Source organism: Aeromonas veronii (genome assembly GCA_041319085.1).
In the GTDB taxonomy this organism is placed as follows: domain Bacteria; phylum Pseudomonadota; class Gammaproteobacteria; order Enterobacterales; family Aeromonadaceae; genus Aeromonas; species Aeromonas veronii_F.
On the sequence record CP101033.1, the window covers coordinates 55,001 to 170,343 of the forward strand.

The window sequence follows — 115,343 nt, forward strand, 5'->3', positions numbered from 1 at the left end:
TGTATGGTTAAGTGACTAAGCGTACATGGTGGATGCCTTGGCAGTCAGAGGCGATGAAGGACGTACTAACCTGCGATAAGCTGTGAGAAGTCGGTAAGAGACGCTATTACTCACAGATTTCCGAATGGGGAAACCCACCCAAGATAACTTGGGTATCGTTACATGAATACATAGTGTAACGAGGCGAACCGGGAGAACTGAAACATCTAAGTACCCCGAGGAAAAGAAATCAACCGAGATTCCCTCAGTAGCGGCGAGCGAACGGGGATTAGCCCTTAAGCATCTTGGAAGTTAGTGGAACGGTCCTGGAAAGGCCGGCGATACAGGGTGATAGCCCCGTACATGAAAACGACCTTGAAGTGAAATCGAGTAGGGCGGGACACGTGACATCCTGTCTGAATATGGGGGGACCATCCTCCAAGGCTAAATACTCCTGACTGACCGATAGTGAACCAGTACCGTGAGGGAAAGGCGAAAAGAACCCCTGTGAGGGGAGTGAAATAGAACCTGAAACCGTGTACGTACAAGCAGTGGGAGCCCTTCGGGGTGACTGCGTACCTTTTGTATAATGGGTCAGCGACTTACATTTTGTAGCGAGGTTAACCGTATAGGGGAGCCGTAGGGAAACCGAGTCTTAACTGGGCGTCTAGTTGCAAGGTGTAGACCCGAAACCGGGTGATCTAGCCATGGGCAGGTTGAAGGTTGAGTAACATCAACTGGAGGACCGAACCCACTAACGTTGCAAAGTTAGGGGATGACCTGTGGCTGGGGGTGAAAGGCCAATCAAACTCGGAGATAGCTGGTTCTCCCCGAAAGCTATTTAGGTAGCGCCTCGGACGAATACTACTGGGGGTAGAGCACTGTTTGGGCTAGGGGGTCATCCCGACTTACCAACCCCATGCAAACTCCGAATACCAGTAAGTACTATCCGGGAGACACACGGCGGGTGCTAACGTCCGTCGTGAAGAGGGAAACAACCCAGACCGCCGGCTAAGGTCCCAAAGTTCTGGTTAAGTGGGAAACGATGTGGGAAGGCTCAGACAGCTAGGATGTTGGCTTAGAAGCAGCCATCATTTAAAGAAAGCGTAATAGCTCACTAGTCGAGTCGGCCTGCGCGGAAGATGTAACGGGGCTCAAACCAGGCACCGAAGCCGCGGATTCACACTTATGTGTGAGTGGTAGGGGAGCGTTCTGTAAGTCTGCGAAGGTGTATCGAGAGGTATGCTGGAGATATCAGAAGTGCGAATGCTGACGTAAGTAACGATAAAGGGGGTGAAAAGCCTCCTCGCCGGAAGACCAAGGGTTCCTGTCCAACGTTAATCGGGGCAGGGTGAGTCGACCCCTAAGGTGAGGCCGAAAGGCGTAATCGATGGGAAGCAGGTTAATATTCCTGCACGACTTGTAATTGCGATGGGGGGACGGAGAAGGCTAGGTGGGCCAGGCGACGGTTGTCCTGGTGAAAGTGCGTAGGTGGTGTTTCTAGGCAAATCCGGAGACACAACACTGAGACACGAGACGAACGCACTACGGTGCGGAAGCCATTGATGCCCTGCTTCCAGGAAAAGCCTCTAAGCTTCAGATTACAAGTCATCGTACCCCAAACCGACACAGGTGGTCGGGTAGAGAATACCAAGGCGCTTGAGAGAACTCGGGTGAAGGAACTAGGCAAAATAGAACCGTAACTTCGGGAGAAGGTTCGCTCTTGACAGTGAAGTCCCTTGCGGATGGAGCAGTTGGGAGTCGCAGTGACCAGATGGCTGGGACTGTTTATCAAAAACACAGCACTCTGCAAACACGAAAGTGGACGTATAGGGTGTGACACCTGCCCGGTGCCGGAAGGTTAATTGATGGGGTTAGCGCAAGCGAAGCTCTTGATCGAAGCCCCGGTAAACGGCGGCCGTAACTATAACGGTCCTAAGGTAGCGAAATTCCTTGTCGGGTAAGTTCCGACCTGCACGAATGGTGTAACCATGGCCATGCTGTCTCCACCCGAGACTCAGTGAAATCGAATTCGCCGTGAAGATGCGGTGTACCCGCGGCTAGACGGAAAGACCCCGTGAACCTTTACTACAGCTTGGCACTGAACATTGAACCTACATGTGTAGGATAGGTGGGAGGCTTTGAAGGCGTGACGCCAGTTGCGCTGGAGCCGACCTTGAAATACCACCCTTGTATGTTTGATGTTCTAACGCAGGCCCATAATCTGGGTCGCGGACAGTGCCTGGTGGGTAGTTTGACTGGGGCGGTCTCCTCCCAAAGAGTAACGGAGGAGCACGAAGGTTGGCTAATCCTGGTCGGACATCAGGAGGTTAGTGCAATGGCATAAGCCAGCTTAACTGCGAGACGGACAGGTCGAGCAGGTACGAAAGTAGGTCATAGTGATCCGGTGGTTCTGAATGGAAGGGCCATCGCTCAACGGATAAAAGGTACTCCGGGGATAACAGGCTGATACCGCCCAAGAGTTCATATCGACGGCGGTGTTTGGCACCTCGATGTCGGCTCATCACATCCTGGGGCTGAAGTCGGTCCCAAGGGTATGGCTGTTCGCCATTTAAAGTGGTACGCGAGCTGGGTTCAGAACGTCGTGAGACAGTTCGGTCCCTATCTGCCGTGGGCGTTGGATGATTGAAGGGAGTTGCTCCTAGTACGAGAGGACCGGAGTGAACGAACCTCTGGTGTTCGGGTTGTCACGCCAGTGGCACTGCCCGGTAGCTAAGTTCGGAATCGATAACCGCTGAAAGCATCTAAGCGGGAAGCGAGCCCTGAGATGAGTCATCCCTGACCCCTTGAGGGTCCTAAAGGGCCGTTGGAGACCACAACGTTGATAGGTGGGGTGTGTAAGCGCGGCGACGTGTTGAGCTAACCCATACTAATTACCCGTGAGGCTTAACCATACAACACCCAAGAAGTGTTCTGGGCCTTGTAGCGAATGAGTGAACTACTTACAAATTCAGTGATAATGACAAAGCAAACTAGCCAAGTCGTTATTCACGTCAGCTTTCTGGATTAAAGAATTTGCCTGGCGGCCATAGCGCCGTGGAACCACCTGATCCCATGCCGAACTCAGAAGTGAAACGCGGTAGCGCCGATGGTAGTGTGGCATTCGCCATGCGAGAGTAGGACACTGCCAGGCACCCAATACAAGAAACCCCGCTCATCGAGCGGGGTTTTTTATTGCCTGAAATTCAGAAAATAGTCTAAATATTGACCGTCATTCCCTCTTCTCTGTCGTTGTCTCTGTTTTCCCTCCTCAATTTTCTCCGAATCTGCCGTCGCCGCTGGCGGTGGTTGTCGCTATAATGGCCGCCCTCAAGCAAGGTGGTGGTATGAACGCAGAATATCTACAGCGATTCGGGGGCATTGCCCGTCTTTATGGTCAGAACGCCTTACGTTCCTTTAGCCAAGCGAAAGTCTGTGTTGTGGGGATCGGTGGCGTGGGCTCCTGGGCGGCGGAGGCGCTGGCGCGCGCCGGTATCAACCAGATCACCCTGATCGACATGGACGATATCTGCATCACCAACACCAATCGCCAGATCCACGCCATGCAGGGGACGGTCGGTCGCCTCAAGACCGAGGTGATGGCCGAGCGTATTCGCGCCATCAATCCGGATTGCGACGTGATCGAGGTGGACGATTTCGTCACCGCCGATAACCTGGCCGAGCACATCAAGTGGGAGTTTGACTATGTGGTGGACGCCATCGACTCGGTCAAGGCCAAGGTGGCGCTGATTGCTTTCTGCAAGCGCAACAAGATCCCGGTGATCGTCGCGGGTGGTGCCGGCGGGCAGATGGATCCGACCCAAATCACCGTGGCCGATCTGGCCAAGACCATTCAGGATCCACTGGCGGCCAAGGTGCGCTCCGACCTGCGCCGGTTGCATAACTTCAGCAAGAATCCGGCGCGCAAATTCGGGGTGGAGTGTGTCTTCTCAACCGAGCAGCTGAGTTATCCTGATGGCAATGGTGGCACCTGTCAGGCCAAGGCGGCCAGCGATGGCACCATGAAGATGGATTGCGCCTCCGGTTTTGGCGCGGTGACGCCGGTGACGGCAACCTTTGGGCTGGTTGCCGCGTCCCGGGTATTGAAGAAGATTGCCGAGCGGGGCGCCCGCGCCGAGAAAGAGACCGGGAATGAAGAAGCCGGGTCGATTGGCGAAGCCTAATCGACCACTGAACAGAGCAGGTTAGACAGTCTGCTCCCGGATCGCCAGCACGATCGCTCTGAGCCCGTTACCTCGTGACGGGCTCAAGTGTTTCTCAAGTCCCAGTTCGGTGAAATACCCTTCCATATCAAATGCCTGGATCGCCGCAGACGATTGGTGGTTGAGTGCCGCCAGCACGATGACGATAAGGCCGCGCACGATGCGGGCATCGGAATCACAGGCAAAATGCCAGCAGCCATCCTCACTTTGTTCTCCCTTCAGCCAGGCCTGGCTTTCACACCCCTTGAGGCGGAATTCTTCCTGCTGCCATTCGTCGGGTAGCGCTGGCAGCTGCTTGCCGAGCTGGATGATGAGCCGGTACTGGTTCTCCCAGCCGTGAACGGCGGCAAACTGCTGGCGGATGCTGTCGGCGTTGGGCTCCAGGCCAATCTGGGTATAGCTTGCGAGGTCACTCATTCGGTTGTCTGCCTTAGAAGAAGTCACTGAGTTTGTGCAGGGCGGCCAGCAGGGCGTCGATATCATCCCGATTGTTGTAACAGGCCAGCGAGGCACGCATGGTGCCGCCGATCCCGAGCGATTCCATCAGCGGCATGGCGCAGTGATGGCCGACTCGCAAGGCGATCCCCTGCATATCGAGCAGGGTGGCGGCATCTTGCGGGTGGATATCCTCCAGCAAGAAAGAGACCGCGCCGGCGCGTTGGCCGGGTTCGCCGATCAGACGCAGCCCCGGCACCCGTTGCAGTCCGGCGACCAGATAGTCGGTCAGGGCCTGCTCATGCTGGGCGAGCCATTGCCGATCTTGCGCCATCACAAAGTCGATGGCGGCGGCGAGGCCAATCGCGCCAGCAATATGGGGGGTGCCCGCCTCGAACTTGAAGGGCAGGGTATTGAAGGTGGTGCCGCTGAAACTGACCCGATCGATCATCTCGCCACCAGCTTGCCAGGGCGGCATCCGTTCCAATAGCTCGGTGCGGCCCCACAACACGCCGATGCCGGTCGGGCCATAGAGCTTGTGACCGGAGAAGGCGTAGAAGTCGCAACCGATGGCTTGCACATCCACCTCGAGGTGAGCCACCGCCTGGGCACCGTCGATCAGCGTCAGGGCGCCAACCGCTTTGGCGGCAGCCAGCATCCGGGCGACCGGATTGATGGTACCGAGGGCATTGGAGACGTGGGCTACGCTCACCAGCCGGGTGCGTGGCCCCAGCATGGCGTAATAGGCGGCCAGATCGAGATCGCCCCGCTCATCGAGCTGGATAACCCGGATCACCGCGCCCGTGCGCTGGGCGACCAGTTGCCACGGGACGATATTGGCGTGGTGCTCCAGGGTGCTGAGGATAATTTCGTCCCCCGCCTTGAGCTCCCTCATCCCCCAGCTCTGGGCCACCAGATTGATCGCCTCCGTGGTGCCGCGGGTCCAGATCACCTCGTGGCTGCGAGGCGCATTGATAAAGCGGGCGACCGTTTCGCGGGCAGCTTCGAAGGCACGGGTAGCGCGGCTACTCAGGGCGTGGGCGGCACGGTGCACGTTGGCGTTGTCGGCCTGATAGTAGTGAGCTATAGCATCCAGTACCGCGTGCGGCTTCTGGGTGGTGGCGGCGTTGTCCAGATAGACCAGAGGGTGGCCGTTTACCTCCTGCGCCAAGGCCGGAAACTGGCTGCGCAGTTGGTCATGCTGTTGCTGATTCATGCTCCCTCATCATCCGGAAAAAGTCATCATCTCAAAGGTCGGCCATGATCCTGAAAATAGCGCCCGAACACAAGGCGCGATAAGCCTGATTAGCGGTTGCCTGCCGTGCAGCAGGTACGGCTCGTTGGGTGATTTCTGGTACAATGCCGCCCCTCATCATAAGCCAAGAGATCCGGCCCATGAAGCTCAACCCCAATCAGAACGAAGCGGTCAAGTATGTTTCCGGCCCTTGCCTGGTGCTGGCGGGTGCCGGATCGGGCAAGACCCGCGTCATCACCAACAAGATTGCCTATCTGGTACAGCAGTGCGGCTACAACGCGCGCAACATAGCAGCGGTCACCTTTACCAACAAGGCGGCGCGGGAGATGAAGGAGCGAGTCGGCCAGACCCTGGGTCGCAAGGAGGCGCGGGGGCTGATGGTCTCCACCTTCCATACCCTCGGCCTCGATATTATTCGTCGTGAGCACAAGAGCCTGAATCTCAAGGCCAACTTCTCCCTGTTCGATGACACCGACCAGCTGGCGCTGCTGAAAGAACTGACCGAGGCGGAGCTCGACAACGACAAGGACAAGCTCTTGGCCCTTATCAGCCAGATCTCCAACTGGAAGAACGACCTCATCCTGCCTGCCCGCGCCATGCGCATCGCCCGCGGGCCGGAAGAGGTGTTGATGGCCCAGCTTTATGAGCGTTATCACCGCCAGATGGTGGCCTATAACGCGCTGGATTTTGACGACCTTATCGTGATGCCGACCCTGCTGCTCAAGAGCAATCAGGAGGTGCGCGAGCGCTGGCAGAACAAGATCCGTTACCTGCTGGTCGATGAGTATCAGGATACCAACACCAGCCAGTACGAGCTGGTGAAGCAGATCGTCGGCGAGCGTGCCCGTTTTACCGTGGTGGGGGATGATGACCAGTCGATCTACTCCTGGCGCGGTGCCAAGCCGCAGAATCTGGTGCTGCTGAGCGAAGATTTCCCCAGCCTCAAGCTGATCAAGCTGGAGCAGAACTACCGCTCCAAGCGGCGCATCCTCAAGTGCGCCAACATCCTGATCGCCAACAACCCGCACGTCTATGACAAGGCGCTCTTCTCCGAGCTGGATGAGGGGGTGAAGCTCAAGGTGCTGTTCGCCAAGAACGAAGAGCATGAGGCGGAGCGGATCGCCGCCGAGATGATGGGCCACAAGTTTATGAACCGCACCCGGTTCAAGGATTACGCCATCCTCTATCGGGGCAACCATCAGTCGCGCATCTTCGAGAAGGCGCTGATGACCAACCGGATTCCTTACCGTATCTCCGGCGGCACCTCGTTTTTCTCCCGCACCGAGATCAAGGACATCATGGCCTACCTCAAGCTGCTGGTGAATCCGGACGAGGACACCGCTTTTCTGCGGGTGGTCAACCTGCCGCGCCGTGAGATTGGCCCGACCACGCTCGAAAAACTTGGCCAATACGCCAACCAGCGCGGCAAGAGCCTGTTTGCCGCCAGCTTCGAGCTGGGGCTGGAGCAGCACCTCTCTGGCCGTGGCCTCGTGGCTCTGCAGGCCTTTACCAACTGGCTGGTTCGCCTTGGCGATCAGGCGCTGCGTGGCAATCCGGTGGAGGCGGTGCGGGACATGATCAAGGAGATCCACTACGAAGAGTGGCTCTACGAGACCTCCCCCAGCCCGAAAGCGGCCGAAATGCGGATGCAGAACGTATCTACCCTCTATCGCTGGATCACCGAGATGCTGGAAGGGGATGAGCTGGAGGAGTCAATGACGTTGGCTCAGGTGGTCACTCGTCTCACCCTGCGCGACATGATGGAACGCAACGAGGGGGAAGACGATGCGGATCAGGTGCAGTTGATGACCCTGCACGCCTCAAAGGGGCTGGAGTTCCCCTATGTCTACATGGTGGGGATGGAGGAGGGCTTGCTGCCCCACCAGACCAGCATCGACGAAGACAACGTGGAGGAGGAGCGGCGTCTCGCCTACGTGGGCATCACCCGGGCCCAGACCGAGCTGACCTTTACCCTCTGCAAGGAGCGGCGCCAGTTTGGCGAGTCGGTACGGCCCGAGCCGAGCCGCTTCCTGCTGGAGCTGCCGCAGGATGATCTGGAGTGGGAAAACCAGAGGAAGGTGACCGCCGAGGAGCGCCAGCAGAAGGGGCAGGTCGGCGTTGCCAACCTGCGGGCGCTGTTCAAGAAGGATTAACGCTACGGATTGGCCGGGGTAAGCAGCGGCACTATGTCAGCTCCCGGCATCGGCGGAGAGATATAGCGCCCTTGCCCCATCTGGCAGCCGATATCGATGAGCTTCTGCAACTGCAGCTGGTTCTCGATCCCCTCCACTATCAGGGTGTAATCGAGATCCTGACAGATATCCCGCATAGCGCGGATCAGCGCCAAATCTTTTGGTGATTGCAGCATCCGCTGGGTAAAGCTGTCATCCACCTTGATGTAATCCACCGGGAAGTGGAACAGGGCGTTGAGGGAGGAGAAACCGGTACCGAAATCATCAAGGCTGATCTGGATACCCTTGGATCTCAGGTCATGCAGTGATGCCAGCGCATCGGAATCTTGCCGCGACAGCTCCCGTTCGTTGAATTCAAAAATCAGATAGCCGGGGGCCACCCCTTCATCCTCGATGATCCCCATCAGCCGCATGATGTGGTCATGGTTGACCAGATGCTTGCCCGACAGATTGATGGCGACCTTGAACTTGCTCTGCCCCGAGATCGGCAGCCAGTTCTTCAGCTGTTGGCAGGTGTGGCGCAGGATCTGGTAATCCAGCTCCAGAATCAGGCCGCACTGTTCCGCCAGCGGAATAAAGTCGAACGCATCCTTGAGAATGCCCTCCTCGGTCAGCCAGCGCGCCATCACCTCCAGTCCGGTCAGGCGACTATCCTGTAGCCGGATCACCGGCTGGAAATAGGGGACGATACGCCCTTCCCGCAAGGCTCTGGCCAGCATCTCTTCCGGCGAATTCCAGTTCTGATTGATGCAATCATCCGAGTAGCTGACGATACGACTGCGACCATTGCGCTTGGCCTGATACATGGCCAGATCGGCCTGATGGAGCAGCTGGCTGATATCGGTGGTCTGATCCGAGACGCTCGATACCCCCAGGCTGACGGTAATGCTCAGCTCGTTGCCGAGCAGCCGGAACGGGTAGGAGAGACGGCTGATAATGCGGTTGAGCACCGGGCTGATGTCATCGTCACTCTTGCTGCTGTCCAGATAGATGACAAACTCGTCTCCGCCCAGTCTGGCCACCAGATCGTTTTGCCGGATGCAGGTCTGCAGGCGGCGGCTCACCTCCTTGAGCAGCTGATCGCCAGCGCTGTGGCCCAGGGTGTCATTGATCTGCTTGAAGTGATCCACATCGATAAAAATTACCGAAAATCCCGGCGACTTGTAGCGGTTGTAGTGGGTCATGGCATGGTTGAGGTGGTTCATCAACAGGGCGCGATTGGGCAGTTGGGTCAGCGGGTCGTGAAGCGCATCGAATTGCAGCCGCCGTTCCAGCTCCTGATGCTGCTTGAGCTGCTTTTGCAGCCTGAGGTTGGTCTGACGCAGCTGTTGCAGCCGCTGGTTGATGGAGTCCTCGGTGTTGATGTCGTTGAGCTGCTGGCGGATCCGTCTCAGCTCCAGCAACAGGGTGAGTTGGCCGCGCAGGAAGTCGAGAAACAGCTTGTCGTCGGTTTCCAGCGGTTGAGCTGTGCTGATGATGAAGTGGGCGAAGTACTGTTGTTGCAGCCGCAGTGGCATGCTGTGCCAGTAGCGGGACTCCCTGTTCACCTCGATATTGCTGGTGCTGTGGCACAAGCCGCTGATGAACTCGTCCCCCTGATGGGGATGGGCGGGGTAGATCTTTTCCAGCTTCTGACTGGTTAGCCTGACCAACAGCATGTCCTCGATGGTGAGCATCTGACGCAGTACTGCTTCCAGCTGGGAAAACAGCGCCTGAGCCGGCAGGGTATTGGCCAGCCGCATGATGCGGCTGATGCTCTCGATTTTCTTTTTCCAGTTCGGGTCTTTGCGGATCAGCGGTGAAGGGAGCTCGGTGAGATGGGAACCCGCCTGGGTTTCGGTCAGCCGCTTGGCCAGACACTCCAGCAGCAGGCGCAGAGTCGGCAGGTCGGCGGGGGTACCGCGAGCCAGCAGCCATTGCACCTGACCATGTTCGATGGGGAAGACGCACCACCCGTCGGTCTCATCCAGTTGAGTGAGCTGATCGGTGATGCGGGACTGCTCCCGGCCCAGTTGCTGCTTGAAGATGTCGCTTATCTTGTAGGCGTAAAGCCAGTTCAGACCGGTATCGGCGAGGCCCAGCATGCCGAAATGTTGCAGCGGGCAGAGTTGGTCAATCTGCCGGATCAGGGCATCGTAATCGTCAGACGTGGCCGATTGTGGCGCCGGGAAGTCCATAATGGCAGAGACCAACGCCAACAGAGGAGTTGAGTAGTGGGGGTCGATAGCTTGGGGCGACATGTGCAACTCCCGAGATGTCTACCTTACAAGAGTAGTCGGAAGCCGATAGATTGAAAGGGCCGCAATTGCGGCCCTTTCAAATACTTACAGTTTGTCGATCATGTAGTGGATGGCGTTTTCAATCTCTTCATCACTGCAGTTCGCACAGGTGCCGCGTGGAGGCATCATGCCGGACTTGCCGGTGAAGCCTTCAATGGCATGTTTCTTGAGAGTATCAATGCCCTGGGCGATGCGAGGCTCCCAGGCTGCCTTGTCACCCCTTTTGGGGGCACCGGCGGCGCCGGTGTCGTGACAGGCAAAGCAGGCGCCCTTGAACACAGTTTCGCCATCGCGGGGGCCGGAAGAGGCGGCCGCCGCCGGTGCGGCACTCGCGCCGGCAATACCTTCCAGATCCTTGGCGGTATAGACCTGACCGATTGGTTTGATCCGCTCGGCAATGGCTTCCGGTGACATCTCATCGGCAGCAAGCACTGCCCCAGACAAGCTGGCGGCCGTCATCCCGACAGCCAGCAAATAGCTCAGTTTTTTCAACACGCTCATATACTCCCAGCAGTCTTTTATTATCCATGTAAACGACGGGATTATAACCGAATAGTTACAGCCATTTAAACGCTTGTGTGTGAAGTGTTAAACACTCTGCGTACAAAGTTTTGGGCGATATCACGGCAATTTAGCAGATGCCCCGTAAACCCTAGCCCAATCGGGCGGGGATATAAGGGGAGCTAATCTGATGCGTTTGCGAGCCCGCCTATGTCTTCAGTGTCTCGATAGTCGCGCCTGCCGCACGTCCGCAGCGGTTGTTGATTTCACTGGCACGCGCTATAACTGTGCTTATATACAGCCTGTGTTTTTAATCATGAAAAGAGCCACAAAAGTACGTATTTACCCCACCGACGAACAAGCGGCATTCCTCAATGCCCAGTTCGGCGCTGTGCGGTTCGCGTACAACAAAGCCCTTCATATTCAGCGGCACATGTTCCAGCGCCACGGGGTTTCACTGAAACCCAAACGCGACTTGAAACCCCTGCTCGCTGTGGCAAAAAAATCGCGCAAATACAGCTGGCTGAAAGAGTACGATTCACAAGCCTTACAGCAGGCGGTGATCAACCTGGACAAGGCATTCGCCAACTTCTTCAACCCCAAGCTCAAGACCAGGATGCCCACCTTCAAGAGCAAGCGAGGCAGGCAATCGAGCTACCACCCCAATGGCAAAGTGCTGACCGATGCCATCCTGTTACCGAAGATGACGCCCATCCGAGCTGTCATTCACCGAGATATTATCGGCGTGGTCTCCAGCATCACGGTCAGCCGTGGCCCGACAGGGAAATACTATGCCTCCATCCTTTGCGATGATGGCCGTGAGGCTCCCGCCAAGCCCTCCCTCATCACAGAGGTGACAGGCTATGATATGGGGCTGTCCCACTACCTCATTGCGTCGAGTGGCAAAAAGATGGCCAACCCGCGCCATCTTATCAAGGCCAGTCGCAATCTGCGGCGAAAGCAAAAAGCACTGTCTCGCAAGAAAAAAGGCAGTGCCAATCGTAGTAAGGCCAAATTACAGCTGGCCGCCCTGCACGAGCGGGTAGCCCATGCTCGCGCTGATTTTCAGCACAAACTCTCTCGCACGATAGTTGACGATAACCAAGCGCTCATCGTGGAGACGCTTAAAACAACCAATATGATGAAAAACCACAAGCTGGCCCGCGCCATTGGCGATGCTGGCTGGCATAGTTTTAGGTTCATCGCGTCTTTCCGGGGAAGGCGGCCTTGATTTTCAGGAAAAAGTATTCTGAGTCCCGAAATCCATAAGCCATGCGTTTGATCACCTTGATCCGATTATTCACGCCCTCCAGCAGGCTGGTGTGCATGGGAAAGATTGCGCTGGCCAAAATCCCCCGGGTGTAGCGGCGAAGGTTTTTGGCAAAACGCTCTAAGGGCTCCAGGCCACTTTCCTTCGCTTGCCGCATCCAGGCCTTCCATCGTCGCCAACCTTCCCTGACACTCGGGGCGTACCAAATTTCCTTCAGGGCCTCCTTGAGAACATATGCTGTCGCCAAGGGCTTATTGGCTTCCAATAGCTCTTGTAATTTCACCGCCTGGTCTTCCTTGAGATTTTCTCGATTGCGCAGGAGTAGCCAACGCGCCAGCTTGACGACCTTGCGAGCCGGCTTGTCATGCTTTAATGCATTGGCTTGATCCACCCGAATTCGGTCGAGCACTTTGCGGCCATAACCGGCCACCACATGGAACAAGTCATACACCACTTCCGCCTGTGGACAGTGCTGTTTCACTTCCAGATCGAAGGCGGAGTTCATGTCCATAGCCACCGCTTCAATCTGTTGGCATCGTTCGCCCATCAGCTCGAAAAAGGGGCGAATAGCCTCTCGGCTGTTGCCATGCCCCACCCACAAAACGCGAGTCCGTTCAGCATCCATGATCACTGTGGCATAGCGGTGGCCTTTATGCAGGGCGAATTCATCCATCACCAGCCGCCGCACCGAGCCGGGCTCAAAGGTGCCAACACTGGCCTGTAGCCGACGCTTGTCGATGGCCTTGATGGTATGCCAGTGCAGTCCGGTGAGCTGGCTGACATGACTGATAGGCATCAGCTCAAGCAAGGCCTCTACCCAGCGCAGCAATCGCTGTGTCAGCCGGGAGCTGGGGGTAACCAATCGATATGCTCAGAAACCCGACCACAACGCAGACAGTCAACCCGACGGACGGGGACTTGCAGATGTACGCGAAGTTCAAGGAGGTCACGGTCACGAACCGTGCGCATTCGGCGGTCATGGATGAGTGGACAGGGCTGATGGCACTGACCACAGAGCGGTAGATGATTGGCGAGAGGCTCAAGAGCCAATGTGATTTGTGTGGCAGAGCGGCGATGTACAGAAACGTCGTAACCTGGCCAGAACGAGGCAAAATCAATATGATGCATAGCGACAGCAGGGTAAGGGAGTCCGGTTGTTTGGCGACTACCAGTTTACCCGAACCCTGTCTGTCAACTTACTCTTCCCCACGCTTCCGCGAAGAACCTAGTTTTATCATGAGGCTGGAGTACAAAGCCCAAGCGGCGGGCCGCCACCTAATCAAACTCGATCAGTGGTTTGCCAGCTCTAAACCATGTAGCGAGTGCGGCCACAAGATGCCGGAGATGCCACTTCACCAGCGACAGTGGGTATGTCCAGCGTGTGGGGCAGAGCATGACCGCGACATCAACGCGGCCATGAACATTCGACAGCAAGGAATATTGGAATTAAAAGCGGCGGGGCTCGCCGTTTCTGCCCATGGAGGCCAGCGTAAATCCGTCAATCTGACGGTAGCGGCCTAAGAAGTGGGAAGCCTCGCCGCTTGCGGCGGGGAGCAGTCACGTGGTGGAGATAAAAAGAAACCCGGCATTCGCCGGGTTTCAGTTAACCAAGGGGTGAAACGGCCTATTTATCCCAGCTCAGGATCACCTTGCCGGAGTGGCCGGAGCGCATCGCATCGAACCCCTGCTGGAATTCGTCGATGTGGAATCTGTGGGTAATGATGGGGGAGAGATCCAGCCCGGACTGGATCAGGCTGGCCATTTTGTACCAGGTCTCGAACATCTCGCGGCCATAGATCCCTTTGATAAACAGCCCCTTGAAGATCACCTTGTTCCAGTCGATGGCCATGGTGGAGGGGGGGATGCCGAGCATGGCGATCTTGCCACCATGGTTCATCTTGTCGAGCATCTCCTGGAAGGCGCTCGGGACGCCGGACATCTCCAGCCCCACGTCAAACCCTTCGGTCATGCCCAGCTCGCTCATCACGTCAGCCAGCTTCTCCTTGGCCACGTTGACCGCGCGGGTGGCGCCCATCTTGCGGGCCAGCTCCAGCCGGTATTCGTTGACGTCGGTGATCACCACGTGGCGCGCACCCACATGGCGGCAGACGGCGGCTGCCATGATGCCGATGGGGCCTGCCCCGGTGATGAGCACATCCTCACCCACCAGATCGAAGGAGAGGGCGGTGTGCACCGCATTGCCGAACGGGTCGAAGATGGCGGCCAGCTCGTCCGGGATGTTGTCCGGCAGCTTGAAGGCGTTAAAGGCGGGGATCACCAGATACTCGGCAAAAGCGCCCGGACGGTTGACGCCAACGCCAATGGTGTTGCGGCAGAGGTGAGTGCGCCCGGCGCGGCAGTTGCGGCAGTGACCGCAGGTGATGTGACCTTCACCGGAGACCCGATCGCCGATGGCGAAGCCGCGCACCTCCTGACCGATGGCGACCACTTCGCCGACATATTCATGGCCGACCACCATGGGCACCGGAATGGTCTTCTGGGACCACTCGTCCCAGTTGTAGATATGGATATCGGTACCGCAGATGGCGGTTTTGCGGATCTTGATCAGCAGGTCATTGTGGCCGAGCTCGGGGGCCGGCACGTCCGTCATCCAGATGCCGACTTCTTTGTGCAGTTTGGAGAGCGCTTTCATGGTTGTTCCTTCATGCCAGTCAATTACGATGAATGCATAAAAAAGGGGCTGCAGCCCCTTGATTCAAATCAGATAACGCCGAGTTCACGGCCGATGCGGATGAAGGCGTCGATCGCCTTGTCCAGCTGCTCGCGGGTGTGGGCGGCAGACATCTGGGTGCGAATGCGCGCCTGACCCTTGGGCACGACCGGGAAGGAGAAGCCCACCACATAGATGCCGGCAGCCAGCATGCGGCTCGCCATTTCGGAGGCGAGCTTGGCATCCCCCAGCATCACCGGAATGATGGCGTGATCGGCACCCGCCAGGGTGAAGCCAGCGGCGCTCATCCGCTCGCGGAAGTAGCGGCTGTTCTCTTTCAGGCGGGCGCGCAGATCGTGCCCCTCGGCCAGCATGTCGATCACCTTGATGGTGGCAGCGACGATGGAGGGGGCCAGCGAGTTGGAGAAGAGGTAGGGGCGGGAGCGCTGACGCAGCCAGTCTATCACCTCTTTCTTGCCGGAGGTGTAGCCACCGGAGGCACCGCCGAGCGCCTTGCCCAGGGTGCCGGTGATGATGTCGACCCGATCCAGCACACCACAATATTCATGGGTGCCGCGGCCGTTCTCGCCGATAAAGCCGACGGCGTGGGAGTCATCCACCATCACCAACGCATCGTATTTGTCCGCCAGATCGCAGATGGATTTGAGGTCGGCGATGACGCCATCCATGGAGAAGACGCCATCGGTGGCGATCAGCTTGAAGCGGGCGCCATCGGCATCTGCCTGTTTGAGCTGGGCTTCCAGCTCGGCCATGTCGTTGTTGGCGTAGCGATAGCGCTTGGCCTTGCACAGTCGTACGCCGTCGATGATGGAGGCGTGGTTGAGGGCATCGGAGATGATGGCATCTTCGGCGCCGAACAGGGTCTCGAACAGGCCGCCGTTGGCATCGAAGCAGGAGGAGTAGAGGATGGTGTCCTCGGTGCCGAGGAAGGCGGACATCTTCTGCTCCAGCGCTTTGTGCTGGTCCTGGGTGCCACAGATAAAGCGCACCGAGGCCATGCCGAAGCCGTGGCTGTCGAGCCCCTGATGGGCGGCGGCGATCAGATCCGGATGATTGGCTAGCCCCAGATAGTTGTTGGCACAGAAGTTCAGTACCTGCTCACCGCCGACGGCGATGCTGGCCTGCTGGGCGGAGGTGATGATGCGCTCCTGCTTGTACAACCCATCAGCTTGCACCTGGTTCAGTTGCTCGGTCAGGTGACGATAGAATCCGTTAGACATCCTCGATCCTTATTGGCTATTTCAGTTGCGTAGCAACAGAGGGCAACATTTTACTGCAATCTGTTGCGGTAAATTCAAATGATTGTGCTGACATTCAGCAAATGTGAAACAGATCTCACCCTGCTGGTTGGGCCAGCTGGCGGTAGTGTTGCTCCAGCTGCTGGATCTGTCCGGCCACCAGGGGTTGCACATAAGGGCGCAGCAGGAACAGCACCTTCAAGACGCCCTGATAGAGCAGCGGTTTGGTGATGCGGGTGTTTGGAGCCTGAGCTATCTGGAACGGGATCCAGCAGGTCACCACCATCTTGATGGTCTGGCCCAGATCCGGCAGGTCATCATCGCTGACATCTATGATGCCCCCTTCGCGCAGGCTCCTGAGCAGCGCGACCACGGAGGAGCGCATCTGCTCCTGGGCCTTGAGGTACTTCTGCTGCAGTGGCTCGTCGCGGCTCAGGATGTCCGGCAGGTTGGCGTAGAAGAAGCGGAACTGCCACATCAGATAGAAGATGGCATCCAGATAGCCCATCAGATCTTGCAGGGTGATTTCACGGTTACGGGTGGGGACGAAGCTCTCGCTCAGGTGGCGGGCATACTGGTCGAAGATGGAGTGGATGATGTCTTCTTTATTGCGGAAGTGGTAATAGAGGTTGCCCGGGCTGATGCCCATGTGTGCCGCAATATGGTTGGTGGTGATGTTGCGTTCACCCTGATCGTTGAACAGCTCGGTTGCGCTGTGAATGATCCTGTCTCTGGTTTTCATCACTCATTTCTCCAACAGGTTCCGCTCGGGGCAGCTTTGATCAAGGTCGAATCCCCAGGCGGCCCGTGATAAACTTTTCAGCAATTTCAAATTGGCTCACTATACACAGCTTTAACAAGCAGTCACATGTAGCCATTAACGTACGAGAGGCAAACTCCATGATCGTAGTAACTGGCGGTGCTGGCTTTATCGGCAGCAATCTGGTCAAGCAGCTGAACGCTCAAGGACGGACCGATATCGTGGTCATTGATGACCTGACCGATGGCACCAAGTTCGTCAACCTGGTCGATCTGACCATCGCTGACTACATGGACAAAGACGAGTTCCAGGCACGGATCGTCTCCGGTGACGAGTTTGAAGAGTGGGACAACGGCATCGAGGTGATCTTCCACGAAGGCGCCTGCTCTGCGACCACCGAGTGGAACGGCAAGTTCATCATGGAGGTCAACTACGAGTACTCCAAGGATCTGTTCCACTACTGCATCGAGCGCGAAATTCCGTTTATCTACGCCTCTTCTGCCGCCACTTACGGTGGCCGCAACGACAACTTCATCGAAGATCCCAAGTTCGAACAGCCGCTCAACGTCTACGGCTACTCCAAGCAGCTGTTCGACCAGTACGTGCGCCGCTGGATGCCGGAGATCAACTCTCAGGTAGTCGGCCTCAAGTACTTCAACGTCTACGGCCCGCGCGAGCAGCATAAAGGCTCTATGGCTTCCGTCGCCTTCCACCTCAATACCCAGGTGAAGAAGGGCGAGAATCCCAAGTTGTTCGAAGGCTGCGATGGTTTCCCGAACGGTGGCCAGATGCGCGATTTCATCTATGTGGATGACGTCTGCAAGGTCAACCTCTGGTTCTGGCAGAACCCGCAGCACTCCGGCATCTTCAACTGCGGTACCGGCCGGGCCGAGCCGTTCCAGAACGTGGCCGAGGCGGTGATCAAGCATCATCAGAAGGGTGCCATCGAGTACATTCCCTTCCCGGATCACCTCAAGGGTCGCTACCAGAGCTTCACCCAGGCCGACATGACCAAGCTGCGCAGCGTAGGCTATGACGCCGAGTTTAAAACCGTTGCCGAAGGGGTTGCGGATTATATGGCCTGGCTCAACCGCTAACGGGTGAGCACAACGCGGCAGTTTGAGCGCAAAACCGGAGGTGGGTACTCGCCTGCTTCCGGTTTCTGGTGTCTGTCGCTGCTTGCCGTTCCTCTCTTCTCTACCGGGTAACCGCGCGATGAATATATTGATGGCACTCTCCCAGCTCGAAGTCACGGGCGCCGAGGTTTATGCCACCACGGTCGGTAATGAACTGACCCGGCGTGGTCACAACGTCTTTTATGTGTCAGACACCCTGACCAAACCGACGCTTGGCCCCGTCTTTCGGCTTCGCTTCAACAAGCGCAGTATCCTGCGCCGCTTTTGGCACGTATTCTATCTTATCTACCTCATCAAGAAGCATCATATCCAGTTGGTACACGCTCACTCCCGCGCCTCCGGCTGGAGCAGTTATGTGGCCTGCAAGCTGACGAGCACCCCGATGATCACTACGGTGCATGGTCGCCAGCCGGTGCACGCCTCGCGCAAGGCGTTCCATGCACTCGGCTATCGGGCGGTTGCCGTCTGCGAGGATATTGCCCACCAGATCATCGACAACCTTGGGGTGGATCCTGCCATGGTGCAGGTGCTGCGCAACGGTATCGAAACCGACAAATTTCAGCCCGTGTCGGCACCGGATAACCCCAAGCCGGTGATCGCCATCATTGGTCGTCTGAGTGGCCCCAAGGGGGAGCTCTGCTACCGCCTGCTCGACGAAGTGCTCGATCTGGATGCCTGTCGAGTGCGGATTGTCAGCGGCACCAAGGTGCCGGAGCGCTTTGCCCGTTTCGACGATCGCGCCGAGTTTGTCGGTTATGTGGATGATGTCCCCGCGCTGCTGGCGCAATGCGATCTGGTGATCGGTGCCGGTCGGGTGGCGATGGAAGCCCTGCTCTGCGGTCGCCCCGCCTTTGCCATCGGTGAAGCCAGGGCCATCGGTCTGGTGACTGAACAGAATCTGGAGGAGGCGCTGGCCAGCAACTTCGGCGATATTGGTCCCAAGGATCTGGCTATCGACTTTGCTTCGCTGAAAGTTGAGGTAGAGTCCGCGCTCGCGAGCAAGGTGGTGCCGGAAGCCATTCGCCAGCGCATTCAGGATGAGTATGGCTTGCAAGGGGTGGTCTCTGGTCTCGAGTCCATCTATCAGGATGCGGTAGTCGACACCCTGCGCCGCGAGATGCCCGTCATCATGTACCACCGTTTTATCGAACAGGATAGCGAGAAAGGGGTGCATGGTACCTGGATGCCGATCACCATGTTCGAGAAGCATCTGCGCCTGATGAAGTGGCTAGGCTATGAAACCCTGACTTTCCGCGATTTGGCGGACAAAGGCTTTATCCACCGTCTGCAATACGGCAAGAAGTACCTGATGATCACTGCCGATGACGGCTATCAGGACAACCTGACCCGCATGCTGCCATTGCTGGAAAAATATGGTTACCAAGCCGTGGTGTACGTGGTCACCGGTGAAGGCTATAACCGTTGGGATGTGGAGCATCCGACCAATCCGGATACCAAGATTTCATTGATGAGTGGTGAGCAGGTCAAGGCGCTGGCCGCCAGCGGCCATGTGGAAATTGGTGGGCATACCCTGACCCATCCCCGCTTGAGTCAGCTCACACCCGAGCAACAAGCCCATGAAATTCAGGAGAATAAATGCCAACTGGAGACCCTGCTTGGCCATCCGCTGCTCTCGTTTGCCTACCCTTACGGAGATATGAACGAGAGTGCCAAGGAGCAGGCTATCGCCGCCGGGTATCGTTTTGCCGTCGCTACCAATAGCGGCCCCAAAGCAATGCACCAGGACCCTTTCCAGATCCGTCGGATCGCTATTTTCCCTCGCACAGATGCGTTCGGGTTATGGCGCAAAATTCGTGGGAATTATGTTTTTAGAAAGTGAGAAAATGATAATGCTCTTATTTAAGAAAGAGGGACTTGTTCCTCTTATAGTACAAACATCAGCATTTTTATTTGGTGCGCTGGCCCTTGCTATTCCAAGTGGGTATTCGTATGGGCCAGCGTTGTTGGCATTCGTAAGCCTGTTTGTATTTTGGAAGAAAGAATATATTTCAGCCATGGAGAAAGAGCATAAAATAATTGCAGCATTACTTTTATCATATTTCGTACTTTTTTTAATATCGGTTATTGTCGATGGTAGTTCAATTAGCCAATTAGATAGGCCAAGCCGAGCATTAATGGCTGCACTGGTAATGCCTACACTTGCTAAACATAAAGTTAAGTTGGAAGTTTTGCTTAGTGGGTTTGCGTGTGGTGCATTAATAGCTGCTTGCGTCGCAATTTATGATAAATTCTATCTCGGGTATGAACGAGCATTCGACTTTTATTCAATGCCTATACAGTCCGGAAACATTAGTATGTCTCTCGGTCTTTTTTGTTTATGCGGCTATTTTTGGTGTCGCGCTAATAATAATAGATATTTCTCTTACCTGTATATGTTAGGTGCAGTTTCTGGTTTGACTGGGAGCTTCTTATCGGGGACAAGAGGCGGTTGGATATTGCTTCCAGTTGTGATTGTTTCGATATTAATGATGTATAGAAAAGTTATTACAAATAATGAGAGGAAGGGGTTGTTGTTTTTGCTTGCAATTATTGTGACGATGGTGCTTACACCTCAAACAGGTATGTTGAAAAGGTTTGATGCTGCGAAAGTTGATATAGAACAGTACATCGATGGTACTAATTTGAATACGTCACTTGGCATCCGTTTTCAATTGTGGGGAAGCGCTTTTGATTCATTTAAGGAGAAGCCATTTTTTGGGTGGGGTCAAAATGGTTTACGTGATTCACAGAAACAACAATTAAAAGAAAATAAAATTTCCGAGTTTATATATAACTTTAACTATCATGCCCATAACCAATATCTTGAAGCGATGGCAAAGCGCGGAGTTGTAGGGTTATTGGTGCTGCTTGCTATGTTATGTATTCCAATTCTTTTAGTGAAGAAAAAAATACCTATTATGGATCCTGCATCGGATGCATATTGTGGATGTGTGCTTGTGATTGTTACGTGTTTGACTACTGCAGATTATAATCTTAGTCAGGCATATTTTGCACATAATTCAGGCATAACATTTTTTGTCTTCTCTTTAGTATTGGCGCTATCCGTTTCAATTAATAATGAGAATCAACAATGAAGATATATGTTGTTAGTCTGGAACGTTCCAGTGAGCGTAGGGAAGGAATCACAAAGCATTTGTCTGGTTTAGGCATTGCATTTGAGTTTTTCTCCGCGGTAGATGGTCGCGTAGAAGAAACTCCAGGATATGATGATGAGCAAAGAATAAAAGAGAAGGGTCACTCACTAACTCTGGGTGAAAGAGGCTGTTTTTCAAGTCATAGAGCATTGTGGGCAAAGTGTGTTTTATTAAAAGAGCCAATATTAATTTTAGAGGATGATGTAGATTTTTCTGATTCGTTTTTAAATTGTGTCAAAGACCTCGATGATATATTATCGCATTATCGTTATGTGCGATTAGGGCGAGGACCACTAAAAAAGATGCCAATGTTTGGCGCATATTATTCTATGCAACATCTTAATGGAGTAGAGGGGCACTCACTCGTCAAGTATTTGAGAGGGCCGAGTTGCTGTCATGGATACGCGCTGTCGCCTACAGCTGCGGAAAAATTTCTCAGTTACTCAGAGTCATGGTGGTGGCCAGTGGATGACTATATGGATAGTGAATATATTCATGGTGTTTGTGACTATGGTATTGAGCCACCGATCGTATTGCAAACAGACCTGCCATCTGAAATTGGATATTCTGAACGAGAAAATAAAGGAAAACGCTCTCTATTTTCGAGAGCGAGAAAGGAGGTGTTTCGTTTTCGCGGCGATTTATTAAGCTATTTATTCAATCTTGTTATCTATATTAAGAATTCGCGGCGTTGATTGTTTTTTAACTAAAAATGGTGATTTTAATATAAATCACCATTTTTATAGAGCCATAAAAGTAGTGATTGTTTTTTTGTTGGAGAACGCTTTATATAATTCGCCATTTATAATAGCACGGTAGTAATCCATATCAGAAATAGCCAGAGCTAGTTTATGAGGATCATCTAAAGGAACTAAATATTTTTCTATATCAGAGGTGATGATCTCCGCGGGCCCAGACGGACAATCCACACTGATAACCGGTGTGTGGCAGATAAGCGCTTCAATAAGCACTGTTGGCAGCCCTTCAGCATCGGATGTCAGGATAAGTGCTTGGGCTGCTTTGATATAGGGATAGGGATTCTTCTGAAAGTCGATGATCTTCACCTTGTTGGCAAGGCTCATCTCCGCGATCATGGCTTCAATGTGAGGACGCCGCTCCCCTTTGCCCATCAGGACGAGTGGTGTAGCAACGCCGCTTAGCTGATATGCCTGCAAGAGGCGATCGTGGCGTTTTCGCTCTTCGAAGGTGCCGACATGGATAAAATACTTGTCGAATGGCTTGCTGAAAGGCTCATTGGCCAACGCCTGAATTTTCTCGATATCAAACGGATTGTAGATAACCTGACACGATTTTGGTGTGGCTTTTACATTTTGTAAAATGTCGTCCGCGATGCCACGAGATACGCAGATCAGTTTCTTGCCATTATAGAAACGCTTGAATTTTTTATATCCTTTGGCATTGTCTTTGGCAAAGCCGGTGACATTTCCGTGGATCCAGTAATAAACATTCAGTGTATCAGGCAGGTGTCTCGTAATTTTGTCACATGAGCATGAGATAATTACGTCAGGCGAGATCTCTTTGACTTTTTTCAAGATCAAAGATGCTTGTATTTTTTCAACCGCAACATTGGATATGGCTTTAGTCAGTTTTGTGACAATGCCAAGATTAATCGGGTGAATGTTGTCAGGTAGCGTATGGTCTATTTTTTCCCGCAAGGTAAACAAGGTTACATCGGCGCCGGCATCTTTTAGCAAGGATGCGGTATTCAGCAGAACCTTTTCTGCACCACCACCATACAAGTCTTCAACAATGAATAAAAACTTTTTAACTGGTGGGGTCATAACTGCTCCGCAGGTCTCATAAGTTACTGGAAAATCTATTAAAAATGTGAATCATAAACGAGCAAAATCAGGTGGCAACTGTTAAAGTCGTTAGCAATTTTTTCAATAGGTGTGGATCAATGATTGGTCTTAGTGGGCGCTACCATAACGCATTATTCGCTGCCTGTATATTTGCCGGGCTGCTGCTATCCTGGTTGTTTTCTGTTAATCAGCTCCTCACTGGCGATCAGACCCAGATGCTCTACAAGGGTTACCTTGGTGCTTATGAGGGGGTCTGGCTCAGCTATGGCAATGCGGCGAGTGCGGTGGGCAATGTGCCGGGGAGTCTGTCGGCCTGGTTGATTGGGGGGCCCTTGCTGCTGTGGGATTCACCTTATGCGCCCATGGTGCTGCTGCTGGCGATGCGGTTGGTCGGTTTCCTGCTATTTGATGCGGTGATCCGCCAGGTGTTTGCTGATCCCGTATCGAAGGGCAATGCGCGGTTGCTGTTTCTGGTGCTCTGCTGGCTCAACCCCTGGTTCCAGTACGAGAGTCTGCTCTACAACCCCTCTTATCTGTTCCTCTTCTCGGCCATGCATTGCTGGTCGGCTTGGCATATGCGGGAGAGGGCCTCCTTCTGGCACACGATTGTTCACCTGCTGGCGATCGGTATGGCGATGCAACTGCACTACTCCTGGCCGTTGCTGGCGGTCATCTCCACCTACCTCTTCTGGCGCCGCATTCTCAAGGTGAGCTGGAGCGGAGTGGTGGTGGCGACCCTGTTGATCGGTGCATCTTTGATCCCCTATGCCATGGAGGTGATGAGCAACAGCCAGATCACCCAGAATGTCGATCCCGAAGCGCGTCAGCGTTATATCGGCTGGGGGCTGGTGCATGTCTATCCGGTGCTGAAATCAGTGCTCTACTGGCTGCGGTATGGCTCCTGGCTGTTTGCCAGCAAGCTGGTCAATGACACCCAGTTCATCTGGCTGGCGGGTCATGAATACTTGCAGATGGTGGCGGTCTGGCTGTGGCGGGTGGTGATCTACGGGGTGGGCGCGGCGACTGTGCTGCTGGCGACCAAGGCCAACTGGCAGTTGTGGCGTGAACTCAAACAGCGTCTGCTGCGCAGCGACTCTGCGCCAGTGGACGGCGAAAGCTGGCTCGGTCTCTATGCGCTGGCGGCAGTGTTGGCGGTGCTGGCGAGTGCAGCGCTCTCGCCGATCATCTTCAACTACTGGCATCTGATGCTGATTTTCCCCTACGCCCTGTTCCCGATCCTGTTGTTGCTGGTGCGCTGGAGCTGTCGTTACCCGCAGTGGGTTGGCAAGGGGCTGCTGGCGGCCGCCGTGTTCTGCACCGCGGTGAACCTGATTGCGGCGTGCGACAGCGTCAAGTTCTCCTATCAGGCGGACTACAAAACCCAGGTGCTGGAGTATCTGCAAGAGATGCAGTTGCAACCCAAGTAACGGGACTGTGCGGTCAGACGAAGGGAGGTGTTATGCCTCCCTTTGCTATTTCCGATGCGTCCGTGCTGGTGGGAGTCACGTCCACCATGGCTTTCGCCAGGCATTCGGTCTGACGCCCGCCGAATTTCGTGTCCAGATGCAATCTTTTACAAGCCCCCAGCTGATCCGCCATGCTGGATCTCCGTCGTTAAAGCGAGAGTTGTTATGCTGACCAGTCTGTTCGTTACCCTCGGCCTGATGCACCTGATTGCACTGGCCAGCCCCGGCCCCGATTTCGCCCTGATCCTGCGCACCAGCCTGCACCGGCCGACCGCCCTTGGTGCGGCGCTGGGCATCTCGCTGGCGATCATGGTGCACGCCACCCTGAGCCTGACCGGGATCAGCATGCTGATCGCCAGCCACCCGCTGCTCTTTATGGTGATCAAGTGCTGCGGCGCCCTCTATCTGGGCTGGTTGGGGTGGGGCGCCCTGATGGCGGCTCGCCAGCAGAGCAGTGCCGTGATGGCCAGCGCCGCCAACGAGCTGCGCGGCTGGGGCAGGGGCGTGCGCACTGGCCTTGCCACCAACCTGCTTAACCCCAAGGCGCTGGTGTTCTTTATCGGTCTGCTGGCCGCCATGGTGACGCCAGAGGTGGACGGGATGACCCGCAGCCTGCTGGTGGGCGAGCTCTTTATCATCTCCCTCTGCTGGTTCGGGCTGCTGGCGTGGAGCCTCTCCACCGATCGCGCCCAGCGCCTGTTGCTGCGGGTGCAGCGGCCGCTCAATCTGGTGACCGGCGTACTGTTTGCGGTGGTCAGCCTCTCCATTCTGGTGAGCATGGGGGCCGAGCTGGTGGCCTGATGAGTCGGCGCATGAGTCTATACTCCAGCAAGGTTTACCTGTCAGGAGTATCCGGCTATGCGTCTACTGCCTCTTTGCTGGTGGTGGGGGATGGCCCCGGCGCTGGCGGCGTGCAACCAGCAGAACGCCCAGCGCACCCCATTTAGCCAGATTAAACAACGATCGCCTCGCCAGATCGCCGTTCTCACCCTTGTCTCCCCTCCCCTGTACACCTGTACAAAAGTGCCGCAATTGTGACAACTTGGATGTGGGCTGAACAATCTTGATCTGTCCCTTGTGGGGCGGTAGTGAATAGGTTATTTCTCTGTGACATTGGCGGCATCCGGCACGGGGTCTCCAGCCATGTGGTGCGAAATCCACAGCAAAAACAAACAGTAAAATGCAGGAGCAAATATGAACAAGGTCGTGATGGTTGCCGTGGCTGCGGCCCTGCTGGGTGGCTGCGCCGTCAAAAATCAGGTCTCCTACAGCTTGCAGTCACTGCAAACTGTCCCCTTCAGCGCCTTCCAGCCGAGCGAGAGCAACCCCAACCAGCGCGTCTACAAGGAGCCGGGCGTTGATCTGCGCCAGTACAATGAGGTGCTGCTCGATCCGCTGCAGTTTATCCGGCAGGAGAATGGCCAGTGGTATCTGCTGACCGCCAACGAACAGAGCCAGATTGGCCGCTACTACCACGACAAATTCCAGAGCGAGCTGGTCAAGCATGGCGTCAAGATCGCCACCGCCCCCGGCCCGAAGGTGATGCGGATCCAGGCTGCCGTCACCAACTTCGACCTGACCCGCCCCGACCCCAAACTGCGTGACTTGCTGCCCGCCAAGATCGCCATCAACGTCACCCGCGAAGTGATCGGCAAGGAGCCCTACCTGCTCAAGGTGGGCAGCATGGCCCAGTTGCTCGACTCCCAGAGCGGCAAGTTGCTGGTGCGGGTGATGGATGCCCGCGAGAGCCCGGACAGCACCCACAAGGATGAACCCATCACCGCCGAGGAGATGGAGAAGATGATCGACCAGTGGGCGGCCAATCGCGCCAAACAGCTGGCGGACAATCTGGGGCGCTGACCCGGCCCGGAAACGACAAAGCCTGCCATGAGGCAGGCTTTATCGTCTCTGAAGGGCGGCTTATTGCAGATTGAGCCCGCCCAGATAGTCGCGCTTGCCGAGATCGACCCCGGCGCTGCGCAGCAGGGCATAGGTCATGGTGAGGTGGAAGTAGAAGTTGGGGATGCCGTACTCATGGACGCAGGTATGACCATCCATCCCCTTACCACCCGCCCAGTGGGGCACGTAGCGGCCGCTGGCATACTGGCTGTAGTCAGCGTCCAGCTTGCCTTGCAGATAGCTGATGGTCTTGCCGATATGGGCGCGCAGATCCGCGATGGTTTTGGGCTCATCGCCCATGGCCGGCAGCTCGCTGTGGCTGGCGGTAGCCACCACGGCGCGGGCTGAATCGCAGCAGATCAGCACCTGCTTGCTAAGGGGCAGCATGTCGACGATCAGCCGATCGCCAAAGAAGTTCTCCACGTTGAACTGCTTCGCCTCGGCATGGGCTACGGCCTTGGCCAGGCAGTGGTCGAGGTTGGTCAGCATCTTGATAAACTGGGCGGTAATGTCGCGATTCATGAACACTCTCCATCTTGTTGAAATAGCGGCCCGCTTGCGCGGCCACAGTGAATGAGACTGGCAAATCGGCCACCAATATACCCCATCCCCTGTCAGCTTAGCGCCCGTCGCGACGAAAAGGGTAGGGGAGAGGCACTGCGCGCGACAACCGCTGGCCAAGGGGCCATGCTCGCTTTTTGAACCTGCGAGTCCCTTATCGCCCCTTTTTTGATCTGTGACATAAATCACCTTTTTTCAGGGGCGTAGGCTGAATGCCGTTGTCCTGGACACGCGCCTGCGTATTAGCCAGGACACCAGAAAAGGAGAATGAGATGAAGATCTATGACCGTAACCGCAATGTGCTGAACCAAGGTCAGCGCGTGATGATTGCCGCCACTGGCGCCGTCGATTTTCTGAAAGAGGCCCACACCGACAATATGACCCCCTATCAGGCGGAGCATGAGAAGTGCGTGCTGCTGGCAAACTCCGGAGAGCGTTACGCCCCCATCGAGTTGATTAGACTAGGCTGATCCCTTTCCCTGTCACCCTACTCTTTACAATTCACCCGGCCGCCGCGCCCCAGCTGGCGGCCGGGTTTCTGATTTCCCCTACCTGTTCCACTCGTCTAACGCATCGCTGCAAGCCGCTTTGAGCCATCGTGTAGGTTCGATTAGCGAAGCGTAATCGGACGATCGCGTAATCGAACAATCGTGTAATGGAACAACCGCACCATCACGACCCGCAAGCAGATCGAAGTGAGGCAAGGCTATGCTTGGCTTTTCGGTCTCAACGAGGTGAAAAGGATGGCCAATTGGCGGCGGGCATGGTGGCCCGGAGGAACCTGGTTCTTTACCGTCAACCTGCTGGAGAGGCGCAACAACCGGTTGCTGGTGGAGCAGATCGACCTGCTGCGCAATAGCGTTGCCAAGGTGCAACAGGCTCACCCCTTCGCCATTCACGCATGGGTGGTGTTGCCCGACCATCTCCACTGCATTCTCTCATTACCGGAGGGGGACACCGATTTCCCCCTGCGTTGGCGGCTGATCAAAAGCCACTTTTCCCGCGCCTTGCCGGTGAACGAGCGGCGCAGCCAGACCCGGTTACGCCACGGGGAGCGGGGCATCTGGCAGCGCCATTATTGGGAACATCTGATCCGGGATGAGCAGGATTACCGCCGCCATATGGATTACGTCCATATCAACCCGCTCAAGCATGGTCATGTCACCCGGGTGGCCGATTGGCCGTATTCCACCTTCCATCGTTACGTGGCGAATGGCGTCTATCCACCGGATTGGTGCGGATCGGTGGATGGGGCGTTGGGGGGATTGGAGTAAATACCTAAAAGGGTTGTTCCGTTGTAAGTGACCGATAACGCGAACGTCTTACGCGATCGTCCGATTACGCTTCGCTAATCGAACCTACGGCCCTTCAATTAAAGAAAACGGCGTAGCTTCACCAGCTACGCCATCTACTAAAAGATCGATGTCACAGATTTTATGTAAATATATCATAAGATTAGGCGTATTTTTGTTACATTAACAATCCGAAATTAAAACTATTTTTGCCGATGGGAGTGAGAGTGGGGATATTAGAGGATATATGGAGTTCAATTAAAGGTAATGCCAGAATAAGGGTTAAAGACCCTATAATTGGCACCTTTATTTTCTCTTGGTGTATATGTAACTGGGATAAGTTGGCAACCCTATTTTTAGGAACAGCCTCAATTGATGAAAGAATAAAATACATGGTTGATACCATGCAAATCACAAATCTACTTTATGATGTAGATCTGATAACCCTTCCATTAATGCTGACACTATTATATCTGTTTGTATTTCCACATTTATCACTATGGGTAAAACAAAAACAGAATGCCGTTATTTTATCACAGCACAAGCAAGCTATAGAATTGGATATTAACCAGGCAAAGGCTCAGAAACAACTTAACAAAGTCAGGCTTAGAGCAAATCCTGAAAAAGAGTTTCTTACTCAAGAAATTGAAATGGATCTTCAAGAGGAGATGCGGAAAAGTGAACGCCGTAACAAGATAATGGAATATATCGATTTAAAGACAAAAAACAAACGTGCAGAGTTGGAAATAAAAAGTTCTCAGGCAGAGAAGTTACGTGTCGAGCTTGAAGTGAAAAAACGACAAGAGGGCACAGAAAAAATGAAATTTGAAAGGCAAGCCGCAATTCATAGGGCAACGTTAGCTTCAAATCGCTTTCCTATCTTGTATCAATGGATGAATTTGCTTTCAAATAGTATCCAACAAGATGGCGTGACCATGAGCCTGAGTGGATTAACTAACACTATCGCTGCCATGTTTGGGTATGACACCATAGATATGCTGATCAATGATAAAAATTTCAACAACTCAAAGTTAGATGAAATAAAATTCATCTATCACGATTCAGTATATTTGGCTGATAAGCTTAGCAATATAGCAAGCGCTGAAAATGACAATGAAGAAATAATATCTGGAGAGTTACTTTTTGATCATGTTCAGATGATATTGGAGGGTTTCAACATAGATTTGTTATCTGCTGATGAATTAGCGGAAAAGATATGTGATATGGTCAATGAAACAAGTTATGAAATTCTTAATAGTGAGGAGTTATCAGGCCCAATGGCTGAGACTGACACTATATTTGATGACCTAGAGGTAGCCGTCGATAGTTTTAAATTTAATGACGAATTTGAAGTCTCAATGAGTGGTTATGCTAGTGGTCATCATCGAAAAGAAGATGATGTTATCGGTCGAGAATTGTCAGTTAATATAATCGCTAGTTGTACACCACAGATAGGTAGATTCGGTTTGTCAGATTACAAATTAACTATTAGTGGTTCGCCTAGAGATTATGAGTGAGTTAGCAGCTTTGGATTTTTCTTATAAATAAAAATTATTGCATAATAAAGCTATGATATATAAACCAACCCGGCCTAAGCCGGGTTGGTTTTATCAAAAGGCAGGAAAAATCAAAGCACTTCCAATCTGGCATACGCCGTCACCAGCCACTTGGCGCCGACGTCGTCGAACTGGATCTGCACCCGGCTCTGCTGGCCGACCCCTTCGAAGTTGAGTACTACCCCTTCGCCGAATTTTGGATGGAGCACCCGCTGGCCGAGTTTGATGCCGCTGGCGTCGAAGCTCTGCTGCACCTCGTTCTGGCTAAAGCGGCCGTACTGGGTGGGGCGGCTGACCTGAGTGCGCAGCCGGATCTCTTCCAGACACTCGGCGGGCATCTCGCGGATAAAGCGGCTCGGTTTGTGGAACATCTCGCGGCCGTAGATGCGGCGGCTCTCGGCATAACAGATGTAGAGCTTCTCCATGGCGCGGGTCATGCCGACGTAACAGAGACGCCGCTCTTCTTCGAGGCGGCCCGACTCCTCGGTGGATTGCTGGCTGGGGAACATCCCTTCTTCGACGCCGACCAGCAGCACCAGCGGGAACTCCAAGCCCTTGGCGCTGTGCAATGTCATCAGCTGCACTGCGTCAGCATATTCGTCCGCCTGATTCTCGCCGGATTCCAGCGCCGCGTGGGCGAGGAAGGCGGAGAGATCGCTCATATCTTCCAGCTCGTCCGGGCGCTGGTATTGGCGGCAGGCGGTGACCAGTTCGTCCAGGTTCTCTACCCGCGCCTGGGATTTCTCGCCCTTTTCCGCCAGATACATCGCCTTGAGGCCGGAGTGCTGGATGGCGATATCCGCCTGCTGGTGCAGCGGCAGCATGGCGACCTGCTCCTCCAGCGCGTCGATCAGCTCGACAAAGCCGCGCACCGCGTTGCCGGCGCGACCGGTCAGCACCTTGTCATTGAGCAGCGCCTTGGCCGATTGCCACAGGTTAAGCCCCTGATCGCGGGCGTTGCCGCGCAGGATCTCGAGGGTGCGATCGCCGATGCCGCGGGTCGGGGTGTTGACCACCCGCTCGAAGCTGGCGTCGTCGCCACGGTTGTTGATCAGACGCAGGTAGGCCATGGCGTCTTTAATCTCTTGCCGCTCGAAGAAGCGCAGGCCGCCGTAGATGCGATAAGGCATGGCGTCCTGCATCAGCGCCTCTTCCAGCACCCGCGACTGGGCGTTGGAGCGATAGAGGATGGCGCAGTCGGCCAACAGGCCGCCTTTCTCTTTCCAATCCTTGAGGCGGCCGACCACAAAGCGCGCTTCGTCCACCTCGTTGAAGGCGGCGTAGAGCGAAATCGGCTCGCCTTCGGCCCCTTCGGTCCACAGCTCCTTGCCAAGGCGCTCGGCGTTGTTGGCGATGACGCTGTTGGCGGCCTTGAGGATATTGGCGGTGGAGCGGTAGTTCTGCTCCAGGCGGATGGTCTCGGCGCCCTGATAGTCGGTCAGGAAGCGCTGGATGTTCTCGATCTTGGCGCCGCGCCAGCCGTAGATGGACTGGTCATCGTCGCCGACGATCATCACCTTGCCGCTGTTGCCCGCCAGCATCCGCAGCCAGGCGTACTGGATGCCGTTGGTATCCTGAAACTCGTCCACCAGGATGTTCTGGAAGCGGTCGCGGTAGTGCTCGAGGATGTGCGGTTTGTTCAGCCACAGCTCGTGGGCGCGCAGCAACAGCTCGGCAAAGTCCACCAGACCGGAGCGATCGCAGGTCTCCTGATAGGTCTTGTAGATCTGCTGATAGGTGCGGGTGACGGGGTCGCCGTAGAGATCGATGTCGCCGGGGCGCAGCCCCTCGTCCTTCTTGCCGTTGATGTAGCTCATCACGGCGCGCGGGGCCCAGTGCTTCTCGTCGAGGTTGAGCGCCTTGATGACGCGGCGAATGAGGCGGTACTGGTCGTCGGAGTCGAGGATCTGGAAATCCTGCGGCAGGCCCGCATCCAGATGGTGGGCGCGCAGCAATCGGTGGGCGATACCGTGGAAGGTGCCGATCCACATGCCGCGCACGCCGTCGCCGATCACTTTCTCGACCCGGCCGCGCATCTCGGCCGCCGCCTTGTTGGTAAAGGTCACCGCGATGATGGAGAAGGGTGAACAGCGTTCCACCTGCATCAGCCAGGCAATACGGTGCACCAGTACCCGGGTCTTGCCCGAACCGGCACCGGCCAGCACCAGCAGGTTGCTACGGGGCGCCGCAACGGCATCTCTTTGCTTGTCGTTGAGCCCGTCGAGCAGGGTTGAAACGTCCATCACCACTCCTGTTTATTTATACAGGCTGCGATTATACGGCCATCCCCCTGTCAGACCAAATCCAAACTCGAGGGAGGGGCGAGATGGGCGCTCGCGAGGGCACCGGTGCGGCCATTTTGGGTCGGTTCAGCAAGCGGAGGGCGAGGAGGTTTCCAGCTGTAGCCAACCCTTACGCGCGCGGTTTGTCGGGATTTTGTGAGTCAGATCACGGGCTGGTAGGGGGGGCGGATGAATAAGAGCGGAAAACGGTTTACAGTAACTTGCTGAACAATAAGTAAAATGTCGTTTTGGTCTGTTGTTGGCAGCATAAAAAACCAAAAAGCAGCTGAAAAACAACTGCTTATAAGGTTATTTGCTTATAATTCAAACCGTTAACGCAAACGTTTTTCCCTTATCATTTGCTTGACCCGCATCGGGGCTGACTTAGAGTAAGCCTGCGTGCTAGATAGCCTGTTTTGACAGGTAAGCAAGTTTCCTCACTTAATGACAATCAAGGATACGATCGTGACTAAAGTGCTCAAGCTGGCCACCGTGGCCTCCCTCACTCTCGCTGCCCTCTCCGCTCAGGCTGCTTCCGAGCCAGCCGTCATTTATGACACCGCGGGCAAGTATGACAAATCATTCAACGAAGCCGTGTTCCGTAACGGCGTCGAGCTCTACAACAAGGACAAAGGGGTCAAGGTCAGAGAGTTTGAACCCCAGAACGAAGCCCAGCGCGAGCAGGGTCTGCGTCGTCTGGCCAGCCGTGGCAATGGCCCGATCGTGGCGGTCGGTTTCAACATGGGTTCTGCGGTAGAAAAGGTTGCGACCGAATTCCCGAAAACCCAGTTCACCATCATCGACATGGTGGTCGACAAGCCGAACGTCCAGTCCGTCATCTTCAAGGAGCATGAAGGTTCCTTCCTGGTGGGCGCACTGGCGGCCATCGCTTCCAAGAGCGCCAAGGTCGGCTTCGTGGGCGGTATGGATATCCCGTTGATCCGCAAATTCCAGTGCGGCTATGAGCAGGGTGCCAAGTACGTCAATCCGAAGATCGAAGTGTTCCAGAACATGGCGGGCTCTACCCCGGCTGCGTTTGCTGACCCGGCCAAAGGCGCCGAGCTGGCCAAATCCCAGTTCGCCAAGGGCGCTGACGTGGTTTATGCCGCCGCAGGTGGCACCGGTATCGGTGTCTATCAGGCCGCCAAGGACAGTGGCAAGTTCGCCATCGGCGTAGACTCCAACCAGAACCACCTGCAGCCGGGCACCATGCTGACCTCCATGGTCAAGTCTGTGGGTATGGCCGCCTATCAAACCTGGGATGACGCGGCCAAAGGCGAGTGGAAGCCGGGTATCAAGAACCTGGGGCTGGCCGAGGGCGGAGTGGATTGGGCACTGGATGAGAACAATGCCAAGCTGATCACCCCGGAAATGAAAGCCAAGGTGGATGCCATCAAGGCTGACATCATCGCTGGCAAGGTCAAGGTTCATGACTACATGAGCGACAATACCTGCAAATACTAATTAGATAGTTGCTACGACTCTCAACGCACCACCGGCCCGCACGGGCCGGTTTTTAGTCTTATGTCATGACACGCAGGGCTGCATCATGGACCAGACAGATCGCTATGCCATCGAATTAAGCGGTATCGATAAGCGCTTTGGCGAAGTGTACGCCAACAAGCTGATCGACCTTAAGGTTCGCAAAGGCAGTATCCACGGCATTGTCGGCGAAAATGGCGCCGGCAAATCCACCCTGATGAGCATCATTTATGGTTTCTACCATGCCGATAAAGGCGAGATGCTGATCGATGGGAAACCGTTCAAACCCCATGGCTCACAAGATGCGATTGCCGCAGGGGTGGGCATGGTTCACCAGCACTTCATGCTGGTCAATAATTTCACTGTATTGGAAAACGTCATCCTCGGCGCTGAGAACGGCTGGCACCTTCAGCAGAGCGTGGCGTCAGCCGAAAAGATGCTGGGCGAACTGGCGCGGGATTATGGCCTCGACGTGCCGTTGCACGAGAAGGTCGAAGATCTGCCGGTTGGTTTGCAACAGCGGGTCGAGATCCTCAAGGCGCTCTATCGCGGCGCCCGCATCCTGATCCTCGACGAGCCGACCGGGGTGCTGACCCCGCAAGAGGCGGATCACCTGTTCGAGGTGCTGAAAAAGCTGCGCGATCAGGGGGCGACCATCATCCTTATCACCCACAAGCTGCGGGAGATCCTGGCCATTACCGATCAGGTCTCCATCATGCGCCGTGGCGAGATGGTGGCACACGTCGCCACCAAGGATACCGACAAGGAGCAGCTGGCCGAACTGATGGTGGGCCGCAAGGTGCGCCTCAAGGTCGACAAGGGGCCAACCCAACCCGGTGAAGCCAAGCTGAAGATCGAAGGGCTCAGCTACTTCGACGCCAGCAAGGTGGAGCGGGTCAAATCGGTCAGCTTCGAGGTGCGGGCCGGTGAAGTGGTCGGCATCGCCGGGGTCTCCGGCAACGGTCAGTCCGAACTGCTCAGCCTGCTTGGTGGCATCCTCAAGCCGAGCAAGGGTGGCTTCACCATCAGCAGCCGCAGCGGCGTGCACAAGGTGAGCGCGGAACAACCGGCCGATCCCGAGCTGGTGCGCAACTTCGGTCTCGGTCATGTGCCGGAAGATCGCCACAAGATGGGGCTGATCAACCGCTTCGAGGCGAAAGAGGCCTTCATTCTCGGTTATCACCGCCGCCCGCAATACAACAAGGGGTGGCTGCAGAACAAGGAGGCGATCCAGCAGGATTGTCAGGCCAAGATGGAGAAGTGGGACGTGCGCCCGCCCCATCCCGATCACAAGACCGCCAACTTCTCCGGTGGCAACCAGCAGAAGCTGGTGATCGCCCGTGAAGTGGAGCAGGACCCGGATGTGCTGTTGATCGGCCAGCCGACCCGCGGGGTCGACATCGGCGCCATCGAGTATATCCACCAGCAGATCATCGCCATGCGTGACAAGGGCAAGGCGGTGCTGCTGGTCTCGGTGGAGCTGGACGAGATCATGAGCCTCGCTGACCGGATTCTGGTCATTGCCGATGGTCGCATCGTCGGCGAGCTGGATGGTGCCAAGGCGGATGAGCGCACCATTGGTCTGATGATGGCGAATATCGTTCCCGATGAAGTGGCGGCCAGCCCGACACAAGGGGCGACGTCATGAGCATTACATCTATGTGTATCCAGTGTGGCCTGATGATGGTCAATACATCCGAGCCCGATGACGTTGCCAAGGAGGCCCACTGATGAGCCAAGTACGTATTCCTGCCTGGGTCTCCGTAGGCGTCTTGTCTGCGGTCAACATCCTGCTGGCCTTCCTGGTGTCGGCCATTCTGTTCTATTACCTCGACATCAACCCGGTCGATGCCGCCAAGATCATGTGGTACGGCGCGTTCGGCACCGGTGAAGGGGTCGGTTTCACCCTCTACTACGCAACCGGCTTTATCTTTACCGGTCTGTCGGTGGCGGTCGCCTTCCACGCCGGTCTGTTCAATATCGGTGGTGAAGGTCAGGCCTATATTGGTGGTCTCGGTGTCGGTCTGGTCTGTCTGACGCTCGGCGATGTGCTGCCGTTTGCCCTGCTGTTGCCGCTCGCCATCATTGCCGGTGGCCTGTTCGGTGCGGCCTGGGCCTTTATTCCGGCCTGGCTGCAAGCCAAGCGCGGCAGCCACATCGTGATCACCACCATCATGTTCAACTTCATCGCTGCCTCGCTGATGGCCTATCTGCTGGTGGAGGTGTTCAAGCCGCCCGGCTCGATGGCGACCGAGAGCAAGGTGTTTGCCGAAGCAAGCTGGCTGCCCAAGATGAGCGGGATGGCGAGCCTGTTCGGGATGGATATCCCCAACAGCCCCCTCAACATCAGCTTCTTCTGGGCGCTGATCTGTGCGGCGCTGGTGTGGGTCTTTATCTGGCACACCCGCTGGGGTTATGAGATCCGCTCGGTCGGCGCTAGCCAGAGTGCCTCCGCCTACGCCGGTATCTCCTATCCCAAGGTGGTGATCCTGGCGATGGTCATCTCCGGCATGCTGTCGGGCTTCTTTGCCCTCAACGTGCTGCAGGGGGAGCTGCACCAGATCAAGCTCAACTTCGTGGAAGGGTTCGGCTTCACCGGTATCGCGGTGGCGCTGATGGGGCGCAATCATCCGGTCGGCGTCATCATCGCCAGCCTGCTGTTCGGTTTCCTCTATCAGGGGGGCGCCGAGCTCAGCTTCGAGTTCGGTGTCGACCGCAACATCGTCGTGGTGTTGCAGGGTCTGGTGATCCTGTTCTGTGGCGCCCTTGAGCACATGATGCGTCCGCGCATCGAGCAGCTCTATCTGGCGTTTGCCAACCGCTCAGCCGCGCAAGCCAAGGGAGTCTGATCATGTTTGAAATTCTGATCCTGATGCTGGATGCGACCATTCGGACCGCACCACCGTTGATCCTGGCCGCCATGGCCGGCATGTTCTGCGAGCGCTCCGGGGTGGTCAACATCGCGCTGGAAGGCAAACTGCTGGCGGCGGCGTTCGCCAGTGGTGCGGCGGCGGCGGTCTCCGGTTCCGCCTGGGTGGGACTGGGTGCCGGGATTGCCATCTCGGTGCTGTTTGCCCTGATGCACGGCTTTGCCACCATCACCCACCGCGGTGATCAGGTGGTGAGCGGCATGGCCATCAACATTCTGGCGGCCGGTCTGACCGTGACGCTGGGCCGTTACTGGTTCGATCAGGGTGGCCAGACCCCGGCGCTCTCCGGTGATGCCCGTTTCGCCCCCATCGACTTCCCCTATGCCAAGGAGCTCTACGATGTGCCGGTGATTGGCCAGCTCTACAGCGAGCTGTTGAGCGGCCACTCCCTGCTGGAGTACGTGGCATTCGCCTGCGTGCCGCTGGCCTGGTGGGTGATGTTCCGTACCCGCTTCGGTCTGCGGCTGCGGGCGGTGGGCGAGGCACCGGCAGCGGTCGATACCGCCGGTATCTCGGTGGTGCGGATGCGCTACACCGCGCTCATCATCGGCGGCCTGCTGGCCGGTATCGGTGGCACCTATCTGGCGGTGGCCCAGACGGCCCAGTTCATCCCCAACATGAGTGCGGGCAAGGGCTTTATGGCACTGGCGGCGCTGGTGTTCGGCAAGTGGCGCCCCTGGAATGCCATGGCAGCCTGCCTGCTGTTCGGCTTCCTCGATGCGGTCGCCATCCGGTTGCAAGGGGTCAGCATCGGTGGCTTCGCCATTCCGGTGCAGGCCATCGAGGCACTGCCCTACATCCTGACCGTGTTCTTGCTGGCCGGCTTTATCGGCCGTGCGGTGGCACCCAAGGCGCTCGGCACCCCTTATGTGAAGGAGCGGGAGTAGCGTCCTTTAGCGCGACATTCCCGACCACACAGATAACAGCAGGCCCACTTCGGTGGGCCTGTTTTTTATGGATTGAGTGGCTGGTTACAGCAGGAAAATGGTCGCCAGCCCGAGGAAGATAAAGAAGCCGCCGGTGTCGGTGATGGCAGTGATCATCACGCTGGCCCCCACCGCCGGGTCGCGGCCGAGGCGGGTCATGGTCATGGGGATAATCACCCCCATCAGGGCGGCCACCAGCAGGTTGAGCATCATGGCCAGGGTCATCACGGCGCCGAGCGCCGCATCCTGATAGAGCAGATAGGTGGCAATGCCCATGGTGCCGCCCCACACCAACCCGTTGATAAAGGCGACCCCGAGTTCCCGCAGCAGCAGGAAGGAGAGGTTGCCCGCCTGAATGTGCTGCAGTGCCAGCGCCCGCACTATCATGGTGATGGTCTGGTTACCGGTGTTGCCGCCGATCCCGGCGACGATAGGCATCAGGGCTGCCAGCGCTACCAGCTGGGAGATGGTGTGCTCGAACATGCCGATCACCCGCGAGGCGACAAAGGCGGTGCAGAGGTTCAGCGCCAGCCAGGCCCAGCGGGTCTTGACCGCCTTGCTGACAGGGGCGAACACGTCCTCATCCTCGCTGATACCCCCCATCCGGCGCAGGTCGGTATCACTCTCCTCATAGACCAGATCCACCACCTCTTCGACGGTGAGGCGGCCCATCAGCTTGCCCTTGCCATCCACCACGGCGGCGGAGAGCAGGTCATCCCGCTCGAAGGTACGGGCCGCCGCTTCATCGTTATCCTCCGGATCGAAGGTGACCGGATCCCGCGCCATCACATCGCTCACCAGGGTGGCGGGTTTGTGCAGCAGCACTGTGGTGAGGGCCAGCTCCCCCAGCAGGTGGTTGCGCCTGTCGATGACGAACAGCTTGTCGGTGTTGGCGGGGATCTTGCCGCGCAGCCGCAGATAGCGCTGCACCGTGGCCAGGCTCACCTCGGGGCGGATGGTGATGATCTCGAAGTCCATCATGGCGCCGACGGTGTGCTTGCCGTAGCGGATCACCTCCCGTACCCGATCCCGCTCTTCGGGGGCCATATAGGTGAGCAGCCGCCCCATCAGGTTGCGCGGCAGGTATTGGCCCAGATAGATCTGGTCGTCGATATCCAGGGTGCGCAGGGCGTGCAGCAGCTCCTTGTCGCTCATGCCGCTAATGAGGCTGTCCCACACCGTCTCCGACGCTTCGACCAGGATCTGGCCGCGCTTCTCCTCCTCCACCAGTGCCCACAGGGCATGGCGCTCATCGGGCGGCAGCGACTCCAGCGCATCGGCGACGTCGGCGGCGGGCAGCCCGTTGGCCAGCGCAGTGAGTTCGCTGGTCTGATCGCGCTGCTCGGCATCCTGCACCACCTGCGGGTCGAGCAGGCTGTCGGTGAGGGCATCATCGCGCAGCAGCAGGGTGAGAATGCGGGATCTGTCTTCCGCGCGCTGCCGGGCGCTGTTCTTGATGGGAAGAGACATGGGATGAATTCCTGAGAGGGTAGCCAAGGGCTCAATGCCCATAGGATACCAGACTTAAAACAACAGGTTATGACCGTGATGGGAGAGGAGGGAGGTAAAAGTGAGGCCACCTGCTGGTGGCCTCATGGTGAGTTGCCGAGAACCCCTCAGGCGAGGGCTTGCTGAGCCTGAGGTGCCGCGCCAAACCAGGCGAGCTGGTCGGCCAGGGTCACTACCGAGCCCACCATGATGAGGGCGGGGCTCTCGACCCCCACTGCCAGTGCGGGCAGCTGGTCGAGGGTGCCGCGAATGACCCGCTGGCAGGGTTGGGTGCCGCGCTCGATCAGCGCTACCGGGGTGTTGCCCGCCTTGCCGTGGGCCAGCAGCTGCTCGCGGATGGTGGCGCAGGATGAGAGCCCCATATAGAACACCAGCGTCTGTTTGTCCTTGGCCAGCAGCGGCCAGTCGAGATCCCGGGCACCCCCCTTGCCGTGGGCGGTGACGAAGCGCACGCTCTGGGCGTGATCGCGGTGGGTCAGCGGAATGCCGGCGTAGGCGGCACAGCCGCTGGCCGCGGTGATCCCCGGCACCACCTGAAAGCCGATGCCGCTGCCGACCAGCGTTTCCAGCTCTTCGCCGCCACGGCCGAAGATAAAGGGGTCGCCCCCCTTCAGCCGTACCACCCGTTGCCCTTTATTCGCCTCCTCCAGCAACAGTTGGTTGATCCCCTGCTGCGGTACGCAGTGGTTGCCCGCCTGCTTGCCGACGAAGATGCGTTTGGCATCCCGGCGCACCAGCGCCATCACCTCGTCGGAGACCAGCCGGTCATAGACCACCACGTCCGCCTGCTGCATCTGGCGCAGGGCGTGCAGGGTGAGCAGACCCGGATCGCCGGGGCCAGCTCCCACCAGCACTACTTCGCCAGCGCTCTGGCTTTCGTCGGCAAACAGGCTGTCGGCCAGCTGATTGGCAGAGGCGTGATCGCCCCGCGCCAGCGCCTGACCGAGTCGGTCGGCCCCGAGCAGCCGTTCCCAGAAGCGGCGCCGCTCTCCCATGCTGGCGAAGCGCGCCTTGACCCGCTCCCGCAGGCTGCCGGCGAAGGTCGCGACGGCGCCCAGATGCTGAGGCAGCAGGGCTTCGAGTTTTTCCCGCAGCAAGCGGGCCAGCACCGGCGCCTTGCCGCCGGAGGAGATGGCCACCATCAGCGGCGAGCGGTCGATGATCGACGGCATGATGAAGCTGGAGCGTTTCGGGTCATCCACCACGTTGGCGAAGATCCGCGCCTGATTGGCGCTCTGGTAGACCAGCGCATTCACCTCGCGCCGATCGGTGGCGGCCACCACCAGCCACTTGCCTGCTAGCTGCGCCGGCTCGAATTCGCCGGCCAGCCACTCGATGGTCCCGTTGACAGCCAGTTCCGCCAGCTCGGGGTCAAGCTCGGGGGCTACGACTGTGAGCTGGGCACCGGCATCCAGCAGCAGGCGTGCCTTGCGCTCCGCTACCTCGCCGCCGCCGACCAGCAGCACGGGTTTATTGTCGAGTCGGCAAAAGATGGGCAAGTAGTCCATGGGGCCTCCGGATCAGGCGGTTTGGGTCTGGTTGGCGGTGCTGGTGGTGTCGCTCACCGCGACTGGGCGCTCAGCCTTGGGGGTGGCATACCAGTAGCCGAGGCCCATGAAGAGGGCGCCGGAGACGGTGTTGCCCAGGGTCACCCACAGCAGGTTGTGGCCGATGCCGCCCAGGGTGTAGGCCTCGGAGTGGGCACCGAACCAGGAGAGGGCGAACAGGGTCATGTTGGCGATGGAGTGCTCGTAGCCGGAGGCGATAAAGGCCAGCAGGCACCACCAGATGGCGATGAAGCGGGCGGCCCCTTCGGTGCGCAGCGCCATCCAGATGGCGAGGCAGACCAGCCAGTTGCACAGCACGCCCTTCATAAACAGGGTCAGCGCCGGTGCCTGGGTCTTGGCCAGCGCCACCTTGTGCGCCAGGCTGCCAGCGTCCGGCAGCAGGCTGCCGCCGTAGGAGTAGATGAGCGCCACCGCGATGGAGCCGAGCAGGTTGCCGGCCCAGGTCTGCGGCAGGATGCGTAGCAGGTCGGCCATGGTGATCTTGCCGCTCTTCACCCCGAAGGTGAGGAACATGGTGTGGCCGGTGAACAGCTCAGAGCCGGCGATGACAACTAAGGTCAGGGCGATGCCGAAGGTGGCCCCCATCACCAGCGGCCGGATGGCGGGATCCACCAGATTGCCGAGGGTGAAGATGAGGATGATGCCAAGGCCCACATAGGCCCCCGCCATGGCGGAGCTGAGCCAGAAGCCGAGTTTGTCACTGCGCTCGAAGCGGTTGATGCGGGCCGCGTTGGCGGCGCACTTGTTAATGGTTTCCGTGTACATCTTATGAGTCCTTGAAAGGGCTGCCTGCAGGCAGCCCGAAAGAGAGTGAAATCGGCTTTAGACGGTGCCCCAGACCTGCTGGTCGCGCACTTCAACGGGGTATCCCTGTACCGACATAGATCTGGGGGTTGTCGACATCAGACGGCGACCCAGACCTGCTGATCGCGTACTTCAGCGGGATAGCTCTGCACCGACATCGCAGGGTTGTCGAAACAGTGGCCATCGCTCAGGCGAAAGCGCTGCTTCTTGAGCGGGCTGGCGACCCAGAGCTCGCCGTCGTGTTCGCAAATCAGGCCCCGCGACAGCACGTTGGCGGCGAAGAAGGGATCCCGGTTGTCGATGGCGAACACCTCGGCGGCCGCGCTCGGGCGGAACAGAGCGATCTGGCGACCTTCAATGAGGGCGCACACACCGGTTCCCGGCAGGATATCGTTGAGTTGGCAGGCAAGTTTCATCATTTGGTCTCCACCTCGATCTGGTAGACGGGGATGCGCTCGGCCGGGGTGGCCGGTCGGTGCTGATCGCGTTCGCTGACGAACTGAACGTCCGGGTCGCGCTTGTCGCTGTTGATGAAGTGGCTAAAGCGCTTGAGTGCCTCCTCTTCGTTGAGGGTGCGCGACCATTCGCACTCGTAGCTGTCGATCAGGGTCTGGATATCGCGCTCCAGCGTCTCGGCCAGCCCCAGCTTGTCGTCGACGATCACCTCGCGCAGGTAGTCGACGCCCCCTTCCAGATTGCCGAGCCAGACCGAGGTGCGCTGCAGTTTGTCGGCGCTGGTGACGTAGAACATCATAAAACGGTCGATCAGCTTGATGAGAGTTTCGCGGTCGAGGTCAGACGCCAGCAGATCGGCGTGGCGCGGCTTCATGCCGCCGTTGCCGCCCACATAGAGGTTCCAGCCCGCGTCGGTGGCGATGATGCCGACATCCTTACCTTGGGCTTCCGCACATTCGCGGGTACAGCCGGAGACGCCGAACTTCATCTTGTGGGGGGTGCGAATGCCCTTGTAGCGGTTCTCGAGGAAGACCCCGAGGCCAACGCTGTCCTGTACGCCGAAGCGGCACCAGGTGCTGCCGACGCAGGTTTTGGCCATGCGCAGTGCCTTGGCGTAGGCCTGACCGGTCTCGAAGCCGGCCGCCAGCAGTTTGCGCCAGATGGCGGGCAGGTCATCCTTCTGGGCCCCGAACAGGCCGATGCGCTGGGCGCCGGTGATCTTGGTGTAGAGCTTGTAGTCGCGGGCCACTTCGGCCACCGCCAGCAGCCCCTCCGGGGTCACCTCGCCACCGGCCATGCGCGGGATGACGGAGTAGCTGCCGTCCTTCTGCATGTTGCCGAGGAAGATATCGTTGGTGTCCTGCAGCGGGGTGTTGCGCGGGCTCAGCACATGCTCGTTCCAGCAGGAGGCGAGGATGGAGCCGACGGTCGGTTTGCACACCTCGCAGCCATAGCCCTGACCGTGCTTGGCCAGTAGCTCGTCGAAGCTCTTGATCCCCTCCACCTTGACCAGATGGAACAGCTCCTGACGGGAGTGGGGGAAGTGGGCGCAGAGGTGGTTGTTGACCTCGATGCCCTGCTTCACCAGCTCGGCGTTGAGCACCTGACTGATGAGCGGCACACAGCCGCCACAGCCGGTACCGGCCTTGGTGTGCTGCTTGATGGCGGCCAGCGTGGTATGACCTTCGGCCACCGCCTTGGCGATGTCGCCCTTGGAGACGTCGAAGCAGGAGCAGATCTGGGCGCTCTCTGGCAGGGCATCCACCCCCAGGGTCGGCTTGGCACCGGCGTAGGCGGGCAGGATCAGGGTGTCCGGGTGGCTCGGCAGCGGCAGGGTGTTGAGCATCATCTGCAGCAGGTTGCCGTAATCTTCCACGTCACCCACCAGCACGGCGCCGAGCAGGCGGCTGTTGTCTTCGCTCACCACGATCTTCTTGTAGACGCCAGCCTGATCGTCCTGGAACACATAGCTGTGGCTGCCCGGGGTGCGGCCATGGGCATCACCGATGGAGCCGACGGAGACGCCGAGCAGTTTCAGCTTGGCGCTCATGTCCGCCCCTTCGAAGCGGCTGTCGCCGCCGAGCAGATGGTCGACGGTGATCTGGGCCATCTTGTAGCCCGGGGCTACCAGCCCGAAGAAGCGGCCCTGCCAGGCGGCGCACTCGCCGATGGCATAGATGTCGGGGTCTGAGGTGAGGCAGTGATCATCGATCTCAACCCCACCACGCGGGGCTATGGCGAGATCACCGTAGCGGCCAAGGGTATCCTGCGGGCGAATGCCGGTGGAGAAGACCACCACATCCACTTCAAGCTGGCTGCCGTCGGCGAAGGCGAGGCGGTGTTTCGCCTGCTCGCCGCCATGCATCAGGATCTCGCTGGTGCTCTTGCTGGTGTGCACCTGCACGCCCATGGATTCAATCTTGCGGCGCAGCAGCTGGCCGCCCTGACCATCGAGCTGCTCGGCCATCAGCACAGGGGCAAACTCCACTACGTGGGTCTCGAGACCCAGCGCCTTGAGGGCGCCGGCGGCTTCGAGGCCAAGCAGGCCGCCCCCGATCACCACCCCGCTCTTGCCGCTCTTGGCGGCGCTGCGGATGGCTTTCAGATCCTCGATGGTGCGATAGACGAAGCACTCGTGGTGCTGACTGCCCGCAATGGAGGGCACCCAGGGGTAGGAGCCGGTGGCCAGAACCAGCTTGTCATATCCGACCACAGTGCCCTTGTTGGAGTGCACTTCGCGGTTGGCCCTGTCGATTGTTTTCACCGCTTCGCCCAGCAGCAACCGGATGCCGTGCTTGTCGTAGACGCCGGGTTTGACGAGGGAGAGATCTTCACTGGTGTGATGGGAGAAGTAGGAGGAGAGATGGACGCGATCGTAGGCGGGACGGGGTTCTGCACCGAAGACGGTGATCTCGTAGCGGCCCGGGTCGGCCCGCTCGATCAGCTCTTCGATGAAGCGGTGCCCCACCATGCCGTTGCCCACAACGACCAGTCTGACTTTGCTCATAGTTGCCTCAAGTTTGGAGTAATAAAACATCATTCTGGGGCTAGGCTACCCAGTCAGTCGGGGCGGGCAATTGATGCAAATCAAGTGTCTATTTATATATCTCGTCAGGGGTAATTCGATAAAATTCAAAGATATACAAAAATAGGTATACCAGTTGATTATTTCTGGGCTAGCTCGGGGTGAGGGATGGTGGCGAGCAAGCCCACTTTCCACAGCCGGGGAGTGAAAACTTCTGTCGGAAAAAGGCCGGCCTCGCATTGGGCGAGACCGGCATCAATGGGCATCATCCGAGCAAGGCGGCGTGTCAGGCGATATGGCGGCGGAACATGGCGAGCGCCAGCGACAATGTGATGCCGGCGATGGCGAGCAGTGGCCAGAGCAGGGGCCAGGCGGCCGACCAGTCAAACCCCTTGAGGAAGACCCCCTTGAGCAGCACGATGAAGTGGGTGAGGGGGTCGATGGCCGCCAGCCACTGGAACACCTGCGGCATGTTCTCCACCGGCGAGATGTAGCCCGAGAGGATCACCGCCGGGACGGTGAAGGAGAAGACCCCGAGAAACGCCTGTTGCTGGGTTGAGCAGAACGACGAGATGAAGAGTCCGATCCCGGCTAGTGCCAGCCCGTAGCAGACCATGCCCGCCATCAGCAGGCTGAGGCTGCCGGCAAAGGGGAGGTGAAAGACAAAACGGGCGGCCAGCGCGACTATGCACCCTTGTCCCACCGCCACCATGATGCCGGGCACCGCCTTGCCCGCCATGATCCAGCCTGCGGTGAGGGGGGAGACCAGCAGTTGGTCGAAGGTGCCCTCTTCCCGCTCCCGCGCGACCGAGAGGGCGGTGACGATAAGACAGCCGGTGGTGGTGATGATGGCCACCAGCGCGGGCAGGATATGCCAGTGGAACTCGACGTTGGGGTTGTAGAGGTTGCGCACCGCCAGCTCGGGTTGCCCCTTGCCCTCACTTTGCCAGCGGGCGATCACCTGACTGATGTAGCCTGCCGCCACCTGACCGCCGTTGGAGCGGCGGCCATCGATGATCAGCTGCACCTTGGCCGGTTCACCGCGCGCCAATCGGCGGGAGAAATCACTCGGAATAATCAGCCCGAGCAGCGCCTGTTGCCCGGTGATGGCCTCGGTCATGCCCGCCTCGCCCTGCACCGGGATGATGGTGGTGAAGGCGGGCATATGGGTGAGGCGTTCCAGCAGCTCGCGGCTCTGGGCACCGCCATCCTGGTTGTAGATGGCCAGCGTGTTGCCGGTCACCTCCAGAGTGGCGGCGAACGGGAAGAGGGCGGTTTGCAGCAGCACCGGCATGATGAGCAGAAAGCGCCCCTGGGTATTGCCCATCAGGGCCTGCAGCTCTTTTCGGATCAGCCACCAGAGTCGGATCAGCATGGGTTACTCCAGAGTGCGCCGCGTCTTGCGGGCGGTCAGGGCCAGCCAGAAACCGGCCAGCAGCAGCAGACAGAAACCGTTGACCAGCAGGATCGAGAAGACGCTGCCCGCCTGATAGAGGGTCTGCAGCGAGCTCGCGAAGTAACGGGCTGGAATGAAGTGGGTGATGGCCCGAAGCCAAGGCGGCATGCTGGCGATCTCGAACACGAAGCCTGACAGCATCACCGCGGGCAGAAAGGCGGCGATCAGCGCCGCCTGCGCGGCGTTGAACTGGCTGCGCATCACGGTGGAGAGAAACAGCCCGAGCCCGAGGGCGCTGCCGAGAAAGACGCTGGTGACCAGAAAGAGCAGCAGCAGGGAGCCGCGCCACGGCACGCCCATTACCGCCACCGAGAAGAGCAGGCAGAGCAGCATGGCGATGATGCCAAGGCCATAGTAGGGCAGCAGCTTGGAGAGCAGCAGCTCCCCCTTGGTGACCGGGGTGGCGAGCAGCGCCTCCATGGTACCGCGCTCCCACTCCCGCGCCACCACCAGCGAGGTGAGCAGGGCGCCTATGATGGTCATCACCACCGCAATGGAGCCCGGCACCAGAAAGTTGCGGCTCACCAGCGCCGGGTTGAACCAGGCGCGGCTCTCTATCGACACCGGCATGGTGACCCTTTCGCCCGCGAGCCACCCCTGCCAGATCCCCTGCACATAGTTGGTGACGAAGTTGGCGGTGTTGGGCTCGGAGCCATCGGTGAGCAGCAGCGCCTGCGGCGTGCCATTGCCCTGACCGGCCAGCGCGCGGGAGAGGCCGTCATCGATCACCAGCAGGCCGCGGATCTCGCCACGGGCCAGAGTGGCGAGCAGGGACTCCTTGCTCGGGCCGCTGTGGATCTCCAGTGCGGTAGAGCCGCGCAGGGCCTGCTCCAGCCGCACCGCCGGGGCGCCGCTGTCGGTACGCCAGATGCCGAGGCGCAGATGGTCCACATCCAGATTGATGGCGTAACCCATCACCACCAGCAGCACCACCGGCATGATGAAGGCGATGAGGATGCTGCTCGGGTCACGGACGATTTGCAGCGTCTCCTTGCGGCAGAGGGCCAGCAGTCGCCGACGGTTGATGCTCATGCGTCCTCCTCGCTGGCCCGCTCGACCAGGGTGATAAAGGCCTCTTCCATTGTTGGCAAAGAACAGGTCGGCAAGGAGCCGGTTGGCAAAGAAGTCGCCGTCTCTTTGGCGGCCAGCCCCTTGAGATCGTCCGGGGTGCCGAGTGCCAGCAGCTTGCCGCGATAGATGAGGGCGATGCGGTCGCAATACTCAGCCTCATCCATAAAGTGGGTGGTGACCAGCACGGTGACGCCGTGATCGGCCAGCGCGTTGATGTGCGACCAGAACTCGCGCCGGGTCACCGGATCGACCCCGGAGGTGGGCTCGTCGAGAAACAGCAGCGGCGGCTCGTGCAGCAGGGCGCAGGCCAGCGATAAGCGCTGGCGCAGGCCGAGCGGCAGGGATTCCGCCTTCTGATCGAGCCAGGGGGCGAGGGCAAAGGCAGTCACCATGGCATCGATTCGCGTCTGCTGGTGGCGGCCGAACAGGCCGTAGATACCAGCGAAGAAGGAGAGGTTCTGGGCCACGGTGAGCTGCTTGTAGAGGGAGAACTTCTGCGCCATGTAACCGAGGCGCTGACGTGCCGCCGAGGGGCTGTGGGCCAGATCGATGCCGGTCACCAGCGCCTGTCCCTCGCTCGGGCGCAGCAGGCCGCACTCCATCTTGAAGGTGGTGGACTTGCCCGCCCCGTTGGGGCCGAGCAGGCCGAAGATCTCGCCGCGGCGCACCGCAAAGCTGACATCATCGGTGGCGGCAAAATCGCCGAAGCGCTTGGTGAGGTGGCGCGCCTCGATCACCGCCTCGGGGGAGACCCCCTGCGGCAGTTCGGCTTCCCGCATCCCGGCCGCCAGACTCGACTCCCCACCGGGGCCGCCGCCGAGCAGGTCGATAAAGGCATCCTCCAGCCGGGGCTGGGCCGGTTGAAAGGCACCGTTGGTGAGATGCAGCTCCGCCAGCGGCGGGGGCGTCATGCCCGGGTGCAGCAGCAGGCGAACCCGCTCCCCCGCCACCGCGCCATCCATCACCGCCGGGTGAGCCAGAGCCCGGCGCAGCAGGGCACGCCGCTCGCGGCCATCCAGTTGCCCCGCCTCCAGCAGCCAGCAGCGGCTGGCCATGGCCCCCATCAGATCGGCTGGCGTGCCGCTGGTGCGCACCTCGCCATCCGCCATCAACAGCACGTGGTCGCACAGCTCCGCCTCATCGAGATAGGCGGTACTCCAGAGCACCGTCATTCCCCCCTTGGCCAGCTCGCGCACCATCTGCCAGAGGGCGCGGCGGGAGATGGGATCGACCCCGACCCCCGGTTCGTCGAGCAGCAGCACATCCGGGGTGCCGAGCAGGGCGCAGGCCAGCCCGAGTTTCTGTTTCATCCCGCCAGAGAGCTTGCCTGCCGGTCGTGCGGTGAAGCGGGCGAGGTCGGTAAAGGCGAGCAGCCGTGCGAAGGTGGGCGTGCGTTCGGGCTCCAGTACGCCGCGCAAGTCAGCGTAGAGGGTGAGGTTCTCCAGCACGCTGAGATCCTCGTAGAGACCGAACTGCTGGGGCATGTAGCTGAGGCGCTGACGCAGCAGATCCCCCTCGCTCACCGGATCCAGCCCCAGCACCCGGATGGTGCCCGCTTCCGGGATCAACAGACCGGCCAGCAGGCGCAGCAAAGTGCTCTTGCCAGCGCCGTCTGGGCCCACCAGCCCGGTGATGCCGCCAGTCGGAATGGTGGCCGAGATGGCGTTGAGGGCGACCCGCTCACCAAAGCGTTTGGTGAGCCCTTCAAGGGAGATGGCGCTGCTCATGGCGCCAGCCTGACGGTGACCGGCATCCCTTGGCGTAGGGCCGGGTCGGGATCCTGCACCACGATACGCAGCCGGTAGACGAGGTGAGTGCGCAGATCCGGTGTCTCCACCGATTTCGGGGTGAACTCGGCGGTGGGCGAGACAAAGCCCACCACCCCGTGATAGGGCTGATCCGGCCGCGAGTCGGTGGTGAGGGTCACTTTGGCGCCGCTCGGGAAGTGGCCGAGCCAGGGCTCCTCCACATAGGCGCGCACCCAGACCGGTGCGGTCAGGGAGAGGTTGAAGGCGGTCGCTCCGCTCTGGACCATGCTGCCGTTCTCGATGGCGCGGCTGATGATGATGCCGTCGCTGGGGGCGGTCAGGTTGGCATCCGCCAGCGCCAGTTCGGCACTGGCGAGCGCCGCTTTGGCCCCTTCCAGATGGGCATCGGACTGGGCGATCTCCTCCGGGCGGTAGCCGGTTTCGAGCTGGGCGAGCTGTTCGCGTGCCGAGCGTACCTGCGCCTGGGTCTGATCCCGCTGGGAGCGGGCGGTATCGAGCTGACCGCGGGAGATGGCGCCGGTGGCTGCCAATGCGCTCTGGCGGCGCCACTGCTGGTCGGCCTCCAGCGCAGCGGCTTCGGCGGCGGCCAGTGCGGCCCGGGCGCGGTCGGTTTCTTCGCTGCGATAGCCTTTGTGGATCAAGGCGTTGGCGGCAGTGAGCGCTGCCAGATTGGCGCGGGCGCTGTCGCGGCTGTGGGTAAGGGGAACCGGATCGAGGCGGGCCAGCAGTTGACCGGCTTTTACGCTATCCCCCTCATCGACCAGCACCTGATCGACGCGGCCGCCGACCCGAAAGGCCAGATTGACGTCGCGAATATCGACGTTGCCGTAGAGGATGGAGCCGTCGGCCGGGCGCCCCTGCCACCAGAGGTAGCCACCGATAACGGTCAGCAACAGGGCCACGATGGCAATGCGTTGTTTCATACCGCTTCTCCTTGAAGATGGCACTGCAACCAGAGGTAACCACTGAGAACGGCCAGCAGCAGAGCTGCGATGGCAATGCGTTGCTTCATACCGCTTCTCCTTGAAGAGGACACTGCAACCAGAGGTAACCACTGAGATCGGTCAGCAGCAGAGCTACCATCGCGATGCGTTGTTTCATGCCGCTTCTCCTTCTTTCATGTCGGTGGGGCGCAGGCCGCGCAGGGCCCATACCAGCCGTTGTCTGGCGGCCTCGGGGCTGTCTATCTGGCTGAGAAAGGGGGCGGCCTGTTCAGGCAGCCAGCCGAGCTGACGACCGCTGCCGGCGATCACCAGCGGCAGGCCGACTGACCCCATGATGAAGATCATCAGCTGGAGCGGGTGACCGGCGACCAGCGACCCTTCCGCCTGTGCCATCCGTACCTGTTCGATCAGCAGCAGGGGATGACGGCGCGGCAGGCTGAGCAGAAAGCGCTGGGCCGCCCCTTCGCCCGCCAGCGCATCGCCAAAGAGGTGGTTGATAAAGCCGCGCTGGCGCGCTACCAGCCCGATCAGCGCCTCCATGGTGGCCTCGAACATGGCGATGGCGGAGGGGTAGGAGCCTTTGGCTGCCACCGCCTTGAGCTCGTCATAGAGGGGGGCGTACCAGAGCTCGACCAGCTCGTCGATAAAGGCATCGCGGTTGCCGAAGTGGTAGACGAAGGAGCCGAGATTCACCTCGGCCGCCGCCGCCAGTTCGCGCACCGTCAGGCCGCGCAGCCCCTTCTCGGTAGCGATGGCGAGGCCGGTATCGAGCAGTTTTTGCCGGGTGGGATTCATCTTTCGGGTTCCTGTCGCACAGATTTCGATCTGATTTATACGTATGTATAAATCAATTGCGCAGAAGTAGACAGATCTTTTTTTGAGCAGATTTCAGCAGGGATGAAAAACGGCGGGCGTTCGCTAGGGGCGGTCTGGAAAAGGCTTTGGATTGAATGGGTTGTCGCAGATAAGGGCCAGAATTCGGGCAGATGACGGAGGCGGTGGAGAAATAAAAACGCCTCCGCGAAGGGAGGCGTTTTATCGGGAGGGGCGCGTTTACAGAATAAAGCGGCTCAGATCTTCGTCTTCAATCAGCTTGCCGAGGTGGGCGTTGACGTAGTCGGTGTCGATGACAAAGGTCTCGCCGGACTTCTCGGAGGCGTCGTAGGAGATATCTTCCATCAGGCGCTCCATCACGGTGTGCAGGCGACGGGCACCGATGTTCTCGGTACGCTCGTTGACCTGCCAGGCCGCTTCGGCCAGACGGCGGATGCCATCTTTGGTGAACTCGATGTTGACCCCTTCGGTGGCCATCAGCGCCTTGTACTGATCGGTCAGGGAGGCGTTCGGCTCGGTCAGGATGCGCTCGAAGTCATCTGTGGTCAGCGCGGTCAGCTCGACGCGGATCGGCAGACGGCCCTGCAGCTCGGGGATGAGGTCAGACGGCTTGGCGATCTGGAAGGCGCCGGAGGCGACGAACAGGATGTGATCGGTCTTGACCATGCCGTGCTTGGTGTTGACGGTGCAGCCCTCGACCAGTGGCAGCAGGTCGCGCTGTACCCCTTCACGGGAGACATCGGGGCCAGAGCTCTCGCCACGCTTGCAGATCTTGTCGATCTCGTCGAGGAAGACGATGCCGTTGTTCTCGACCGCGGCGATCGCTTTCTGCTTCAGCTCTTCCGGATTGACCAGACGGGCCGCTTCCTCTTCGATCAGCGCCTTCATGGCCTCTTTGACCTTGATCTTGCGCTTCTTCTTCTGGTTCTGGCCCAGGTTCTGGAACAGCCCCTGCAGCTGGTTGGCCATCTCTTCCATGCCCGGCGGGGTCATGATTTCGACGCCCATCGGGGAGGCGGAGAGCTCCAGCTCGATCTCCTTGTCATCCAGCTGACCTTCCCGCAGTTTCTTGCGGAAGATCTGGCGGGTGTTGGAGTTGTCGGCTTTCTCTTCCTCACCCCAGGTGTTGCGCGGGTTGGGCAGCAGGGCGTCGAGGATGCGCTCTTCGGCGGCTTCCTCGGCGCGGTATTTCATCTTTTCCATCTCGGTTTCGCGCACCAGCTTGATGGCGGCATCGGTCAGATCGCGGATGATGCTGTCCACTTCCTTGCCGACATAGCCCACTTCGGTGAACTTGGTCGCTTCCACCTTGATGAAGGGGGCGTTGGCCAGCTTGGCCAGACGACGGGCGATCTCGGTCTTGCCGACACCGGTCGGGCCGATCATCAGGATGTTTTTCGGGGTCACTTCATGGCGCATCTCTTCGTTGAGTTGCATCCGGCGCCAGCGGTTGCGCAGGGCGACGGCAACGGCGCGCTTGGCATCGGCCTGACCAATGATGTGACGATCCAGCTCGTGGACGATTTCTCTCGGGGTCATCTCGGACATGATGGTGTTCCTGTATCCGGGGCGGGCAGTGCCCACCCCTTGGGAAATTGGGTTTGGCTGGTGGCCTTATTTGGCGGCCTTACTTGGCTGCGTAGTCCAGCACTTCGATGGTGTGGTTGCCGTTGGTGAAGACGCAGATGTCGCCCGCAATCTTGAGGGACTTCTCGACAATGGTCCTGGCATCCAGCTCGGTGTTTTCCAGCAGTGCGATGGCGGCGGACTGGGCGAAGTTGCCGCCGCTACCGATGGCGATGAGATCGTGCTCCGGCTGCACCACGTCACCGTTGCCGGTGATGATGAAGGATTTGTGCTCGTCGGCCACGGCCAGCAGCGCTTCGAGGCGGCGCAGGGCGCGATCGGTGCGCCAATCTTTGGCCAGCGCCACGGCGGCGCGCTCCAGATTACCCTGATGGGCCTGCAGTTTGGCTTCGAAACGCTCGAGCAGGGTGAAGGCGTCGGCTGTACCGCCAGCGAAACCGGCCAGCACCTTGCCGTTATAGAGACGATGAACCTTGCGGGCGTTGCCCTTCATGACGGTGTTGCCAAGAGAGACCTGGCCATCGCCACCGATGACGACCTGACCGTTGCGGCGAACTGAAACTATGGTAGTCACTTTACTTACCTCGCTTGAGCCGAATGACGGCCTGACTGTGCATGGCAAGAAAGATGGGGATGGCAAACGGGCTTTTCAACCCTGCCTTGATCGGGATAAACGGGGCGGTGAACAGGGTGGGTGCGAGTGGCACCAAAAGAACAGGGCCGGGTGTTGCCACCCGGCCCTGCGCCATCGGTAAGCGGATTACCATTTTTTGGGAATACAGCCGCTGATGCCGGAGCCTTGCAGCTTGCGGTGGGCCGCATCGACGGCCGCCTTGCCGCTGAAGGGGCCCACCATCACCTTGTAGACGGTGCCGTTGGCGCCATTGATCACCTGCAGGCTGGAAGAGAGACCAGCGCCGAAGGCGATGCGGGCCTTGAGCGCCTCTGCAGAATCCTGCGAGCGCAGGACGGCGCACTGCATCATGTAGCGACCGCTGTCGGTAGCTGCAGTTTGCGCAGGCGGGGTGGCCGCCTTGGCCTTGGCCGCTTCAGCGCGCTCCCGTTCCAGCTCGGCGCGGATCTCCCGCTCCCGTTCGGCGCGGATCTCCCGCTCCCGTTCGGCGCGGATCTCTCGCTCCCGTTCGGCGCGGATCTCCCGCTCCCGTTCGGCCTTGCGGTCGATCACCTGCTCTTGCGCGCTGACAACCGGTGTACCGGACGTAGATGGGGTGGTCGCCGGATTGGGCAGATAGGGCTTGGGCTGGCCGATGGGTGTTCCCGGCTGGGGAATCTCGGTCGGCACCGGCTGCGGCAGTTTTTCCGGCTGCAGGGTCAGGGTGTCTGCCGGTGGTGGCGGCAGCACACCCGGCTGGGTTGGCGGCTCTATGATATCGACCTGCTTGTTCTCAAGCCGTTCGATGTAGCTCCACTTCTCCTGAGGCAGCCCGTCATTTTGCGCTTTTGGTTTGTTGGCCTTGACCTGCTCTTCAATGGTGGGGGCGTCGTGGCCCTTGCCCTTGATCAGGTAAAGGAAGCCACCAAAGCCTGCCAGCAGTGCCACGACCAGCAGCACTGGAATAACAGGAAAGCGGCGAGGGGCCGCTTTCTTGGTATTGCGGCCACCCGCCCGACGTCGCGGGCGGCTGCCGACATAATCCCGGGTTGCCATCTATTACATGCGCTCCAGGGTATGGATGCCCAGTACGCCGAGGCCCAGTTTCAGCACCTTGGCGGTGGCGGCGCACAGCAACAGACGGCTCTGACGGGTCGCGTCGTCCACGCCATCCTTGTTGATCGGGCAGGCTTCATAGAAGGTCATGAAGTTGCCGGACAGTTCATAGAGGTATGTGCACAGAAGGTGTGGCATGCCTTTGTCTGCCACGCCGTTGACCGCGTCGGAGAACTGGATCAGCTTCTGGGCCAGCACCTCTTCGGCCTCTTCGTTCAGGGTCACGTTGCCGGTAAGCGTCTCGGCATCGATGTTGGCCTTGCGGAAGATGGACTGGATACGGGTGTAGGCATACTGCAGGTAAGGGGCCGTGTTGCCTTCAAACGACAGCATCATGTCCCAGTCGAAGATGTAGTCGGTGGTGCGGTTCTTGGAGAGATCCGCATACTTGACCGCGCCCATGGCGATGGCGTTGACCACATTGGCCTTCTCTTCGGCAGAGAGGTCGCTGTTGCGGCTCTCCAGCAGGGCGGCGGCGCGCTCTTCCGCTTCGTTCAGCAGGTCGACCAGCTTGACGGTGCCACCGGAGCGGGTCTTGTAGGGACGACCATCCTTGCCCAGCATCATGCCGAAGGCGTGGTGCTCAAGCGGTACGGATTCCGGCACATAGCCCGCCTTGCGGGTGATGGTCCAGGCCTGCATCAGGTGCTGGTGCTGACGGGAGTCGATGAAGTACATGACACGGTCGGCGCCCAGCGTCTCATAACGGTATTTGGCACAGGCGATGTCGGTGGTGGTGTAGAGGAAACCACCATCGCTCTTCTGGATGATGACGCCCATGGCCTCGCCATCCTTGTTCTTGAACTCGTCCAGGAAGACCACGGTGGCGCCTTCGCTCTCGACCGCCAGCCCCTTGGCTTTCAGGTCGGCAACGATCTCCGGCAGCATGTCGTTGTACATGGACTCGCCCATGATGTCCTTGTTGGTCAGGGAGACATTCAGGCGGTCATAGTTGATCTGGTTCTGTTCCATGGTCATGTCGACCAGCTTCTTCCACATGGTGCGGCAGTACTCGTCGCCACCCTGCAGCTTGACCACGTAGTTACGGGCGCGCTCGGCGAAGGCTTCGTCTTCGTCGTAGCAACGCTTGGCCTGGGTGTAGAAGGCTTCCAGATCCTTGAGCGCCATGTCGCTGGCGTGCTCGTTGGCCATCTTCTCCAGATAGGCGATCAGCATGCCGAACTGGGTACCCCAGTCACCGATGTGGTTGGCACGGATCACCTTGTGGCCGAGGAACTCCAGCGCGCGCGCCGCTACGTCACCGAGTACGGTGGAGCGGATGTGGTGCACCGCCATCTCTTTGGCCACGTTGGGGGCGGAGTAGTCCACCACCACGGTCTGTGGGGTTGGCAACTTCACGTTGGCGTTGGCAGAGGTCACCATGGCCTCGACCTGACCGGCCAGCCAGCGCTGGTCGAAGAAGAAGTTGATGAAGCCGGGACCGGCGATCTCGACCTTGGCGATCAGGTCGGAGGCGGGCAGGTGCTCGATGATGGCCGCTGCCAGCTCACGGGGATTCTTGCGGGCCGGTTTGGCCAGCAGCATGGCCAGGTTGGTAGCCAGGTCGCCGTGAGCTTTTTCCTTGCATCGGTCTACTTGCACGCGGGCTTCCAGGTCCGCTGGCAGGACGCCTGCTGACTTGAGATTGGCTACCGTTTGTTCAAGTAGATGATGAATATGCTCTTTCATAACTGACCACCAAGGTTGCGTGTCGAAAAATGACTGATATATAAGGGCGTGAATTTTACCCGCATCGGCCCGAGAAAACTATAGGGATGACCCGCCGCTCGCGGCTTGGCGGATATTTCACTGCGTTTGGCGCCATATTTCAGAATATTGGGCGGAATTACGGTGCTTATCCATTTCTACTGCATATCGAAGCGGCTTGTCCAGGCTATTTTCCCCTGATTGTTAAGGGTTTTTCCTTTCCCGATGACGGGAATGATCTCCTCCCACTGGCCCGGCGTATCAACAGAGGTTCCCAACCGAGGAGTTTGCGATGCGACTGGCGCTGTTTCCCCTATCTGCCCACCTGCTGCCCGGCGGCGTCATGCCGCTGCGGATCTTCGAACCGAGATACCAGCGGATGATTGCCGAGGCGGGGGAGTCCGGCTTTGCCCTCTGCATGGAGGATCCGCGCCAGCCCGACGCCCTGCGCAACATGCTGCCCATCGCCACCCGGGTCACCATCATCGATTTCGACCGGCTGCCGGACGGCATGCTGGGAATCACGGTGCAGGGGATGGAGCGGGTGCAGATAGAGGGTCTGTGGCAGGAGCAGGATGGCCTGCGTATCGGCGAGGTGACGCCGCTGACGGCCTGGCCGCCCCGCCGGCTCCATCCCGATCAGCAACCACTGGTCGAGGCGCTGCGGGAGGTGTTTGCCGACTATCCCGACTATGCCGCCCTCTATCCCGCGCCCCGCTGGGACGATGGCAACTGGGTGGCCCAGCGCTGGCTGGAGGTGTTGCCGATCCCCCCTGAACAGAAACAACTGCTGCTGGCTGCCGCCGACAATCAGCCCGCCATCGCTCTGCTCAAGGGAGTGCTGGTGGCCAGCCACTGATTTTTTCTGACCCGCTGATCCGCCAGCGCCGCAGCGCCGTACAAGTCATCACCACAGCATGTTCGACAGCACACCAAAGGGATGGCGCAATGGCATATACTGGCCAACCACACTCGACCATACGCAGGACCTCGCCCGTGATGGATAACCCGGATGGCGATCTCAAATCTCTGCTGATCAGGGTGGCAGAGCAGGCCGACAAGGCTGCTTTTGCCCGCCTGTTCCAACACTTTGCGCCGCGTATTCGCAGCTACGGCCTGCGCCACCTCGGCAGCGAAGCCAACGCCATGGAGCTGGTGCAGGAGACCATGCTGCTGGTGTGGCAGAAAGCGCGCCTCTACCACCCCGAGAAGGGGGCGCCGACCACCTGGATCTACACCGTGATGCGCAACCAGTGCTTCGACATGCTGCGCCGTCGTCGCGCCAGCAAGGAGGATCTCTGTGCCGAGGAGCTGTGGCCGGTGCTGGAGTTTCAGGCCGAAGAGGAGCACCTGAGCGGCGGTGAGGATGCGGTGCTGACCCGTCAGATGGCCCACTATCTGGGCACCCTGCCGGAGCCGCAACAGCAGGTGGTGCGCGGCATCTATCTGCAGGAGTTCTCCCAGCAGGAGTTGGCGGAGCGACTCGGCGTGCCGCTCGGCACTATCAAGTCCCGCCTCCGGTTGGCGTTACAGAAACTGAAAGAGCAAGTGGAGCAAGGCCATGATTAAAGCCCATCCGACCGACCCTATGCTGCGCGCCTTCGCCGCCGACGAGCTCCCTCTGCCGCTGGCGGTGGGGCTCTCCGCTCACTGTGAACTCTGCCCCGATTGTGCTGCCCGACTCAAAACATTCGAAGAGGAGCTGGCGCAGCAATATCTTGCCTCGCCCGCAGAGCCCGAGCTGGCCCCCAGCGATGAAGTAGCGCTGGATGCCGGATTCGACGCCATGCTGGCGGATATTCTGGCGCAGCCGCTGGCAGAGCCCCTCTCCGAGCCAACACACGACCAGCCCCGAGCCCAGCCCGGCGAGCTGGAGGTGGCCGGTCAGGCCTACCGTTTGCCACGGGTGCTGGCCCGCTACCGTTCGCCCAAGTGGCGCCATATCGGGGCCATTCGTCAGCAAAGTCTGCCGCTCGATGAGATGGGTGCCCGTGCCAGCCTGCTCCATATCGAAGCGGGCGGTCGCATCCCCGAGCACACCCATCAGGGCTATGAGCTGACCCTGCTGCTGGCGGGCACTATCGAGGATGGCGATACCCTTTACAAGGCGGGAGATTTTATCTGGCGCGATGCCAGCCACTCCCACAGTCCACACACGCCGGAGGGCTGTCTCTGCTACACGGTGCAGGATGCGCCGGTGCAGTTCACCAAGGGGTTGTCGCGGCTGCTTAACGGCATCAGTCAGCACCTCTACTGAGCTCCATGGCACCATAGAAAAAGGGACCAAACTGGTCCCTTTTGTCATTTCATGGCAGGCTGCCGGTCAGGCGACAAACAGCAGATAGACGGCGAACGCCACGATAAAGCGGTAGATGGCGAACGGGATGAAGTCGAGGCGGCGGATCAGCGCCAGGAAGCTCTTGATGGCGATCATGGCGACCACGAAGGCGGTGATAAAGCCCACTGCAAACATCGGGAAGTCGGCCATCGAGAGGAAGTCGCGACTCTTGTAGAGATCAAGCCCACTGGCCGCCATCATCATGGGCACCGCCATGATGAAGGAGAACTCGGCGGCGGCGTGACGGCTGATCCCCATCAGCATGCCACCACTGATGGTGGCGCCGGAGCGGGAGAAACCGGGCCACAGGGCCAGACACTGGAACAGACCGATGCCAAACGCCTGCTTGTAGCTGATGTCATCCAGGGTTTCGGAGCGAACCGCCGGGCGGAACTTCTCGGCGATGATCAGCAAGATGCCGCCGGCGACCAGTGCGTACATCACGGTCTGCGGGCCAAACAGATTGGCCTTGATCCAGCTGTGCACGGCGAGGCCAACCACGATGGCGGGCAGCATGCCGAGGATGACATGCACCAGCGACAGGGTGGCGTGGCCCGGTTCCGGCTTCTGGCCGAAGTGGATGCCAATCAGGCCAAACAGGCGGCGCCAGAACACGGCAACCACGGCGAGGATGGAGCCAAGCTGGATCACCACTTCGAAGGTGGCGGCCTTGGGCCCTTCAAAGCCCAGCAGATGGCCGACGATAATCATGTGGCCGGTGGAGGAGACGGGGAGGAACTCGGTCAGCCCCTCTACGACGCCCAGAATAAAGGCGACCAGCAGGCTATAGGTGTCAGTCATCGAACAAACAATCCTTAACTTCGTTGATGTAAAAACGCCCCGGGAGGGTCTCGGGGCGGCTTATCTTGCTCGATTGTGACTGCTGAGGCTATGTAAAAATCATGAAATCTTTAAGTCAGTCGCGGATAAAACGGTAGCGGGTCTGGTGGTGATAACGCCCGTCCGGCAGCAGCCAGGGGTTGCCCAGCTCGGGGCGATTGGGGCTGTCCGGCAGTTGTTGCGCCTCAAGACAGAAGCCGTCGTGATCCCGGTGCGACTGGCCGCTGCGGTTGGGCGTGTTGGCCAGCCAGTTGCCGGTATAGAACTGCAGCGAGGGTTGGTTGGTATAGACCTCCATCGTTAGCTGCCTGTCACCCGACACCACGCGAGCGGCCCACTGCTGCGCCGGGCCGTTGAGCAGGAACGCGTGATCGTACCCCTTGGCCTGTTGCTGTTGGGGATGGCTCAGCCACTCCTGACCGATGGGGCGGGCGCGGCGCAGATCGAACGATCCCTCCACCGGGGTGATGGCGATCGGCAAACCGCTCGGGTCGGTCGGCAGGAAGTGGTCGGCATTGATGCTGATAAGGTGGTCACGCACATCACCACCGTCCGGGTTCTCATCGAGATTGAAGTAGGCGTGGCTGGTGAGGCTGACCGGGGTCGCTGCATCCGTGCTGGCGATGAAATCCACCACCAGATCGCTCTGCTCCAACCGATACTCCAGCGTCACCCGCAGATTGCCGGGAAAGCCTTGGTCCCCGCTACGGGAAAGCAACGCCAGCTTGATCCGGTCTGCCTCCAGCTCCCTGATTTGCCAGCGCTGGCGATGAAAGCCAGCCTGCCCGCCGTGCAGACAGTTGGGTGCCTGATTGGCATCCAGCGGCCAGCGCTCGCCATCGCGCACCAGCTCGGCGCCGCCAATGCGGTTGGCAAATCGCCCCGCCACCGCACCCAGCCACACCTGCTGGGTGGGATAGGCGTCGTCGGCACAGCCCAGCAGCACTTCACGGCGCTGGCCAGCCACCGGCAGGGTGAGGGAAGTGAGGGTGGCGCCGAAATCGAGGCCGCGCAGCCGCAGCCCCTCTTCATTTTCCAGCTCGAATGGGATCATGGCGCTGCTCATAACTTGCCTGCACCTGTGTTGCCGATCCGGCAGACGTAGCCGTCGGCCTGCATCATAAATGGGCTCATAGTTTTCCCGCCCCCGCGCTGGCGCGGCAGACGTAGCAGTCGGCCTTGAGGCCCGAGATGGCCGGATACTCCGCCTCGACCGCGGCGATCACCTCGGCTACTTTCTCCGGGCGCAGCAGGGCGACCACGCAGCCGCCGAAGCCGCCGCCAGTCATCCGCACGCCGCCATCGGTGCCGATTTTAGCCTTGATGATCTCCACCAGACCATCGATGGCGGGCACGGTGATCTCGAAGTCGTCGCGCATGGCGGCGTGCGACCCGGCCATCAGCTCGCCGAGGCGGGTCAGATCGTGGCTCGCCAGCGCATCGGCGGCCGCCAGGGTGCGGGCGTTTTCACCGACGATGTGACGGGCACGGCGGTAGCAAGCATCATCCAGCCCGGCCTTGCCCGCTTCCAGTCCGGTCAGATCGAGGTCGCGCAGCGCCTTGACCCCGTAGTGACGGGCGGCAGCTTCGCACTGCTGGCGGCGGGTGTTGTACTCGCTGTCCACCAGACCGCGGCGCACATTGGAGTTGACGATCAGCACTGCCAGATCCGCCGGCATGGGGATGAGCCGGGTCTCCAGCGAGCGGCAGTCGAGCAGCAGGGCGTGATCGGTTTTGCCGCTGGCGGAGATCATCTGATCCATGATGCCGCAGTTGCAGCCGACGAACTTGTTCTCCGCTTGCTGGCCGTTGAGGGCGATCTCCGCCTGGCTGATGTCGAGCCCCAGCGCCTCCTTGAAGGCCTGACCGATGGCTACTTCCAGCGAGGCGGAGGAGGAGAGCCCCGCTCCCTGCGGCACGTTGCCGGAAACCACCAGATCGAGGCCGCGCAGGGCATAACCACGCGCTTGCAGATACTTCACCACGCCGCGGATGTAGTCGCTCCAGCGCTGGCTGGGGTGATGCTCGATGGGCTGGTCGAGGTCGAACTGGTCGCGCTGGTTGTCGTAGTCGGCGGCGATCACCTGCACTTGCTGGTCATGGCGCAGGCCGATGGCGACGCAGGTCTCGTAGTCGATGGCGCAGGGCAGCACGAAGCCGTCGTTGTAGTCGGTATGTTCACCGATGAGGTTGACGCGACCGGGGGCGCGCACCAGCAGATCGGGCGCTTTGGCAAATTGCTCGGCAAACACGGTGCTGACACGTTGGCTGGGGGTCATAGGGCCTCCTCATTGGTGTGGCTGGTCTGGGTGTAGTGAATGGGGCTCAGGGCACGCAACCGTTCGGCGGCTTGCTCGGGGGTAAGGTCACGCTGGGTCTCGGCCAGCATCTCGAAGCCGACCATGAATTTGCGCACCGTGGCGGAGCGCAGCAGGGGCGGATAGAAGTGGGCGTGCAGCTGCCACGCCTCGGGGCAATCCGATTTGGGCGGTGCAAAGTGCCAGCCCATGGAGTAGGGGAAGCTGCACTCGAACAGGTTGTCGTAACGGCTGGTGAGCTCCTTGAGCGCCACCGCCAGATCCTGTTGCTGAGCCTGGGTCAGGTTCAGCATGGAGGGGACGTGCGCCTTGGGCAGCAGCAGTGTTTCGAACGGCCAGGCGGCCCAGAAGGGGACCACAGCGAGCCAGTGCTCGGTCTCCACCACGATACGCGAGCGATCTGCCAGCTCCCGCTCCACATACTCCAGCAGCATGGGGCGGCCATGCTCGGCCAGCCAGTCGCGCTGGTGCTGCTCTTCGCGGGCGATCTCGTTGGGCAGGAAGTCGCTGCCCCAGATCTGGCCGTGGGGGTGCGGGTTGGAGCAGCCCATAACGGCCCCTTTGTTTTCAAAGACCTGCACCCACTCCCACTGGGCTGACAACTCGGCGACCTGATCCATCCAGGTGGTGATCACCCCCTCGATGGCGGGCAGCGGCAGCTCGGGCAGGGTCTTGCCGTGATCCGGCGAGAAGCAGATGACCCGGCTGGTGCCGCGGGCGGCTTCCAGCTTGAGCAGAGGATCGCTGGCGCTATCGGCGGCCGGGGTATCCTGCATCAGGGCGGCGAAGTCGTTGGTAAAAACGAAGGTGCCCTGATAGTCGGGGTTGATATCACCGGTGACCCGGGTGTTGCCGGCGCAGAGGAAGCAGTCGGGATCGTGGGCCTGTTTGGGGGCCTGGCTTACCTTCTCCACTTGCCCCTGCCAGGGGCGTTTGGCCCGGTGGGGCGAGACCAGCACATACTGGCCGGTCAGCGGATTAAAGCGGCGATGGGGATGATCGACGGGGTTGAACATCATCTCTCCTGAATAAAGTATGGAAAATTAAAGTCGTTTATTAACGGGGAGCAGGCAGGCCTACTCCTCGTAACCGTTCGGGTTGGCGGATTGCCAGCGCCAGCTGTCGGCACACATGGCGTCGATGTTGCGAGTCGCCTGCCAGCCCAGCTCGCGCTGCGCCTTGGCCGGGTCGGCCCAGCAGGCGGCGATGTCGCCCGGGCGGCGCGGTTCGATGCGAAACGGTAGCGGCTTGCCGCAGGCATTGGAGAAGGCTGCGACCAGCTGCAACACGCTCTGGCCCTGACCTGTGCCCAGGTTGTAGGTGTGCACGCCACCCTTGCCGGCGCAGTGCTGCAGCGCCTTGACGTGTCCTTCGGCGAGATCCATCACATGGATATAGTCGCGCACACCGGTGCCGTCCAGAGTAGGGTAATCGTTTCCAAAGACCGAGAGACAGTCGCGACGGCCGATGGCAACCTGGGTGATATAGGGCATCAGGTTGTTGGGGATTCCTTGCGGGTCTTCACCCATGGTGCCCGATTCGTGGGCGCCGACCGGATTGAAGTAGCGCAGCAGGGTCATGCTCCAGTGCGGCTCGGCCAACTGCAGATCCTCGAGGATCTCCTCGATGATTAGCTTGGATCGCCCGTAGGGGTTGGTGGCGCTGCGGGGGAAATCCTCGCGGATCGGCAGGCTGGCCGGATCGCCGTAGACGGTCGCCGAGGAGCTGAACACCAGATTGTGCACGCCGGCCCGTTTCATCGCCTGCAGCAGGGTGAGGGTGCCGCCGAGGTTGTTCTCGTAGTAATCCAGTGGAATGCGGGTCGATTCACCGACCGCTTTGAGGGCGGCAAAGTGGATCACCGCATCGATCTGCTGTTCGGCAAAGATCCTGTCCAGCAGGGCGGCATCGCGAATATCCCCTTGATAGAACAGGGGTTGCTGGCCGCTGATGGCGGCGACTCGTGCCAGCACGCTGCGTTTGCTGTTGCCGAGGTTGTCGACCACCACGGGATTCATGCCTGCCGCTTGCAGGGCCAGACAGGTGTGGCTGCCGATATATCCGCAACCGCCGGTGACCAGAACGTTCATCTTGCTCTCCACTGAAAAAGTGTCTGGAAGGAGTCTAGCCGAGGGTGTGGCGGCCAAACTGTGAGCTTGCTTGCAAAAAAGTGTAAACGATTACACTGTTTTTGTGATTATCCTGACAGCAGATATTTATTTCACCCCTGTTTTCAATGGGTTTGCTGGGTATAATGGCGCTCTATTGCACAGTGAAATAAGTGAAAACAGCATGAGCACCATCAAGGATGTCGCCCGTTTGGCCAATGTGTCGGTGGCAACGGTTTCACGGGTGATGAACAACTCCCCCAAGGCCAGCGCCGCGTCTCGCGAAGTGGTGCAGAAGGCCATGGCCGAACTGGGCTACACCCCCAACGCCAACGCGCGGGCACTGGTCAACCAGACTTGCGACACCATGGGGGTGGTGGTCGGTGACGTGGCCGATCCCTTCTTCGGTGCACTGTTGAAGGGAGTCTCCGGCATCGCCGTTGAGCAGAACCTTCATCTGCTGATGGGTAACGGTTTTCACAAGGCGCGTCAGGAGCGTGAAGCGATCGAGCTGCTGATCGGCAAACGCTGCGAGGCGCTGGTGGTGCACAGCAAGGCGTTGAGCGACGAAGAGCTTTACGATTACGCCATGCGGGTGCCCGGCATGGTGCTGATCAACCGCGATATTCCGGCCCTCAAGGGGCGCTGCATCGCCCTCAACAACCGGTTGGGTGCCGCCACGGCGACCCGCCATCTGATCGAGTTGGGCCACCGCCATATCGCCTTTATCAGCTCCGATCACGCCATCGAGGATGCCAGCTTGCGCCTGCAGGGTTATCAGGATGGACTGATGGAGGCGGGTCTGGCTGCCGATCCGGAGCTGATCGAGAGCGGCACGCCGAACGAGGAGGGGGGCGAGCGCGCCATGCTTAACCTGCTGGCCAAGGGGCTCAAGGTGACCGCGGTGGTTGCCTATAACGATGCCATGGCGGCTGGCGTCATCTCCGTGCTGGCGGACAACGGCCTGCGAGTGCCGGAGGAGGTCTCGGTGGTGGGCTTCGATGACATCATCTCTGCCAGATACCTGAGGCCCAAGCTCTCCACCATGCGCTATCCCATCGAGCTGATGGCGGCCCAGGCAGCCAAGCTGGCCATTCAGCTGGCGGCGGGGGAGAGTGAAGCGACCCAGAGCCGGATCTATACCCCCACCCTGATCAATCGCCACTCGGTGGCACCGGTTCGGGCCTGATAACCTCCTTTTATGGCCCTGTTCGGGGCCGTTTCCTGCGCAATTATTGTTTTACCTATTTTTAATCTTTTTTTACTCCGTTTTACTTAACAAAATCAGTGTAATCGTTTACATCTATGTGAGCGAGATCGCCGTTCCCTGCGTCATACTTCTCTAGACTGAATACGTTTTCCAATCAGCAGGGAGAGAGTGAATGCTCAGGGAGATAGTGGCGCGTCAGGATTGGCAGACCCAGGCCATTACGTCGGTAAACCGGCTGGCTGCCCATACCCCCATGTTCAGCTGGCGCAGTGAAGATGATGCCAGAGGTGATCTGGCCTCTTCCTCCCGTCTCTTGCTCGATGGCGAGTGGCGCTTCTCCTTCTTTGCCGCCCCCGAACGGGTGCCCGATAGCTGGCTGGCGCAGGATCTGGGGGATGCTTCCCCCATTACAGTGCCGGGCAACTGGCAGCTGGATGCCGCCTATCCGGCTGCGCGGCCGCTCACCGATGGCCCCATCTATACCAATATCAAGTACCCCTTTCCCTGCGATCCACCGCGGGTGCCGGCAGAGAACCCCTCCGGCTGCTACTCCCGCGAGTTCGAACTGCCCGCCGACTGGCTGGCCAGCGGCCAGAGCCGGATCATCTTTGACGGGGTGAGCAGTGCCTTCCACCTTTTTTGCAACGGCCACTGGGTCGGCTACTCCCAGGACAGCCGGCTGCCCGCCGAGTTCGAGCTGACCCCATATCTGCAGGCTGGTCGTAACCGGCTGGCAGTGCTGGTGCTGCGCTGGTCCGACGGCTCCTATCTGGAAGATCAGGATATGTGGTGGCTGTCGGGGATCTTCCGCTCCGTCAGCCTGCTGCACAAACCGGCCCGCCATCTGATGGATATCCGGGTGACCCCCGAGCTGGATGCCTGCTATCGGGATGGCCGTCTCAAGATCGCCCTGCAGGTGGCTAATGCGGCCGGTCTGTCGGTGGAGGCCAATCTCTATGACGGCGGCGAGCGGGTCGCGACCCTGCGTCAGCCGATCGGCACCCAAGCCATTGACGAAAAAGGGGCTTATGACGATCGCGCCGAACTGTGGCTCGATGTGGCTGCGCCGCGCAAGTGGAGCGCCGAGACGCCCCATCTCTATCGCCTGACCCTGACCTTGCTGGACGAGCAGGGCCAAGCCATCGAGAGTGAGGCGTGTGATGTGGGCTTTCGGGTGGTGGAGATCCGTGGCGGCCTGCTGCGGGTCAACGGCCAGCCGCTGCTCATTCGCGGTGCCAACCGCCATGAACACCATCCCGCCAAGGGTTATGCCATCGATCGCGCCACTATGGAGCGGGATCTGCTGCTGATGAAGCGGCACAACTTCAATGCGGTGCGCTGCTCCCACTATCCCAACCACCCCGACTTCTATCGCCTCTGCGACCGGCTCGGCCTCTATGTGGTGGACGAGGCGAATCTGGAGACCCACGGCATGACCCCCATGGGGAGGTTGGCGCGGGATCCCGCCTGGAGCAACGCTTTTCTGGAGCGGGCGACCCGCATGGTGGCACGGGATTTCAACCATCCCTCGATCATCATCTGGTCGCTTGGTAACGAGTCGGGTTACGGCCCGGCCCACGATGCCATGTATGGCTGGATCAAGCGCAGCGATCCAAGCCGCCCGGTGCAGTACGAGGGGGGCCGATACTCCGGCCACCGACATCATCTGCCCCATGTATGCCAGAACTCATCAGGATCAACCGTTCCCGGCGGTGCCCAAGTGGGCGTTGGCCAAGTGGATCGGCCTGCCCGGCGAGCACCGGCCGCTGATCCTCTGCGAATATGCCCACGCCATGGGCAACAGCCTGGGGGCTACGCCCACTATTGGCAGGCGTTTCGCGATCATCCGCGGTTGCAGGGGGGCTTTGTCTGGGATTGGGTCGATCAGGGGCTCGACAAATACACCGCCGATGGCCGCCACTACTGGGGCTATGGCGGCGATTTTGGCGATGTGCAAAACGATCGCCAATTCTGCTGCAACGGCCTGCTGTTCCCGGATCGCACCCCCCATCCCGCCCTGTTCGAGGCGAAGCGCGCCCAGCAGCCGTTCCGCTTCACCCTGCTTGAGCACACCCCGCTGCGGGTGCGGATCGAGAGCGAATACCTGTTCCGCGCCACCGATAACGAGCGGCTGTGCTGGCAGCTGTGCGAGAACGGCCATGTGCAGCAGCAGGGGGAGATCTCCCTTGAACTGGCGCCGCAGGGGGCGGTCGAGTTGACCCTGAGCGAGACGCTGCCCGCCTTTGCGGCAGGCTCACTGGCCTGGCTCGATCTGGCCATCGTTCAGCCACAGGCCACTCTCTGGTCGCAGGCGGATCACAAGGTCGCCCGCCAGCAGTTCACCCTGCCGACCCCGCTGGCCCTGCCAACGGCAGTTGCTGCCGCCACCCTGACCGAGCAGCCGGATAGTTGGCGAGTCTGCGCCGCAAACAGCCAGTGGCGGCTCGACAAGCAGAGCGGTCGCATCACCAGTTGGCAAAAATCGGGGCAGGAGCAGTTGCTGGCACCGATCATGGATCACTGCTACCGCGCGCCGCTCGACAACGACATCGGCACCAGCGAGGCGGATCACGCCGATCCCAACTCCTGGATTGCCCGCTGGCAGGCGTGTGGCCTCGGCCAGTGGCAGCACCGCTGTTTGGGGATTGCGGTCGCCGGAGCGGATATCCGGGTCAGTCACGGCTATTTCCACCACGATGAACTGCTGCTGGTGAGCCACTGGCATCACCGCTTTGCCGACGATGGCACCATGAGCCTGGAGATAGCGACCGAGCTGGCGCAGGCGCTGCCGTCGCTACCGCGGATCGGTCTGCTGCTTCATCTGGCCGAGGTACCGGCGCGGGCCGAATGGCTGGGGCGCGGTCCGCACGAAAACTATCCGGATCGCCTGTTGGGCGCCGATCTGGGGCGCTGGAGCCTGCCGCTGGAGGCCATGCACACCCCTTACGTCTTCCCGAGCGACAACGGCTTGCGCTGCGATACCCGTCAGCTGCAGCTGGGCTGCACGACGGTGAGTGGCGCCTTCCATTTCAGTGCCAGCCGCTTCAGCCAGCAACAGCTGGCGGCCGCCCGTCACCAGAGCGATTTGGTGGCCGAAGAGGGGCTGTGGGTCTGTCTCGATGGCGCCCACATGGGGGTGGGCGGCGATGACTCCTGGAGCCAGAGCGTGCGTCCTGAGTATCAACTGCTTGGGCGCCATTACCGCTGGGGCTGCACCCTTTGTTGAACCGTTTTCACAACAGGCCAGTAACGACTCGCCTCCACGCTGTGAGAAAAATTGAGTCTCAAAGCTGGTTTTTGTTTTTATGTATTTGAAAAATAGACATAAACATTCAATGTAACAGAGTGTAATCGTTTTCATTTTGTCGTCATGATCACAGACGCAATGACAACAAAATGATTACATTGATTGGCGCTTGCTCAATTGCTCGCCACCCTACAACACAGATAGATATATCGGAGCACACACAATGAAAAAACTGACCACCGTTGCCGCCCTGCTGATGGGCATGATGGCTGGAGCCAATGCCCAGGCTGACACCCGTATCGGGGTAACCGTCTACAAATACGATGACAACTTCATGGCGGTCGTGCGCAAGGCCATCGAGAAGGAGGCGGCAGCCACCCCGGGTGTGGAACTGCTGATGAACGACTCCCAGAACGACCAGTCCAAGCAGAACGACCAGATCGACGTACTGCTGGCCAAAGGGGTGAAGGCACTGGCCATCAACCTGGTTGACCCGGCTGCGGCGCCGGTGGTGATTGAGAAGGCCCGTGGTGAAGATATCCCGGTGGTCTTCTACAACAAGGAGCCGAGCGCTACCGATCTGGCCAGCTATGACAAGGCCTACTACGTGGGGACCGATTCCAAGGAGTCAGGGATCATCCAGGGCCAGCTGATCGCCAAGCACTGGAAAGCCAATCCGGCCTGGGATCTCAACAAGGATGGCGTGATCCAGTTCGTGCTGCTGAAGGGCGAGCCGGGCCACCCGGACGCGGAAGCGCGTACCTCCTACGTGATCAAGACCCTGAACGATGGCGGCGTGAAGACGCAGCAGCTGCACATGGATACAGGTATGTGGGATACCGCCATGGCGAAAGACAAGATGGACGCCTGGATCTCCGGCCCCAACGCTAGCAAGATCGAAGTGGTCATCGCCAACAACGATGGCATGGCAATGGGTGCAGTCGAATCGCTGAAAGCCCAGGGCAAGACCGCCATCCCGGTGTTCGGCGTCGATGCCCTGCCGGAAGCGCTGGCCATGGTCAAGAGCGGTGCCATGGCGGGTACTGTGCTGAACGATGCGGCCAACCAGGCCAAAGCTACCTTCGAGCTGACCAAGAACCTGGCTGAAGGCAAACCGGCCGGTGAAGGCACCAACTGGAAGATCGACAACAAGGTAGTGCGCGTTGCCTACGTGGGTGTGGATAAAGACAACCTGTCTCAATTCGAATAATTCCCTCCTCCAGGGCAAGGGAGATCCCCTTGCCCTTTTTTCAACCAGATGTGATGGCTGATATGACAACACAGCAACAATCAGAATGGCTGTTGGAGATGATTGACGTCAGTAAGAGCTTTCCCGGCGTCAAGGCACTCGATAATGTCAATTTACGGGTCCGTCCTCATTCTGTGCATGCGTTGATGGGCGAGAACGGAGCGGGAAAATCCACGCTGCTCAAGTGCCTGTTCGGCATTTACGAGAAAGATCAGGGCAAGATTTTCTTCAAGGGGCAGGAGATCAACTTCACCTCCTCCAAAGAGGCGCTGGAAAATGGCGTCTCCATGGTGCATCAGGAGCTCAACCTGGTGCTGCAGCGTACCGTGATGGACAACATGTGGCTCGGCCGCTACCCCACCAAGGGGTGGTTTATCGACCACGGCAAGATGTATGACGACACCAAGCGCATCTTCGATGAGCTGGACATCGACATCGACCCCAAAGTGAAGGTCGCGACCCTGTCGGTCTCCCAGATGCAGATGATCGAGATCGCCAAGGCGTTCTCCTACGACGCCAAGATCGTCATCATGGACGAACCCACCTCCTCGCTGACCGAGAAAGAGGTGAACCACCTCTTCAAGATCATCAACAAGTTGAAGGATAAGGGGTGCGGCATCGTCTACATCTCTCACAAGATGGAGGAGATCTTCCAGCTCTGTGACGAGATCACCATATTGCGGGATGGTCAGTGGGTGGCAACCCAGCCGCTCAAGGGCATGACCATGGATCAGATCATCGGCATGATGGTCGGCCGTGAACTGACCCAGCGCTTCCCGGAAAAAACCAACCAGCCGAAAGAGGTGATCCTCGAGATCGAACACCTGACGGCGAAGAACCAGCCCTCCATTCAGGACATCACCTTCAACCTGCACAAAGGGGAGATCCTCGGCGTTGCCGGACTGGTGGGGGCCAAGCGCACCGATATCGTCGAGACCCTGTTCGGTATTCGGGATCGCAGCCAGGGCAGCATCAAGCTGCACGGCAAAGAGGTGGCCAACCACAACGCCCACGAAGCGATCCGCAACGGCTTTGCACTGGTGACGGAAGAGCGCCGCTCCACCGGTATCTACTCCCGGCTCGACATCGCCTTCAACTCCCTGATCGCCAACATGGACAGCTACAAAGGCTCCATGGGGCTGCTCAGCGACAACAAGATGAAGAGCGATACCCAGTGGGTGATCGACTCCATGCGGGTCAAGACGCCGACCCAGCAGACCCAGATAGGCTCTCTTTCCGGCGGTAACCAGCAGAAGGTGATCATCGGTCGCTGGCTGCTGACCCAGCCGGAGATCCTGATGCTCGACGAGCCCACCCGCGGCATCGACGTCGGGGCCAAGTTCGAGATCTACCAGCTCATCCTGGAGCTGGCGAAGAAGGACAAAGGCATCATCATCATCTCGTCTGAAATGCCCGAGCTGCTGGGGATCACCGATCGCATCATGGTGATGAGCAATGGCCGGGTCGCCGGGATCGTCAATACCAAAGAAACTGACCAGAGCGAGATACTGCGCCTGGCATCTCTGTACCTCTAGAGACAGGAAGACATTTATGGAGTCGGCTAAAAATTTCAATCTGATGCAGGCGCTCAAGGAAAACGCCATCTACTTGGTGCTGCTGGTGCTGCTCATGGTCATCGTGATCCAGGAACCCTCCTTCCTGAGCCTCACCAACTTCAGCAACATCCTGACCCAGTCCTCGGTGCGGGTCATCATCGCGCTGGGCGTGGCGGGCATCATCATCACCCAGGGGACGGATCTCTCGGCCGGTCGTCAGGTCGGTCTGGCGGCACTCATCGCGGCGACCATGCTGCAGGCGCTGACCAACGTCAACAAGGTGTTCCCGACGCTGGGGGAGGTGCCCATTCCGGTGGTGATCCTGCTGGTGTGTGCGGTGGGTGCGCTGATCGGTCTGGTCAACGGTTTGATTGTGGCCTACCTGAACGTGACGCCCTTTATCACAACCCTGGGCACCATGATCATCGTCTACGGCATCAACTCCCTCTACTTTGACTCGGTCGGTGCCTCCCCGGTGGCCGGCTTCGACCCCCGCTTCTCCAGCTTTGCACAAGGCTTTATCCGGATCGGAGGATTCAAGCTCTCGTACCTCACCTTCTATGCCGCCATCGCCAGCGTCTTCGTCTGGGTGCTGTGGAACAAGACCCGCTTTGGCAAAAACATCTTCGCCATCGGTGGCAACCCGGAAGCCGCCAAGGTCTCCGGCGTCAACGTGGCGGTCAATCTGGTAATGATCTATGCGCTGGCGGGGGTCTTCTATGCCTTCGGCGGCATGCTGGAAGCGGGCCGGATCGGTAGCGCCACCAACAACCTCGGCTTCATGTACGAGCTGGATGCCATCGCGGCGTGCGTGGTGGGCGGGGTGTCGTTTGCCGGCGGGGTGGGAACTGTCGCAGGTGTGATCACCGGCGTACTTATCTTTACCCTGATCAACTATGGTTTGACCTATATCGGGGTCAGCCCTTACTGGCAGTTCATCATCAAGGGCGGCATCATCATTCTGGCGGTGGCCTTGGATTCCATGAAGTACGCCAAGAAGAAATAACGATTGGCAGGGAGGGTTGGCGTTGCCAGCCCTCCCTTCTGGAGGGAACCCATGCCATTCAAGGTCAAGATTTACCTCTTGCTGCTGTTGGCCATTCTGGTCACCATCGGCACCACCGGGCTTAGCGTCAACCACTTTATCAGTGGCTACATTCGCACTCAGGCCACCCACAACATCAACGAGCAGATCACCCAGGTTAAAGAGAAGCTGGCCAGCGACATCAATCAGAAAATCCTGCTGGCCGCCAACCTCAATTTCGGGGTGACCAACGTCAAGAAGACCCTGCAAGAGACCGGTTTTCACAACATCGTCAAGGTGATTGGCGACATGGCATTCGACGTGGGCGGGGTTATCAACGACAGCGCCAAGGTCGATGCCTTGCGCAAGCTGATCCCCGCCGCCAACAACCAGATCACCGTCAGCTCGCTGCAACAGGTGGATGGTAAGCCGGTCATTACCATCTTGGTGCCGCGCGGCGCCGATTCCGCCTATCTCTATTACCTCGACATGAGCGAGTTCAAAAGCCTGCTGGAGAAGATGAGTGGCGAGGGTCGCTACTTCTCGCTGGCCGACAGTCAGGGCAACAGCCTCTATGACAGCAAGCCGCAGGGGGAGAGCGAAGCGCGCCCCAACCAGCTGGATATTCGCGGCAGCAGCTGGACGCTGACCGGCTACGTCGATCTTGACTACATCCGAGCCATGACCCGGGCCCTCAACGGCCAGATCATCATGGCGCTGTGCGGCGTGGCGATCGTGGTGATGGTGCTGGCGATGCTGGCGCTCAACGTGGCCTATCGCCCCATCCTCTCGCTGCGGGATCTGGTGCTGGAGCTCTCTCGCGGCAGCGGCGATCTCACCCGCCGGTTGGCGGTGACCAGCAAGGATGACCTTGGCCAGATCTCGGCTGGCATCAACCGCTTTATCGAGCGGTTGCAGGAGATGATGGGAGAGGTGCGGCAGGCAAGCGGCCAGCTCAACAGCGGCATTGAGGGGCTGGCCAGTCAGACTGGCGCCGCTCAGTCCCTGCTGGCGGATCACGTGCGTGAGACCGAGCAGGTGGTGACCGCCATCGACGAGATGAGCCGCACCGCGGTCTCCGTCTCCGAGAGTGCGGCCAGCACCGCCCAACTGACCGGTCAGAGCCAGCAACTGGCGAACCAGTCCCGTCAGGTAGTGGATCAGGCGATGGCCAGCGTGATGGCGCTGGTGGACGAAGTGGAAGCCACTGCTCGTTCCATCGAGGCCATGCAGCAGGATGTGCAGCAGATTGGCTCCGTGCTGGGGGTGATCGGCAGCATTGCCGAACAGACCAACCTGCTGGCGCTCAACGCCGCCATCGAGGCGGCCCGTGCCGGGGAGCAGGGGCGCGGTTTTGCAGTGGTGGCAGATGAAGTGCGCTCCCTCGCGGCCCGTACCCAAAAGAGCACCGCAGAGATCCAGACCATGCTGGCCAGCCTGCAACGGGGCACCCAGACGGTGGTGGATGCCATGGGCAACACCAAGCAGCGCTGCCAGGGAGCGGCCGAGAACACCACCAAGGTTAACGAGTCGCTGGATCTGATGGCGGGCGAAGTGGTGGAGATCAACGATCTCATCAGCCATATCGCCACGGCGGCGGAGCAGCAGAGCGCGGTGGCCGAAGAGATCAACCGCAACATGAGCGCCATCGCCGAGGTGATCCGTCAGCTGACCCACAATGGCGAAGCGACGGTGGCCAGTTCTGCCGCGATGCAGCAGACCTACGATCGGCTGCGAGAGATCGTGGGCCACTTCCGGCTGGAGTGAGGCCGATGTTCAGCCAATAACAAAACAGGGCCATCCGGCCCTGTTGTTGTTTTTCCGTCTGCCTGAATCAACCGGCCTTGCGGCGCAGATAGACTCCGGCCTCCATGTGATGGGTCCAGGGGAACTGGTCGAACAGGGCAAAGCGGGCGATCTCGTGGGTTTCACCCAATACCGCCATGTTGGCCTGCAGGGTCTCTGGGTTGCAGGAGATGTAGAGGATGTTGTCGTACTCCTGCACCAGCTTGACTGTGGCATCGTCGAGACCGGCGCGGGGCGGGTCGACGAAGATGGTGTTGCACTGGTAGCTCTTGAGATCGACCCCCTTGAGGCGGTTGAACTCCCGCTCGCCACGCATCGCCATGGTGAACTCCTCGGCCGACATGCGCAGGATGATCAGGTTGTCGACGCCGTTGGCGGCGATGTTGAACTGAGCGGAGTCGACGCTCGGCTTGGCGATTTCGGTGGCCAGCACCTTGCGGAAGTTCTGCGCCAGCGCGATGGAGAAGTTGCCGTTGCCGCAATAGAGCTCCAGCAGGTCCCCTTCGCTCCCCTTGGTCACATCGAGCGCCCAACCCAGCATCTGCTCGTTGATGGCGGCATTGGGCTGGGTGAAGCTGTTCTCCACCTGTTTGTAGGTGAGCTGGCGACCCGCCACGTTGAGCTGCTCGATGACGAAGTCATCCCCCAGACAGATCTTCTGCTTGTGGGCGCGCCCAATCAGCTGCAGCGCGAACCCTTTGGCGCGCAGATCGGCCTGCAGCGCCTCGGCGGCCTGTTGCCACTCGGCCTCCAGCTTGCGGTGATAGAGCAGGCTGACAATGAGCTGGCCGGACTGGGTGGAGAGGTAGTCAATCTGGAACAGCTTGCGACGCAGCACCTGATGGGGACGCAGCCCCTCCAGCAGCAGCGGCATCAGCTGGTTGATGAGGCGGCTGGCAGTGGGGAAATGGTCGACCCGGATAATCTCTTTGGTCGCCGGGGCATACATGCAGTGGAAGAGGTCGTCCCCCTCGTGCCAGATGCGAAATTCGGCGCGCATCCGGTAGTACTCCGCCGGTGAGCTGTGCACTTCCAGCGCCGGGAGGGTGAAGCCGGCAAACAGCTCGGTGAGGCGAGCGCTCTTGTCGTCGAGTTGGGCCTGATAATCGGCCGCGGTTCTAGGCCCCGGAGCGTTCGCGGAAGGCTGTTGGGATTGGGTCATAAATACCTCACATGCACACCGGCCGGGCCGGGTCGAAATCGGGGGAAGGCAACAGGCCACCCAAAGGGGCCCGATTTTAAAAGCCAGCCGCAGATTGTCCAGTATTTTGTGGTCAAGAAGTGTTCAGTCAGGCCGATAGCTGATCTACAGGCATGGTGGGAGGACACATTATGCAGATCGACGGCGTGGGCGTGGCCCAACCCAAGGGAGTGGGTGTTTCTCCCAAATCGCCGCAACAGGCGGAGTCGAAACAGGTCAAGGGCGAGGAGGCGGTCTCCTTGCACAAGCCCCCGAAGTGGGCACAGGTGCTGATCCAGCAGGCATTGCAGTTCTCGCTGGAGATCAACGGCCAGGGCTATCAGGCTCCGAAGGTGAAGGAGCCCGAGGAGATTACGCCTGAGACCCTGTTCGACTTCCAGTCGGTGGCGGACAACGTGCTGCAGTTCGTGACCGGGCGGCTTGGTGCCGCGCGGGCCGATGGCAAATCCGATGACGATCTGACCGGGATGATGGAGCAGGCCCGCAAGGGGATCGACAAGGGTTTTGGCGAGGCGAAGAAGCAGCTCGGCAAGTGGGCGACCGATAACGAGGATATCAAGACCGGTATCGATCAGAGCTACAAGCTGATCCAGAAGGGGCTCGAGGAGTTCGAGAAGGAGTTCTTCGGCAAGGTCTCCCCGACCGACATGGGACAGGCCGAGATGGCCAGTCGCCAGCAGGGTTATCTGGAGATCCAGACCAAGGATGGCGACAAGGTGGTGCTGCGCTTCAACGATAGCTGGCAGACCAAGTCCCAGAGCGGCGAGAGCGGCAGCCAGTTCAGCCTCAAGTCGAGCCAGAGCTTCAGTTTCTCGCTGGAGGGGGATCTCAACAGCGACGAGATGGAGTCCATCGGCAAGCTGGTCAAGGGGATCGACGAGCTGGCGGGGAACTTCTTCTCCGGCAACTTCGAGGATCTGCTGGACAAGGCGAGCGAATTGAAACTGGATGACAGCCAGCTGGCTTCCTACTCCCTCAAGCTCAAGCAGAGCGTCAAGCTGAGCCAGACCTATCAGGGGGCGCACTCCCTGCAGGATCTGATCAAGCCGTTTGCAGACTATCTGCCCAAGCTGGATCAGGTGCAGAAACAGGCGGATAGCCTGCTGCCGCCATCCCAGCAACAGGCACTGACCCCGGCCGTGTTGGCCGCAAGAGGGGAAGAGGACCCGCTGCAGGTCGATCGCTTCACCAGCTTCAACCAGCGGATGCTGGAGGCGCTGCGGATGATCAGCCAGTTCCAGCCGTCTACCGAACCTGCCGGCAAGAGCGTCTGAGCCGCCAGCGCGTAACCCAAGCCATAACCTGCCGTTTGCCAGCCCTTCCCGGGGCTGGCAAACTGGCCTTTTCTCCCATCCGGTTGCTCCATGAACCCCAAGAAGCCAAGAGACAAGCGCGAGCTCTGCTACCCCTTTATCTTCGAAACCTCGCTCAAATGTGATTTTGAAATCGCCACCGACGAGCTCTGCTGTCAGGTCGGGGCCGTGCTGTCACACCTTGCACCGGATGCCGATACCGAGCCCATGCTGGCGGATCTCGCGGCGTTGCAGCGGCTTATCTACAACCTCAACGGCTCGGTGCGCGGCAAGTTGGGGATTTTCGATGCAGATCTTGAGTGGCTCAAGGCCCGTTATGACCACTACAACGAGGCGAGCCGCGGCAGCGTCACCGGTTTTGTGCTGCCGCAGGGGCCGCAGCCTATTCCCACCCTCCATCTGTGCCGCTGTGGCAGCAAGAAGGTGGTGCGGCTGCTGGTCCGGCTGGAAGAGAGCAGGGTGGCCTTCGATCCCATTCTCTATCGCTTCGCCAACCTGCTGGCAAACTTCTTCTTCGTGCTGACCGTCTACCTCAAGCAGCGCTGGCAGGTGCCGGAAGTGCCCTACGTCAGCATCAACTACTGATGGCGGCAGACAAAGAGCCAAACGCCATGGTGGATTGAACGGAATAAAAAACCGGAGCCTTGGGCTCCGGTTTTGTTTTTCAGCGCGTCAGTCGCCCACTTAGCTGGAGATCAGCACCCTCGCCGAGTTGGCGGGGATGGTGAGCTGCACCTCGCCCTGTACCACTTCGAACTTCTCGCCGTTGAAGGCGTCGGTGAAGCGGCTGGCCGGGCTGGCGGTCTGCCACAGGGGCAGGCTGATGGTGCGCGGCTCGCTCGGATGACGGTTGCAGGCCACCACCACCTGATCGCTTTGCAGGGTGCGGGCGAACACATAGCTGTGGGGCCCGGCGTAGAGGGTCTGGATATCGCCACGGCGCAGGGAGGGGCGCTGGCGGCGGATCTGGATCAGCCGACGGTAGTGGTCGTGCAGCACGTGATCCCAGTCTGTGGTATCCCACGGGAAGCAGCGGCGGCAGTCCGGGTCGTTGCCGCCGGAGAGCCCCACTTCATCGCCGTAGTAGATGGACGGCACGCCGATATAGGTGAGCAGCAGGGTGGCGGCCAGCTGCATCCGCTGCTTGTCTTCACCCAGCAGGTGGAGGAAGCGGGCTGTGTCGTGGCTGTCCAGCAGGTTGAACTGGGCCAGCTGGTTCTTGAACGGGATGTGGGCCCGCGCCAGCTTGAGCCAGCGATCCAGCTCTTCGGCGCTGATCTTGATGGGGTGGTAGGCGATATCCTGCCCCGCCAGGAAGGCGCGGATCGGGTGGGCGAAGCCGTAGTAGTTCATGGCGCCGTCCTCCTGATCCCCCTGCAGCCACTGGCTCGCCTCGAAGAAGTGTTCGCCGAGCACGTAGGCGTCAGGGTTCTCCTGCTTCACTGCCCCGCGAATGGCGCGCACATGGCTGCGGTTGCCCTCGGCGGTGCCGCGCTCACCCAGCATGTGGATGACGTCAAAGCGCCAGCCATCGATCTGGTAGGGGGCGCGCATCCAGTAACGGAGGATGGCGTCGTCGGCCCGATAGACGGCGTCCTGCACCTTCTCGCAGGAGAAGTCGAGCTTGGGCAGGCTACGAATGCCCTTCCAACTGACGTAATCCCCTTCGTTGTCAAAGGTGTAGAAGCTGCGCCACGGCGAATCCGGGTTGCTCTGGGCGCCGAGCGGTGGGCAGAACCAGGGGTGCTGGGTCGAGGTGTGATTGACCACTGCATCCAGAATGATCTTCATGCCGCGCTGGTGCAGGTTGCGGGTCAGCTCGGCGAACTGCTCGTTGCTGCCGAGGTGGGCATCCACCTTGAAGTAGTCCTGGGTGTCGTACTTGTGGTTGCTCGGCGAATCGAAGATGGGGTTGAGGTAGAGCGCGGTTACCCCGAGGGATTGCAGGTAGTGCAGCTTGGCATCGATGCCCGCCAGATCGCCGCCATAGAATTCGCAGGCGCCATGCCCCTCTTCGTGACGACTGACCGGCTCGCCCCACGCCTTGCTGATGACCGCCTTGCCGCGGTACTCGTACTCGTGATGCTTGACGCTCAGCGACGGGTCGCCGTTGCAGAAACGGTCGGGGAAGATCTGGTAGAACACCTGATCCTGCACCCAGGCCGGTGGCTGGTGCAGGCTGTTGAAGCGAAAATGCTGCTCGCGCGGCGGCATGGTGGAACTGACGCCAGCGCCGTGCAGCCACCACTGCTCCTCGTCGGTCAGGCACTTGAAGCAGTAGAGGTGGATATCCTGCCCCTTGCCAAGCGGCAGGTTCACCTGCCATACCTGCAGTCGGTCGCGGGTCGAGATCGCCGTCATCGGGATCAGGTACTCCTCGTTGTCCGGCTCGTGGCGCAGCCACACCTCGCGGATGGGGGCATCCAGCTCGCTGAAAAGGGTCAGTTGCAGGGCATCGGCGCTCTCTTTGAACCAGGGCGCCACCTGGGGATGAAACAGAAACGGATGGGTCATGATGCTTATTGAGTCAGAAGATCGGCGAGGGCATTACCCTGTTCATGCAGTGTTTCGAGCTGGCCGGCCAGCGACTTGGGATCCAGTCCCAACTGGTCGGCGAGCGGTTTGGGGAAGCGGGCTATGATGGCCTGGGCAGGCACCCCGGCGTTCCAGGCGAAGGAGATGAAGACTGCCAGACGGATCAGTACCGCCTCCTTGCTGACCGGATCGTGGGAGAGGGGATCCAGCTGCTGGGAGATGGCGTCGACAAAGCTCTCCGACAGGTTCCAGCGCCGCGCCAGCTCGGCACCGAGCTGGGCATAGTCATAGCCCAGCATCTCGCGCTGGGCCTCGACCCGGCTGCTCCCCTTCTGGATCGCCAGATTGATGAGCTCCGCCTCTTCCGGCAAGGTGCTCTGGATGAGCAGTTCACCGATGTTGTGGATCAGGGCACAGGTAAAGGCGCTCTCGGGATCCAGCACCTTGGCCTCCTTGGCCAGCGTCCGGGCTATGGTGGCGACCTGGAAGGTCTCGGTCCAGAACTTGTTCTTGTCGAAGCTGGGAGGGGCCTTGAAGCTGCCGATGATGCCGGAGGCGACCACGATGGAGCGCAACCGGTTGAAGCCGAGGCGGATCACCGCCTGATCGATGGAGGTCACTTCGTTGCCACGACGCAGGGCGGCCGAGTTGGCCATCCGCAGCACCTTGACGCTGATCACCTGATCCATGGCGATCTTGGCCGCAATCTCGTCGATGCGGGCATTCTCGTCGTTGAAGCTCTGCATCAACTCGTGCAGCAGCTTGGGAATGGTGGGGAGTTGTTTGATCTTGTCAAACAGACGTTCCATCGACATGGCTGAGGCAGCCTCCATTGCGAACACTGCCTCATATTGTGCCACAGCCGGGCAACATGTTCCTGTTTGTAATGCCGTTTTGTGAGCCCTAGAGCACCCAGTCGCGCAGGGTGTATTCCAAACGGTGCTGTTTGCCCTGCAGTACCAGGTCTTGGCTGGAGCCGCTCAGGGTCGCCCCCTCGGTCAGGGTGGTCAACACGGCCTGCTCTATGGCGTCGAGGGGGGGCATGCAGGCCATCTCGGTGCTGCCCAGGCTGGTGACCCAGAACCTGTCCCCTTTCATATGGCCCTGACCGAAGTAGCGGTTGCAGCCGGCGATGCCGTTGACGGTGAAGTGCTCGCCGATCTCGAAGTCGGGCGGATTGTCGCGCAAGGCAGCGACCGGTTCGCCATCCAGCTTGCTCAATACCCAGTGGTGATGTTGCAGATCCTGCCGGACAAAGGTGGCTGAACTGCAGCCGGCGAGCAGGAAGAGGGGGATGAGCAGGAGTGACAATCTGGACATGGCGGGGCTCCGGTTGATGGGAGCCGCAAGCATAGCCTGTTTGCTTGCCCCGTAGCAGGGCGGAAGCTGGGGCGACCGACCGCTTCTGTCGCCCCTTTGCCGCCAGAGTGTCGTTAAATGGCAACACTCTGGCGATTTAGCCCCATTCAGGGCTTGGTTGCGAAGATCCGCTCGGCATAACGGGCCAGACCCGCAGCCACCGAGCCGAAGTCATCGCCCCCCTCGAGCGGGATAGCCGGCAGCTTCTGGCGGATATAGCTGGCGATCAGCGGCGAGCGGGCGCTACCGCCGGTGACGAAGATGCGGTCGGGTTGCACGCCGGCGGCGGCGATCGCCTCATCCATCAGCTCGCCAATCTTCTCCAGCAGCAGGGCCGAGGCGCCGGCCAGCTGCTCGCGGGTCAGCTCTGCCTCCAGCCCTTTTTCCAGCTCGCTCAGGGCGTGGCGGCTGCTCTCCTGCTCCGAGAGGGCGATCTTGCCCTGCTCGGCGCGCCAGACCAACTGATGGCTCAGCTTGTGGGCCCGCAGGTTGGCAAGGCGGCCCAGCTTGCTGCCGGGCTGGCTGTCGAGCTGCAGATCCTGCAGCTGGCGGGCAGTATCGAGACTGTAGAAACGGCTCTGGGCGCTGACGTCGTTGATGGCGGCTGCATCCCAGAACAGCGGGTGGGGCAGCGGCTTGCCGGTTTTGAGCACCTCGTGCATGCCGAGCAGCGGCATCATCCCCTCCACCGTCAGGCGGATGTCGAAGTCGTTGCCGCCGATGCGCTGACCGCTGTGGCCGAGCAGATCATCGGTGCGATCGAGCCGGTCGCGGTAGCTCGGGCCCATCCGCAGCATGGAGCAGTCGGTGGTACCGCCACCGATATCCACCACCAGCACCACGGCGTCTTCGGTGAGGCGGGCCTCGAATTCAAAACCGGCCGCCACCGGTTCGTAGAGAAACTCCACCTGCTCGAAGCCGGCGATGCGGGCCGCCTCGCTCAGGATGGCGATGGCCTGACGGTTGCTCTCTTCGCCAGCCAAGCCCTGAAAGTTGACCGGACGGCCGATCACCGCCTGGCGGATCGGGGTACCGAGCTGCTGCTCCGCCTGCTGGCGGACGTGGAGCATCATGGCGCAGACGATGTCTTCGAACAGGGCGATCTGGGGGGCCTTGAGACCATAGGCACCGAGGAAGGATTTCGGCGACTTGATGTAGTAGCCATCGTCCGGCTCTTCCAGATAGCGCTCCAGTGCAGCGCCGCCGAAGCTCAGCTCGTCGATCAGCCCCTCTTCGCGCATCTGGCGGCGAACCGCCTGGGCACGGGTGACCACGGGGCCACGCAGCTTGAGATAGGCTGCCTGCTGGCTGTCGGCCAGCCCTTCTGCCAACAGACCGGCGATAGCATCCCGGTGGGGAGCGTGCAGGGTGGAGGGAAGATAGTGGGCACCGCTCAGCTTCAGCAGCCGTGGGCTGCCCTGTTCCATCACGGCGACGGCACAGTTGGAGGTACCGTAATCAAATCCGATAAACATGGGCAGTCAGCTCCTTGGAAAAAAAGGGGGGCTAGCCTACCCGATGGCGCCGAGTCTCACAACCCGGCGCGTGACGAAGAGAGGGCGAGCCCTTATTCCACTTCGTTGTTGCAGCGGCCCTGGCTCTCGATGGCGCGGATATTGCAGAGGGTGGTGTCGGCGATGGCGTGCAGCGCCTCGCGGGTCAGGAAGGCCTGATGGCCGGTAAACAGCACGTTGTGGCAGGCAGACAGACGGCGGAACACGTCATCAGTGATCACCTCGTTGGACTTGTCGGAGAAGAAGAGATCCTCTTCCTCTTCGTAGACATCCAGCCCCAGCGCACCGATACGGGAGGTCTTGAGTGCCTCGATGGCGGCGTTGGCGTCGAGCAGGCCGCCCCGGCTGGTGTTGATGATCATCACCCCGTCCTTCATCTTGGCGAACGCCTCCTTGTTCAGCAGGTGGTAGTTCTCCTTGAACAGCGGGCAGTGCAGGCTGATGACGTCGGACTGGCGAAACAGGGTATCGAGATCCACGTACTCGGCACCGAGATCGATGGCCGCCTGGTTCGGATAGGGATCGCTCACCAGCAGGCGCATGCCAAAGCCCTTGAGGATGCGCAGGGTGGCGATGCCGATCTTGCCGGTGCCGATGATGCCGGCGGTGCGACCGTGCATGTTGAAACCGACCAGCCCCTCCAACGAGAAGTTGGCGTCGCGGGTGCGCTGATAGGCTTTGTGGATGCGACGGTTGAGGGTCATCATCAGGCCTACCGCGTGTTCGGCGACCGCTTCCGGGGAGTAGGCGGGCACCCGCACCACCTTCAGCCCCAGCTCCTTGGCGGCGGCCAGGTCCACGTTGTTGTAGCCGGCGCAGCGCAGGGCGATCACCTTGGTGCCGTGGGTGGCCAGCTCGGTCAGCACTTCGCGGTCGGCATCGTCATTGACGAACAGGCACACCACCGGGAAGCCGTGAGCCAGCCGGGCCGTTTTGGCCTCCAGCCGCACATCGAAAAACTCCAGGTCGAAGCCGTACTGGCTGTTGGCCTGGTTGAAATGCTCTTTGTCATAGCTCTTGGTACTGAATACGGCGACTCTCATGGTATGTGCTCCGCAGCGTGTGTGTCGTCAAATTACAACAAAATGGGTCAGCTATCACCGGGCAAACCGGCTGGTTATTGTCCCCACGGCATGATGGGAACGGCGCTGACGGCACTCTTGTACGAACCATCCACCAGTTTGGTGCTGTAGGTCAGGTAAACCAGTGCATTGCGTTTCTGGTCGTAAAAACGCACCACTTTCTGCTCCTTGAACACCAGCGAGGTGCTGACGTCGAACACCTCTTCCCCCGCCTTCAACTTCTCGGGCAGGGTGATGGGGCCGATCTGGTGGCACGACAGGGAGGCGTGGGAGGGATCTTCCGCCAGCCCCAGCCCGCCCTTGACGCCGCCGGTCTTGGGGCGCGCCAGATAGCAGGCGACACCGTCGATGCGGGGATCGTCGAACGCCTCGACCAGGATCTTGTGGTTGGGGCCAACCAGCTTGAAGGCGGTGCTCACCTCGCCGACGGTATCGGCCTTGTCGGCCAGCGCCGGGCCGGCAAACAGGGCGCCCAGCAGCAGGGGCAGGGCGCGGCGAAGGGCGTTATGTCGCGTGTGGCGATGTGTCATGGTCTCTCCTGTTGGGCCTCCCTCAGTAGGGAAGGCGCAAACGACGATAGAGGCTGGCAAGCACCCAGGCGGGGCCGATCAGCAGAAATTGCAGGTCAGCGAGGAAGGAGGGACGCTTGCCCTCGATCTTGTGGCCGACAAACTGGGCGATCCAGAGCAGCACGAGCGCCGCCACCGTAGGCCACAGCAGCGGTCCCTGCCACTGGTAACAGATCCACAGTCCCAGTGCGGTCAGTCCCGCCATTCCCGCAAACAGCGAAAACGACAGCTGCAGATAGAACAGCAGCACCGGAATGGCAGCCACTGCTGCCCAGTTGAGGGGGGTGGGCAAGGGCCCGTGTGGTAGACACCAGAGCAGCGCCAACGAGCAGAGATAGATGCCCGGCACCGCCAGCTTGTGGATGGCGATGTTGACCGGGTGACGATGACTCTGGCCGTACTCTTCAAACCACTCTTTGATTCCCTTCATGGCACCTCCTTGGCGCACAGTGTTTACGTTGCCCGACCCTCATGGTCAGGCGCTCGTGATGCTTATCCCTGCGGTGGATACTCCCAATATTGGGCCGGAATGGATTTTAGCAACGGGGTCATGTCCGGATTGGGCAGGGTGATGGTGACCCGCTGATCGAGGTTGGCGCTGGCCAGCGCTTCACGGATCTTGGGGTTGTCACGGAAGAACTTCATGAAGCTGCCATCGGCATAGGCCCGCTCCAGCCCGGTCTGAATTGCCTTGGCCAGCTTAGGGTATTCGGGGCTGACAAAGAAGAACTGGGCGAAGGGGTAGCGGATCAGCAGATGCTGCTCAATGGCGAGATTGGGATACTGCGCCACCAGCTCGCTGCGCTCGGCGAAAATCTCTACCAGGGCGCGCGGGAAGAAGTCGATCTTGTCACCGTCGTTGATGAGGCGAAACAGGCTGCTGTAACGGCCGGAGAAGGTCGGGATACCGGCAGTTTCCAGGATCTTGTTATCGGCCCAACCGACCCCTTGCGCTGCCTTCAGCTGTTTGAGGTCAGCCAGGGTAGTGATCTGATTGAACTTCTCCTGAGCATCCTCGTGGATGAACGACAGCCGCAATCCTTCCAGCCCGCGAAACAGCGGAATGGGGACGGCAATCAGGGAGGATTCGAGTTCGCTGGAGGTGCCCATCCAGAAGACATTGATGGTCTTGCCCTTGCTCAGCTGCTGCCGGAGGGTGAACTGGTTGAGGTCGAGTTCGACAGGCTGGATGCGAAAAGGTTGCCCGGAGCGGGCCAGGGCCAGTTCCAGCAGCTTGTACTGGTACTCCTGGTCAAGATTGTTGACGGGACGGCTGGGGACCTTGATCGTCAGAATCTGTGCTTGTGCCAGCAGTGGCAGGCACAAACACAGCGTGATGAACCATTTCACTCTCTGTTCTCCTGTAGATTACGGAACGTGTCCGGAGTCTAACAGAACTTGTCACCATCTTGTTGCTAGGCGGTGTGCAAGGTTTGAGCGCGGGGCCCTGCCTTGCTGGCGCCAGTTGCACCAAAATGGTGACGGTTCTTCCAAGAGTCAGGCGACGCGGCGGAACACGTGGGTATCGTTAAATTCCTTGGTGCTCTGGCACTCGACGCAGAAACGGGACTCCGGACGGGCATGCAGTCGCTTGAGAGAGATCTCGTCGCCGCAAGATTCGCAGTAACCGAAATCCCCTTCGCTGATGCGCTTCAGCGCGCCGCGCAGTTTGCGCAGGTGCAGCTTGTCGTGCTCGATGCGGTTCAGCTCCAGACGGCGGGCTTCCTCGATACTGGCACGGTCAATTTCATCAGCCATCTCGTTGGTGTCGGTGGCGATGGCCTGGCTGGCCTGGGAGTTCAGGCGCTCTTCGAGCTCGACGATCTGTCGCTCGATCTGCCCCTTGTAAAAGGCCAGTTGGTCTTCAGTCATGAAATCACACATACGATTAACTACCAGTCAGTTTACTAACCCAATTATCCCTGTTTATGGGGGCTGTCTGCCTACAGACCAAGCCCTTGTATCCCGATTTGCACCTGTTTCATGCAAGAGTGTGCAAAGCAGGGCGGGCCTTGTACCAAAAAAAAGCAGCCAAGCAAAGTAAATAGGATAAGGATTGTGCGCCTTTGCAAAAAAATGGCTCCTTTAGCGGCTGATCTGACGGGATCTGATACCTGGTTTTGGTCGGTTGGCACTGGCTTTGCATTGGGATGTGGCGAGGCCACAAGTGTTTAGTATTTGGTGCCGACCTGGTCATTATGTGCGCCGTTATTTATAGTTTTTTAAACACGCCCGCTTGACATTGCCCTTGATGGCGGGCTTTTATGGTGATGTTGATTACAATTTCATAACAAGGGTGTTCCATATATTAGACACCCTTGCCAATGGCAACCGTAAAGTCGGGGTTTAACATGGACAGTATCAAAGGCTGGATGGAGAGCAATCGCATCACGGAAGTGGAGTGTCTGTTCCCGGATTTCACCGGCAACGCCCGGGGCAAGATCATCCCAGCCAACAAGTTTTTGCGCGAAGGGGGCATGCGTCTGCCCGAGGTGATTTTCACCCAGACGGTGACCGGCGAATATCCGGATGACGACAGCATGATCGACCCGCTGGAGCGGGACATGCAGCTCTATCCCGACCCCAACACCATCCGTTTCGTCCCTTGGGCGCTGGAGCCCACCGCTCAGGTTATCCACGACTGCTTTGACATCAACGGCAAGCTGATCGACATTGCGCCGCGCTCCGTGCTGCGTCGCGTCCTGTCATTTTATGAGAAACAGGGCTGGAAGCCGGTGGTCGCCCCCGAGCTGGAATTTTATCTGGTCAAACGCAACGAAGACCCAGACTATCCGTTGGTGCCGCCGGTGGGTCGCAACGGCCGCCCGGAGACTGCCCGTCAGTCGTTCAGTATCGATGCGGTTAACGAGTTCGATCCCATCTTTGAAGATATGTATGACTACTGCGAGGCGCAGGAGCTGGAGGTCGACACCCTGATCCACGAGTCGGGTGCCGCCCAGATGGAGATCAACTTCCTGCACGGGGATGCCATCGATCTGGCGGATCAGGTGTTTCTGTTCAAGCGCACCATGCGTGAGGCGGCCCACAAGCACGGCATCTACGCCACCTTTATGGCCAAGCCGATGAGCGATGAACCGGGCTCCGCCATGCACATCCACCAGAGTCTGGAAGATGTGAACGGCCACAACCTGTTCGGTACCGCGAGCGGCGGCAACAGCGAACAGTTCATGCACTTCATCGCCGGCCTGCAGAAATACACCCCGGCGGTGACCGCCCTGCTGGCCCCCAACGTCAACTCCTACCGCCGCCTCACCTTTGGCGAGAGCGCGCCGCGCAACGTCCAGTGGGGTGTAGAGAACCGCACCTGCGGTCTGCGGGTGCCCTTCTCCGACCCGAGTGCGCGCCGGGTGGAGAACCGCTTCGCCGGTGCCGATGCCAACCCCTATCTGGCGCTGGCCGCCACCCTGGCCTGTGGCTATCTCGGCATGATGGAGAAGCTGGAGCCCATGCAGGAGATGAAGTCGAGCGCCTATGACCTGCCCTACAGCCTGCCCCGCTCGCTGGAGGAGGCACTCAGCCATCTCGAACAGTGCGAGCCCATCAAGGAGATGCTGGGTGAGCGCTTCACCCGTGCCTTCGTGGCGGTCAAACGCAAAGAGTACGAGACCTACTTCGGGGTGATCAGTCGCTGGGAGCGGGAGTTCCTGCTGCTGAACGTCTGATCCCCCTGTAACGGGGAGGCCGGAGTCGGCCTCCCCGGTCCCTGTATCGAAGACACCGGAAACGAGTCAGGTGGCGGTAGCCACCTGTGAGCGGCTGTGGCTGCGAGCATGCCAGCCTGCCTGATGAATTGACAAAATAATCCTGCTAAATCGAAGGCGCAGGGGAGCAACGAATGCAGCAGACACCCGTGACTGGCACTGACTGCGAGTATGCCGGCCTGCCTGATGAATGGACCAAATAATCCTGCTAAATCGAAGGAACCGAGGAGCAACAAATGCAGCAGACAACCCGTGAGTGGCAACAGCTGGATGCCAGCCACCACCTGCACCCCTTTACCGACTTTCAGGCCCTGAACAAGAAGGGCTCGCGCATCATTACCAAAGCCAGCGGCGTCTATCTGGAAGATTCCGATGGTCACCGCATTCTCGATGGCATGGCGGGACTCTGGTGCGTCAATATGGGTTATGGCCGCCAGGAGCTGGTGGATGCCGCGACCAGACAGATGGAGCAGCTTCCCTACTACAACCTCTTTTTCCAGACCGCGCATCCGCCGGTGATCGAGCTGGCCACTCTGCTGGCCGAAGTGACGCCGTCCCATCTCAACCATGTCTTCTTTACCGGCTCCGGCTCCGAGTGCAACGACACCGTGCTGCGGATGGTGCGCCACTACTGGGCCAGCAAGGGGCAGCCGGAGAAGCAGGTGATCATCAGCCGCCACAACGCCTACCACGGCTCCACCGTGGCGGGGGCGAGTCTGGGCGGCATGAAGGGGATGCATCAGCAGGGCAATCTGCCCATTCCCGGCATAGTCCATATTGATCAGCCCTATCACTTCGGTGAAGGGCAGGGGATGAGCGCCCACGAATTCGGGCTGGAGCGGGCTCGCCAGCTGGAGCAGAAGATTCTGGAGCTGGGGGTGGACAAGGTGGCTGCCTTTATCGGCGAGCCGATCCAGGGAGCGGGCGGCGTCATCATTCCGCCCGACAGCTACTGGCCCGAGATCCAGCGCATCTGCGATCAATACGGCATTCTGCTCATCGCCGACGAGGTGATCTGTGGCTTTGGCCGTACCGGCCACTGGTTCGCCAGTGAAGGGTTTGGCATCAAGCCGGACCTGATGTGTCTGGCCAAGGGGATCACCTCCGGTTATCTGCCGCTCGGCGCTGTGATGGTGAGTGACCGGGTTGCCAAGGGGCTGGTGGAAGAGGGGGGCGAGTTCAACCACGGCTTCACCTACTCGGGCCATCCGGTCTCTTGCGCCGTGGCGGTAGCCAATATCCAGCTTATGCAGAAAGAGAGCATAGTTAAGCGAGTGCATGATACTATTGGTCCCTATTTGCAGCGCCGCTGGGCGGAGCTGGCCGATCATCCGCTGGTGGGGGAAACCCGTGGCCGCGGGCTGGTCGCCGCGTTGGAAATCGTTGAGGACAAGCAGACCAACCGGCGTTTCCCGGCTCAGGCAAATGCGGGGATGACTTGCCGGGAGTTCTGCTTTAACAATGGCTTGGTGATGAGGGCGGTAGGCGATACCATGATCATATCGCCCCCCTTGGTCATCACCGAGGAACAGGTTGATGAATTGGTCGATCTGGCCAGGCTCAGTCTGGATCTGACAGCCGAAAAGCTGAAAGGTTGAGGTGGGTCTGGCAGGTTGGCATGCGCATACAATTTGCTTAGGAGACAAGGATGATGTCTTTCAAAACAGGAGTGATCGCTGCCTCTGTGGCGCTGGTCATGGCAAGTGCCGGAGCAATGGCTGAAGAGAAGGTGCTGCACGTCTACAACTGGAGCGACTACATAGCGCCGGATACCCTGGAAAATTTCCAGAAAGAGACGGGCATCAAGGTGGTCTACGACGTATTTGACAGCAACGAGGTGCTGGAAGCCAAGTTGCTGGCGGGCAGTTCGGGCTATGACGTCGTGGTGCCGTCCAACTCCTTTCTGGCCAAGCAGATCCAGGCAGGCGTGTTCCAGAAGCTGGACAAGTCCAAAATCTCCAACTGGAAGAACCTGGACACCGCGTTGCTCAAGGCACTTGAGCCGAGCGATCCGGCTAACCAGTACTCAGCACCGTATCTGTGGGGCACCATCGGCTACGCCTATAACATCGACAAGGTAAAGGCGGTGTTGGGGGCGGATGCGCCGCTGGACTCCTGGGATCTGGTGTTCAAGCCGGAGAACATGGCCAAGTTGAAAGAGTGCGGCGTTTCCTTCCTCGACTCACCAACCGAAATGCTGCCGGCAGCCTTGCTGTATCTGGGTTTTGATCCGAACAGCCAGAAGCCTGATGAGTTGAAGAAGGCGGAGGAGTTGTTCCTTTCCATCCGTCCCTACACGGCCTACTTCCACTCCTCCAAGTACATCTCGGATCTGGCCAACGGCAACCTCTGTGTGGCGGTTGGTTATTCCATGGACCTGCAACAGTCCAAGGCGCGGGCGATCGAGGCCAAGAACGGCATCAAGCTGAACTACGTGATCCCGAAAGAGGGGGCTGGCAGCTTCTTCGACATGCTGGCCATCCCGGCTGATGCCAAGAACGTCGAATCTGCTCATTTGTTCCTGAACTATTTGATGAAGCCTGAGGTGATCGCCAACATCACCAACCAGATTCATGCGCCCAATGGCAATAATGCCTCCACTCAGTTTGTGGACAAGGCCATCAGCTCGGATCCAGGGGTATACCCGCCCGAGGCCACCATGGCGAAAATCTATACCTTCCCGGCGCTGCCGGCCAAAGTACAGCGTGTAATGACTCGCAGCTGGACCAAGATCAAGTCCGGCAAGTAAGTGACGAATGCCCTCCCGGTCCGCAGTTCGGCCGGGAGGGGAGTGATGCCATCTATCCGGATGGGCCGCGCGAATGGATGCGTCGACGGTCAACCATTGAACAGGAGAGCTGACACAGTGAATACAACCAAGTTGATAACCATAGCGCTGACCATGGGATTGGCGAATGTGGTCCAGGCTGCCCCTGTGCTGCACTTCTATAACTGGTCTGACTATATCGGCGAGACCACCCTCAGCGACTTTCAGCGGGCGACCGGGATCAAGACTATCTATGATGTGTTTGACTCTAACGAGACGCTGGAAGGCAAGTTGCTGACGGGGCGGACCGGTTACGATTTGGTGGTGCCCTCCAATAATTTCCTGGCCAAACAGATCAAAGCGGGGGCCTTCCAGAAGCTGGATCACGCCCAGCTGCCCAATCTGGCCAACCTGGATCCCGTGCTGCTCAAGCAGCTCGACAAGGTGGATCCAGGTCATCAGTACGCCGTGCCCTATCTGTGGGGTACCAACGGCATCGGTTACAACATCGACAAGGTCAAGGCCGTGCTGGGAGTCGACAAGATTGACTCCTGGGCCGTGATCTTCGAACCGGAAAATATGCAGAAACTGGCCCGTTGCGGCGTCGCTTTCCTCGACTCGGCCGACGAGATGATCCCGGCTGCGCTCAACTATCTGGGGCTCAACCCCAACAGCCAGGATCCGGCGGATCTCAAACGCGCCGAGGAGCAACTGCTCAAGGTGCGTCCCTACGTGGCCTATTTCCACTCCTCCAAGTACATTGGCGATCTGGCCAACGGCGACATCTGTGTGGCGGCCGGTTTCTCCGGCGACATCCTGCAGGCGGCGGCCCGTGCCGATGAAGCCGGCAAGGGGATCAAGATCGCTTACAGCATACCGAAGGAGGGGGGCAACCTCTGGTTCGACATGATGGCGATCCCGGCCGATGCCACCAATGTGAAAGAGGCGCACGCCCTCATCAACTACGTGCTGCAGCCCGAGGTGATTGCCCAGATCAGCAATTATGTGGGCTACGCGAACCCCAACGCCAAGGCGGGGGAGTTCATGGAGGAGCAGGTGCGCAATAACGAATCTGTCTATCCACCCCAGGCGGTGCTGGAGCGGCTCTATGTGCAGCAGGCACATCCCCGCGCGGTGCAGCGCCTGATCACCCGGAGTTGGACCAAGATCAAGTCCGGAACCTAACCTTGGCGCCCATCCCGGGGCGCCAGACTGTTTTATGGATCGGCCCCGGCCGGTATTACCTTTGGGAGTTTGGTAATGGCGATAGCCTCCAGTGCCTACAAGAAAGCCCTCGAGGGCAGCCAGCAACGCAAAGAAGTGCTGGTGAAGATTGATCGGGTAAGCAAGCAGTTCGATGAAACGCTGGCGGTCGACAACGTGTCCCTCAACATCCACAAGGGCGAGATCTTCGCCCTGCTGGGCGGGTCCGGCTCCGGCAAGTCCACCCTGCTGCGGATGCTGGCGGGGTTCGAGCGCCCCACCGAGGGACGCTTATTCCTCGATGGGGTCGACATCACCGATATGCCGCCCTATGAACGCCCCATCAACATGATGTTCCAGTCCTACGCCCTGTTCCCCCACATGACGGTGGCGCAGAACATCGCCTTCGGTCTCAAGCAGGATGGCCTGCCCAAGGCGGAGGTCGATGCCCGGGTGGAGGAGATGCTCAAGCTGGTGCAGATGACCCAGTATGCGCGCCGCAAGCCCCATCAGCTCTCTGGTGGTCAACGCCAGCGGGTGGCGCTGGCTCGCTCCCTGGCCAAGCGGCCCAAGCTGCTGTTGCTGGATGAGCCCATGGGGGCGCTTGACAAGAAGCTGCGTTCCCAGATGCAGCTCGAGCTGGTCGAGATCATCGAGCGCGTCGGGGTAACCTGCGTCATGGTGACCCACGACCAGGAAGAGGCGATGACCATGGCCGAGCGGATCGCCATCATGCACCTCGGTTGCATCGAACAGATCGGCAGCCCGATGGACATCTACGAAACCCCGGCCAGCCGGCTGGTGTGCGAGTTCATCGGCAACGTCAACCTGTTTGACGGCCTACTGGTGGAGGATGAGCAGGACCACGCCACCATCGCCTGCGCCGATCTGGAGCAGCCCATCTATGTGGGCCACGGCATCAGCTCCCGCGCCGAGAACAAGAAAGTCACCTACGCCCTGCGGCCGGAAAAACTGCTGATGAGCCTGCAAAAGCCGGTGGAGATCGAGCATCCGGACTTCAACTGGACCAAGGGTGAAGTCTATGACATCGCCTATCTGGGCGGTCATTCGGTTTATCACATCCAGTTGCCTTCGGGCAAAATCGTTCAGGCATTCATCGCCAACGCCGAACGCCACGGCAAACGGCCGACCTGGGATGACCAGGTGTTCCTCTACTGGGAAGATGACAGCGGCGTGGTGCTGCAATCATGATGGCATTGAGACGACTGAAGGCGCTGGGGGGGCGGCAGCTGGTGATCGGCATTCCGTTCTTCTGGCTGTTCCTGTTCTTCCTGCTGCCCTTCATCATAGTGGTGAAGATCAGCTTCGCCGAAGCGGACGTAGCGATCCCGCCCTACACCGATGTGGTGAGCTGGGCCGACGATCAGCTCACCATCTTGCTGCACATGGGCAACTATCTGCTGCTTCAGGAAGATGAGCTCTACATCGCGGCCTATCTCGGCTCCCTCAAGATGGCCTTCATCAGCACTGTGCTCTGTCTGCTGATCGGCTATCCGATGGCTTATTCCATCGCCCGGGCCAACAAGGAGACCCAGACCGTTCTGCTGCTGCTGATCATGATGCCGACCTGGACCGCGATCCTGATCCGGGTCTACGCCTGGATGGGCATTCTCAGCAACAACGGCCTGCTCAACAGCCTGTTGATGAGCATTGGCCTCATCAACGAGCCGCTGCAGATCCTCAATACCAACCTGGCGGTCTACATCGGCATCGTTTACTCCTACCTGCCGTTCATGGTGCTGCCGCTCTACGCCAACCTGGTCAAGCACGACCAGAGTCTGCTGGAGGCAGCCTCCGACCTCGGCGCCCGCAACCTGACCCGGTTCTGGCAGATCACGGTGCCGCTCTCCAAGAACGGCATCATCGCTGGCTGCATGCTGGTGTTCATTCCGGTGGTGGGCGAGTTTGTCATTCCGGAGCTGCTGGGCGGCCCCGAGACCCTGATGATCGGCAAGGTGCTGTGGCAGGAGTTCTTCAACAACCGTGACTGGCCGGTGGCGTCCGCCCTGGCAGTGGTGATGCTGGCGGTGCTGATCATCCCGATCATCCTGTTCAACCGTAACCAGGCCAAAGAGCTGGAGGGTAAAGTATGAGGCGCTTTGGTTTTGCCAAGCTGATGCTGTGGCTGGGGCTGCTGTTCATCTACCTGCCGATGATCATCATGGTGATCTACTCCTTCAACGCCTCCAAGCTGGTGACGGTATGGGGCGGCTGGTCGCTGAAGTGGTATTTCGGCCTGCTCGACAACAAGCAGTTGATCGGTTCGGTACTACGTTCGCTGGAGATCGCCTGCTATACCGCCATCGCGGCGGTGGCGCTGGGGACGGTGGCGGCCTTCGTGCTGACCCGGATCCCGCACTTCCGCGGCCGCACCCTGTTCGGCGGCATGGTGACGGCGCCGCTGGTGATGCCCGAGGTGATCACCGGTCTCTCCCTGCTGCTGCTGTTCGTGGCCATGGCCCAGCTGGTGGGCTGGCCCGCCGAGCGCGGCATGGTGACCATCTGGATAGCACACACCACCTTCTGTACCGCCTATGTGGCGATCGTGGTGTCGGCCAGACTGCGGGAACTGGATCTCTCCATCGAGGAGGCGGCCATGGATCTGGGGGCCAAGCCGTGGAAGGTGTTCTTCCTGATCACCATCCCGATGATCGCCCCCTCGCTGGCAGCGGGCGGCATGATGTCGTTTGCCCTGTCGCTGGATGACCTGGTGCTGGCGAGTTTCGTCTCCGGCCCGGGCTCGACCACGCTGCCGATGGAGGTCTTCTCGGCGGTGCGGCTCGGGGTGAAGCCCGAGATCAACGCGGTGGCCAGCCTGATCCTGCTGTCGGTGTCGCTGTTCACCTTCAGCAGCTGGTATCTGATGGCCAAGGCGGAGAAACGTCGCCGCGCCGAGATCGCCATGACTACCCAGATGCAGGCAGTCGCCTGACCTCGTGTTAAGATCCGCATTCTCTCGTCAATCCGGAGGATGAGAATGCGGATCTCCCTTTTTAGCGGCTGCGGCACCGAGCTGGTGCCCGGCCTCATCTCTGCAATCCACAAACAGGTGGTGACGGTGCCGGTTCGTTGCACCTTTGCCGGTCTGGAAGAGGATGAGCAGAGCGATCAGCGTCATCACGGCGGCCCGGATCGGGCGCTCCACTACTATCCCGCCGATCACTACCCCTGGTGGCACAACTGGCAGACGGCGCTGGGCCTGCCGGCCCCACGCACCCCCTGGCAACCGGCCGCCTTTGGCGAGAACCTCTCCGGGGTCGGGCTGACCGAAGCGCAGGCCTGCATCGGCGATGTCTATCGGCTCGGCGAGGCGCTGATCCAGATCAGCCAGCCGAGATCCCCCTGCTTCAAGCTCAACCAGCGTTTCGGCTATGGCCAGATGTCTCAGGTGATGCAGCTAAGCGGCCGCTGCGGCTGGCTGCTGCGGGTGCTGGAGGAGGGGATGGTGTCGCCGGAACCGACTATGGAGCTGGTGGACAGGCCTTATCCAGAGCTGACGGTGAAGCGCACGGCGGATATCCTGTTCAATCAGGTGCGCAACGAGGCCGACCTGTTGCTGTTGCTGGAAAATCCGGCCCTCTCGCCAAACTGGCGCCAGCATGCCGCCGACTGGCTGGAGCATGGCACTGTGGCTGACTGGCAGCGCCGTCTGCTGGGTCCGGCATCCCTGCGCTTGACCTGACGGCGGGTTGCCGGAATGTCACCCTGCTGGCAGCAGCCCGGTAAACGGGTGAAAAGAGTGCTGATTAGTTGAGCGAACGGCACTTTTTTTCCTGCCAAATGCAAAAAAGGCTTGTGTCAGGTCGGGGCTTTCGGTAAATTCCCGTCCCGCAGACATCGGTGTGTAGCGCAGCTTGGTAGCGCACTTCGTTCGGGACGAAGGGGTCGGAGGTTCGAATCCTCTCACACCGACCAAATTCAACAAGGGCTTAGCTTCGGCTAGGCCCTTGTGCTTTTCCGGTCCCCCTGTTCTGTGGGGCATTTTGATTTGCTGTCCTGTTTACCATATCTGCAATCGACCGCTATTGGATCCTTATCCATTGTTTCCTCCTTCTGGGAAACCTGTCACTTCGATAGCTATCTGCTTCTGGTGAAATTCATCACACATTGATGCCCGTCAAGGTTGATTCGCAATGGTGCCGTTGTGTCACCAAGTCGCATGTTCGGCTTCATATCTATTTCAATTGGTTGCCGCTAAAAAACCGGTACATGTGCCGTGTGTAACCCTTGCCCATGGTCTATATTAATAATGCTATCACAAAGGAGTGGGGTTGCTGACATGAACAGATTGATGATATCGGCTGTGGTTGTCGTGATGATATCGGCGTGTAGTACGGTACAGGCGACACAACCGACCCCGCAGGGGGCGCTGGAATATGATGAAATTCAAGGCTGGGTGACGGTCGATCCGCAAGTTCCTGTCGAGCGTGTTTCGGTACAGGGTCTGGACGATCCAGAGATGAACGATTAATCGTGCTAGCGATTGATGCCAAGGCCATCCTGCAGATGGCCTTTTGTTTATCTGGTGTTGTTTGTTACTTTTTCCCCTGCCGACCTGCCGACCTGCCGACCTGCCGACCTGCCGACCTGCCGACCTGCCGACCTGCCGACCTGCCGACCTGCCGACCTGCCGACCTGCCGACCTGCCGACCTGCCGACCTGCCGACCTGCCGACCTGCCGACCTGCCGACCTGCCGACCTGCCGACCTGTCGACCTGCCGATAGGCCAAGACTCTACGAGCCATGATTGCCTGTTTGTGTTGCGGGTTCACGGTGTGTGGCGCCACACTTTGCTCCGCGATCCGCGATCCGCGATCCGCGATCCGCGATCCGCGATCCGCGATCCGCGATCCGCGATCCGCGATCCGCTATCTGTTTCAGCTTGTGATGGCAATCCACTCTTATCCCGGTCGGGAGGAGATATAGGGGTGATAAGTCGGTGGATTATGGGAAGGATGGGTAAAGGTTGGGTATAAGCAGGTGGTGTTTAGGGGGCGAGGGGCTGTCGATAGTGTGGTGGCTGCGGACATTAAAAGGGCCACCGCTCGGTGGCCCATCGTTGGAGTCTGATCCTGACTCCGGCACTCTAGATTGTGGCAATCTCGCTATGGGTCTTGTCTATGGAGCCCTCCTTGCGCGCCAGGCGCTTACTCAGATATGCCAGTGCTGATGCCGCAAAGCCTTGAAACTGTGTTGAGGCAGCAAGGCCGCGTGCTTGGGGTACTCACTAATGAAATGTTCTATTCCCTCCATCAGTTGTGCACGTAATGAAATCACGGGCTCATGCCAAGCTTGCAGGCATAAATGGCCGGGGATCAACTGCTCCTGATAATCTTCCAGCAGCTGTTCTGGCCAGGGTTCAATACCGGAATTGCGTTGCAGTAAATAGTGGGCGGCGGGTTCACGGGCATAAATGAACTGAATTTGGGCCAGATCGCGTTGGCATAGCGTTTGACTGTTGATGTGACAGGTCAAATATTTTCCCGTTTTCAGATCCAGAAAGTGACCGCGTTGCCGACAGGGAACGATGCGATACCAAGGCAGGGGTGAGGAGAGAGAATACCCCTCAAGCTCCTGTTCCAACCAGTGGCGACACTCGCGTGTCTGCACCTCGTCGAGCATGGACTCGAGCTGTGTCAACAAGGCTCTGGATGGTTTGATGGCCAGTTTCGCACTCATCGCCTGCAATCCTCCCTCTGCACACAATTCCGACTATCAGTATGGACCTTGTTCGGCCAGAGGGGGTAAGGAATCTAATGATTAAAAGTGGATTAGCCGCGTGGTTTTTATGCACTAACTTGGTTCAACCCACCAGATAGGTGCCGGTGCCAAAGGCAATGTGGGTGCCCTCTTCGTTGTGCAGCTCCATCCGGGCGACGGCGACCTTGCTGCCAGACCGGATGATGTGGGCGGTGGCGATAAACTCGTTGCCGCGCCCCGGGCGCAGGTAATCCACCCGCAGATCGATGGTGCCGAGGCGGGCGAAGCGCTCCTTGAGATAGCTGGGGGAGAACTCCTCCAGCTCGTCGATGCAGGAGGCCGCGACGATCATGCCTCCCGCTACATCCAGCAGTGTGGCGGTGACGCCGCCGTGCAGGATGTGGTGGAAAGGATTGCCGATCAGCTTGTCATCCATCTTGATGCGCAATTCGACCTTGTCGAAGTCGTAGTGGGTCACCTGCATGCCGATCAGCTTGTTGAAGGGCATCTTCTCGGCAAACAGGTTGGCAATGCCACTGAGCGCCATCTTCTTGAGCATCTGTTTCATTCTCTGATCCCAATCCTTGTCATCAAAGCCGAGTAAAAACTCCAGCCAGTCTGCAACAGTTCCTTAACAGTCGCAATGGCAGGTTTATTGTGGGCGGCGGCTGCTTTAGAATGGCGACCCCAAAGGAGAGCCCATGACCGCGATTGCCGAAACCCTGCCAGATCCTCAGCCAGAGAGTCCGCTTGCCCTGCTGCAGGCGGTCTTCGGCTATCAGCAGTTTCGGCCGGGTCAGCTCGAGATCATCGAGCAGATCGTCGCGGGGCGCGATGCGCTGGTGCTCAAGCCCACCGGTGGCGGCAAGTCGCTCTGTTACCAGATCCCGGCACTGCTGCGGCCCGGGCTCGGTGTGGTGGTCTCTCCCCTTATTTCGCTGATGAAGGATCAGGTCGACAGCCTGCGCGCCAACGGCGTGGCGGCGGTCTATATCAACTCGGCCCTCAGTCGGGAGGAGATGATCCAGAACTTCGCCGCCATGCGTCGTGGCGAGATCAAGTTGGTCTATGTATCGCCGGAACGCTTGCTGCAGCACGAGTTTATGGATCGGCTGGCCGAGCTGCCGCTCGGGCTGTTCGCCATCGACGAGGCGCACTGCGTCTCCCAGTGGGGCCATGACTTCCGACCGGAGTATGCGGCGCTGGGGCGGCTAAAACAGTGGTTTCCGCAGGTGCCGGTGGTGGCGCTCACCGCGACCGCCGACGAGGCGACCCGCAGCGACATGCTGCATCGGTTGGAACTCCACGATCCCTTTATCCACACCGCCAGCTTCGATCGCCCCAATATCCGCTACAGCCTGGTGGAGAAGTTCAAGGCGGCCGAACAGCTGTTGCGTTACGTGCAGAGCCAGAAGGGCAACTGCGGCATCGTCTACTGCTCCAGTCGCAACCGGGTGGAGGAGGTGGCCGAGCGGCTATCTCGCCACGGCTGCAAGGCGGCGCCCTATCATGCCGGGCTGCCGCTCGAGCAGCGCCAGCAGACCCAGGATGCTTTCCTCAAGGATGACATCGAGATCGTGGTGGCGACGGTGGCGTTCGGTATGGGCATCGACAAGCCCAACGTGCGTTTCGTGGTGCACTACGACATTCCGAAGAACATCGAATCCTACTATCAGGAGACCGGCCGTGCCGGGCGCGATGGCACCCCCGCCGAGGCGCTGCTGCTTTACGATCCTGCCGACATCGGCCGGGTGCGCCGCCTGCTCGACAACATCGAGAATCCCCAGCAGTTGCAGGTGGAGCAGTACAAGCTCAACGTAATGGCGGCCTTTGCCGAGGCGCAGACCTGCCGCCGTCAGGTGCTGCTCAACTACTTCGGCGAGTACAACGACAAGCCGTGCAGCAACTGCGATATCTGTCTCGATCCGCCCAAGAGCTATGACGGCACGGAAGATGCCCAGAAGGCGCTCTCCTGCGTCTGGCGGGTGGGGCAGGCCTTCGGGGTGGGTTATGTGGTGGAGGTGCTGCGCGGCTCGCTCAACCAGCGCATCAAGGATCACGGCCACGACAAGCTCTCGACCTATGGCATCGGTAAGGATCAGAGCCACGAATACTGGATGAGCGTGATCCGCCAGCTGATCCACAAGGGGCTGCTGACCCAGAACATCACTCGCAATCTGGTGCTGCAGCTGACCGAAGCGGCCCGCCCCGTGCTGCGTGGCGAGGTGAAGCTGGAGCTGGCGGTGCCCCGCCTGCAGCCCATCTCCAGCCGCAAGGAGAAGCGTAACGGCCTGCTCGACAACGCCAACTACGACAAGCGTCTGTTCAAGGAGCTGCGTGGCCTGCGCAAGCAGATTGCCGAGGACGAAGAGGTGCCGCCTTACGTGGTGTTCAACGACGCGACCCTGGTGGAGATGGCTCAGCTGATGCCGATGACCGAAGACGAGATGCTGGCTATCAACGGTGTCGGTCACCGCAAGCTGGAGCGCTTCGGCGAAGCTTTTATGGACCTGATCATCGACTACTGCCGTCGGTAAGAAAGCTTGGCGAAGCACGGCCGAATGGATGCTTCGCCAACTGGGAGGCGCCCGACAGTCGGGTGCAGCAGATTACTTGAGGCTGGCGTAATAGGCTGCCAGATTGTCGATATCCGCATCGGTCAGCGGCGCCATAAAGGGAACCATCAGGGGTTCTTTGCGGGTGCCATCCTTGAACGCTTTCAACTGTTTCACCAGATAGGCGGCATTCTGACCCGCCAGATGGGGATAGTTGGGGATCATCGCCTTGCCTTCCACGCCGTGACAGGCGGCACAGACCGCTGCCTTGGCTTTGCCGGCTTCTATATCGGCAGCCTTGGCCTGATGACCCCACGCCAGTGCCAGCAAGGGCAGGGCATATACCCATTTTTGCATCTTCTTCTCCTTGAATTGAAAAATGATGGTTGCCAGTGAGCACAAGCATGGCTGACGGCAGTATAAAGAGTGACACGAGCATACGCAGGGACGAATGGCACAACCATGAAGTTGATCAACACTTTTGCGACCGAGCTACCCTGGGCCTGTGAACCCGTAGCCCCTCAGCCGCTGCAGCAGCCCCGGTTGCTTCATCTCAACCGGGCTTTGCTGGATGAGTTGGGGCTGGGAGGGGTCAGCGAGGCTGACTGGATCGCCTGTTGTGGCGAGGGAAAAGTGCTGCCCGGTATGCAGCCGGTAGCTCAGGTCTATGCCGGCCATCAGTTTGGGGGTTATAGCCCCCGGCTTGGTGATGGTCGCGCGTTGTTGCTGGGTGAGCAGCAGGCGCCGGATGGTCAGCGCTGGGATCTGCACCTGAAGGGAGCAGGTAAAACCCCGTTCTCCCGTTTTGGTGACGGTCGCGCCGTGCTGCGCTCCAGCATCCGCGAATATCTCGCCTCCGAGGCGCTCCATGCCCTCGGCATCCCGACCACGCGGGCGCTGGTGCTGGTGGGCAGCCAGGAGCCCGTTTATCGCGAGCAGGTGGAGACGGGAGCGACCGTGCTGCGCACCGCCCCCAGCCATCTGCGCTTCGGTCATATCGAGTATTTCGCCTGGAGCGGGCAGGGAGAGAAGATCCCGCCACTCATCGACTATCTGCTGCGCCACCACTTCCCCGAGCTGGAGAGTGGCGCCGAACTGTTTGCCGAGGTCGTGCGCCGCACCGCGCGGTTGATTGCCAAATGGCAGGCGGCGGGCTTCTGTCACGGGGTGATGAATTCCGACAACATGTCGCTGCTCGGCCTGACGCTGGATTACGGGCCATTCGGCTTTATCGATGCCTACGTGCCCGATTTTGTCTGCAACCACTCGGATCCGGCGGGCCGCTACGCGCTGGATCAGCAGCCTGCGGTCGGTTACTGGAATCTGCAAAAGCTGGCGCAGGCGCTGGCGGGGCATGTGGATGGTGATGCGCTGGCCGCGGCGTTGGCCCAGTATGAACAGCAGCTGATGCTGCACTACTCCGAACTGATGCGGGCCAAACTCGGGCTGGCGGTGTGGGAGGAGGATGACCCGGCACTATTCCGCGAGCTGTTCCGGCTGCTGGCGGTCCACAAGGTGGATTACCACCTGTTCCTGCGTCGGCTCGGCGAGGTGACGCGAGATGGCGCCTGGCCCGCGTCTCTGCTGGCCCTGCTGCCTGAACCAGGTGTTTGGCAGGAATGGCTGGAACGCTATCGGGGGCGGCTGATGCGCGAAGGAAGCGAGGATGCCGTGCGCAAGGCGCAGATGGATGCCATCAATCCCAAGTATGTGCTGCGCAATGCGCTGGCCCAGCAGGTGATCGACGCCGCCGACGCAGGGAATATGCAGCCGTTCGAGCGGCTGTTCACCGCCTTGCTGCGCCCCTATGATGAACAACCCGAATATGAGGATCTCGCCACTCCGGCCGCTACATGGTATTGCGGTGGTGAGCTCTCCTGCAGCAGCTGAGGGACAGGGCATGAGTTGGCAAATCAAACAGATAGATAGCGAAGCTGGCGTGGTGACGCTGGATTGTCCGGCGCTCGACTGGGACAGGTTTCCGCTGTTGGCGCAGGCTTTGCTGCGAGAGTGGGAGCTGCAGCCGCTCGAGCAGGATGCGGGGGCCGACCGCCATAGCTGGTTGTTGGAGTTTGAAGGGAGCCAGTTTCGGCTGGAGTACGAACACTACAGCGGCTGCTGGCTGGAGGCGGTGCGCCCGGCGGATCGGGAGGCGCTGCTCTGGCTCGCCAGACAGCACAAGGCGTGATTATCGCCTGCCAGGCCAGCTCTGCCGCTGGCCAACTTGGGTGAGCCTAATCGCATAAAGATTGAACTATCGGTTTGGGGGCGTATAATCTCGCCCCTCAATTATCGCCAATGGTGGCGATATGGGTTCCCTAACCCCATTAACCAAAAAGGTCACAAGATGAATCTGACCCCTGCGCAGTACCAAACGGCGCTCGTTCGCCTGTCGTTGTTCCACATCCTGATCATTGCCAGCAGCAACTATCTGGTGCAGCTGCCGATCACCGTGTTTGGCTTCCATACCACCTGGGGTGCGTTCAGCTTCCCGTTTATCTTCCTGGCCACTGACCTGACGGTGCGGATCTTCGGTGCCGGTCTGGCACGCAAGATTATCCAGACCGTGATGCTGCCTGCGCTGGCGGTCTCCTATGCGCTCTCCGTGCTCTTCTTCGAAGGGAGCTTCCAGGGGGTTGGTCATCTGGCCGAATTCAACCTGATCGTGGCGCGTATCGCGCTGGCCAGCTTTATGGCCTATCTGGTAGGGCAGTTCATGGATGTGGTGGTGTTCAACCGCCTGCGTCTGCTCAAGCAGTGGTGGGTTGCACCAGCGGCCTCCACCCTGTTCGGTAATCTGGTCGATACCATCGCTTTCTTCAGTGTGGCCTTCTGGCGCACCACAGATCCTTTCATGGCCGAGCACTGGGTCGAGATCGCAACCGTCGATTACGTATTCAAGTTGCTGATAAGCCTTGGTTTGTTCGTGCCGCTCTACGGTGTCTTGTTGCGCTACCTCAGCCGCAAGCTGGTGGGCGAGGCCGGATTATCCAGCCTGCAAACGGCCACCCGGCAAGCCTGACGAGATTGGCCACCCTTCGCGGTGGTCAATTTTTTTGCACTTTCTGCAAATAGTGCTTGCCTAGTTAAATGAGAATGATTATTGTTAACTTGTTTTCCGGGAAAGACTTCATTCGTTCCAACGTGATGGACTTCTTGTGAAGGCACGACATTGCTCACATTGCTTCCAGTTAAGGGCCAGTTTATCTGGCCCTCTTTTTTTGTCATTTTTCAGCAAGTTACAGACATAAAAAACGGGAGCCAAGGCTCCCGTCGTCACTCTGTCTGTGGCTTACTCGATATCGAGTGCCTCGGGTGAGAGGATCACCCCTGTGGTATCGGCGTAAAGGTGGTCGTCAGGCAGGAAGGTCACGCCACCGAAGTTGACCGGCAGATCAGTCTCCCCTACATCCTTGCTGTCGGCACCGACCGGAATGGCTGCCAGTGCCTGAATGCCGATATCCAGATCTTCCAGAATATCGACTTCGCGGACGCAGCCGTAGCAGACAATCCCTTCCCAATCGTTCTCGGCCGCCGTGGTGGCGATGTCGCTGTCGATCAGAGCTCGGCGCATGGAGCCACCGCCATCGATCAGCAAGACGCGTCCCAGTCCGTTCTCTTTGACGAGTTCACGGATCAGGCCATTCGATTCGAAGCATTTGACGGTGGTGATGACGCCGCCGAAAGAGGCACGGCCGCCGAAGGAGCAGAGCATGGGTTCAAGCACATCCACCATGTCCTGATAGATGTCGCACAGTTCAGAAGTATTGTATTCCATAGTGTCAAATCCACGGCTGGAAACAGGTGCAATCAGTATAAGGAGTGGGTGGGGCATTTCAATGAATATTCCTTGCACAGATCACCTGCCGCCGCATTTCTGCATAAGCTCAATGCAGTTCCCCCCCCACTTTGTGAGAGGTTCACCGCGCTTGTCCGTCATAAGTTGATCCTGAATACCGTGCTGGTTGCCGTTGCCATGCTGGTACTGAGCGGCCTGTTTATCTACTCCAGTCAGATGCAACGTCATCTGAGTGAAGCTCAACGCAATATCGATCAGCTGGAGATCGCCATGCTCAACCTGCGGCGGGCCGAGAAGGACTTTATGAGCAGCAAGGAGATGACCTTCGTATCAGGTGCTGACCGACTTTCATCAGCGGAACCAGACGTTGGTGGCCTATGAGGTGCGCAATCTGGCGATTCGCACCCAGAAATCGACTCAGGAGATCGCCGGCATCATCAGTTCGCTGCAGAAACAGACCGGCAGTATCGTCGAGGTGATGGCGACCTGTCGCGAGCAGGGCAACCGCAGCTCGGATCAGGCCAGTACCGCAGGGGCGTTGCTGGGGCAGATCACCCAGGATGTTACCCACAGCATGGATATGAGTACCCAGATCGCAACAGCTATCGAGCAACAGAGTCTGGTGGCCAACGAGGTCAACCGCAACGTCAACAACATTCGCGATATTGCCCAAAAGTCGAGCACCATGGCGGAAGAAAATGCCAAGTCCAGCGACGGACTCAATCAACAGGCTCAGCTATTGAATCAGGCCGTCGCGAAATACCGGGTTTAGTGACCGGACTGACATCCTTGCGAGGTTTTTGTATCAGAGTGGCAATGATTTGAACGTAATGGCTGTTATTGCGGGGATTCGCTCATATAATCGCCGCCACTATGATGATTCGGAAGGATTCGATGGCAAAGTCGCTGGTGGCCGTATTCGGGCTGCTCTGTTCCTGTCTGGTGTTGGCAGGGTCGGCGCTCCAGGCTACCCCACTCAAGCCCGGCATGGAGCCGCTGCTCAGCTGGTTCAACGGGGCCTTTACGAGCCGGGAGCAGGCCAGTTACGACAGCCGCTTTACCAGTGCCGAGCTGCGCCTGATGGAGATTTGGCCCGGCTATCAGGGCTATCGCTGGGTCTATGCAGAGCAGTACCTGAGTCTGCGCGCCATCCGTCCTTTCCGCCAGCGCATCTATCGCTTCTCACCCGCCCCTGACGGGCGGATCCTGATGGCAGAGTTGACCATGCCCCGGGCCACCGATTTTGCCGGAGCCTGGCATGATCCCGCCCTGCTCGACAGCCTGACCCCGCAGCAGCTCTCCTTGCGCCACGGTTGCGAGATCTCGCTGACCCGTACTCCCTCCGGCGAATATGCCGGTCACACCCAGGTGGGCCACTGCTCCACCGATTTTGGTGGTGCCACGACGCTGGTGCAACATATCTGGATTGGCCCTGATAGTGTCAGACTGCTGGATCGTGCTTATGACAACGAAGGACGGTCGCGTTGGGGCAGCCCGGGTGAGGGGTATGTCTATCTGCGTCGTTCCAAGGGGTTTGGCCAGTAGGGGCGAGTGTGTCTGGCTGCGGGAACGTGACGGAAGAAAAACTGGGATCGTAAAAAAGGCGCCCGATGGGCGCCTTTTTCAGAATTCTTCAGAAGTAGAATTACTTCTTGGTGGTCATCGCACCGAAACGCTTGTTGAACTTGTCTACGCGGCCGCCGCTAGAAACTTCTTTCTGCTTGCCGGTGTAGAACGGGTGGCACTCGGAGCACACGTCCAGGTTCAGATCTTTACCGATGGTAGAGAAAGTGTTGATGACGTTACCGCAAGAGCACTTGGCGGTGATGGCTACGTAGTCAGGATGGATACCAGCTTTCATGGACAACCTCAATTAATAGGCCGTGTCGCCATCCGATCTCTTGTCGGACACCACACGATTGTTGAACACAGTTTCAAAGGCTGCGAATAATATAGGAAATGCCTGAGATCAGGCAAGTGGCTTCGCAGAAAAAATAGGCAACCCCTGGTGAATTCTTCCCAAACGCTGGATCTGGTTCGTGTCGCTGTCCCGGTACCGTTACGCCGTCACTTCGACTATCTCTCTCCCCTGCCGTTACCTGCCCCCGGTTGCCGGGTCGAGATCCCTTTCGGTCCCCAGACCCTGGTCGGGCTGGTGGTGGATCATCCGGCTGACAGCCAGGTGCCCCGCAACAAGCTCAAGCCCATCAAGCGCGTACTCGATGCGACGCCGGTGCTGGGGCCGGATATTCTGGCGCTGATGAACTGGAGCGCCAGCTACTACCAGCATCCGCTGGGGGAAGTGCTGCCCCACGCCCTGCCGGTGCTGGTGCGCAAGGGGGAGCCTGCCGCTTATCGTGAACTGGAGTTCTGGTTTGCCACCGAGGCGGGCATGGCCATCGACCTTAACGAGCTCAAGCGGGCGGCCAAGCAGCAGCAAGCGCTCGCCTTGCTGCGCAAGGGGCCGCAGACCCCCTCCGCCCTCAAACAGGAGGAGATCCAGAGCGCCGCACTCACCGCGCTGGAGAAGAAGGGGCTACTGGAGAAACGCTCGCTGGAGCCGAGCCATGACGGCGACTGGGCCGCCCGCTTTGAGCCGGGGGAGGGGCTGCGCCTCAACGGCGAGCAGGCGCTGGCCGTCTCTGCCGTTACCAGCCAGAGCGACAAGTTCGGTGCCTTCCTGCTGGACGGCATCACAGGTTCCGGCAAAACCGAGGTGTATTTAAGCATCCTTGAGCCCTTGCTCAAGGCGGGCAAGCAGGCGCTGGTGATGGTGCCGGAGATCGGTCTCACCCCGCAGACCATCAACCGCTTCCGGCGCCGCTTCAACGTGCCGGTGGTAGCGATGAACTCCGCCATGAACGATCGGGAACGGCTCGACGCCTGGCTCGCCTGCCGCGACGGCGGCGCCGCCATCCTGATCGGCACCCGCTCCGCGGTGTTCACCCCGTTTCACAACCTCGGCATCATCATCATCGACGAAGAGCACGACGGCTCTTTCAAGCAGCAGGACGGTTTTCGCTACCACGCGCGGGATCTGGCGGTGATGCGGGCTCATCGTGCCGGTATCCCCATCCTGCTTGGCTCTGCTACCCCGTCGCTGGAGACGCTGCACAACGCCCGCACCGGTAAGTATCACCATCTCACCCTGACTCGCCGTGCCGGTAACGCCCAGACCGCCCGTCAGGTGATCCTGGATATCAAGAGCGTGCGGCTGCAGGCAGGGCTCTCGCCCCAGCTGGAGCAGCTGATGGCAGAGCATCTGGCTGCGGGCAATCAGGTGATGCTGTTTCTCAACCGCCGTGGCTATGCCCCGGCCCTTATCTGCCACCAGTGTGGCTGGAGCGCCGCCTGTGAGCGGTGTGATGCCTGGTACACCTGGCATCAGGCTGGACGACGGCTGCACTGCCACCACTGCGACAGCGTACGCCCGCTGCCCCACCACTGCCCCGAGTGTGGCAGTAACGAACTGATCGGATCGGGAGTGGGCACCGAGCAGCTGGAGCAGTTGCTCACCACGGTCTTCCCGCAATATCCGGTGGTGCGCATCGATCGGGACAACACCCGCCGCAAGGGGGAGCTGGAGACTCACCTCGGCGACATCAAGGCGGGCAAGTACAAGATCCTGATCGGTACCCAAATGCTGGCCAAGGGCCACCACTTCCCGGATGTGACGCTAGTGGGCCTGCTGGATGTGGATGGTGCCCTGTTCAGCGCCGATTTTCGCGCCGCCGAGAAGCTGGCCCAGCTCTACACCCAGGTGGCGGGCCGCGCCGGTCGCGCCAGCAAGCCGGGGCTGGTGGTGTTGCAGAGCCACCATCCTGAGCACGCCCTGCTGCAGGATCTGACCCAGAACGGCTATGGCCACTTCGCCGACACGGCGCTGAAAGAGCGCCGCCTGCTGGGGCTGCCGCCCTTCAGCTATCAGGGGCTGTTTCGGGCCGAGGCCAACGGTCGTGACGAGGTGCAGCTGTTCCTCGCCCGTCTCGCCGATACCCTGCGCAGCGCCCGCTATCCCCATGTTCAGGTGCTGGGGCCCATCAGCGGCTTCATGGAGCGCAAGGCGGGCAAGTTTCGCATGCAGTTGCTGGTGCAGGGGCCGAACCGGGCGCCACTGGCCCAGTTGCTGGATTGGGCAGTGAAGGAGCTGGAGGGGTGGCCCGAGACCAAAAAGGTGCGCTGGAGTCTGGATATCGATCCCACCGAGCTGAGTTGATGGCACCGGAGCCGGTTGCTGGCAGTTATCGTCAGCGACCGGGGGGATGATTCCGTTTTAGGGCTCAGACCCGCAGATCGATCTGCTGTACCCAGCCCCCCTTACCCTGTTCGGTGAGGTAGAGGCCGGATTGGCGCAGCACTCCCTGAGTGCCGCTCTCCCCCAGATGGGTGAAGGGGGTGTCGAGGGGGCGCAGCAGGATGGCGCCGATACCCAGCTTCACCAGAGCGATGGGGGCGTGCTCCGGATGCCAGAACTGCAGCGCTGAAAACTGGCTATCCCCCTCGTCCAGCACCCCGTTGCCATCCTCGTCCAGAGTGGCCAGCTCGCCGAAGCCATTGCCGGAACGGGCGCCAAACAGCTCGCCGCCATCGTCTATGGTGCCGTTGCCATTGCGATCCAGCGCCACGAAGCCGCTCCCTTCACGCAGGCCGGGCAGGTTATCCTCTTTGCCATCCTGATCGATATCGAAAGTGACCCGCGCCTCGGTCAGATCGGCGATCTTGCCATCCAGACTGAGCACCAGCGGGTCTTTCAGGGCATTGAGGGTGGTGCGCCGCTGGTTCACCTCCAGCTGACGCCAGTCGAGCACAAAGCCGAGATCGAGCTGAATAGTCTGACCATCCTGTGTCGCTACGCTGGCTGACGCCACCACGTTGAGCTGCTCCTGTTGCAGCAGGGTGTCGGTTACTTCCACCAGTTGATCCGGCTCGGCGGTCTGGGTGGTCCCATCGCCCTGCGGTGAATCACTCGCCTCTGCGCTGGCCGGTTTGATGGGGTCTGGCAGCTCGATCTCGTGGCCCAGCATGGCTTCTATCATCAACTTGATAAGCCGCTGGTGGTTATCGAGCCCGTCGTTGGGCACGCCGTTCTCCTCCTGATTTTTGGTGCCCTCCGCTTTGGCTGGCGCGGCTGTCGTCTGCGGGGGAGTCTGGGTATTGCTCCGGCTGCTGGCTTGCAGCGTCAGGGCGCTGGCTTGCATCAGGGTGGTTCGCTGCTCGCCGGATGGTGGTGTGGCGGCCGTTCCGCTCACGCCATTGGCCTGCGGCGCGACCGGCCCCAGTCTGCGCACCTTGCGGGCCTGTGCCTGTTGCTGCTGGTATTGCACCTCCCCCTGGAGGTCGTAGTGATCGATGCGCATATCTTCGCCCTCGGGTTATACATCTGGTCAGTTATCGACCGCCTGCCTATGGGGGCTTAACACCAAATCGGACTAACCGACAGAATTGTTAGTTCCATGTTGCAAAGTAACGGCGAGGCTGGATGATGGTCATTCAGGTTGCAGCACATCAACCCGCTGGCCGGGGCAATAAGGGAAGGGGAGAGAGGATGAGAAACTGTCTGGTGATGGGGGCGGCAGGCTATATAGGCTCCAATCTGGTGCCCCACCTGCAAACCCTCGGCTACAGGGTGATTGCCGGGGCGCGCCATCCCTGCCGTCTGCCAGAGGGAGTCGAGTTTCGCCTCGCCGACAGCCTCAAACCCATCACCCTGCTGCCTGCGCTGGCCGGTATCGATACCGTCTTCTATCTGGTACATGCCATGGGGGCGGGGGCCGATTTTCACCGGCTGGAGCAGCAGGGGGTAAAGAACTTTGCCGCAGCTGCCCGCGCCGCCGGGGTGCGCCGCATCATCTATCTCGGGGCGATCCAGCCGGAGCAGTGCAACAGCCGCCATCTCAACTCCCGCCGCCACTGTGGCGAGCTGTTTCGTGACTCCGGCGTGCCGACGGTGGAGCTGCGCGCCGGCATCATCATCGGGCCCAGTTCGGCGGCGTTCGAGGTGATGCGGGATCTGGTGTTCAACCTGCCGATGATGGTGACGCCGAAATGGGTGCGCTCGCGCACGCCGCCGATTGCGCTGTCCAACCTGCTTCACTATCTGGGCGGGCTGGTGGAAGCTGACGAGGTGGATGGCCGCATTTTCAATGCGGTCGGCCCAGAGCTGCTCAGCTATCAGCAGCAGTTGCAGAAGTTTGCCGCTCATATCGGCAAGCGCTGCCCCATCATTCCCATCCCGTTTCTGAGCCCGCGCCTCTCTGCCTGGTGGCTGCAGTTTGTTACCTCGGTGCCGCAGCCGGTGGCCAAGGCGCTGGTGGGGGGGCTCAAGCACGATATTCCGGCCGACGATGGCCCGCTGCGTGCCCTGCTGCCGCAGACCCTGCTCAGCTTCGACGAGGCACTGGCGGAGAGTCTGGCGCTGGAGCAGAAGTTGGGGGCCGAACAGCAGGGGCAGGAGACGCCGCTCGGCCTGCGCTGGCGCCATCCCGAATATGGTTTCTACGACCGTACCGCCAGCGGCGAGGCCATCTGTCTCGCCTCGCCCGAGGTGGTGTGGCAGGTGTTACAGCAGCTGGGGGGTGAGCAGCGTTACTTCTACATGAACGAGCTGTGGGTGGTACGCGAATGGATGGATCACCTGATCGGCGGCCCGGCCCGCACCCGGGGCCGCAGCAATCCCGATCGCTTCGTGAAGGGGGATATGCTCGACTCCTGGCAGATCCTCGGGGTGGATGAGGGGCGCAGGCTCGATCTCTTGTTCAACATGAAGGCCCCAGGCGTCGGGCGGCTGGAATTTAACATCCTGCCGGAGGAGTCTGGCCTGACCCGCATCCGGGTCACCGCTCACTGGCACCCGCAGGGGGCCTGGGGGCTGGCCTACTGGCTCGCCATGCTGCCGTTCCACCTATTCATTTTTCAGGGGATGACCGAGGCCATCGCCCGTCAGGCCGAAGCGAGGGCCGGTATCCCGGTGATGGGGTGAAACCATATCTATAACTAAATGGGTATTCGTAGTTGGCATGACATGCTGAAGACTGGCTTGTTAGTGGCCTCCTGCGTTGCCCGCATCGAGTTGCCAGCGGACTACATGCGGTAATCCAGCGTTGCAAACGGCCCCTTTATCGGGGCCATTTTTGTTGCGGCCTCCCGTGACAACTCAAGGCGCAGCCTGTTTGGAAAATGGGCGGATATGGCGGCCATCCCGGTTCAACGGTGGTCAAACAGCGCTCCTCTCTGACACAATGTCTGCATGACAACGCCTACGAGAATCAAGATGCAGCAGCCTGTCAGCGGCCGTTTGGCCCACGCCCTCTCATTTTTGCGCCATGATGGTCGCCACTTTGCCCAGTTTGTCTGGGGCCGTTTCCAGCAGGACAGATTGACGGTCACCGCCGGTTATTTGGCCTATGTCACCCTGCTTTCACTGGTGCCGATGATCGCCGTGGTGTTTGGCATGATGTCCGCGTTCCCGGTGTTCCAGAGCCTCAAGCAGGAGATGGAGCAGTTCGTCTATCACAACTTCGTGCCGACAGCCGGCGACATGCTCAAGGAGTACATCGACGGCTTCGTCGCCAACGCCACCAACACCACGGCGGTGGGGATCGGGGCGCTGGTGGTGGTGGCGCTGATGCTGATCTCCGCCATCGACAAGAACCTCAACTACATCTGGCGCTCGACCCAGAGCCGCCCGCTGGCGCAGGCGTTTGCCATGTACTGGATGATCCTGACCCTGGGGCCGGTATTGATTGGGGCCAGCATCGTCATCTCCTCCTACATCTTCTCGTTGCGGCTGTTTGGCGCCGAGAGCCTGTTCGGCATCGGCTATCTGCTGCTGCGCGGCTTGCCGTTCCTGTTCTCGGTGCTCACCTTCCTGCTGGTCTATACCGTTGTGCCCAACTGCAAGGTGCGGTTGATCCACGCCTTTATCGGCGCGCTGGTGGCGGCCACCCTGTTCGAACTGGCCAAGCGCGGCTTTGCCATCTACATCACCAACTTCCCCTCCTATCAGGCTATCTATGGCGCGCTGGCGACTATTCCAATCCTGTTTGTCTGGGTTTACCTCAGCTGGCTGGTGGTATTGCTTGGCGCGGAAACCACGGCCTGCCTGGGTGAGTACGAGAAGCCGGCCAGCGAAGAGCTCGGCTAAGCCATCGCCTTGGCCACCGGTTTATTGGTAGCATCGACGACCGCCCCTGTGAGGGGGCGGTCGTTCTGTTTTCAAAGGAGAGGGATGTGATTGCATTGATTCAGCGGGTCTCCGAGGCCAGCGTGACTGTCGAGGGAGAGGTGACCGGCGCCATCGGTCAGGGGCTGCTGGTACTGCTCGGGGTAGAGCAGGGGGATGATGAGGCCAAGGCCGACAAGTTGCTGCATCGGGTCAGTGGTTATCGCATCTTTCCGGATCAAGAGGGTAAGATGAACCTCAATGTCAGCCAGATCGGCGGCAGTCTGCTGGTGGTCTCCCAATTCACGCTGGCGGCCGACACCAAGCGAGGGATGCGTCCCAGCTTCTCCTGCGGCGCTCACCCGAGCGAGGCCGAGCGGCTCTATGACTACTTCGTGGCCAAGGCTTCAGCCAGCGGCATCCCGACCGAAACCGGCCGTTTTGCCGCCGACATGAAGGTGGCGCTGGTCAACGAGGGGCCGACGACCTTCTGGCTACAGGTCTGAGGATGTTTCGTCCCGCGGCCTGACGTGGACGATTACATTGATGAACCCTGTGACCGGATAAGGGGTGGCGGGGCCAATCCACTGTTCTATCAGTGTCAGGGCGTGGGTTAGCTCCAGTTCGGTGCGCGGCAGCAGGTTGATGACCAGAGTGCCGCAGAGGCGGGGAGCCAGCGCCCGGTAGAGCCGCTCCTGAAACAGCAGCAGCGGGTTGCCATCCTGACTGAAGAGATCGAGCAGGATGAGATCGTACTGCTGTTCACTCTGTTCGAGAAAGGCGAGGGCATCGGCCTGATGGAGTGCGGGAACCACACGCCCATCGTGCGCCTGATGCTGGAAAAACTGCTGATAAACGGTCAGCACCTCTTCGTCGAGGTCGACGCATTCATGGCGGGCCGAGGGCCAGCGCTGGCAGAGATGACGGGTGAGATCGCCACCACCCAGCCCCAGTTCGAGGATCTGCCCGGCCTGTTCCGGCAGCAGGCAGGCGATGACCCGCTGATGGGGTAGGCAGAGGGCGGCGGGGTCGGCGAGCGACATGGCAGATTGCACCACGCCGTCTATCTCCAGCCAGCGATGCTGGTCATTTTCCTGTACCGTGAGGCGGCGCTGGGGTTTGACGCTGAGGTGCAACAAGTGATCGGCTTGGTACGCTTGCAGATTGAAGTCCATGAATTTGCACGGCAAGATGGTTTCCGGCCAGTGTAACTCAAGGATCGATCTATGTACCGGGTGGTCACCCCCCAAACGGCAGCCGAGCCGGGTACTTACTGCAAGCTGCGCTGGAAACGTCTGTGCAAGCCCTTCCATCTGCCCGTCGGCGCAAACTCAAGGATGAAACTATGTCTCGGGTGGTCACCCCCAAACGGCAGCCGAGCCGGGTACTTACTGCAAGCTGCGCTGGAAACGTCTGTGCAAGCCCTTCCATCTGCCAGTCGGCGCAAACTCAAGGATGAAACTATGTCTCGGGTAGTCCCCCTCAGACGGCAGCCGAGCCGGGTACTTACTGCAAGCTGCGCTGGAAACGTTTGTGTAAGCCCTTCCATCTGCCAGTCGGCGCAAACTCAAGGATGAAACTATGTCTCGGGTAGTCCCCCTCAGACGGCAGCCGAGCCGGGTACTTACTGTAAGCTGCGCTGGAAACGTTTGTGTAAGCCCTTCCATCTGCCAGTCGGCGCAAACTCAAGGATCGCTTTATGTATCGGGTAGTCACCCCTCAGACAGCCGCCGAGCTGGAAGCCTATTACCAGTTGCGCTGGGAACTTCTGCGTAAACCCTTCAATTTGCCGGTCGGTTCCGAGCGGGACGAATACGACACCGTTGCCATTCACCGGCTGATGCTGGCACCCGATGGCACTCCCATCGCGGTGGGCCGCCTCTTTATCGGCGGTGACGAGGCACAGATCCGCTTTATGGCGCTGCGCCCCGAATATCGCGGCCAGGGGCTGGGTGCCAAAATGGTGGAGGATCTCGAGCAGCTGGCCCGCAGCGAGAAGGTGAAACGGCTGGTGATGAACGCTCGTCAGGAGGCGGTGGAGTTCTATCGCAAGTGCGGCTTTCTCGAAGTGGGGGGCGGCCCCGTCTCCTTTGGTCGCATTCCCCATCGCCAGATGATCAAATCCCTGAGCCCGTTGCAGACCATCCAGTACCGCCCGGAGTGGTGTCAGGATCTCACCACCCGCTGGTCGCGCGGGGTGCCCATCAGCGAGAAGATGGGGATGCACATCAGCCACTACGACGGTCAGACCTTCCATCTCAAGGCCAATCTGGCGGCCAACTTCAACGTGCACGGCAGCATGTTTGCCGGCAGTGTCTACAGCCAGTGCGTGCTGGCGGGCTGGGGGCTGATCTGGCTGCAACTTAAAGAGGAGGGGCTGGTGGGTGAGCCGGTGCTGGCCGAGAGCACCATCAAATATCATGGCCCGGTCGATGAGGAGCCGGAGGCGCGGGTGGCCCGCGAGGGGATGCCCGCCGTGCTGCAGCCGCTCAAACGGGGCGAGCCTGCCACCTTCAGCCTCAATATCCAGCTGTTCAGCGGCGGTAAGCTGGCGGCGGAGTTCTGCGGCCACTACGTGGTGCAGCCGCCCCGCCGTCCGGGCCAGTAATCGCGTTGTTTCCCCATCAAACAACAAGGCCTCATCATGAGGCCTTGTCTGTTTTTACCCTTGCTGGCTGTCGCTTGTCTGCCCGGCTTGAGTCTGCTCTTGGGCTTGGTTTTGGGCTTTCGGCGCGGGAGCCGGTCGCCAGAGCGGGGCGCTGTTGCCTTGCGGCGGATAGCGTACTCCCACTTCCCAGCCGCAGGCGTCCTGCTTTTGCGGGAAGCTCCAGGCCAGCGTGGGCTCCGTCAGCGGCCCGCGCCACTGGCCGAGCAGCTCGGCGCAGCGGTTGCCGTTGAGCACCCCCAGATCCAGCTGCCACTGCTCGTTGACCAGATCGATCCCCCCTTGCAGCGCCAGCAGATGGGTGATGGTGGAGGCGCCAGCCTGCTCGATCTGCAGTTGCCCCTTGTCGATCTTGCCCTGCAGCTTGATGCGGTAGAAGGGGGTGTCCCCCTCCTGCATCGCCTGCCACAGCTGATCCGGATTGAGCGTCGGCGCTGTTGCCTGCTTGAACCACTGATCCAGCAGCGGATCTATCTTCACCTTGTCCCAGAACGGCTCGTCGGCATCGAGGGCAAAGCTGCCTTGCAGGGTCTGGCGCCACTCGCCCGCCGCCTTGCCTTGTGCGAGGTGTAAGTCGGCTTGCAGGTCGGCGCTCACGTCCGCCTTGCCGGCGAAGGAGACCGGAGATTGAGACAAGGGGCGGAATATCTTGCCCCACTGCTGCAGATCCAGCTTGGTTGCCTGCAGTTGCAGGCGGCTGCTCTGGCCCGGCTCGCGGCCCCACTGGCCACTCAGGCTGAGGGTGCCCTCATCCGGCAGCGAGCTGGTGAGTTTGCCCAGTTGCCAGGAGCTGGGGGTCAGCTCCCCATCCAGTTCACCGTTGCGGGCGCTGAGGCCATCCCACACCAGCTCGAACCACTTGCTCTCGATACGGGCTCGGCCGAGCAGCGGGCCGGGTTGATTGCCACGCAGGGCAAGATCGCTCAGATAAAGCTGCCAGCCGGTCAGCGACAGAGGGATGGAATCGTCGAAGGAGAGCACCTTGAGCTTGTCGAACGCCAGCTTGCGGATATCCACCTGCTGCGGGCGCCAGCTCTGCCAATCCTGCCACCAACCCTGTGGCAGGCTGATATCCATGCCGCTCAGCGCCAGGTCTTTCAGGGTCAGCTTCTGCTGCTGGGTATCGAGGGAGAGTTCGACATTGAACTCCCCTTCATAGGCTTTGCCCTGCAGTTCGCCGTCGATCTGTTGGGGCGAGAAGGCGAGCTTGCCCTTGATCTCCTCCAGTTGGAACAGGCCGCGGCCCATGTCGCCCAGGGTGCCGCTCAGATAGCCGGTGGGCTGGCTGCCCGCCTGCCAGTTGAAAGCGGTGAGCTGGCCGCTGAAGTTGTTGAAGGAGAGCTCCTGATTGATGTCGTTGAGGCTGACGCCGTCCAGCTGGCCGCGATCCAGCGACACGCTTTGCAACGGGAAGCCTTGCTGCGTCAGATCACCCAGCTCCACCCGCATGCCGCGGGCCTTGAGATCGTGCAGTTGCAGGGTGCGGGCGGGCCAGTCCAGCACCATGCCGGTCTCCAGCAGGCCGTCGAACAGGTTGGTCACCAGTTTGTCGGTGCGCAGCATTTCCCCCTCCAACCGTCCTTGCAGGTTGAGACGGGCGAAGGTGAACTGCGGGGTCTCCAGCTGGCCGATGTTGAGGCTCAGGTTGGCCTGTGGCTGCCGTTTCGGGTCGATCAGCTCCCAGTCGCTCAGGGTGGCATTGAGTCCACGCAGGGTCAGCTCGGGGCTCTCCAGGCTGAGCCGGTCGATGGTGCTGTCGCTGATGGTGAGGGAGTGCACCGGCAGGCTCGGCAGCTGGTTGGGCAGCGGCAGCTTGATGGCGGGACGGATCAGATCGAGGTGGGCGATGCGCACGTCGCGGCTCAGCCAGTCGATGCTCTCGATCTCCAGATAGATCTTGTCGAGTGAGACCGCATCGCCGTAGCGAACCTGCTCCGCCAGCAGGGTGTAGGGGTGAAGCGGATTGAACACCAGCCGCCCTATGGTGACCGGCACGCCGGTCTGCTGGCTGATCCAGCTGGCGATGGGGCCTTTGGCGCGCTCGGCATCGAACAGGCCGAGGGCAACCCAGACAAACAGCAGCAGGAAGGCGAAGGTGTAGAGCAGGCCGCGTAGCCAGGAATTCATGGATGCTTTCCTCCTGTTTTGGGGTGTGTTGTCAGGCGTTTGAGTAGTGGTCTCGCAGGCCGAG

96 protein-coding genes, 1 tRNA gene, 2 rRNA genes and 2 pseudogenes are annotated in these 115,343 nt (G+C 59.7%); 53 read left to right on the forward strand and 48 right to left on the reverse strand.

The annotated features are described in order from the left end of the window. Nucleotides 1-5: 5 nt before the first annotated feature. The 3 genes from NMD14_00275 to tcdA all read left to right on the forward strand — a co-directional run bounded on the left by NMD14_00275 (nt 6) and on the right by tcdA (nt 4,163). Nucleotides 6-2,894, forward strand: a 23S ribosomal RNA gene (locus tag NMD14_00275). 124 nt (nt 2,895-3,018) lie between these two features. Next, nucleotides 3,019-3,133: ribosomal RNA gene (rrf, locus tag NMD14_00280) — 5S ribosomal RNA — on the forward strand. Between the two features lie 193 nt (nt 3,134-3,326). Beyond that, the gene (tcdA, locus tag NMD14_00285; GenBank protein ID XEI32974.1) at nt 3,327-4,163 is read left to right on the forward strand and encodes a tRNA cyclic N6-threonylcarbamoyladenosine(37) synthase TcdA; all 837 of its coding nucleotides are present in this window, start codon (nt 3,327-3,329) and stop codon (nt 4,161-4,163) included. Between the two features lie 21 nt (nt 4,164-4,184). Here tcdA and NMD14_00290 read toward each other — a convergent pair whose 3' ends face one another. Beyond that, nucleotides 4,185-4,619, reverse strand: a complete 435-nt coding sequence (locus NMD14_00290) for a SufE family protein (GenBank protein XEI32975.1) — start codon at nt 4,617-4,619, stop codon at nt 4,185-4,187. Between the two features lie 13 nt (nt 4,620-4,632). Next, nucleotides 4,633-5,853, reverse strand: a complete 1,221-nt coding sequence (locus tag NMD14_00295; protein XEI32976.1) for a cysteine desulfurase — start codon at nt 5,851-5,853, stop codon at nt 4,633-4,635. 179 nt (nt 5,854-6,032) lie between these two features. On the opposite strand from NMD14_00295, the gene rep reads away from it, so the two are divergent. Beyond that, the gene (gene rep / locus NMD14_00300) at nt 6,033-8,045 is read left to right on the forward strand and encodes a DNA helicase Rep (protein ID XEI32977.1); all 2,013 of its coding nucleotides are present in this window, start codon (nt 6,033-6,035) and stop codon (nt 8,043-8,045) included. A gap of 2 nt (nt 8,046-8,047) precedes the next feature. Here rep and NMD14_00305 read toward each other — a convergent pair whose 3' ends face one another. Together NMD14_00305 and NMD14_00310 are read right to left on the reverse strand one after the other, a co-directional pair. Continuing rightward, the gene (locus NMD14_00305; GenBank protein ID XEI32978.1) at nt 8,048-10,324 is read right to left on the reverse strand and encodes an EAL domain-containing protein; all 2,277 of its coding nucleotides are present in this window, start codon (nt 10,322-10,324) and stop codon (nt 8,048-8,050) included. Nucleotides 10,325-10,408: 84 nt separating this feature from the next. After that, nucleotides 10,409-10,864, reverse strand: a complete 456-nt coding sequence (locus NMD14_00310) for a c-type cytochrome (protein XEI32979.1) — start codon at nt 10,862-10,864, stop codon at nt 10,409-10,411. Nucleotides 10,865-11,180: 316 nt separating this feature from the next. Between NMD14_00310 and NMD14_00315 the strand changes: the two genes are divergently transcribed. Next, the gene (locus tag NMD14_00315; GenBank protein XEI32980.1) at nt 11,181-12,095 is read left to right on the forward strand and encodes a transposase; all 915 of its coding nucleotides are present in this window, start codon (nt 11,181-11,183) and stop codon (nt 12,093-12,095) included. On the opposite strand, the pseudogene NMD14_00320 reads toward NMD14_00315, so the two are convergent. Then, nucleotides 12,064-13,262, reverse strand: a pseudogene (locus NMD14_00320) (ISL3 family transposase). The gene NMD14_00315 and the pseudogene NMD14_00320 sit on opposite strands and share 32 nt — an antisense overlap. Nucleotides 13,263-13,370: 108 nt before the next feature. On the opposite strand from NMD14_00320, the gene NMD14_00325 reads away from it, so the two are divergent. Next, entirely contained in the window at nt 13,371-13,655 is a 285-nt protein-coding gene (locus NMD14_00325; GenBank protein ID XEI32981.1) for a transposase, read from the forward strand. Between the two features lie 103 nt (nt 13,656-13,758). Here NMD14_00325 and tdh read toward each other — a convergent pair whose 3' ends face one another. The 3 genes from tdh to NMD14_00340 all read right to left on the reverse strand — a co-directional run bounded on the left by tdh (nt 13,759) and on the right by NMD14_00340 (nt 16,806). Continuing rightward, on the reverse strand, nt 13,759-14,787 hold the full coding sequence (gene tdh / locus NMD14_00330; protein ID XEI32982.1) for an L-threonine 3-dehydrogenase: 1,029 nt from the start codon (nt 14,785-14,787) through the stop codon (nt 13,759-13,761). A gap of 68 nt (nt 14,788-14,855) precedes the next feature. Then, a complete protein-coding gene (locus tag NMD14_00335; protein XEI32983.1) occupies nt 14,856-16,046 on the reverse strand; it encodes a glycine C-acetyltransferase in 1,191 nt (396 codons plus the stop codon). Nucleotides 16,047-16,161: 115 nt separating this feature from the next. After that, nucleotides 16,162-16,806, reverse strand: a complete 645-nt coding sequence (locus NMD14_00340) for a TetR/AcrR family transcriptional regulator (GenBank protein ID XEI34679.1) — start codon at nt 16,804-16,806, stop codon at nt 16,162-16,164. Between the two features lie 158 nt (nt 16,807-16,964). Between NMD14_00340 and rfaD the strand changes: the two genes are divergently transcribed. The 4 genes from rfaD to NMD14_00360 all read left to right on the forward strand — a co-directional run bounded on the left by rfaD (nt 16,965) and on the right by NMD14_00360 (nt 21,810). After that, nucleotides 16,965-17,921, forward strand: coding sequence for an ADP-glyceromanno-heptose 6-epimerase (rfaD, locus tag NMD14_00345; protein ID XEI32984.1), 957 nt, complete (start codon nt 16,965-16,967; stop codon nt 17,919-17,921). 118 nt (nt 17,922-18,039) lie between these two features. Then, nucleotides 18,040-19,800: a polysaccharide deacetylase family protein gene (locus NMD14_00350; protein XEI32985.1), complete on the forward strand. Its 1,761-nt coding sequence runs from the start codon at nt 18,040-18,042 to the stop codon at nt 19,798-19,800. After that, nucleotides 19,784-21,055, forward strand: coding sequence for an O-antigen ligase family protein (locus NMD14_00355; protein XEI34680.1), 1,272 nt, complete (start codon nt 19,784-19,786; stop codon nt 21,053-21,055). Before NMD14_00350 ends, NMD14_00355 begins: the two co-directional genes overlap by 17 nt. Then, nucleotides 21,052-21,810, forward strand: a complete 759-nt coding sequence (locus tag NMD14_00360) for a glycosyltransferase family 25 protein (protein XEI32986.1) — start codon at nt 21,052-21,054, stop codon at nt 21,808-21,810. Before NMD14_00355 ends, NMD14_00360 begins: the two co-directional genes overlap by 4 nt. A gap of 45 nt (nt 21,811-21,855) precedes the next feature. Here the strand turns inward: NMD14_00360 and NMD14_00365 are convergent, their stop codons facing one another. Continuing rightward, nucleotides 21,856-22,917, reverse strand: a complete 1,062-nt coding sequence (locus tag NMD14_00365) for a glycosyltransferase (protein ID XEI32987.1) — start codon at nt 22,915-22,917, stop codon at nt 21,856-21,858. 194 nt (nt 22,918-23,111) lie between these two features. Here NMD14_00365 and NMD14_00370 point away from each other — a divergent pair, with 194 nt between their 5' ends. From NMD14_00370 to NMD14_00380, 3 genes are all read left to right on the forward strand, one after another. Beyond that, nucleotides 23,112-24,365: a 3-deoxy-D-manno-octulosonic acid transferase gene (locus NMD14_00370; protein ID XEI32988.1), complete on the forward strand. Its 1,254-nt coding sequence runs from the start codon at nt 23,112-23,114 to the stop codon at nt 24,363-24,365. Between the two features lie 204 nt (nt 24,366-24,569). After that, the gene (locus NMD14_00375) at nt 24,570-25,205 is read left to right on the forward strand and encodes a LysE family transporter (GenBank protein ID XEI32989.1); all 636 of its coding nucleotides are present in this window, start codon (nt 24,570-24,572) and stop codon (nt 25,203-25,205) included. A 393-nt stretch (nt 25,206-25,598) separates the two neighbouring features. Further along, nucleotides 25,599-26,264 (forward strand): DUF3313 domain-containing protein, encoded by a 666-nt coding sequence (locus NMD14_00380; protein XEI32990.1) that lies wholly within the window; start codon nt 25,599-25,601, stop codon nt 26,262-26,264. A gap of 60 nt (nt 26,265-26,324) precedes the next feature. Here the strand turns inward: NMD14_00380 and NMD14_00385 are convergent, their stop codons facing one another. After that, the gene (locus NMD14_00385) at nt 26,325-26,825 is read right to left on the reverse strand and encodes a DUF1993 domain-containing protein (GenBank protein ID XEI32991.1); all 501 of its coding nucleotides are present in this window, start codon (nt 26,823-26,825) and stop codon (nt 26,325-26,327) included. A gap of 311 nt (nt 26,826-27,136) precedes the next feature. On the opposite strand from NMD14_00385, the gene ydfZ reads away from it, so the two are divergent. The 3 genes from ydfZ to NMD14_00400 all read left to right on the forward strand — a co-directional run bounded on the left by ydfZ (nt 27,137) and on the right by NMD14_00400 (nt 29,673). Continuing rightward, on the forward strand, nt 27,137-27,334 hold the full coding sequence (gene ydfZ, locus NMD14_00390) for a putative selenium delivery protein YdfZ (GenBank protein XEI32992.1): 198 nt from the start codon (nt 27,137-27,139) through the stop codon (nt 27,332-27,334). A 273-nt stretch (nt 27,335-27,607) separates the two neighbouring features. Continuing rightward, nucleotides 27,608-28,138, forward strand: coding sequence for a transposase (locus tag NMD14_00395; GenBank protein ID XEI32993.1), 531 nt, complete (start codon nt 27,608-27,610; stop codon nt 28,136-28,138). 245 nt (nt 28,139-28,383) lie between these two features. After that, nucleotides 28,384-29,673: a hypothetical protein gene (locus tag NMD14_00400; protein XEI32994.1), complete on the forward strand. Its 1,290-nt coding sequence runs from the start codon at nt 28,384-28,386 to the stop codon at nt 29,671-29,673. A 110-nt stretch (nt 29,674-29,783) separates the two neighbouring features. Here NMD14_00400 and uvrD read toward each other — a convergent pair whose 3' ends face one another. Continuing rightward, the gene (gene uvrD / locus NMD14_00405) at nt 29,784-31,955 is read right to left on the reverse strand and encodes a DNA helicase II (protein ID XEI32995.1); all 2,172 of its coding nucleotides are present in this window, start codon (nt 31,953-31,955) and stop codon (nt 29,784-29,786) included. Between the two features lie 504 nt (nt 31,956-32,459). Between uvrD and NMD14_00410 the strand changes: the two genes are divergently transcribed. From NMD14_00410 to NMD14_00425, 4 genes are all read left to right on the forward strand, one after another. After that, complete coding sequence (locus NMD14_00410) at nt 32,460-33,458, forward strand: BMP family ABC transporter substrate-binding protein (protein XEI32996.1); 999 nt, start codon at nt 32,460-32,462, stop codon at nt 33,456-33,458. An 85-nt stretch (nt 33,459-33,543) separates the two neighbouring features. Next, nucleotides 33,544-35,124 carry an ABC transporter ATP-binding protein gene (locus NMD14_00415; GenBank protein XEI32997.1) on the forward strand — a complete coding sequence of 527 codons (1,581 nt, stop codon included), beginning with the start codon at nt 33,544-33,546 and terminating at the stop codon, nt 35,122-35,124. Between the two features lie 82 nt (nt 35,125-35,206). Further along, nucleotides 35,207-36,325: an ABC transporter permease gene (locus tag NMD14_00420; GenBank protein ID XEI32998.1), complete on the forward strand. Its 1,119-nt coding sequence runs from the start codon at nt 35,207-35,209 to the stop codon at nt 36,323-36,325. A 2-nt stretch (nt 36,326-36,327) separates the two neighbouring features. After that, entirely contained in the window at nt 36,328-37,293 is a 966-nt protein-coding gene (locus NMD14_00425) for an ABC transporter permease (protein XEI32999.1), read from the forward strand. An 84-nt stretch (nt 37,294-37,377) separates the two neighbouring features. Here NMD14_00425 and mgtE read toward each other — a convergent pair whose 3' ends face one another. From mgtE to argS, 14 genes are all read right to left on the reverse strand, one after another. Beyond that, the gene (gene mgtE / locus NMD14_00430) at nt 37,378-38,802 is read right to left on the reverse strand and encodes a magnesium transporter (GenBank protein ID XEI33000.1); all 1,425 of its coding nucleotides are present in this window, start codon (nt 38,800-38,802) and stop codon (nt 37,378-37,380) included. Between the two features lie 146 nt (nt 38,803-38,948). Next, a complete protein-coding gene (gene cysG, locus NMD14_00435; GenBank protein ID XEI33001.1) occupies nt 38,949-40,349 on the reverse strand; it encodes a siroheme synthase CysG in 1,401 nt (466 codons plus the stop codon). Nucleotides 40,350-40,361: 12 nt separating this feature from the next. Next, nucleotides 40,362-41,174 (reverse strand): nitrite transporter NirC, encoded by an 813-nt coding sequence (gene nirC, locus NMD14_00440; protein XEI33002.1) that lies wholly within the window; start codon nt 41,172-41,174, stop codon nt 40,362-40,364. A 137-nt stretch (nt 41,175-41,311) separates the two neighbouring features. Beyond that, on the reverse strand, nt 41,312-41,629 hold the full coding sequence (gene nirD / locus NMD14_00445) for a nitrite reductase small subunit NirD (GenBank protein XEI34681.1): 318 nt from the start codon (nt 41,627-41,629) through the stop codon (nt 41,312-41,314). After that, nucleotides 41,629-44,175: a nitrite reductase large subunit NirB gene (nirB, locus tag NMD14_00450; protein XEI33003.1), complete on the reverse strand. Its 2,547-nt coding sequence runs from the start codon at nt 44,173-44,175 to the stop codon at nt 41,629-41,631. The genes nirD and nirB overlap by 1 nt, the downstream gene beginning before the upstream one ends. Nucleotides 44,176-44,479: 304 nt before the next feature. Next, a complete protein-coding gene (locus NMD14_00455) occupies nt 44,480-45,568 on the reverse strand; it encodes an ABC transporter permease (GenBank protein XEI33004.1) in 1,089 nt (362 codons plus the stop codon). A gap of 3 nt (nt 45,569-45,571) precedes the next feature. Continuing rightward, nucleotides 45,572-46,681 (reverse strand): ABC transporter permease, encoded by a 1,110-nt coding sequence (locus tag NMD14_00460; GenBank protein ID XEI33005.1) that lies wholly within the window; start codon nt 46,679-46,681, stop codon nt 45,572-45,574. Next, nucleotides 46,678-48,447, reverse strand: coding sequence for an ATP-binding cassette domain-containing protein (locus NMD14_00465; GenBank protein ID XEI33006.1), 1,770 nt, complete (start codon nt 48,445-48,447; stop codon nt 46,678-46,680). The genes NMD14_00460 and NMD14_00465 overlap by 4 nt, the downstream gene beginning before the upstream one ends. After that, nucleotides 48,444-49,412, reverse strand: coding sequence for a secretion protein HlyD (hlyD, locus tag NMD14_00470; protein XEI33007.1), 969 nt, complete (start codon nt 49,410-49,412; stop codon nt 48,444-48,446). Before hlyD ends, NMD14_00465 begins: the two co-directional genes overlap by 4 nt. 174 nt (nt 49,413-49,586) lie before the next feature. After that, the gene (locus NMD14_00475; GenBank protein XEI33008.1) at nt 49,587-50,228 is read right to left on the reverse strand and encodes a TetR/AcrR family transcriptional regulator; all 642 of its coding nucleotides are present in this window, start codon (nt 50,226-50,228) and stop codon (nt 49,587-49,589) included. 258 nt (nt 50,229-50,486) lie between these two features. Further along, nucleotides 50,487-51,815 carry an HslU--HslV peptidase ATPase subunit gene (hslU, locus tag NMD14_00480; GenBank protein XEI33009.1) on the reverse strand — a complete coding sequence of 443 codons (1,329 nt, stop codon included), beginning with the start codon at nt 51,813-51,815 and terminating at the stop codon, nt 50,487-50,489. A 79-nt stretch (nt 51,816-51,894) separates the two neighbouring features. Beyond that, on the reverse strand, nt 51,895-52,428 hold the full coding sequence (gene hslV, locus NMD14_00485) for an ATP-dependent protease subunit HslV (GenBank protein ID XEI33010.1): 534 nt from the start codon (nt 52,426-52,428) through the stop codon (nt 51,895-51,897). Between the two features lie 186 nt (nt 52,429-52,614). Further along, nucleotides 52,615-53,523 (reverse strand): SPOR domain-containing protein, encoded by a 909-nt coding sequence (locus NMD14_00490; GenBank protein XEI33011.1) that lies wholly within the window; start codon nt 53,521-53,523, stop codon nt 52,615-52,617. Nucleotides 53,524-53,526: 3 nt separating this feature from the next. Beyond that, complete coding sequence (gene argS, locus NMD14_00495; protein ID XEI33012.1) at nt 53,527-55,272, reverse strand: arginine--tRNA ligase; 1,746 nt, start codon at nt 55,270-55,272, stop codon at nt 53,527-53,529. Between the two features lie 310 nt (nt 55,273-55,582). On the opposite strand from argS, the gene NMD14_00500 reads away from it, so the two are divergent. The 3 genes from NMD14_00500 (at nt 55,583) to NMD14_00510 (ending at nt 57,547) form a co-directional block, all read left to right on the forward strand. Then, a complete protein-coding gene (locus NMD14_00500) occupies nt 55,583-56,149 on the forward strand; it encodes an LON peptidase substrate-binding domain-containing protein (protein XEI33013.1) in 567 nt (188 codons plus the stop codon). Nucleotides 56,150-56,289: 140 nt separating this feature from the next. Next, complete coding sequence (locus NMD14_00505; protein ID XEI34682.1) at nt 56,290-56,859, forward strand: sigma-70 family RNA polymerase sigma factor; 570 nt, start codon at nt 56,290-56,292, stop codon at nt 56,857-56,859. Beyond that, the gene (locus tag NMD14_00510; GenBank protein ID XEI33014.1) at nt 56,852-57,547 is read left to right on the forward strand and encodes a ChrR family anti-sigma-E factor; all 696 of its coding nucleotides are present in this window, start codon (nt 56,852-56,854) and stop codon (nt 57,545-57,547) included. The genes NMD14_00505 and NMD14_00510 overlap by 8 nt, the downstream gene beginning before the upstream one ends. A gap of 66 nt (nt 57,548-57,613) precedes the next feature. On the opposite strand, the gene bacA is transcribed toward NMD14_00510, so the two are convergent. From bacA to galE, 5 genes are all read right to left on the reverse strand, one after another. Beyond that, nucleotides 57,614-58,429 (reverse strand): undecaprenyl-diphosphate phosphatase, encoded by an 816-nt coding sequence (bacA, locus tag NMD14_00515; GenBank protein XEI33015.1) that lies wholly within the window; start codon nt 58,427-58,429, stop codon nt 57,614-57,616. 115 nt (nt 58,430-58,544) lie between these two features. Further along, nucleotides 58,545-59,534, reverse strand: a complete 990-nt coding sequence (galM, locus tag NMD14_00520; protein XEI33016.1) for a galactose-1-epimerase — start codon at nt 59,532-59,534, stop codon at nt 58,545-58,547. Between the two features lie 64 nt (nt 59,535-59,598). Continuing rightward, nucleotides 59,599-60,747, reverse strand: a complete 1,149-nt coding sequence (galK, locus tag NMD14_00525) for a galactokinase (protein ID XEI33017.1) — start codon at nt 60,745-60,747, stop codon at nt 59,599-59,601. After that, complete coding sequence (locus tag NMD14_00530; protein XEI33018.1) at nt 60,744-61,802, reverse strand: UDP-glucose--hexose-1-phosphate uridylyltransferase; 1,059 nt, start codon at nt 61,800-61,802, stop codon at nt 60,744-60,746. Before NMD14_00530 ends, galK begins: the two co-directional genes overlap by 4 nt. Nucleotides 61,803-61,862: 60 nt before the next feature. Further along, entirely contained in the window at nt 61,863-62,876 is a 1,014-nt protein-coding gene (galE, locus tag NMD14_00535; protein XEI33019.1) for a UDP-glucose 4-epimerase GalE, read from the reverse strand. 202 nt (nt 62,877-63,078) lie between these two features. Here galE and NMD14_00540 point away from each other — a divergent pair, with 202 nt between their 5' ends. The 6 genes from NMD14_00540 (at nt 63,079) to NMD14_00565 (ending at nt 72,947) form a co-directional block, all read left to right on the forward strand. Next, nucleotides 63,079-64,083 carry a substrate-binding domain-containing protein gene (locus NMD14_00540; GenBank protein ID XEI33020.1) on the forward strand — a complete coding sequence of 335 codons (1,005 nt, stop codon included), beginning with the start codon at nt 63,079-63,081 and terminating at the stop codon, nt 64,081-64,083. 193 nt (nt 64,084-64,276) lie between these two features. Then, nucleotides 64,277-67,330, forward strand: coding sequence for a beta-galactosidase (locus NMD14_00545; GenBank protein XEI33021.1), 3,054 nt, complete (start codon nt 64,277-64,279; stop codon nt 67,328-67,330). Between the two features lie 244 nt (nt 67,331-67,574). Then, nucleotides 67,575-68,561, forward strand: a complete 987-nt coding sequence (gene mglB, locus NMD14_00550; protein ID XEI33022.1) for a galactose/glucose ABC transporter substrate-binding protein MglB — start codon at nt 67,575-67,577, stop codon at nt 68,559-68,561. A 53-nt stretch (nt 68,562-68,614) separates the two neighbouring features. Continuing rightward, nucleotides 68,615-70,135, forward strand: a complete 1,521-nt coding sequence (gene mglA, locus NMD14_00555) for a galactose/methyl galactoside ABC transporter ATP-binding protein MglA (protein ID XEI33023.1) — start codon at nt 68,615-68,617, stop codon at nt 70,133-70,135. A 16-nt stretch (nt 70,136-70,151) separates the two neighbouring features. Then, nucleotides 70,152-71,162, forward strand: a complete 1,011-nt coding sequence (mglC, locus tag NMD14_00560) for a galactose/methyl galactoside ABC transporter permease MglC (protein XEI33024.1) — start codon at nt 70,152-70,154, stop codon at nt 71,160-71,162. 51 nt (nt 71,163-71,213) lie between these two features. Next, the gene (locus NMD14_00565) at nt 71,214-72,947 is read left to right on the forward strand and encodes a methyl-accepting chemotaxis protein (protein ID XEI33025.1); all 1,734 of its coding nucleotides are present in this window, start codon (nt 71,214-71,216) and stop codon (nt 72,945-72,947) included. Nucleotides 72,948-73,014: 67 nt separating this feature from the next. Here the strand turns inward: NMD14_00565 and trmA are convergent, their stop codons facing one another. Beyond that, a complete protein-coding gene (gene trmA / locus NMD14_00570; GenBank protein ID XEI33026.1) occupies nt 73,015-74,148 on the reverse strand; it encodes a tRNA (uridine(54)-C5)-methyltransferase TrmA in 1,134 nt (377 codons plus the stop codon). A 170-nt stretch (nt 74,149-74,318) separates the two neighbouring features. Between trmA and NMD14_00575 the strand changes: the two genes are divergently transcribed. Further along, nucleotides 74,319-75,461 (forward strand): DUF5610 domain-containing protein, encoded by a 1,143-nt coding sequence (locus tag NMD14_00575; protein XEI33027.1) that lies wholly within the window; start codon nt 74,319-74,321, stop codon nt 75,459-75,461. A 90-nt stretch (nt 75,462-75,551) separates the two neighbouring features. Beyond that, nucleotides 75,552-76,085 carry an ATP--cob(I)alamin adenosyltransferase gene (locus tag NMD14_00580; GenBank protein ID XEI33028.1) on the forward strand — a complete coding sequence of 178 codons (534 nt, stop codon included), beginning with the start codon at nt 75,552-75,554 and terminating at the stop codon, nt 76,083-76,085. A gap of 99 nt (nt 76,086-76,184) precedes the next feature. On the opposite strand, the gene malZ is transcribed toward NMD14_00580, so the two are convergent. The 9 genes from malZ to NMD14_00625 form a co-directional block, all read right to left on the reverse strand. Continuing rightward, nucleotides 76,185-78,014 carry a maltodextrin glucosidase gene (malZ, locus tag NMD14_00585; protein XEI33029.1) on the reverse strand — a complete coding sequence of 610 codons (1,830 nt, stop codon included), beginning with the start codon at nt 78,012-78,014 and terminating at the stop codon, nt 76,185-76,187. A gap of 5 nt (nt 78,015-78,019) precedes the next feature. Further along, nucleotides 78,020-78,868 carry an HDOD domain-containing protein gene (locus NMD14_00590; GenBank protein ID XEI33030.1) on the reverse strand — a complete coding sequence of 283 codons (849 nt, stop codon included), beginning with the start codon at nt 78,866-78,868 and terminating at the stop codon, nt 78,020-78,022. 70 nt (nt 78,869-78,938) lie between these two features. Continuing rightward, nucleotides 78,939-79,355, reverse strand: coding sequence for an META domain-containing protein (locus NMD14_00595; GenBank protein ID XEI33031.1), 417 nt, complete (start codon nt 79,353-79,355; stop codon nt 78,939-78,941). 146 nt (nt 79,356-79,501) lie between these two features. Then, nucleotides 79,502-80,869 (reverse strand): molecular chaperone, encoded by a 1,368-nt coding sequence (gene yegD, locus NMD14_00600; GenBank protein ID XEI33032.1) that lies wholly within the window; start codon nt 80,867-80,869, stop codon nt 79,502-79,504. A 92-nt stretch (nt 80,870-80,961) separates the two neighbouring features. After that, the gene (locus tag NMD14_00605; GenBank protein XEI33033.1) at nt 80,962-81,951 is read right to left on the reverse strand and encodes a 2-hydroxyacid dehydrogenase; all 990 of its coding nucleotides are present in this window, start codon (nt 81,949-81,951) and stop codon (nt 80,962-80,964) included. Nucleotides 81,952-82,025: 74 nt separating this feature from the next. Continuing rightward, nucleotides 82,026-82,520: a CreA family protein gene (locus NMD14_00610; protein XEI33034.1), complete on the reverse strand. Its 495-nt coding sequence runs from the start codon at nt 82,518-82,520 to the stop codon at nt 82,026-82,028. Between the two features lie 22 nt (nt 82,521-82,542). Then, nucleotides 82,543-82,989: a DUF962 domain-containing protein gene (locus NMD14_00615; GenBank protein XEI33035.1), complete on the reverse strand. Its 447-nt coding sequence runs from the start codon at nt 82,987-82,989 to the stop codon at nt 82,543-82,545. Nucleotides 82,990-83,051: 62 nt separating this feature from the next. Continuing rightward, nucleotides 83,052-83,909 (reverse strand): hypothetical protein, encoded by an 858-nt coding sequence (locus NMD14_00620; GenBank protein XEI33036.1) that lies wholly within the window; start codon nt 83,907-83,909, stop codon nt 83,052-83,054. A gap of 147 nt (nt 83,910-84,056) precedes the next feature. Further along, complete coding sequence (locus NMD14_00625; GenBank protein ID XEI33037.1) at nt 84,057-84,443, reverse strand: TraR/DksA C4-type zinc finger protein; 387 nt, start codon at nt 84,441-84,443, stop codon at nt 84,057-84,059. A gap of 467 nt (nt 84,444-84,910) precedes the next feature. On the opposite strand from NMD14_00625, the gene NMD14_00630 reads away from it, so the two are divergent. From NMD14_00630 to NMD14_00675, 10 genes are all read left to right on the forward strand, one after another. Next, a complete protein-coding gene (locus NMD14_00630; GenBank protein ID XEI33038.1) occupies nt 84,911-86,242 on the forward strand; it encodes a glutamine synthetase family protein in 1,332 nt (443 codons plus the stop codon). Between the two features lie 275 nt (nt 86,243-86,517). Next, nucleotides 86,518-87,879 (forward strand): aspartate aminotransferase family protein, encoded by a 1,362-nt coding sequence (locus NMD14_00635; protein XEI33039.1) that lies wholly within the window; start codon nt 86,518-86,520, stop codon nt 87,877-87,879. A gap of 98 nt (nt 87,880-87,977) precedes the next feature. Continuing rightward, entirely contained in the window at nt 87,978-89,030 is a 1,053-nt protein-coding gene (locus NMD14_00640) for an extracellular solute-binding protein (protein ID XEI34683.1), read from the forward strand. 153 nt (nt 89,031-89,183) lie between these two features. Continuing rightward, nucleotides 89,184-90,233, forward strand: coding sequence for a polyamine ABC transporter substrate-binding protein (locus tag NMD14_00645; GenBank protein XEI34684.1), 1,050 nt, complete (start codon nt 89,184-89,186; stop codon nt 90,231-90,233). Nucleotides 90,234-90,308: 75 nt separating this feature from the next. After that, a complete protein-coding gene (potA, locus tag NMD14_00650) occupies nt 90,309-91,463 on the forward strand; it encodes a polyamine ABC transporter ATP-binding protein (GenBank protein XEI33040.1) in 1,155 nt (384 codons plus the stop codon). After that, nucleotides 91,460-92,365: an ABC transporter permease subunit gene (locus NMD14_00655; GenBank protein ID XEI33041.1), complete on the forward strand. Its 906-nt coding sequence runs from the start codon at nt 91,460-91,462 to the stop codon at nt 92,363-92,365. Before potA ends, NMD14_00655 begins: the two co-directional genes overlap by 4 nt. Beyond that, complete coding sequence (locus NMD14_00660) at nt 92,362-93,204, forward strand: ABC transporter permease subunit (protein ID XEI33042.1); 843 nt, start codon at nt 92,362-92,364, stop codon at nt 93,202-93,204. The genes NMD14_00655 and NMD14_00660 overlap by 4 nt, the downstream gene beginning before the upstream one ends. 45 nt (nt 93,205-93,249) lie before the next feature. Next, nucleotides 93,250-93,954: an MOSC domain-containing protein gene (locus NMD14_00665; GenBank protein XEI33043.1), complete on the forward strand. Its 705-nt coding sequence runs from the start codon at nt 93,250-93,252 to the stop codon at nt 93,952-93,954. A 156-nt stretch (nt 93,955-94,110) separates the two neighbouring features. Continuing rightward, nucleotides 94,111-94,187: transfer RNA gene (locus tag NMD14_00670), tRNA-Pro, on the forward strand. A gap of 364 nt (nt 94,188-94,551) precedes the next feature. Continuing rightward, the gene (locus tag NMD14_00675; protein XEI33044.1) at nt 94,552-94,743 is read left to right on the forward strand and encodes a hypothetical protein; all 192 of its coding nucleotides are present in this window, start codon (nt 94,552-94,554) and stop codon (nt 94,741-94,743) included. A gap of 680 nt (nt 94,744-95,423) precedes the next feature. Here the strand turns inward: NMD14_00675 and NMD14_00680 are convergent. Continuing rightward, nucleotides 95,424-95,951, reverse strand: coding sequence for a hypothetical protein (locus NMD14_00680; protein XEI33045.1), 528 nt, complete (start codon nt 95,949-95,951; stop codon nt 95,424-95,426). 124 nt (nt 95,952-96,075) lie between these two features. After that, nucleotides 96,076-96,540 (reverse strand): thioesterase family protein, encoded by a 465-nt coding sequence (locus NMD14_00685; protein XEI33046.1) that lies wholly within the window; start codon nt 96,538-96,540, stop codon nt 96,076-96,078. 133 nt (nt 96,541-96,673) lie between these two features. On the opposite strand from NMD14_00685, the gene recQ reads away from it, so the two are divergent. Next, nucleotides 96,674-98,509, forward strand: coding sequence for an ATP-dependent DNA helicase RecQ (gene recQ / locus NMD14_00690; GenBank protein ID XEI33047.1), 1,836 nt, complete (start codon nt 96,674-96,676; stop codon nt 98,507-98,509). Nucleotides 98,510-98,581: 72 nt separating this feature from the next. Here recQ and NMD14_00695 read toward each other — a convergent pair whose 3' ends face one another. Continuing rightward, the gene (locus NMD14_00695) at nt 98,582-98,884 is read right to left on the reverse strand and encodes a cytochrome c (GenBank protein ID XEI33048.1); all 303 of its coding nucleotides are present in this window, start codon (nt 98,882-98,884) and stop codon (nt 98,582-98,584) included. Nucleotides 98,885-98,989: 105 nt separating this feature from the next. Between NMD14_00695 and NMD14_00700 the strand changes: the two genes are divergently transcribed. The 3 genes from NMD14_00700 to NMD14_00710 all read left to right on the forward strand — a co-directional run bounded on the left by NMD14_00700 (nt 98,990) and on the right by NMD14_00710 (nt 101,549). Next, entirely contained in the window at nt 98,990-100,417 is a 1,428-nt protein-coding gene (locus NMD14_00700) for a YdiU family protein (protein XEI33049.1), read from the forward strand. A 10-nt stretch (nt 100,418-100,427) separates the two neighbouring features. Then, nucleotides 100,428-100,715 carry a DUF3630 family protein gene (locus NMD14_00705; GenBank protein XEI33050.1) on the forward strand — a complete coding sequence of 96 codons (288 nt, stop codon included), beginning with the start codon at nt 100,428-100,430 and terminating at the stop codon, nt 100,713-100,715. Nucleotides 100,716-100,874: 159 nt separating this feature from the next. Continuing rightward, the gene (locus NMD14_00710) at nt 100,875-101,549 is read left to right on the forward strand and encodes a 7-cyano-7-deazaguanine/7-aminomethyl-7-deazaguanine transporter (GenBank protein XEI33051.1); all 675 of its coding nucleotides are present in this window, start codon (nt 100,875-100,877) and stop codon (nt 101,547-101,549) included. A gap of 270 nt (nt 101,550-101,819) precedes the next feature. Here NMD14_00710 and rraA read toward each other — a convergent pair whose 3' ends face one another. Continuing rightward, nucleotides 101,820-102,305, reverse strand: coding sequence for a ribonuclease E activity regulator RraA (gene rraA, locus NMD14_00715; protein XEI33052.1), 486 nt, complete (start codon nt 102,303-102,305; stop codon nt 101,820-101,822). A gap of 165 nt (nt 102,306-102,470) precedes the next feature. On the opposite strand from rraA, the gene NMD14_00720 reads away from it, so the two are divergent. From NMD14_00720 to NMD14_00730, 3 genes and pseudogenes are all read left to right on the forward strand, one after another. Continuing rightward, nucleotides 102,471-102,707 (forward strand): hypothetical protein, encoded by a 237-nt coding sequence (locus NMD14_00720; protein ID XEI33053.1) that lies wholly within the window; start codon nt 102,471-102,473, stop codon nt 102,705-102,707. Then, nucleotides 102,694-103,098, forward strand: a pseudogene (locus NMD14_00725) (methyl-accepting chemotaxis protein). Before NMD14_00720 ends, NMD14_00725 begins: the two are co-directional and overlap by 14 nt. A gap of 122 nt (nt 103,099-103,220) precedes the next feature. After that, nucleotides 103,221-103,871 (forward strand): chromophore lyase CpcT/CpeT, encoded by a 651-nt coding sequence (locus NMD14_00730; GenBank protein ID XEI33054.1) that lies wholly within the window; start codon nt 103,221-103,223, stop codon nt 103,869-103,871. A gap of 100 nt (nt 103,872-103,971) precedes the next feature. On the opposite strand, the gene rpmE is transcribed toward NMD14_00730, so the two are convergent. Continuing rightward, nucleotides 103,972-104,187: a 50S ribosomal protein L31 gene (gene rpmE / locus NMD14_00735; GenBank protein XEI33055.1), complete on the reverse strand. Its 216-nt coding sequence runs from the start codon at nt 104,185-104,187 to the stop codon at nt 103,972-103,974. Nucleotides 104,188-104,334: 147 nt separating this feature from the next. Between rpmE and priA the strand changes: the two genes are divergently transcribed. Beyond that, the gene (gene priA / locus NMD14_00740) at nt 104,335-106,542 is read left to right on the forward strand and encodes a primosomal protein N' (GenBank protein XEI33056.1); all 2,208 of its coding nucleotides are present in this window, start codon (nt 104,335-104,337) and stop codon (nt 106,540-106,542) included. Between the two features lie 64 nt (nt 106,543-106,606). Here priA and NMD14_00745 read toward each other — a convergent pair whose 3' ends face one another. Further along, a complete protein-coding gene (locus NMD14_00745) occupies nt 106,607-107,683 on the reverse strand; it encodes a hypothetical protein (GenBank protein ID XEI33057.1) in 1,077 nt (358 codons plus the stop codon). A 188-nt stretch (nt 107,684-107,871) separates the two neighbouring features. Here NMD14_00745 and NMD14_00750 point away from each other — a divergent pair, with 188 nt between their 5' ends. The 3 genes from NMD14_00750 (at nt 107,872) to dtd (ending at nt 110,993) form a co-directional block, all read left to right on the forward strand. Next, nucleotides 107,872-109,305 (forward strand): SDR family oxidoreductase, encoded by a 1,434-nt coding sequence (locus tag NMD14_00750; protein ID XEI33058.1) that lies wholly within the window; start codon nt 107,872-107,874, stop codon nt 109,303-109,305. Nucleotides 109,306-109,596: 291 nt separating this feature from the next. Continuing rightward, the gene (locus NMD14_00755; protein ID XEI33059.1) at nt 109,597-110,469 is read left to right on the forward strand and encodes a virulence factor BrkB family protein; all 873 of its coding nucleotides are present in this window, start codon (nt 109,597-109,599) and stop codon (nt 110,467-110,469) included. A gap of 86 nt (nt 110,470-110,555) precedes the next feature. Further along, nucleotides 110,556-110,993 (forward strand): D-aminoacyl-tRNA deacylase, encoded by a 438-nt coding sequence (gene dtd, locus NMD14_00760; protein ID XEI33060.1) that lies wholly within the window; start codon nt 110,556-110,558, stop codon nt 110,991-110,993. On the opposite strand, the gene NMD14_00765 is transcribed toward dtd, so the two are convergent. Then, on the reverse strand, nt 110,982-111,662 hold the full coding sequence (locus tag NMD14_00765) for a methyltransferase domain-containing protein (protein ID XEI34685.1): 681 nt from the start codon (nt 111,660-111,662) through the stop codon (nt 110,982-110,984). The two genes, dtd and NMD14_00765, sit on opposite strands and share 12 nt — an antisense overlap. A gap of 524 nt (nt 111,663-112,186) precedes the next feature. Between NMD14_00765 and NMD14_00770 the strand changes: the two genes are divergently transcribed. Continuing rightward, complete coding sequence (locus tag NMD14_00770) at nt 112,187-113,095, forward strand: bifunctional GNAT family N-acetyltransferase/hotdog fold thioesterase (protein XEI33061.1); 909 nt, start codon at nt 112,187-112,189, stop codon at nt 113,093-113,095. 54 nt (nt 113,096-113,149) lie between these two features. Here NMD14_00770 and NMD14_00775 read toward each other — a convergent pair whose 3' ends face one another. Beyond that, complete coding sequence (locus tag NMD14_00775; protein XEI33062.1) at nt 113,150-115,279, reverse strand: membrane assembly protein AsmA; 2,130 nt, start codon at nt 115,277-115,279, stop codon at nt 113,150-113,152. Nucleotides 115,280-115,343: the final 64 nt, after the last annotated feature.

Bases quoted from the DNA above. Each gene is read 5' to 3' on its own strand.
- tcdA (XEI32974.1), top strand. From the start codon at position 3,327: ATGAACGCAGAATATCTACAGCGATTCGGGGGCATTGCCCGTCTTTAT.
- NMD14_00290 (XEI32975.1), bottom strand. From the start codon at position 4,619: ATGAGTGACCTCGCAAGCTATACCCAGATTGGCCTGGAGCCCAACGCC.
- NMD14_00295 (XEI32976.1), bottom strand. From the start codon at position 5,853: ATGAATCAGCAACAGCATGACCAACTGCGCAGCCAGTTTCCGGCCTTG.
- rep (XEI32977.1), top strand. From the start codon at position 6,033: ATGAAGCTCAACCCCAATCAGAACGAAGCGGTCAAGTATGTTTCCGGC.
- NMD14_00305 (XEI32978.1), bottom strand. From the start codon at position 10,324: ATGTCGCCCCAAGCTATCGACCCCCACTACTCAACTCCTCTGTTGGCG.
- NMD14_00310 (XEI32979.1), bottom strand. From the start codon at position 10,864: ATGAGCGTGTTGAAAAAACTGAGCTATTTGCTGGCTGTCGGGATGACG.
- NMD14_00315 (XEI32980.1), top strand. From the start codon at position 11,181: ATGAAAAGAGCCACAAAAGTACGTATTTACCCCACCGACGAACAAGCG.
- NMD14_00325 (XEI32981.1), top strand. From the start codon at position 13,371: ATGAGGCTGGAGTACAAAGCCCAAGCGGCGGGCCGCCACCTAATCAAA.
- tdh (XEI32982.1), bottom strand. From the start codon at position 14,787: ATGAAAGCGCTCTCCAAACTGCACAAAGAAGTCGGCATCTGGATGACG.
- NMD14_00335 (XEI32983.1), bottom strand. From the start codon at position 16,046: ATGTCTAACGGATTCTATCGTCACCTGACCGAGCAACTGAACCAGGTG.
- NMD14_00340 (XEI34679.1), bottom strand. From the start codon at position 16,806: ATGAAAACCAGAGACAGGATCATTCACAGCGCAACCGAGCTGTTCAAC.
- rfaD (XEI32984.1), top strand. From the start codon at position 16,965: ATGATCGTAGTAACTGGCGGTGCTGGCTTTATCGGCAGCAATCTGGTC.
- NMD14_00350 (XEI32985.1), top strand. From the start codon at position 18,040: ATGAATATATTGATGGCACTCTCCCAGCTCGAAGTCACGGGCGCCGAG.
- NMD14_00355 (XEI34680.1), top strand. From the start codon at position 19,784: ATGTTTTTAGAAAGTGAGAAAATGATAATGCTCTTATTTAAGAAAGAG.
- NMD14_00360 (XEI32986.1), top strand. From the start codon at position 21,052: ATGAAGATATATGTTGTTAGTCTGGAACGTTCCAGTGAGCGTAGGGAA.
- NMD14_00365 (XEI32987.1), bottom strand. From the start codon at position 22,917: ATGACCCCACCAGTTAAAAAGTTTTTATTCATTGTTGAAGACTTGTAT.
- NMD14_00375 (XEI32989.1), top strand. From the start codon at position 24,570: ATGCTGACCAGTCTGTTCGTTACCCTCGGCCTGATGCACCTGATTGCA.
- NMD14_00380 (XEI32990.1), top strand. From the start codon at position 25,599: ATGAACAAGGTCGTGATGGTTGCCGTGGCTGCGGCCCTGCTGGGTGGC.
- NMD14_00385 (XEI32991.1), bottom strand. From the start codon at position 26,825: ATGAATCGCGACATTACCGCCCAGTTTATCAAGATGCTGACCAACCTC.
- ydfZ (XEI32992.1), top strand. From the start codon at position 27,137: ATGAAGATCTATGACCGTAACCGCAATGTGCTGAACCAAGGTCAGCGC.
- NMD14_00395 (XEI32993.1), top strand. From the start codon at position 27,608: ATGGCCAATTGGCGGCGGGCATGGTGGCCCGGAGGAACCTGGTTCTTT.
- uvrD (XEI32995.1), bottom strand. From the start codon at position 31,955: ATGGACGTTTCAACCCTGCTCGACGGGCTCAACGACAAGCAAAGAGAT.
- NMD14_00415 (XEI32997.1), top strand. From the start codon at position 33,544: ATGGACCAGACAGATCGCTATGCCATCGAATTAAGCGGTATCGATAAG.
- NMD14_00420 (XEI32998.1), top strand. From the start codon at position 35,207: ATGAGCCAAGTACGTATTCCTGCCTGGGTCTCCGTAGGCGTCTTGTCT.
- NMD14_00425 (XEI32999.1), top strand. From the start codon at position 36,328: ATGTTTGAAATTCTGATCCTGATGCTGGATGCGACCATTCGGACCGCA.
- mgtE (XEI33000.1), bottom strand. From the start codon at position 38,802: ATGTCTCTTCCCATCAAGAACAGCGCCCGGCAGCGCGCGGAAGACAGA.
- cysG (XEI33001.1), bottom strand. From the start codon at position 40,349: ATGGACTACTTGCCCATCTTTTGCCGACTCGACAATAAACCCGTGCTG.
- nirC (XEI33002.1), bottom strand. From the start codon at position 41,174: ATGTACACGGAAACCATTAACAAGTGCGCCGCCAACGCGGCCCGCATC.
- nirD (XEI34681.1), bottom strand. From the start codon at position 41,629: ATGAAACTTGCCTGCCAACTCAACGATATCCTGCCGGGAACCGGTGTG.
- nirB (XEI33003.1), bottom strand. From the start codon at position 44,175: ATGAGCAAAGTCAGACTGGTCGTTGTGGGCAACGGCATGGTGGGGCAC.
- NMD14_00455 (XEI33004.1), bottom strand. From the start codon at position 45,568: ATGCTGATCCGACTCTGGTGGCTGATCCGAAAAGAGCTGCAGGCCCTG.
- NMD14_00460 (XEI33005.1), bottom strand. From the start codon at position 46,681: ATGAGCATCAACCGTCGGCGACTGCTGGCCCTCTGCCGCAAGGAGACG.
- NMD14_00465 (XEI33006.1), bottom strand. From the start codon at position 48,447: ATGAGCAGCGCCATCTCCCTTGAAGGGCTCACCAAACGCTTTGGTGAG.
- hlyD (XEI33007.1), bottom strand. From the start codon at position 49,412: ATGAAACAACGCATTGCCATCGTGGCCCTGTTGCTGACCGTTATCGGT.
- NMD14_00475 (XEI33008.1), bottom strand. From the start codon at position 50,228: ATGAATCCCACCCGGCAAAAACTGCTCGATACCGGCCTCGCCATCGCT.
- hslU (XEI33009.1), bottom strand. From the start codon at position 51,815: ATGTCCGAGATGACCCCGAGAGAAATCGTCCACGAGCTGGATCGTCAC.
- NMD14_00490 (XEI33011.1), bottom strand. From the start codon at position 53,523: ATGGCAACCCGGGATTATGTCGGCAGCCGCCCGCGACGTCGGGCGGGT.
- argS (XEI33012.1), bottom strand. From the start codon at position 55,272: ATGAAAGAGCATATTCATCATCTACTTGAACAAACGGTAGCCAATCTC.
- NMD14_00500 (XEI33013.1), top strand. From the start codon at position 55,583: ATGCGACTGGCGCTGTTTCCCCTATCTGCCCACCTGCTGCCCGGCGGC.
- NMD14_00505 (XEI34682.1), top strand. From the start codon at position 56,290: ATGGATAACCCGGATGGCGATCTCAAATCTCTGCTGATCAGGGTGGCA.
- NMD14_00510 (XEI33014.1), top strand. From the start codon at position 56,852: ATGATTAAAGCCCATCCGACCGACCCTATGCTGCGCGCCTTCGCCGCC.
- bacA (XEI33015.1), bottom strand. From the start codon at position 58,429: ATGACTGACACCTATAGCCTGCTGGTCGCCTTTATTCTGGGCGTCGTA.
- galM (XEI33016.1), bottom strand. From the start codon at position 59,534: ATGAGCAGCGCCATGATCCCATTCGAGCTGGAAAATGAAGAGGGGCTG.
- galK (XEI33017.1), bottom strand. From the start codon at position 60,747: ATGACCCCCAGCCAACGTGTCAGCACCGTGTTTGCCGAGCAATTTGCC.
- NMD14_00530 (XEI33018.1), bottom strand. From the start codon at position 61,802: ATGTTCAACCCCGTCGATCATCCCCATCGCCGCTTTAATCCGCTGACC.
- galE (XEI33019.1), bottom strand. From the start codon at position 62,876: ATGAACGTTCTGGTCACCGGCGGTTGCGGATATATCGGCAGCCACACC.
- NMD14_00540 (XEI33020.1), top strand. From the start codon at position 63,079: ATGAGCACCATCAAGGATGTCGCCCGTTTGGCCAATGTGTCGGTGGCA.
- NMD14_00545 (XEI33021.1), top strand. From the start codon at position 64,277: ATGCTCAGGGAGATAGTGGCGCGTCAGGATTGGCAGACCCAGGCCATT.
- mglB (XEI33022.1), top strand. From the start codon at position 67,575: ATGAAAAAACTGACCACCGTTGCCGCCCTGCTGATGGGCATGATGGCT.
- mglA (XEI33023.1), top strand. From the start codon at position 68,615: ATGGCTGATATGACAACACAGCAACAATCAGAATGGCTGTTGGAGATG.
- mglC (XEI33024.1), top strand. From the start codon at position 70,152: ATGGAGTCGGCTAAAAATTTCAATCTGATGCAGGCGCTCAAGGAAAAC.
- NMD14_00565 (XEI33025.1), top strand. From the start codon at position 71,214: ATGCCATTCAAGGTCAAGATTTACCTCTTGCTGCTGTTGGCCATTCTG.
- trmA (XEI33026.1), bottom strand. From the start codon at position 74,148: ATGACCCAATCCCAACAGCCTTCCGCGAACGCTCCGGGGCCTAGAACC.
- NMD14_00575 (XEI33027.1), top strand. From the start codon at position 74,319: ATGCAGATCGACGGCGTGGGCGTGGCCCAACCCAAGGGAGTGGGTGTT.
- NMD14_00580 (XEI33028.1), top strand. From the start codon at position 75,552: ATGAACCCCAAGAAGCCAAGAGACAAGCGCGAGCTCTGCTACCCCTTT.
- malZ (XEI33029.1), bottom strand. From the start codon at position 78,014: ATGACCCATCCGTTTCTGTTTCATCCCCAGGTGGCGCCCTGGTTCAAA.
- NMD14_00590 (XEI33030.1), bottom strand. From the start codon at position 78,868: ATGGAGGCTGCCTCAGCCATGTCGATGGAACGTCTGTTTGACAAGATC.
- NMD14_00595 (XEI33031.1), bottom strand. From the start codon at position 79,355: ATGTCCAGATTGTCACTCCTGCTCATCCCCCTCTTCCTGCTCGCCGGC.
- yegD (XEI33032.1), bottom strand. From the start codon at position 80,869: ATGTTTATCGGATTTGATTACGGTACCTCCAACTGTGCCGTCGCCGTG.
- NMD14_00605 (XEI33033.1), bottom strand. From the start codon at position 81,951: ATGAGAGTCGCCGTATTCAGTACCAAGAGCTATGACAAAGAGCATTTC.
- NMD14_00610 (XEI33034.1), bottom strand. From the start codon at position 82,520: ATGACACATCGCCACACGCGACATAACGCCCTTCGCCGCGCCCTGCCC.
- NMD14_00615 (XEI33035.1), bottom strand. From the start codon at position 82,989: ATGAAGGGAATCAAAGAGTGGTTTGAAGAGTACGGCCAGAGTCATCGT.
- NMD14_00625 (XEI33037.1), bottom strand. From the start codon at position 84,443: ATGTGTGATTTCATGACTGAAGACCAACTGGCCTTTTACAAGGGGCAG.
- NMD14_00630 (XEI33038.1), top strand. From the start codon at position 84,911: ATGGACAGTATCAAAGGCTGGATGGAGAGCAATCGCATCACGGAAGTG.
- NMD14_00635 (XEI33039.1), top strand. From the start codon at position 86,518: ATGCAGCAGACAACCCGTGAGTGGCAACAGCTGGATGCCAGCCACCAC.
- NMD14_00640 (XEI34683.1), top strand. From the start codon at position 87,978: ATGGCAAGTGCCGGAGCAATGGCTGAAGAGAAGGTGCTGCACGTCTAC.
- NMD14_00645 (XEI34684.1), top strand. From the start codon at position 89,184: ATGGGATTGGCGAATGTGGTCCAGGCTGCCCCTGTGCTGCACTTCTAT.
- potA (XEI33040.1), top strand. From the start codon at position 90,309: ATGGCGATAGCCTCCAGTGCCTACAAGAAAGCCCTCGAGGGCAGCCAG.
- NMD14_00655 (XEI33041.1), top strand. From the start codon at position 91,460: ATGATGGCATTGAGACGACTGAAGGCGCTGGGGGGGCGGCAGCTGGTG.
- NMD14_00660 (XEI33042.1), top strand. From the start codon at position 92,362: ATGAGGCGCTTTGGTTTTGCCAAGCTGATGCTGTGGCTGGGGCTGCTG.
- NMD14_00665 (XEI33043.1), top strand. From the start codon at position 93,250: ATGCGGATCTCCCTTTTTAGCGGCTGCGGCACCGAGCTGGTGCCCGGC.
- NMD14_00675 (XEI33044.1), top strand. From the start codon at position 94,552: ATGAACAGATTGATGATATCGGCTGTGGTTGTCGTGATGATATCGGCG.
- NMD14_00680 (XEI33045.1), bottom strand. From the start codon at position 95,951: ATGAGTGCGAAACTGGCCATCAAACCATCCAGAGCCTTGTTGACACAG.
- NMD14_00685 (XEI33046.1), bottom strand. From the start codon at position 96,540: ATGAAACAGATGCTCAAGAAGATGGCGCTCAGTGGCATTGCCAACCTG.
- recQ (XEI33047.1), top strand. From the start codon at position 96,674: ATGACCGCGATTGCCGAAACCCTGCCAGATCCTCAGCCAGAGAGTCCG.
- NMD14_00695 (XEI33048.1), bottom strand. From the start codon at position 98,884: ATGCAAAAATGGGTATATGCCCTGCCCTTGCTGGCACTGGCGTGGGGT.
- NMD14_00700 (XEI33049.1), top strand. From the start codon at position 98,990: ATGAAGTTGATCAACACTTTTGCGACCGAGCTACCCTGGGCCTGTGAA.
- NMD14_00705 (XEI33050.1), top strand. From the start codon at position 100,428: ATGAGTTGGCAAATCAAACAGATAGATAGCGAAGCTGGCGTGGTGACG.
- NMD14_00710 (XEI33051.1), top strand. From the start codon at position 100,875: ATGAATCTGACCCCTGCGCAGTACCAAACGGCGCTCGTTCGCCTGTCG.
- rraA (XEI33052.1), bottom strand. From the start codon at position 102,305: ATGGAATACAATACTTCTGAACTGTGCGACATCTATCAGGACATGGTG.
- NMD14_00730 (XEI33054.1), top strand. From the start codon at position 103,221: ATGGCAAAGTCGCTGGTGGCCGTATTCGGGCTGCTCTGTTCCTGTCTG.
- rpmE (XEI33055.1), bottom strand. From the start codon at position 104,187: ATGAAAGCTGGTATCCATCCTGACTACGTAGCCATCACCGCCAAGTGC.
- NMD14_00745 (XEI33057.1), bottom strand. From the start codon at position 107,683: ATGCGCATCGATCACTACGACCTCCAGGGGGAGGTGCAATACCAGCAG.
- NMD14_00750 (XEI33058.1), top strand. From the start codon at position 107,872: ATGAGAAACTGTCTGGTGATGGGGGCGGCAGGCTATATAGGCTCCAAT.
- NMD14_00755 (XEI33059.1), top strand. From the start codon at position 109,597: ATGCAGCAGCCTGTCAGCGGCCGTTTGGCCCACGCCCTCTCATTTTTG.
- NMD14_00765 (XEI34685.1), bottom strand. From the start codon at position 111,662: ATGGACTTCAATCTGCAAGCGTACCAAGCCGATCACTTGTTGCACCTC.
- NMD14_00770 (XEI33061.1), top strand. From the start codon at position 112,187: ATGTATCGGGTAGTCACCCCTCAGACAGCCGCCGAGCTGGAAGCCTAT.
- NMD14_00775 (XEI33062.1), bottom strand. From the start codon at position 115,279: ATGAATTCCTGGCTACGCGGCCTGCTCTACACCTTCGCCTTCCTGCTG.